The 110824-nt window shown below is 71.9% G+C and carries 116 protein-coding genes and 1 riboswitch (2 of these 117 cut by a window edge); of the genes, 64 read left to right on the top strand and 52 right to left on the bottom strand.

Translation table 11 applies throughout. The annotated features are described in order from the left end of the window. Nucleotides 1-1054, top strand: partial view of a glycerol-3-phosphate dehydrogenase/oxidase gene (locus ACQEUX_RS25225; RefSeq protein WP_433057121.1) — the 3' portion only. Its footprint begins 764 nt before the window's first position; the window shows 1054 of its 1818 coding nt (coding positions 765-1818); its start codon lies beyond the left edge, outside the window; its stop codon occupies nucleotides 1052-1054. An 88-nt stretch (nucleotides 1055-1142) separates the two neighbouring features. Then, a complete protein-coding gene (locus ACQEUX_RS25220; protein ID WP_433053081.1) occupies nucleotides 1143-1679 on the top strand; it encodes a hypothetical protein in 537 nt (178 codons plus the stop codon). Between the two features lie 39 nt (nucleotides 1680-1718). Here the strand turns inward: ACQEUX_RS25220 and ACQEUX_RS25215 are convergent, their stop codons facing one another. Next, nucleotides 1719-3119 (bottom strand): FAD-binding oxidoreductase, encoded by a 1401-nt coding sequence (locus ACQEUX_RS25215; RefSeq protein ID WP_433053078.1) that lies wholly within the window; start codon nucleotides 3117-3119, stop codon nucleotides 1719-1721. A 68-nt stretch (nucleotides 3120-3187) separates the two neighbouring features. Here ACQEUX_RS25215 and ACQEUX_RS25210 point away from each other — a divergent pair, with 68 nt between their 5' ends. Next, the gene (locus tag ACQEUX_RS25210) at nucleotides 3188-3472 is read left to right on the top strand and encodes a DUF4031 domain-containing protein (RefSeq protein ID WP_433053075.1); all 285 of its coding nucleotides are present in this window, start codon (nucleotides 3188-3190) and stop codon (nucleotides 3470-3472) included. Here ACQEUX_RS25210 and ACQEUX_RS25205 read toward each other — a convergent pair. Beyond that, nucleotides 3444-4100 carry an HD domain-containing protein gene (locus tag ACQEUX_RS25205; protein WP_433053072.1) on the bottom strand — a complete coding sequence of 219 codons (657 nt, stop codon included), beginning with the start codon at nucleotides 4098-4100 and terminating at the stop codon, nucleotides 3444-3446. The two genes, ACQEUX_RS25210 and ACQEUX_RS25205, sit on opposite strands and share 29 nt — an antisense overlap. A 106-nt stretch (nucleotides 4101-4206) precedes the next feature. Between ACQEUX_RS25205 and ACQEUX_RS25200 the strand changes: the two genes are divergently transcribed. Then, nucleotides 4207-5442: an FUSC family protein gene (locus tag ACQEUX_RS25200; protein ID WP_433053069.1), complete on the top strand. Its 1236-nt coding sequence runs from the start codon at nucleotides 4207-4209 to the stop codon at nucleotides 5440-5442. Nucleotides 5443-5455: 13 nt separating this feature from the next. On the opposite strand, the gene ACQEUX_RS25195 is transcribed toward ACQEUX_RS25200, so the two are convergent. Further along, a complete protein-coding gene (locus ACQEUX_RS25195; protein ID WP_433057119.1) occupies nucleotides 5456-6706 on the bottom strand; it encodes an aminotransferase class V-fold PLP-dependent enzyme in 1251 nt (416 codons plus the stop codon). Nucleotides 6707-6776: 70 nt separating this feature from the next. Continuing rightward, nucleotides 6777-6897, bottom strand: a riboswitch (SAM riboswitch). A 23-nt stretch (nucleotides 6898-6920) separates the two neighbouring features. Between ACQEUX_RS25195 and ACQEUX_RS25190 the strand changes: the two genes are divergently transcribed. Continuing rightward, on the top strand, nucleotides 6921-8393 hold the full coding sequence (locus ACQEUX_RS25190) for a PrsW family intramembrane metalloprotease (protein WP_433053066.1): 1473 nt from the start codon (nucleotides 6921-6923) through the stop codon (nucleotides 8391-8393). Nucleotides 8394-8411: 18 nt separating this feature from the next. Here the strand turns inward: ACQEUX_RS25190 and ACQEUX_RS25185 are convergent, their stop codons facing one another. After that, a complete protein-coding gene (locus tag ACQEUX_RS25185; RefSeq protein WP_433053063.1) occupies nucleotides 8412-8579 on the bottom strand; it encodes a hypothetical protein in 168 nt (55 codons plus the stop codon). A 93-nt stretch (nucleotides 8580-8672) separates the two neighbouring features. Beyond that, nucleotides 8673-9011 carry a GroES family chaperonin gene (locus tag ACQEUX_RS25180; protein ID WP_433053060.1) on the bottom strand — a complete coding sequence of 113 codons (339 nt, stop codon included), beginning with the start codon at nucleotides 9009-9011 and terminating at the stop codon, nucleotides 8673-8675. A 158-nt stretch (nucleotides 9012-9169) separates the two neighbouring features. On the opposite strand from ACQEUX_RS25180, the gene ACQEUX_RS25175 reads away from it, so the two are divergent. Beyond that, on the top strand, nucleotides 9170-10468 hold the full coding sequence (locus tag ACQEUX_RS25175; RefSeq protein ID WP_433053057.1) for an AI-2E family transporter: 1299 nt from the start codon (nucleotides 9170-9172) through the stop codon (nucleotides 10466-10468). Nucleotides 10469-10487: 19 nt separating this feature from the next. Here ACQEUX_RS25175 and ACQEUX_RS25170 read toward each other — a convergent pair whose 3' ends face one another. Then, nucleotides 10488-12686 carry an ATP-dependent DNA helicase gene (locus ACQEUX_RS25170; protein WP_433053054.1) on the bottom strand — a complete coding sequence of 733 codons (2199 nt, stop codon included), beginning with the start codon at nucleotides 12684-12686 and terminating at the stop codon, nucleotides 10488-10490. Between the two features lie 101 nt (nucleotides 12687-12787). Here ACQEUX_RS25170 and ACQEUX_RS25165 point away from each other — a divergent pair, with 101 nt between their 5' ends. Continuing rightward, entirely contained in the window at nucleotides 12788-13294 is a 507-nt protein-coding gene (locus ACQEUX_RS25165) for a DUF402 domain-containing protein (RefSeq protein WP_433053051.1), read from the top strand. A 24-nt stretch (nucleotides 13295-13318) separates the two neighbouring features. Here the strand turns inward: ACQEUX_RS25165 and sigJ are convergent, their stop codons facing one another. Continuing rightward, complete coding sequence (gene sigJ / locus ACQEUX_RS25160; protein WP_433053048.1) at nucleotides 13319-14284, bottom strand: RNA polymerase sigma factor SigJ; 966 nt, start codon at nucleotides 14282-14284, stop codon at nucleotides 13319-13321. A gap of 146 nt (nucleotides 14285-14430) precedes the next feature. Here sigJ and ACQEUX_RS25155 point away from each other — a divergent pair, with 146 nt between their 5' ends. The 3 genes from ACQEUX_RS25155 to ACQEUX_RS25145 all read left to right on the top strand — a co-directional run bounded on the left by ACQEUX_RS25155 (nucleotide 14431) and on the right by ACQEUX_RS25145 (nucleotide 17145). Continuing rightward, entirely contained in the window at nucleotides 14431-15372 is a 942-nt protein-coding gene (locus tag ACQEUX_RS25155) for a PPK2 family polyphosphate kinase (RefSeq protein WP_433053045.1), read from the top strand. Nucleotides 15373-15500: 128 nt separating this feature from the next. Continuing rightward, the gene (locus ACQEUX_RS25150) at nucleotides 15501-16127 is read left to right on the top strand and encodes a DUF47 domain-containing protein (protein ID WP_030327784.1); all 627 of its coding nucleotides are present in this window, start codon (nucleotides 15501-15503) and stop codon (nucleotides 16125-16127) included. Between the two features lie 10 nt (nucleotides 16128-16137). Next, a complete protein-coding gene (locus ACQEUX_RS25145; RefSeq protein ID WP_433057117.1) occupies nucleotides 16138-17145 on the top strand; it encodes an anion permease in 1008 nt (335 codons plus the stop codon). A 62-nt stretch (nucleotides 17146-17207) separates the two neighbouring features. On the opposite strand, the gene ACQEUX_RS25140 is transcribed toward ACQEUX_RS25145, so the two are convergent. Next, nucleotides 17208-18176 (bottom strand): Gfo/Idh/MocA family protein, encoded by a 969-nt coding sequence (locus ACQEUX_RS25140; RefSeq protein WP_433053040.1) that lies wholly within the window; start codon nucleotides 18174-18176, stop codon nucleotides 17208-17210. A gap of 175 nt (nucleotides 18177-18351) precedes the next feature. Between ACQEUX_RS25140 and ACQEUX_RS25135 the strand changes: the two genes are divergently transcribed. Next, complete coding sequence (locus ACQEUX_RS25135; protein ID WP_433053037.1) at nucleotides 18352-19185, top strand: NUDIX hydrolase; 834 nt, start codon at nucleotides 18352-18354, stop codon at nucleotides 19183-19185. A 76-nt stretch (nucleotides 19186-19261) separates the two neighbouring features. Here the strand turns inward: ACQEUX_RS25135 and pstB are convergent, their stop codons facing one another. The 7 genes from pstB to ACQEUX_RS25100 form a co-directional block, all read right to left on the bottom strand. Next, complete coding sequence (gene pstB / locus ACQEUX_RS25130) at nucleotides 19262-20038, bottom strand: phosphate ABC transporter ATP-binding protein PstB (RefSeq protein WP_433053034.1); 777 nt, start codon at nucleotides 20036-20038, stop codon at nucleotides 19262-19264. A gap of 17 nt (nucleotides 20039-20055) precedes the next feature. Continuing rightward, nucleotides 20056-21144, bottom strand: coding sequence for a phosphate ABC transporter permease PstA (pstA, locus tag ACQEUX_RS25125; RefSeq protein WP_433053031.1), 1089 nt, complete (start codon nucleotides 21142-21144; stop codon nucleotides 20056-20058). Beyond that, a complete protein-coding gene (gene pstC / locus ACQEUX_RS25120; protein ID WP_433053028.1) occupies nucleotides 21141-22232 on the bottom strand; it encodes a phosphate ABC transporter permease subunit PstC in 1092 nt (363 codons plus the stop codon). The genes pstA and pstC overlap by 4 nt, the downstream gene beginning before the upstream one ends. Before the next feature lie 34 nt (nucleotides 22233-22266). Further along, a complete protein-coding gene (pstS, locus tag ACQEUX_RS25115; protein WP_433053025.1) occupies nucleotides 22267-23373 on the bottom strand; it encodes a phosphate ABC transporter substrate-binding protein PstS in 1107 nt (368 codons plus the stop codon). A gap of 291 nt (nucleotides 23374-23664) precedes the next feature. Continuing rightward, nucleotides 23665-24591, bottom strand: a complete 927-nt coding sequence (gene mshD / locus ACQEUX_RS25110) for a mycothiol synthase (RefSeq protein WP_433053022.1) — start codon at nucleotides 24589-24591, stop codon at nucleotides 23665-23667. Nucleotides 24592-24736: 145 nt separating this feature from the next. Further along, nucleotides 24737-25567 (bottom strand): polysaccharide deacetylase family protein, encoded by an 831-nt coding sequence (locus tag ACQEUX_RS25105; RefSeq protein ID WP_433053019.1) that lies wholly within the window; start codon nucleotides 25565-25567, stop codon nucleotides 24737-24739. A 193-nt stretch (nucleotides 25568-25760) separates the two neighbouring features. Then, on the bottom strand, nucleotides 25761-26480 hold the full coding sequence (locus tag ACQEUX_RS25100) for a winged helix-turn-helix transcriptional regulator (protein ID WP_433057115.1): 720 nt from the start codon (nucleotides 26478-26480) through the stop codon (nucleotides 25761-25763). 242 nt (nucleotides 26481-26722) lie between these two features. Here ACQEUX_RS25100 and ACQEUX_RS25095 point away from each other — a divergent pair, with 242 nt between their 5' ends. From ACQEUX_RS25095 to ACQEUX_RS25065, 7 genes are all read left to right on the top strand, one after another. Continuing rightward, nucleotides 26723-27781 carry a hypothetical protein gene (locus ACQEUX_RS25095; RefSeq protein ID WP_433053016.1) on the top strand — a complete coding sequence of 353 codons (1059 nt, stop codon included), beginning with the start codon at nucleotides 26723-26725 and terminating at the stop codon, nucleotides 27779-27781. Nucleotides 27782-27885: 104 nt separating this feature from the next. After that, nucleotides 27886-28674, top strand: coding sequence for an LmeA family phospholipid-binding protein (locus ACQEUX_RS25090; RefSeq protein WP_433053013.1), 789 nt, complete (start codon nucleotides 27886-27888; stop codon nucleotides 28672-28674). Between the two features lie 20 nt (nucleotides 28675-28694). Beyond that, nucleotides 28695-28859 (top strand): Ms5788A family Cys-rich leader peptide, encoded by a 165-nt coding sequence (locus ACQEUX_RS25085; RefSeq protein WP_433053010.1) that lies wholly within the window; start codon nucleotides 28695-28697, stop codon nucleotides 28857-28859. Between the two features lie 205 nt (nucleotides 28860-29064). Beyond that, entirely contained in the window at nucleotides 29065-29913 is an 849-nt protein-coding gene (locus ACQEUX_RS25080) for a sulfurtransferase (protein ID WP_433053007.1), read from the top strand. Between the two features lie 2 nt (nucleotides 29914-29915). After that, complete coding sequence (locus ACQEUX_RS25075) at nucleotides 29916-30236, top strand: DUF1416 domain-containing protein (protein ID WP_433053004.1); 321 nt, start codon at nucleotides 29916-29918, stop codon at nucleotides 30234-30236. 144 nt (nucleotides 30237-30380) lie between these two features. Continuing rightward, complete coding sequence (locus ACQEUX_RS25070) at nucleotides 30381-30935, top strand: winged helix-turn-helix domain-containing protein (protein WP_433053001.1); 555 nt, start codon at nucleotides 30381-30383, stop codon at nucleotides 30933-30935. A 105-nt stretch (nucleotides 30936-31040) separates the two neighbouring features. Then, nucleotides 31041-31904 (top strand): hypothetical protein, encoded by an 864-nt coding sequence (locus ACQEUX_RS25065; protein WP_433052998.1) that lies wholly within the window; start codon nucleotides 31041-31043, stop codon nucleotides 31902-31904. Between the two features lie 19 nt (nucleotides 31905-31923). Here the strand turns inward: ACQEUX_RS25065 and ACQEUX_RS25060 are convergent, their stop codons facing one another. The 3 genes from ACQEUX_RS25060 to ACQEUX_RS25050 all read right to left on the bottom strand — a co-directional run bounded on the left by ACQEUX_RS25060 (nucleotide 31924) and on the right by ACQEUX_RS25050 (nucleotide 34806). Next, nucleotides 31924-33978 carry an amylo-alpha-1,6-glucosidase gene (locus tag ACQEUX_RS25060; protein WP_433052995.1) on the bottom strand — a complete coding sequence of 685 codons (2055 nt, stop codon included), beginning with the start codon at nucleotides 33976-33978 and terminating at the stop codon, nucleotides 31924-31926. After that, nucleotides 33975-34355 (bottom strand): hypothetical protein, encoded by a 381-nt coding sequence (locus ACQEUX_RS25055; protein ID WP_433052992.1) that lies wholly within the window; start codon nucleotides 34353-34355, stop codon nucleotides 33975-33977. Before ACQEUX_RS25055 ends, ACQEUX_RS25060 begins: the two co-directional genes overlap by 4 nt. Nucleotides 34356-34431: 76 nt before the next feature. Further along, nucleotides 34432-34806: a DsrE family protein gene (locus ACQEUX_RS25050; protein WP_433052989.1), complete on the bottom strand. Its 375-nt coding sequence runs from the start codon at nucleotides 34804-34806 to the stop codon at nucleotides 34432-34434. Between the two features lie 12 nt (nucleotides 34807-34818). Between ACQEUX_RS25050 and mtfM the strand changes: the two genes are divergently transcribed. Both mtfM and ACQEUX_RS25040 read left to right on the top strand, forming a co-directional pair. After that, on the top strand, nucleotides 34819-34923 hold the full coding sequence (gene mtfM, locus ACQEUX_RS25045; protein ID WP_030327764.1) for a small membrane protein MtfM: 105 nt from the start codon (nucleotides 34819-34821) through the stop codon (nucleotides 34921-34923). A 55-nt stretch (nucleotides 34924-34978) separates the two neighbouring features. Continuing rightward, nucleotides 34979-35566 (top strand): FABP family protein, encoded by a 588-nt coding sequence (locus tag ACQEUX_RS25040; protein WP_433052985.1) that lies wholly within the window; start codon nucleotides 34979-34981, stop codon nucleotides 35564-35566. On the opposite strand, the gene ACQEUX_RS25035 is transcribed toward ACQEUX_RS25040, so the two are convergent. Then, nucleotides 35567-36445: an aminotransferase class IV gene (locus ACQEUX_RS25035; RefSeq protein WP_433052982.1), complete on the bottom strand. Its 879-nt coding sequence runs from the start codon at nucleotides 36443-36445 to the stop codon at nucleotides 35567-35569. 69 nt (nucleotides 36446-36514) lie between these two features. Between ACQEUX_RS25035 and ACQEUX_RS25030 the strand changes: the two genes are divergently transcribed. From ACQEUX_RS25030 to ACQEUX_RS25015, 4 genes are all read left to right on the top strand, one after another. Next, a complete protein-coding gene (locus tag ACQEUX_RS25030; protein ID WP_433052979.1) occupies nucleotides 36515-36943 on the top strand; it encodes a Fur family transcriptional regulator in 429 nt (142 codons plus the stop codon). Continuing rightward, the gene (locus ACQEUX_RS25025) at nucleotides 36940-38052 is read left to right on the top strand and encodes a YgfZ/GcvT domain-containing protein (protein WP_433052976.1); all 1113 of its coding nucleotides are present in this window, start codon (nucleotides 36940-36942) and stop codon (nucleotides 38050-38052) included. The genes ACQEUX_RS25030 and ACQEUX_RS25025 overlap by 4 nt, the downstream gene beginning before the upstream one ends. Nucleotides 38053-38075: 23 nt before the next feature. Beyond that, nucleotides 38076-38903, top strand: a complete 828-nt coding sequence (locus ACQEUX_RS25020) for a 3-keto-5-aminohexanoate cleavage protein (RefSeq protein WP_433052973.1) — start codon at nucleotides 38076-38078, stop codon at nucleotides 38901-38903. A gap of 94 nt (nucleotides 38904-38997) precedes the next feature. Then, nucleotides 38998-39957 (top strand): asparaginase, encoded by a 960-nt coding sequence (locus ACQEUX_RS25015; protein WP_433052970.1) that lies wholly within the window; start codon nucleotides 38998-39000, stop codon nucleotides 39955-39957. A gap of 174 nt (nucleotides 39958-40131) precedes the next feature. On the opposite strand, the gene ACQEUX_RS25010 is transcribed toward ACQEUX_RS25015, so the two are convergent. Next, a complete protein-coding gene (locus ACQEUX_RS25010; protein WP_433052967.1) occupies nucleotides 40132-40929 on the bottom strand; it encodes an alpha/beta fold hydrolase in 798 nt (265 codons plus the stop codon). Between the two features lie 112 nt (nucleotides 40930-41041). On the opposite strand from ACQEUX_RS25010, the gene ACQEUX_RS25005 reads away from it, so the two are divergent. The 6 genes from ACQEUX_RS25005 (at nucleotide 41042) to ACQEUX_RS24980 (ending at nucleotide 45293) form a co-directional block, all read left to right on the top strand. Beyond that, nucleotides 41042-41608, top strand: a complete 567-nt coding sequence (locus tag ACQEUX_RS25005; protein ID WP_433052964.1) for a helix-turn-helix domain-containing protein — start codon at nucleotides 41042-41044, stop codon at nucleotides 41606-41608. Continuing rightward, on the top strand, nucleotides 41605-42291 hold the full coding sequence (locus ACQEUX_RS25000; protein WP_433052961.1) for a hypothetical protein: 687 nt from the start codon (nucleotides 41605-41607) through the stop codon (nucleotides 42289-42291). The genes ACQEUX_RS25005 and ACQEUX_RS25000 overlap by 4 nt, the downstream gene beginning before the upstream one ends. A 71-nt stretch (nucleotides 42292-42362) precedes the next feature. Beyond that, nucleotides 42363-42677 (top strand): DUF2516 family protein, encoded by a 315-nt coding sequence (locus tag ACQEUX_RS24995; protein ID WP_433052958.1) that lies wholly within the window; start codon nucleotides 42363-42365, stop codon nucleotides 42675-42677. Then, the gene (locus ACQEUX_RS24990) at nucleotides 42674-43561 is read left to right on the top strand and encodes an alpha/beta fold hydrolase (RefSeq protein WP_433052955.1); all 888 of its coding nucleotides are present in this window, start codon (nucleotides 42674-42676) and stop codon (nucleotides 43559-43561) included. Before ACQEUX_RS24995 ends, ACQEUX_RS24990 begins: the two co-directional genes overlap by 4 nt. A gap of 11 nt (nucleotides 43562-43572) precedes the next feature. Further along, nucleotides 43573-44310, top strand: a complete 738-nt coding sequence (locus ACQEUX_RS24985; protein ID WP_433052952.1) for an alanyl-tRNA editing protein — start codon at nucleotides 43573-43575, stop codon at nucleotides 44308-44310. Nucleotides 44311-44378: 68 nt separating this feature from the next. Next, complete coding sequence (locus tag ACQEUX_RS24980; protein WP_433052949.1) at nucleotides 44379-45293, top strand: SDR family oxidoreductase; 915 nt, start codon at nucleotides 44379-44381, stop codon at nucleotides 45291-45293. Here ACQEUX_RS24980 and ACQEUX_RS24975 read toward each other — a convergent pair. The 5 genes from ACQEUX_RS24975 to ACQEUX_RS24955 are packed head-to-tail and all read right to left on the bottom strand — an operon-like array spanning nucleotide 45284 to nucleotide 49849. Next, nucleotides 45284-46252: a helix-turn-helix transcriptional regulator gene (locus tag ACQEUX_RS24975; protein ID WP_433052946.1), complete on the bottom strand. Its 969-nt coding sequence runs from the start codon at nucleotides 46250-46252 to the stop codon at nucleotides 45284-45286. The two genes, ACQEUX_RS24980 and ACQEUX_RS24975, sit on opposite strands and share 10 nt — an antisense overlap. A 22-nt stretch (nucleotides 46253-46274) precedes the next feature. Further along, nucleotides 46275-46916 carry a response regulator gene (locus ACQEUX_RS24970; RefSeq protein ID WP_433052943.1) on the bottom strand — a complete coding sequence of 214 codons (642 nt, stop codon included), beginning with the start codon at nucleotides 46914-46916 and terminating at the stop codon, nucleotides 46275-46277. Next, entirely contained in the window at nucleotides 46913-48184 is a 1272-nt protein-coding gene (locus ACQEUX_RS24965) for a sensor histidine kinase (protein ID WP_433052940.1), read from the bottom strand. The genes ACQEUX_RS24970 and ACQEUX_RS24965 overlap by 4 nt, the downstream gene beginning before the upstream one ends. 10 nt (nucleotides 48185-48194) lie before the next feature. Continuing rightward, nucleotides 48195-48929, bottom strand: coding sequence for an ABC transporter permease (locus tag ACQEUX_RS24960; protein WP_433052937.1), 735 nt, complete (start codon nucleotides 48927-48929; stop codon nucleotides 48195-48197). Between the two features lie 11 nt (nucleotides 48930-48940). Further along, complete coding sequence (locus ACQEUX_RS24955; RefSeq protein ID WP_433052934.1) at nucleotides 48941-49849, bottom strand: ABC transporter ATP-binding protein; 909 nt, start codon at nucleotides 49847-49849, stop codon at nucleotides 48941-48943. 210 nt (nucleotides 49850-50059) lie between these two features. Between ACQEUX_RS24955 and ACQEUX_RS24950 the strand changes: the two genes are divergently transcribed. Next, nucleotides 50060-50851: an EI24 domain-containing protein gene (locus ACQEUX_RS24950; protein WP_433052931.1), complete on the top strand. Its 792-nt coding sequence runs from the start codon at nucleotides 50060-50062 to the stop codon at nucleotides 50849-50851. A 1-nt stretch (nucleotide 50852) separates the two neighbouring features. Continuing rightward, nucleotides 50853-51374, top strand: a complete 522-nt coding sequence (locus tag ACQEUX_RS24945) for an O-acetyl-ADP-ribose deacetylase (protein ID WP_433052928.1) — start codon at nucleotides 50853-50855, stop codon at nucleotides 51372-51374. Between the two features lie 230 nt (nucleotides 51375-51604). Here ACQEUX_RS24945 and ACQEUX_RS24940 read toward each other — a convergent pair whose 3' ends face one another. Together ACQEUX_RS24940 and ACQEUX_RS24935 are read right to left on the bottom strand one after the other, a co-directional pair. Continuing rightward, nucleotides 51605-51796, bottom strand: coding sequence for a DUF397 domain-containing protein (locus tag ACQEUX_RS24940; RefSeq protein WP_433052925.1), 192 nt, complete (start codon nucleotides 51794-51796; stop codon nucleotides 51605-51607). Then, nucleotides 51787-52599, bottom strand: coding sequence for a helix-turn-helix domain-containing protein (locus ACQEUX_RS24935; RefSeq protein ID WP_433052922.1), 813 nt, complete (start codon nucleotides 52597-52599; stop codon nucleotides 51787-51789). Before ACQEUX_RS24935 ends, ACQEUX_RS24940 begins: the two co-directional genes overlap by 10 nt. A gap of 190 nt (nucleotides 52600-52789) precedes the next feature. Here ACQEUX_RS24935 and ACQEUX_RS24930 point away from each other — a divergent pair, with 190 nt between their 5' ends. Next, nucleotides 52790-53095: a hypothetical protein gene (locus ACQEUX_RS24930; protein ID WP_433052919.1), complete on the top strand. Its 306-nt coding sequence runs from the start codon at nucleotides 52790-52792 to the stop codon at nucleotides 53093-53095. Between the two features lie 311 nt (nucleotides 53096-53406). Here ACQEUX_RS24930 and ACQEUX_RS24925 read toward each other — a convergent pair whose 3' ends face one another. Continuing rightward, entirely contained in the window at nucleotides 53407-54303 is an 897-nt protein-coding gene (locus ACQEUX_RS24925; RefSeq protein WP_433052916.1) for a GNAT family N-acetyltransferase, read from the bottom strand. Nucleotide 54304: 1 nt separating this feature from the next. Beyond that, a complete protein-coding gene (locus tag ACQEUX_RS24920; RefSeq protein WP_433052913.1) occupies nucleotides 54305-54718 on the bottom strand; it encodes a RidA family protein in 414 nt (137 codons plus the stop codon). A 249-nt stretch (nucleotides 54719-54967) separates the two neighbouring features. Here ACQEUX_RS24920 and ACQEUX_RS24915 point away from each other — a divergent pair, with 249 nt between their 5' ends. Further along, nucleotides 54968-55645, top strand: a complete 678-nt coding sequence (locus tag ACQEUX_RS24915) for an LPXTG cell wall anchor domain-containing protein (RefSeq protein ID WP_433052910.1) — start codon at nucleotides 54968-54970, stop codon at nucleotides 55643-55645. A gap of 73 nt (nucleotides 55646-55718) precedes the next feature. On the opposite strand, the gene ACQEUX_RS24910 is transcribed toward ACQEUX_RS24915, so the two are convergent. From ACQEUX_RS24910 to ACQEUX_RS24885, 6 genes are all read right to left on the bottom strand, one after another. Continuing rightward, entirely contained in the window at nucleotides 55719-56726 is a 1008-nt protein-coding gene (locus ACQEUX_RS24910; protein ID WP_433052907.1) for a LacI family DNA-binding transcriptional regulator, read from the bottom strand. Nucleotides 56727-56747: 21 nt separating this feature from the next. Next, on the bottom strand, nucleotides 56748-58127 hold the full coding sequence (locus ACQEUX_RS24905; RefSeq protein ID WP_433052904.1) for a GH1 family beta-glucosidase: 1380 nt from the start codon (nucleotides 58125-58127) through the stop codon (nucleotides 56748-56750). Next, a complete protein-coding gene (locus ACQEUX_RS24900) occupies nucleotides 58124-58957 on the bottom strand; it encodes a carbohydrate ABC transporter permease (protein ID WP_433052901.1) in 834 nt (277 codons plus the stop codon). Before ACQEUX_RS24900 ends, ACQEUX_RS24905 begins: the two co-directional genes overlap by 4 nt. Next, nucleotides 58954-59943, bottom strand: a complete 990-nt coding sequence (locus tag ACQEUX_RS24895) for a carbohydrate ABC transporter permease (RefSeq protein ID WP_433052898.1) — start codon at nucleotides 59941-59943, stop codon at nucleotides 58954-58956. The genes ACQEUX_RS24900 and ACQEUX_RS24895 overlap by 4 nt, the downstream gene beginning before the upstream one ends. 69 nt (nucleotides 59944-60012) lie before the next feature. Then, nucleotides 60013-61320: an ABC transporter substrate-binding protein gene (locus ACQEUX_RS24890; protein WP_433052895.1), complete on the bottom strand. Its 1308-nt coding sequence runs from the start codon at nucleotides 61318-61320 to the stop codon at nucleotides 60013-60015. Between the two features lie 182 nt (nucleotides 61321-61502). After that, nucleotides 61503-62255, bottom strand: a complete 753-nt coding sequence (locus ACQEUX_RS24885; RefSeq protein ID WP_433052892.1) for a maleylpyruvate isomerase family mycothiol-dependent enzyme — start codon at nucleotides 62253-62255, stop codon at nucleotides 61503-61505. Nucleotides 62256-62324: 69 nt separating this feature from the next. On the opposite strand from ACQEUX_RS24885, the gene ACQEUX_RS24880 reads away from it, so the two are divergent. Both ACQEUX_RS24880 and ACQEUX_RS24875 read left to right on the top strand, forming a co-directional pair. Beyond that, nucleotides 62325-63407: a UDP-N-acetylmuramate dehydrogenase gene (locus tag ACQEUX_RS24880; protein ID WP_433052889.1), complete on the top strand. Its 1083-nt coding sequence runs from the start codon at nucleotides 62325-62327 to the stop codon at nucleotides 63405-63407. Between the two features lie 149 nt (nucleotides 63408-63556). Next, on the top strand, nucleotides 63557-64843 hold the full coding sequence (locus ACQEUX_RS24875) for an IS256 family transposase (protein WP_433040727.1): 1287 nt from the start codon (nucleotides 63557-63559) through the stop codon (nucleotides 64841-64843). A 139-nt stretch (nucleotides 64844-64982) separates the two neighbouring features. Here ACQEUX_RS24875 and ACQEUX_RS24870 read toward each other — a convergent pair whose 3' ends face one another. Both ACQEUX_RS24870 and ACQEUX_RS24865 read right to left on the bottom strand, forming a co-directional pair. Beyond that, nucleotides 64983-65771, bottom strand: coding sequence for a class I SAM-dependent methyltransferase (locus ACQEUX_RS24870; RefSeq protein ID WP_433052886.1), 789 nt, complete (start codon nucleotides 65769-65771; stop codon nucleotides 64983-64985). 187 nt (nucleotides 65772-65958) lie between these two features. After that, nucleotides 65959-66726: an SDR family oxidoreductase gene (locus tag ACQEUX_RS24865; RefSeq protein ID WP_433052883.1), complete on the bottom strand. Its 768-nt coding sequence runs from the start codon at nucleotides 66724-66726 to the stop codon at nucleotides 65959-65961. Between the two features lie 205 nt (nucleotides 66727-66931). Between ACQEUX_RS24865 and mshA the strand changes: the two genes are divergently transcribed. The 3 genes from mshA (at nucleotide 66932) to ACQEUX_RS24850 (ending at nucleotide 70060) form a co-directional block, all read left to right on the top strand. Continuing rightward, the gene (mshA, locus tag ACQEUX_RS24860; protein ID WP_433052880.1) at nucleotides 66932-68296 is read left to right on the top strand and encodes a D-inositol-3-phosphate glycosyltransferase; all 1365 of its coding nucleotides are present in this window, start codon (nucleotides 66932-66934) and stop codon (nucleotides 68294-68296) included. Nucleotides 68297-68353: 57 nt separating this feature from the next. Further along, nucleotides 68354-68869 carry a YbjN domain-containing protein gene (locus tag ACQEUX_RS24855; protein WP_433052877.1) on the top strand — a complete coding sequence of 172 codons (516 nt, stop codon included), beginning with the start codon at nucleotides 68354-68356 and terminating at the stop codon, nucleotides 68867-68869. A 336-nt stretch (nucleotides 68870-69205) separates the two neighbouring features. Then, a complete protein-coding gene (locus ACQEUX_RS24850) occupies nucleotides 69206-70060 on the top strand; it encodes a hypothetical protein (RefSeq protein ID WP_433057113.1) in 855 nt (284 codons plus the stop codon). Nucleotides 70061-70434: 374 nt separating this feature from the next. Here the strand turns inward: ACQEUX_RS24850 and ACQEUX_RS24845 are convergent, their stop codons facing one another. Further along, on the bottom strand, nucleotides 70435-71730 hold the full coding sequence (locus ACQEUX_RS24845; RefSeq protein ID WP_433052874.1) for an MFS transporter: 1296 nt from the start codon (nucleotides 71728-71730) through the stop codon (nucleotides 70435-70437). 114 nt (nucleotides 71731-71844) lie between these two features. After that, nucleotides 71845-73137, bottom strand: a complete 1293-nt coding sequence (locus ACQEUX_RS24840; RefSeq protein ID WP_433052871.1) for an MDR family MFS transporter — start codon at nucleotides 73135-73137, stop codon at nucleotides 71845-71847. 153 nt (nucleotides 73138-73290) lie between these two features. Between ACQEUX_RS24840 and ACQEUX_RS24835 the strand changes: the two genes are divergently transcribed. Continuing rightward, complete coding sequence (locus ACQEUX_RS24835; protein ID WP_433052868.1) at nucleotides 73291-74058, top strand: phosphoglyceromutase; 768 nt, start codon at nucleotides 73291-73293, stop codon at nucleotides 74056-74058. A 59-nt stretch (nucleotides 74059-74117) separates the two neighbouring features. Here the strand turns inward: ACQEUX_RS24835 and phoU are convergent, their stop codons facing one another. Next, nucleotides 74118-74771 carry a phosphate signaling complex protein PhoU gene (gene phoU, locus ACQEUX_RS24830; RefSeq protein WP_433052865.1) on the bottom strand — a complete coding sequence of 218 codons (654 nt, stop codon included), beginning with the start codon at nucleotides 74769-74771 and terminating at the stop codon, nucleotides 74118-74120. A 205-nt stretch (nucleotides 74772-74976) separates the two neighbouring features. Between phoU and ACQEUX_RS24825 the strand changes: the two genes are divergently transcribed. Together ACQEUX_RS24825 and ACQEUX_RS24820 are read left to right on the top strand one after the other, a co-directional pair. Beyond that, on the top strand, nucleotides 74977-76260 hold the full coding sequence (locus ACQEUX_RS24825) for a sensor histidine kinase (protein ID WP_433052862.1): 1284 nt from the start codon (nucleotides 74977-74979) through the stop codon (nucleotides 76258-76260). Between the two features lie 24 nt (nucleotides 76261-76284). Continuing rightward, nucleotides 76285-76968, top strand: a complete 684-nt coding sequence (locus tag ACQEUX_RS24820; protein WP_110563227.1) for a response regulator transcription factor — start codon at nucleotides 76285-76287, stop codon at nucleotides 76966-76968. A gap of 243 nt (nucleotides 76969-77211) precedes the next feature. Here ACQEUX_RS24820 and ACQEUX_RS24815 read toward each other — a convergent pair whose 3' ends face one another. Beyond that, nucleotides 77212-78009: a hypothetical protein gene (locus ACQEUX_RS24815; RefSeq protein WP_433057111.1), complete on the bottom strand. Its 798-nt coding sequence runs from the start codon at nucleotides 78007-78009 to the stop codon at nucleotides 77212-77214. An 80-nt stretch (nucleotides 78010-78089) separates the two neighbouring features. Between ACQEUX_RS24815 and ACQEUX_RS24810 the strand changes: the two genes are divergently transcribed. Then, nucleotides 78090-79034, top strand: a complete 945-nt coding sequence (locus ACQEUX_RS24810; RefSeq protein WP_433052858.1) for a Ppx/GppA phosphatase family protein — start codon at nucleotides 78090-78092, stop codon at nucleotides 79032-79034. A gap of 75 nt (nucleotides 79035-79109) precedes the next feature. Beyond that, complete coding sequence (locus ACQEUX_RS24805) at nucleotides 79110-79916, top strand: sugar phosphate isomerase/epimerase family protein (RefSeq protein ID WP_433052855.1); 807 nt, start codon at nucleotides 79110-79112, stop codon at nucleotides 79914-79916. A 33-nt stretch (nucleotides 79917-79949) separates the two neighbouring features. On the opposite strand, the gene ACQEUX_RS24800 is transcribed toward ACQEUX_RS24805, so the two are convergent. The 3 genes from ACQEUX_RS24800 to ACQEUX_RS24790 are packed head-to-tail and all read right to left on the bottom strand — an operon-like array spanning nucleotide 79950 to nucleotide 82105. Next, complete coding sequence (locus ACQEUX_RS24800) at nucleotides 79950-80537, bottom strand: CGNR zinc finger domain-containing protein (RefSeq protein ID WP_433052852.1); 588 nt, start codon at nucleotides 80535-80537, stop codon at nucleotides 79950-79952. A gap of 19 nt (nucleotides 80538-80556) precedes the next feature. Continuing rightward, nucleotides 80557-81723 (bottom strand): glutathionylspermidine synthase family protein, encoded by a 1167-nt coding sequence (locus ACQEUX_RS24795; RefSeq protein WP_433052849.1) that lies wholly within the window; start codon nucleotides 81721-81723, stop codon nucleotides 80557-80559. 1 nt (nucleotide 81724) lies between these two features. Next, nucleotides 81725-82105, bottom strand: coding sequence for a hypothetical protein (locus ACQEUX_RS24790; RefSeq protein WP_433052847.1), 381 nt, complete (start codon nucleotides 82103-82105; stop codon nucleotides 81725-81727). Here ACQEUX_RS24790 and ACQEUX_RS24785 point away from each other — a divergent pair. The 11 genes from ACQEUX_RS24785 (at nucleotide 82104) to ACQEUX_RS24735 (ending at nucleotide 92431) form a co-directional block, all read left to right on the top strand. Further along, a complete protein-coding gene (locus ACQEUX_RS24785) occupies nucleotides 82104-83024 on the top strand; it encodes a proline dehydrogenase family protein (RefSeq protein ID WP_433052844.1) in 921 nt (306 codons plus the stop codon). The genes ACQEUX_RS24790 and ACQEUX_RS24785 overlap by 2 nt on opposite strands. 101 nt (nucleotides 83025-83125) lie before the next feature. Next, complete coding sequence (locus ACQEUX_RS24780; RefSeq protein WP_433052841.1) at nucleotides 83126-83926, top strand: alpha/beta fold hydrolase; 801 nt, start codon at nucleotides 83126-83128, stop codon at nucleotides 83924-83926. Then, the gene (locus tag ACQEUX_RS24775; protein WP_433052838.1) at nucleotides 83919-84494 is read left to right on the top strand and encodes a TetR/AcrR family transcriptional regulator; all 576 of its coding nucleotides are present in this window, start codon (nucleotides 83919-83921) and stop codon (nucleotides 84492-84494) included. Before ACQEUX_RS24780 ends, ACQEUX_RS24775 begins: the two co-directional genes overlap by 8 nt. A gap of 70 nt (nucleotides 84495-84564) precedes the next feature. Next, the gene (locus ACQEUX_RS24770; RefSeq protein ID WP_433052835.1) at nucleotides 84565-85854 is read left to right on the top strand and encodes a hypothetical protein; all 1290 of its coding nucleotides are present in this window, start codon (nucleotides 84565-84567) and stop codon (nucleotides 85852-85854) included. A gap of 42 nt (nucleotides 85855-85896) precedes the next feature. Further along, the gene (locus ACQEUX_RS24765; RefSeq protein ID WP_433052832.1) at nucleotides 85897-87288 is read left to right on the top strand and encodes an efflux RND transporter periplasmic adaptor subunit; all 1392 of its coding nucleotides are present in this window, start codon (nucleotides 85897-85899) and stop codon (nucleotides 87286-87288) included. Beyond that, nucleotides 87285-88190 (top strand): ABC transporter ATP-binding protein, encoded by a 906-nt coding sequence (locus tag ACQEUX_RS24760; protein WP_433052829.1) that lies wholly within the window; start codon nucleotides 87285-87287, stop codon nucleotides 88188-88190. The genes ACQEUX_RS24765 and ACQEUX_RS24760 overlap by 4 nt, the downstream gene beginning before the upstream one ends. After that, nucleotides 88187-89371 carry an ABC transporter permease gene (locus tag ACQEUX_RS24755; protein ID WP_433052826.1) on the top strand — a complete coding sequence of 395 codons (1185 nt, stop codon included), beginning with the start codon at nucleotides 88187-88189 and terminating at the stop codon, nucleotides 89369-89371. Before ACQEUX_RS24760 ends, ACQEUX_RS24755 begins: the two co-directional genes overlap by 4 nt. Nucleotides 89372-89584: 213 nt before the next feature. Further along, nucleotides 89585-89794: a helix-turn-helix domain-containing protein gene (locus tag ACQEUX_RS24750; RefSeq protein ID WP_007465625.1), complete on the top strand. Its 210-nt coding sequence runs from the start codon at nucleotides 89585-89587 to the stop codon at nucleotides 89792-89794. 214 nt (nucleotides 89795-90008) lie between these two features. Beyond that, nucleotides 90009-90110: a 30S ribosomal protein bS22 gene (locus tag ACQEUX_RS24745; RefSeq protein WP_007465623.1), complete on the top strand. Its 102-nt coding sequence runs from the start codon at nucleotides 90009-90011 to the stop codon at nucleotides 90108-90110. Nucleotides 90111-90232: 122 nt separating this feature from the next. Further along, nucleotides 90233-91309, top strand: coding sequence for an NAD-dependent epimerase/dehydratase family protein (locus tag ACQEUX_RS24740; RefSeq protein ID WP_433052822.1), 1077 nt, complete (start codon nucleotides 90233-90235; stop codon nucleotides 91307-91309). Between the two features lie 264 nt (nucleotides 91310-91573). Beyond that, nucleotides 91574-92431 (top strand): lysophospholipid acyltransferase family protein, encoded by an 858-nt coding sequence (locus tag ACQEUX_RS24735; protein WP_433057109.1) that lies wholly within the window; start codon nucleotides 91574-91576, stop codon nucleotides 92429-92431. Between the two features lies 1 nt (nucleotide 92432). Here ACQEUX_RS24735 and ACQEUX_RS24730 read toward each other — a convergent pair whose 3' ends face one another. The 3 genes from ACQEUX_RS24730 to ACQEUX_RS24720 all read right to left on the bottom strand — a co-directional run bounded on the left by ACQEUX_RS24730 (nucleotide 92433) and on the right by ACQEUX_RS24720 (nucleotide 95557). Beyond that, the gene (locus tag ACQEUX_RS24730; protein WP_433057107.1) at nucleotides 92433-93347 is read right to left on the bottom strand and encodes an HAD family hydrolase; all 915 of its coding nucleotides are present in this window, start codon (nucleotides 93345-93347) and stop codon (nucleotides 92433-92435) included. Nucleotides 93348-93435: 88 nt separating this feature from the next. Beyond that, nucleotides 93436-94314, bottom strand: a complete 879-nt coding sequence (locus tag ACQEUX_RS24725; protein WP_433052819.1) for a DUF5667 domain-containing protein — start codon at nucleotides 94312-94314, stop codon at nucleotides 93436-93438. Between the two features lie 289 nt (nucleotides 94315-94603). Then, the gene (locus ACQEUX_RS24720) at nucleotides 94604-95557 is read right to left on the bottom strand and encodes an ECF subfamily RNA polymerase sigma factor, BldN family (protein ID WP_433052816.1); all 954 of its coding nucleotides are present in this window, start codon (nucleotides 95555-95557) and stop codon (nucleotides 94604-94606) included. A 588-nt stretch (nucleotides 95558-96145) separates the two neighbouring features. Here ACQEUX_RS24720 and ACQEUX_RS24715 point away from each other — a divergent pair. The 3 genes from ACQEUX_RS24715 to ACQEUX_RS24705 are packed head-to-tail and all read left to right on the top strand — an operon-like array spanning nucleotide 96146 to nucleotide 98705. Beyond that, the gene (locus ACQEUX_RS24715) at nucleotides 96146-97795 is read left to right on the top strand and encodes an AMP-binding protein (RefSeq protein ID WP_433052813.1); all 1650 of its coding nucleotides are present in this window, start codon (nucleotides 96146-96148) and stop codon (nucleotides 97793-97795) included. After that, entirely contained in the window at nucleotides 97768-98022 is a 255-nt protein-coding gene (locus tag ACQEUX_RS24710; RefSeq protein WP_433052810.1) for a glutaredoxin family protein, read from the top strand. The genes ACQEUX_RS24715 and ACQEUX_RS24710 overlap by 28 nt, the downstream gene beginning before the upstream one ends. A 20-nt stretch (nucleotides 98023-98042) precedes the next feature. Beyond that, nucleotides 98043-98705 carry an HAD family hydrolase gene (locus ACQEUX_RS24705; protein ID WP_433052807.1) on the top strand — a complete coding sequence of 221 codons (663 nt, stop codon included), beginning with the start codon at nucleotides 98043-98045 and terminating at the stop codon, nucleotides 98703-98705. Here ACQEUX_RS24705 and ACQEUX_RS24700 read toward each other — a convergent pair. Both ACQEUX_RS24700 and ACQEUX_RS24695 read right to left on the bottom strand, forming a co-directional pair. Continuing rightward, on the bottom strand, nucleotides 98686-99339 hold the full coding sequence (locus ACQEUX_RS24700; protein WP_405429366.1) for a response regulator transcription factor: 654 nt from the start codon (nucleotides 99337-99339) through the stop codon (nucleotides 98686-98688). The genes ACQEUX_RS24705 and ACQEUX_RS24700 overlap by 20 nt on opposite strands. Nucleotides 99340-99456: 117 nt before the next feature. After that, the gene (locus tag ACQEUX_RS24695) at nucleotides 99457-100761 is read right to left on the bottom strand and encodes a sensor histidine kinase (protein ID WP_433052804.1); all 1305 of its coding nucleotides are present in this window, start codon (nucleotides 100759-100761) and stop codon (nucleotides 99457-99459) included. A gap of 370 nt (nucleotides 100762-101131) precedes the next feature. On the opposite strand from ACQEUX_RS24695, the gene ACQEUX_RS24690 reads away from it, so the two are divergent. Genes ACQEUX_RS24690 through hemB form a run of 5 tightly spaced genes read left to right on the top strand, consistent with a single transcriptional unit; the run spans nucleotide 101132 to nucleotide 106841 of the window. After that, entirely contained in the window at nucleotides 101132-101902 is a 771-nt protein-coding gene (locus ACQEUX_RS24690; protein WP_433052801.1) for a redox-sensing transcriptional repressor Rex, read from the top strand. Then, nucleotides 101899-103296: a glutamyl-tRNA reductase gene (locus ACQEUX_RS24685; protein WP_433052798.1), complete on the top strand. Its 1398-nt coding sequence runs from the start codon at nucleotides 101899-101901 to the stop codon at nucleotides 103294-103296. The genes ACQEUX_RS24690 and ACQEUX_RS24685 overlap by 4 nt, the downstream gene beginning before the upstream one ends. Continuing rightward, nucleotides 103293-104261, top strand: a complete 969-nt coding sequence (hemC, locus tag ACQEUX_RS24680; protein ID WP_433052795.1) for a hydroxymethylbilane synthase — start codon at nucleotides 103293-103295, stop codon at nucleotides 104259-104261. Before ACQEUX_RS24685 ends, hemC begins: the two co-directional genes overlap by 4 nt. Beyond that, nucleotides 104258-105838: a uroporphyrinogen-III synthase gene (locus tag ACQEUX_RS24675; RefSeq protein ID WP_124819086.1), complete on the top strand. Its 1581-nt coding sequence runs from the start codon at nucleotides 104258-104260 to the stop codon at nucleotides 105836-105838. The genes hemC and ACQEUX_RS24675 overlap by 4 nt, the downstream gene beginning before the upstream one ends. A 19-nt stretch (nucleotides 105839-105857) precedes the next feature. Then, complete coding sequence (gene hemB / locus ACQEUX_RS24670; RefSeq protein WP_433052791.1) at nucleotides 105858-106841, top strand: porphobilinogen synthase; 984 nt, start codon at nucleotides 105858-105860, stop codon at nucleotides 106839-106841. Here hemB and ACQEUX_RS24665 read toward each other — a convergent pair. Continuing rightward, the gene (locus ACQEUX_RS24665; protein WP_433052788.1) at nucleotides 106792-108273 is read right to left on the bottom strand and encodes a DHA2 family efflux MFS transporter permease subunit; all 1482 of its coding nucleotides are present in this window, start codon (nucleotides 108271-108273) and stop codon (nucleotides 106792-106794) included. The genes hemB and ACQEUX_RS24665 overlap by 50 nt on opposite strands. After that, nucleotides 108270-108767 (bottom strand): NADPH-dependent FMN reductase, encoded by a 498-nt coding sequence (locus tag ACQEUX_RS24660; protein WP_433052785.1) that lies wholly within the window; start codon nucleotides 108765-108767, stop codon nucleotides 108270-108272. Before ACQEUX_RS24660 ends, ACQEUX_RS24665 begins: the two co-directional genes overlap by 4 nt. 57 nt (nucleotides 108768-108824) lie before the next feature. Here ACQEUX_RS24660 and ACQEUX_RS24655 point away from each other — a divergent pair, with 57 nt between their 5' ends. Further along, nucleotides 108825-109007 carry a hypothetical protein gene (locus tag ACQEUX_RS24655; RefSeq protein ID WP_433052782.1) on the top strand — a complete coding sequence of 61 codons (183 nt, stop codon included), beginning with the start codon at nucleotides 108825-108827 and terminating at the stop codon, nucleotides 109005-109007. Between the two features lie 101 nt (nucleotides 109008-109108). Here ACQEUX_RS24655 and ACQEUX_RS24650 read toward each other — a convergent pair whose 3' ends face one another. Next, nucleotides 109109-110824 carry the 3' portion of a lamin tail domain-containing protein gene (locus ACQEUX_RS24650; protein WP_433052779.1) on the bottom strand. Its footprint extends 1563 nt past the window's final position, so the window shows 1716 of its 3279 coding nt (coding positions 1564-3279); its start codon lies beyond the right edge, outside the window; it ends in the stop codon at nucleotides 109109-109111.

The following is a 110824-nucleotide window of genomic DNA, read 5'->3' as shown; positions in this document are numbered from 1 at the left end:
GTGGAGCGACGACATGTCCCGGATGCTCAACGACGTGGGCCTGCGGCCCGGCGTCCGGGTGCGCGCCTCCAAGGGGGTGCACCTGGTGGTGCCGCGCTCGGCGATCACCGGCGAGGCGGGGCTCATTCTGCGTACGGCGAGTTCGGTGCTCTTCGTCATCCCGTGGGGCGGGCACTGGATCATCGGCACGACGGACACCGACTGGCGGCTCGACCGGTCCCACCCGGCCGCCTCGGCCCGCGACATCGACTACCTCCTGCAGCAGGTCAACACCGTGCTGGACCGGCCGTTGACCACCGCCGACATCGAGGGGGTGTACGCCGGGCTGCGGCCACTGCTGTCCGGTGAGGCTGACTCCACCTCGAAGCTGTCGCGCGAGCACGCGGTCTTCGAGCCGATGCTCGGGCTCCTGCTGGTCGCCGGGGGCAAGTACACGACGTACCGCGTGATGGCCTCCGACGTGGTCGACCGGGCCGTGCGTCGGCTGGGTGGCGCGCGCCCGTCGCGTACCGCCGACCTGCCGCTGCTCGGCGCCGACGGGTACCCGGCCATGTGGCGGGACCGCGCGGACCTGGCCCGTCGGCACGGCGTACCGGTGGGCGTGGTGGAACACCTGCTGGAGCGGTACGGCACCCTCACCCTGGACCTGTTGGCGTTGATCAATGCCGATCCGTTGCTCGCCTCCCCGCTGGCCGGTGCTCCGGAGTATCTGGCGGCGGAGGTCGCCTACGCGGCTCGGGCCGAGGGTGCGTTGCACCTGGAGGACGTGCTGACCCGGCGGACCAGGATCTCCTTCGAGACCAGCCACCGAGGGCTGGAGTCGGCGGAGCACGCCGCCGAGCTGATGGGCGTCGTGCTCGGTTGGGATGCGGCCACCCGGGCCCGGGAGGTCCAGCACTACCGCGCCCGGGTGGAGGCGGAGCGACAGTCGCAGCTGATGCCGGACGACGCCACGGCGGACGCTGCCCGACTCGGTGCCCCCGATGTCCGGGGTTACGCGGCCGATCGTGGTGGCGACGACGATTCCGCGACGTTGCGGCCGTCCGCTAGGTGACGAAATGAGACGTTACTGATGGGTAACCATCGATACCAGCCTGGATGGTGGTTTCGAACGCTACCTACGGTGGGGTAGGTTTCCGCGCGTGCTGTTCCGCGCCCGCCCTCGTCTGCTCCTACCCCTTCTCGCCGTCGCGCTGGTCGGTGCCCTGACCGGGTGTTCACTGTTCGACCGGGATGCGCAGGGCACGCCGCTGGCGCAGCCGTCCGCCGGCGCGGCGGGTGGCGGCTCGCAGCTGGAGATCCCCACCACGGTTGCCGCAGGCCAGGTCAGTTTGCTGCAACGGCTCGGCGCCGACGGTCCGCTGCGCACTCTGAGCGTCGAGCGGGACGGCGCGTGGCAGTGCCTCGACTGTGCTGGCGACGGGGTCACCTCGCGGGGCACCCTGGCCCCCGAACTGACCGAACGACTCCAGGTGCTGCTCGCCGACCCGGCGCTGGCCGCCGAGACCGATCAGGCCCGGAAATACCGGACGACCTGCATCGACGCGCTGACGTCCAGCCTGCTCACCGCGTCCGGGCTGATCACCTCGCAGGACTGCCCGGGTGAGGAGCGCACGCCGGTCGCCGGGGAGATCCTGCTGCTGCTCACCCAGGCGACCCCGGCCGAAGTCGACGGCTGACCCGCCGCCACGCGGGTCAGAGCGCCGCTGATGCGCAGGTCAGAGCACCTTGCCGGGGTTGAGCAGGCCGGCCGGGTCCAGCGCCGACTTGATCGCCTGGTGCACCCGGACACCGACCGGCCCGATCTCCCGGGCCAGCCAGTCCCGCTTGAGTAGGCCCACCCCGTGCTCGCCCGTGCACGTGCCGCCCAGGTCCAGGCCGAGCCGCATGATCTCGTCGAACGCCCGTCGACCCCGCTCCACGCTCGCCGGGTCAGCGCGGTCGACCACGATGTTCGGGTGCATGTTGCCATCCCCGGCGTGCCCCACCACGCCGATCGGCACCTCGCACTCCGCCGCGATCCGGGCCACCCCGTCCAGCAGCGCGGCGAGCGAGCCGCGCGGCACCGCCACATCGTCGATCACCAGACCGCCGTTGCCGCCCGGGTAGGCGTCGGCCGCGAACTTCTCCATCGCCGGATGGGCCAGCCGGCGCGCCTGCAACAGCGCCGCCGCCTCCACCGCGTCGGTGGCCGCGTAGACCTCGTCGGCGCCAGCGGCCTCGCACACCTCGGCCAGGGCGGCCAGGTCGTCGGCGGCCCGGGTGCCGGTGTCCGCGGCGGCCAGCAGCAGGGCCTGCGCGTCGGTCCGCAGCCCCATCGGCTGGTAGGCCTCGATCGCCCGCAGGTGGGTCTGGTCGAGCAACTCCAGCAGGCTGGGAGTGAGCCCGCGGGCCGCGATCTCGGCTACCGCCGTGCCGGCCGCGGCGGTGGACGGGAAGACGGCCACCAGGGTCAGCGATTCCGCCGGTGCGGGCCGCAACGCCACGGTCACCTCGGTGATCACGCCAAGGGTGCCCTCCGAGCCGACGAAGAGCCGGGTCAGGTCGTAGCCGGCCACGCCCTTGGCCGTACGCCGCCCGGTGCGCAGCACCTCACCGGAGGCGAGCACCACCTCCAGGCCGAGCACGTACTCCGTGGTGACGCCGTACTTCACACAGCACATACCGCCGGCGTTGGTGGCCACGTTGCCGCCGATCGTGGACGACTCCCAGGAGCCGGGGTCCGGCGGGTACCAGAGCCCCTGCTTGGCCACCGCGCCGGCCAGCGCCGCGTTGACCACCCCCGGTTGGACCACCGCGATCCGGCTCACCGGGTCGATCTCCCGGATCTCGTCCATCGCGACGGTACTGAGCACCACCGCGCCGTCCACCGCGTTCGCCGCGCCGGCCAGGCCGGTCCGCGCGCCCTGCGGCACCACCGGTACGCCGTGCCGTGCGGCCGCCCGGACCACCGCCACCACCTGCTCGGTGCTCCGGGGGCGGGTCACCACCAACGGCGTTCCGGCGTCGCAGAGGTCGGCCTCGTCCCGCTGGTGCATCCGCAGTAGGTCGGGATCGGTGAGCACGGCGTTGTCACCGAGCGCGGCGCGCAGGTCGTCGAGGAGAGTGGTGGGGGCCATGCAGCCGAGGCTAGGTCGCCGACCGCCGATCATCAACATGATCGACTGTGCGGGATAGCTTGGGCGGCATGCTCTATCTGGACCGGCCTGCCTGGCCGTGGCGCGGTCGGCTCTGGTCGCACCTGATCAGCGATGTCTCGTACGCCGAGCTGCACGCCTTCGCCGAGGCCCTCGGCGCGCCTCGGCGCGGCTTCGACCGGGACCACTACGACATCCCGGCCGACCGGTTCGCGGCGGCGGTGTGGCTCGGTGCCCAGGTGGTGCCGAGCCGGGAGCTCGTACGGTTGCTCCGTGCCGCCGGCCTGCGCCGCCCCAAGCACCTGGTCAGCCCGCGTACTCCGGCCCCCCGCTGAGCGTGGTCAGCTCGCGACGCACGTTGTCCCGGGCGGGCTCCTCCCACCGGCTCGCCAGCGGCGGCAGCCGGAACAGCGCGGGCAGCGCCAGCAGCCCGGTCAACACCGCCGCCCGCCCGGCCCGGAAGGCCGGCTCCGGCACGTGGGCGTACTCCCGTCGGACGGCCGCCGCGTAACGGTCGTACGTGGCCGGCGGCGTGGCCAGCACGGAGAGGTCCGCGTCGCAGAGCAGGGCGCCGTCGCGGTCGTCCGGAGCCACCCTGTGTCCGGCGGTGAGCAGCACCAGTCGGCGTACCTCGGCCACCGCGGGCGCCGGTACCCCGAGCCCGGTGAGCACGCTGTCGGCCAGCGCGGCGCTGTCCCGTTCGTTGGCGTCGCCGGTGGCCCGAGGGTCGTAGACCGCGTCGTGGCACCAGACCGCCAGCCGGACCAGATCGGCCCGGTCGGTCAGCCCGGCGTGCTGGTCCACCACGTCGAGCACGGCGGTCAGGTGGGCCACCGTGTGGTAGTGCCGGTGCGGCTCCCGCCACCGGGCGAGCAGCTCCTCCCCGGCCCGGGTCACCTCCGGTCCGGGCTTCGCGCCGGCATCCCGGGCCGCAGCCCGCCACCGGTCCAGCAGATCAACCACGGCCCGAGTCTGCCGCATCCGGCCGCAACGCGCGGCGCGGGAGGATTCAGCGGGGCCGCCACGGGTAGTCGCGCCCATGGCCGCGGCTCGGGACAAACGACCTCCGATGGTGCGGCGTGCCCCACTGCGCGAGGGCCTGGTCGACATCGACGGCGCACGGATCGCCGAAGCCACCGAACAGCTGCGCCATCGCGGCCGCGCCACCCTGCACGACCGGCTGCACCGGGTACGGATGGCCGGCGGACTCGCCGTGCAGGCCGGGCTGGCTGCCGGGCTCGCATACCTGATCTCGCACAAGCTGCTCGGCAACCCGCAACCGGTGTTCGCGCCGATCTCCGCGGTCGGCACCCTGGCCGCGTCGGTCGGCCAGCGGTTCCGCCGGACCGTGGAGTTGATCGTCGGGGTGGGCATCGGGGTGTTCATCGGCGACCTCCTGATCTACCTGCTCGGCACCGGCGCGTGGCAGCTCGGCCTGGTGGTCACCGTGGCGATCCTGCTCACGATCTTCGCCGGGGCGAGCGTGGCGATCGTCATCCAGGCGGCGGCCACGGCCGTGCTGATCGTGACGCTGAGCCCCTCCACCCAGAATCTGGAGATCCCACGCTTCGTCGACGCGTTTCTCGGCGGTGGGATCGCGCTGCTGGTCACGGCGGTGCTACTGCCGCTGAACCCGCTCCGGGTGATCAACCGGGCCGCCCGGCCGGCGCTGGACCTGCTCGCCACCCAACTCGACGTCACCGCCGACGGCCTGCGCAAACGGGACCGCGCCAGCATCCAAGGGGCACTGGATCGGCTGCGCGACAACAAGGAGGAACTGGCCACGTTGGGCGAGGCGATCGAGGGGGCGAAGGAGACCGCCACCCTCTCACCGGCCCGCTGGCACCGCCGCGACGAGCTGACCCACTACGCGGAGGCGGCCGACCCGATCGACCGGGCGATGCGCAACACCGGCACGCTGATCCGCCGGTCCGTCACCCTGATCGAGGACGAGGAACCGGTGCCCGACCCGATGCCGGACGCGATCGCTCACCTCGCCGAGTCGGTCCGGCTGCTCAAGCACGAGTTCGCCGTCGGCGAGGAGCCGGAGAAGGCTCGGGAGCGGTCCCTGCGGGCGGTCAGCGAAGCCGGCCGGGCGTACGGCGCCGGGGTCGGCTTCTCGGGCAGCGTGGTGGTCGCCCAGATCCGGACCACCGCGAGCGACCTGCTGGTGGCCTCCGGGATCGAGCAGGAGGAGGCGAACCGGTGGATCCGCACCGCCTTCGGGGAGCAGGAGCGGCCGGTCGGTGAGCCGGCCGAGCCCGGCGAGCCGCCGAAGCCGCCCACCGCCCCGCCGGTCGGCTGAACGAGGGCGCGTCTCAGCCCAGCTCGGCGAGCGCGGCGAGCAGCCGGTCCACCTGAGCGTCCGTGCTGCCCAGGCCGATGCTGGCGCGCAGCGCGGTGGGCGGCAGGTCCCGTCGGCCGGTACGCCCCGCCGCCTCGGTGAGCAGCCGCCGGGCCAGCGGGTGGGCGCAGAACAACCCGTCGCGCACGCCGATCCGGTGCTCGCCGGCCAGCCGGGCGGCCACGTCAGCGGAGTCCCATCCGGCGACCACGAACGAGACGATGCCGACGCGGGGCGCGTCCGGGCCGAAGGTGCGCAACTCGACGACGTGCGGCAGGGCGGCGATGCCGGTCCGCAGCCGGGCCAGCAGCGCCTGTTCGCGGGCGGCCAGCGCGGACCGGTCCGCCTCGTCGAGCGCCGTACACACCGCGGCCAGTGCCACCGCGCCGAGCAGGTTCGGGGTGCCGCCCTCGTGCCGTGCCGCTCCGCTCGCCCAGGTCACATCGTGGGTGGCTGGCCCGACGTGGCTGGTGGCGCCACCACCGGCCAGGTACGGCGGGGCGGCGTCCAGCCAGTCCGCGCGACCGATCAGCACCCCCGCGCCGAACGGCGCGTACAGCTTGTGGCCGGACACGGCCAGGTAGTCGACGTCGAGCGTGAGCAGGTCGACCGGGGCGTGCGGGGCGAGCTGCGCGGCGTCGAGCACGATCCGGGCCCCGTGCCGGTGGGCCACCCGGGCCAACTCGGCGACCGGCCACCGCTCACCGGTCACGTTGCTCGCACCGGTCACCGCGACCAGCACCGGCAGCGCCGGGCTGCTGCCCCGGCGCAGCTCGGTGAGGGCGGCGGCGAGGTCGCGTACCGCCCCGTCCGGATCGGTGGGCACCGGGAGCCGGACGGAGCCGCGCGGCCAGGGCAGCAGGTTGGCGTGGTGCTCGGAGGCGAAGGTGACGACGGTCGTGCCGGCGGGCAGCGCTCGGGCCAGCAGGTTGAGCGCGTCGGTGGTGTTGCGGGTGAAGATCACGTGGTCGTCGGCGCGGGCGCCGAAGAAGTCGCCGACCGTCTGCCGCGCCTGCTCGTACGCGAGGGTGCAGCGCCGCGACAGCGCTCCCGCGCCACGGTGCACGCTGGCGTACCAGGGCAGCAGCTCGGCCACCGCGTCGGCGGCGGCCCGCGCGCACGGCGCGCTCGCCGCGTAGTCCAGGTTGATCTCGCCCGGTACGCCGAGAACGTCGAGCGGCCGCGACGGGGCCGCCGCGGGCGCGGCGTCGAAGCGGGTGGGCAGTGCGGGAACGAGAGTGACGGACACGCCGGAACCTCCGGGGTCAGGGACCCCGGGTGCACAGTCGGGACGGGGTCCGCGCTTGCCCAGCACGCCGATCGGGCTGGGCCCGGTCATCACCCGGGGCACCCCACCGCGAACTCGACGAGGGTTGCCGGCCAGCAAGCCGGGGCTTGATGCTGGCGCTCGTGACCTGCCGGCAGCATAGCGGCTACCGATGCGACCGAACCAGCCGGCAGCGGATGGCTACGCTGACCGCATGGCCGACACCCCGCCCGGTTCACCTCCGCCGTCGTCGCCCGCACCCACAGCCCCGTCCGTCGGCGAGGCGCCCCGGATGCCGCTGCGCCGACTGGGCTGGCGGCGGTTCCTGGTGCTGGCCGGGGTGGTGCTGTTCATCGCCGCCTGCGCGGTGTTCATGGTCTTCACGCTCGGCCAGTCGCTCGGTGTGCAGGCCCTGCTGATCGGGGTGGTCGCCGCCATCCTGCCGGTGCCGGTGCTGGTCGCCTGCTTCCTCTGGCTGGACCGGTACGAACCGGAGCCGCTGAAGTATCTGATCTTCTGCTTCGCCTGGGGGGCGTTCGTCTCCACGGCGGCCTCGCTCACGGTCAACGACTTCGCCGCCAACCGCTTCGCCGACTGGGGCCTGCCGTCCGCGCTCACCGGGGTGCTGGTGGCGCCGTTCATCGAGGAGCTGACCAAGGCCCTCGGCCCGATCCTGCTGCTGGTGTTCCGCCGCCGCGAGTGGTCCGGGATCACCGACGGCCTGGTCTACTGCGGGCTCTCCGCGATCGGCTTCGCCATGGTGGAGAACATCCTCTACCTGGGCGGCTACGGCTATGCGACCGGCGCCGACCGGTACGGCCCCGCGACCGGCACGCAGCAGGTCATCGCGATCTTCATCGTCCGGATCCTGCTGTTCGGGTTCGCCCATCCGCTTTTCACCTCGATGACCGGTGTGGGGCTGGGCATCGCCGCCCGGACGGCCGACCGGCGGGTCCGGGTGCTCGCCCCGATCGCCGGCCTGCTGCTGGCGATGATGCTGCACGGCACGTGGAACCTGCTGCCCACGCTGACCCAGGCCACCGGGGAAGCGTTGATCATGCTGTACGGCTTCCTGGGCCTGATGGTGCCGGTCTTCTTCGGCATGGTGGGGCTGGCGATATGGCTGCGCGCCTGGGAGGGGCGGCTCACCGAGCGGACCTTGCCCGACTACGTACGCGCCGGCTGGCTGAGCCCGCCGGAAGTGGCCGCGCTGAGCAGCCTCGGCAGGCGGCACGCGGCCCGCAGTTGGGCCCGGCGGGTGGCCGGGGACGGCGGCGTGCGGGCGATGCGCGGCTACCAGTTCGCCGCCACCCGGCTCGCCCTGCTGCGCGACGGGACGCTGCGCGGCCTGGACCGCAAGCCCGCCGAACAGGAGCGGACCGCCCGCGAGGAGCGGGAGCTGCTGGACGCGATCAGCGCGTACCGGTCGTTCTTCGTGGGCCGGGATCCGCAGGCCCCGGCGGGAGTCTGGGACGGCAGCCGCTACCACCTGCGCTTCCCCGACGGTACGCAACGCCCGGTTGCCGCGCCGGACGAGCCGGTGGTGCCGATCCCGGTGGTGCTGGCCCCTGCTCCGCCTCCGGTGGGGTATCCGCCGCCCGGCTGGCCCGGCCCGCGGCCGGCGGCGCCCTGGCCGCCCGCCTGAGGGCTGGCGGCCTGCCGCTCAGGCCAGCAGGGAGGTGAGGAAGTCACCCAGGCCCTGGAACATCGCGATCAGCCCGGCCCCGATCGCCCTGAACATCTGCGCGGCGCCGTCCGGCCGGAAGGCCATGAAGTAGATCAGGAACGCGACACTGCCCCAGGTCAACAGCTTCTTCACGAATACCGGCATCGTCCCTCCCCAGGGCCACGGTCGCCGGATGGCTTCCCGTCGTGCGGCTGGGCAAACGGTGCGCGGTGGGGCCTGCTGGCCGGGGAGGGTGCGTCAGAGGTAGAGGCCGGTGGGATCGTTCTCGATCCGCTCGGCGGCCACGGCGTGCACGTCCCGCTCCCGCAGCAGCACGTACCCGCGGCCGTGCAGCTCGACCTCGGAGCGGTCGTCCGGGTCGAAGAGCACCCGGTCGCCGGAGACGATGGCGCGGACGTTCGGCCCCACCCCGACGGCGGTGGCCCACGCGAGGCGCTTGCCCACCGCGGCGGTCGCCGGGATGACGATGCCGGCGGTGGAGCGACGCTCGCCCTCGCCGCCCTCCATCCGTACCAGCACGCGGTCGTGCAGGAGGCGGATCGGCAGGCCGGCGTCGAGATCCTGGTCGGCGGTCACGACGCAGACGCTACCGTGTCGCCGACGGCCGATCGCCGGTGGTTACGCCTGTGGCCGTGGGGGCAATGTGTGGCGGAACTGCCCTACGGTGTCGGGAACGGACGTATGCTGTCCGACCTGTCGCCGTGGGCGGGCCGTTTCTCTGCCAGGAGGTGCGCTTGAGCCGCTTCGAGTGGGTACGCGGGCGGCTCCGCCGCGCCTACCAGTCGGGACGGGAGTCGGTTCGCGCCAGTCAGGACACGCCGAGCGACGCTCCGGAGCCGGCCCGGGTGGCCTCACCCGCCGTGCCGGGGCCAGCCGCGTCACCGAGCGCCACGGTCGTCGGCGCGGAACCTCCGGTGCGCCTGCACAGCTCCACCACCAGTCGGGACGACGCCGACGTGCCGCACGGGCTGCGGATCGCCGCCGCCTGGTGCTGGCGACTGATCGTGATCGGCGTGGTGGCCTGGGCCCTGCTCATGGTCGTCAGCACGGTCAAGATCGTGATCATTCCGCTGGCCGTCGCGCTGCTGCTCTCCGCGCTGCTCGCGCCGGCGGTCGGCTGGCTGCTGCGGGCCCGGCTGCCTCGGTCGCTGGCCACCGCGGTGGTGTTGGTCGGCGGCCTGGCCGCGGTGATCGGCACGCTCACCCTGGTGGTCAACGAGTTCATCCGGGGCGTGCCAGAGCTGAGCCAGAAGTCGTCCGAGGGCGTCCGGCAGATCCAGAACTGGCTGAAGACCGGCCCGTTGCACGTCTCCGACAATCAGCTCGACAACTACATCACCGAGGCGCAGGGCTGGATCAACAGCAACACCAGCGATCTCACGACCGGCGCGCTGAGCACCGCCGCGACGTTGGCCGAGGTGCTGACCGGCACCATCCTGGTGCTCTTCGCGACGTTCTTCTTCCTGCGCGACGGCAACCGGATCTGGCGCTTCCTGGTGCGGCTGCTGCCGGTGGCCGCCCGCTGGAAGGTCGACGACGCCGGCCGGGCCTCCTGGCAGACGCTGGGCGCCTACGTCCGGGCGACCGTGCTGGTCGCCTTCATCGACGCCGTCGGCATCGGCATCTTCCTGGTCGTCTTCGACGTCCCGTTCGCCTTCCCGCTCGCCGCGCTGGTATTCCTCGGCGCGTTCATCCCGATCGTCGGTGCGGCGCTCTCCGGTGGCGTGGCGGTGCTGGTGGCGCTGGTGGACAGCGGCCCGGTCACCGCGTTGATCATCCTGGGTGCGGTGATCGGCGTGCAGCAGTTGGAGGGGCACGTGCTCCAGCCGCTGATCATGGGACGGGCGGTCGCCCTCCACCCGCTGGCGGTGATCATCGGTATCGCCGCCGGGGTGGTGCTCGCCGGCATCACCGGCGCGCTGGTCTCCGTGCCGCTCATCGCGGTGCTGAACACCGCGGTCCGTCGGCTCGCCGCCCGAACCGTCCCGGACACCCCGCCCGACGCCGTCGTCGTCGCCGCGCAGGCGCCCTGACCGACCCGCTACGGGACGGTCAGGAGCCGGCGAGGCGTTGTAGGGCGCCTCGGGCCACTTCGGGCCGGGTGGTGTACCAGAACGGCGGCAGCGAGCGACGCAGGAACGGCCCGTAACCACGGGCGGTCTCCAGTCGCGAGTCGAGCACCGCGACCACGCCCCGGTCACCGGTCGCCCGGATCAACCGGCCCACGCCCTGAGCCAGCCGCACGGCCGCGATGGGCACGCTGACCGCGGCGAAGCCGGAGCCGCCGCCCGCGTCCACGGCGGCCGCTCGGGCCGCCGCGAGGGGCTCGTCCGGTCGAGGGAAGGGCAGCCGGTCGATGACCACGAGCTGACAGGCATCACCCGGCACGTCCACCCCCTGCCAGAGCGACATCACCCCGAACAGGCAGCTGGCGCGCTCCTCGCGGAACCGGCGGACCAGCAGTGGCAACGCCTCCTCGCCCTGCAACAGCACCGGCAGGTCGGTCCGCGCGCGCAGCAGCTCCGCGGCCTGCTGCGCCGCCCGGCGGGACGAGAAGAGCCCGAGAGTGCGACCACCAAGTGCCTCGACCAGCGCGAGCAGCTCCTCCCCGGCAGCCTCGGGCAACCCGGAGACGCTGGGGCGGGGCAGGTGCGCGGCGACGTACAGGATGCCCTGCCGGGCATAGTCGAACGGCGATCCGACGTCGAGTGACCGCCAACCCGGGCCTTCGGTCGCCGGTACGACGGCCCCGGTGTCACCGGCCAGCCGGCGGCCTGGCGTCTCGCCGGCCGGACGACCCGGGCCGGTACGGGCGGCCAGTGCGGCCGCGGCGGGGCTCGGCGGGGCGGGTGGCGGCGCGTCCAGCCCGAGGGCGCGGGCCACCGTGTCGAACCGGCCGCCCAGCGCCAGGGTCGCCGAGGTCGCGACGACGGTGCGTTCGTCGTACAGGTGGGTGGCGAGGGTGCCGGCCACCGACAGGGGCGCGACCACCAGTGCGCGCCGGCTGCCGCTGTCGTTCTTCTCCACCCACGCCACGTCGTGGTCGGCCTCCTCCAGCAGCCGCTGCGCGGTGGTGGACAGCTCGTCCAGCGCAGCCTTGGCCTGCTGCTTGCGGACCGGGTCGGGGTCGTCGGACTTGATCTCGCCGATCGCGTCCAATGCGGACCGGGTCGCCGCGTCGAGCAGCGTGCACGCCTCCCGCAGTGGCGTCGGCAGCCCGGCGGTGAGTCGCCCCGCCGGCGCCTCGGCCAGCCCGACCGCGAGGGCGTCGCCGGCGGCGGTGAGCGCCTCGGCGGTCTCCGGCCGCAGCAGCGGGCGGGCCCGTCGGGTGGACCGGTCGATCAGCTCCGGCACCAGCTCCGCCTGGGCCGCGGAGGACACCCGGTCGGCCAGCTCGTGCGCCTCGTCGACGATGAGCAGCTTGTGCGGCGGCACGATGTGCCGGTCGGCGAGCATGTCGACCGCGAGCAGGCTGTGGTTGGTCACCACGATGTCGGCTTCACGGGCGCGCGCCCGCGACGCCTCGGCGAAGCACTCCTGCCCGAACGGGCAGCGGGTCGCACCGACGCACTCCCGGGCCGGCATAGACACCAGCCGCCAGGCCTGGTCATCGACGCCCGGGTCCAGCTCGTCCCGGTCGCCGGTGGCCGTCTTCTCGGCCCAGTCGCGCAGCCGCTCGACCTGCTTGCCCAACCGGCCCGCCTCACCGAGCCACTTCGTTCCGCCGCCGGGGCGAGCCGCCGGCGCGTCGAAGAGGGTGTCCTCCGGCTCCTCCTCGGTGGAGTTGTCCAGTCGGGCGAGGCACAGGTAGTGGTGGCGACCCTTGAGCACCGCGAAGGTGGGCCGGCGCCCGAGCACCGGCTCGACCGCGTCGGCCAGCCGGGGCAGGTCGTGGTCGACCAACTGGGACTGCAACGCCAGGGTGGCGGTGGAGACCACCACCGGGCCGTCCACGGTGAGCGCCGGCGCGAGGTAGGCCAGCGACTTGCCGGTGCCGGTGCCCGCCTGCACGAGCAGGTGCTCGCCGCCGGCCACGCACTCCTCGATCGCCGTGGTCATCTGCAGTTGGCCGGGGCGTTCCGCACCGCCGGGCACCGCACCGACCGCCGCCGCCAGCAGCTCGGTGCCACTGGGCCGGGCACCCCGCCGCCGGCCCTTGGCACGAGCCGACGGGGTGGCGGAACCGGTGGCGGTGCGGGGCGGAGTCACCGTGCGACGGTACCCGGCGCCGCCGACACCGGCCGCGCCCATCCGCGCGTGGCGTGATGCCGGCCCCGCTGGCCGCTGCCGTCGGCGCCGCCCGGTTACGGCCGCGCTACGAGGCGTGGGCGGTATCGGTTAGGGTGCGAATCATGCCGAGCGACATGGTCCGAGTGATCTACCGCAAGTACGACGGCAGCGCCCACCGCGACTACCCGGCCCGCCGGCTCACGGAGGACGACCTCGGCGTCTGGCTCGGCGTGCCCGAGGGCACCGAGTCGGTCTACCACGGCCGGCCGTCGGTGGAGAAGATCCCGTTCGTGCTGCTGGTGCCGCATCGTGCCTGGTGGACGGCCATGTTCAACCCCCCGCCCCGCACCAGCGAGGTCTACTGCGACATCACCACCCCGGCCCGCTGGGAATCCGACGACATCGTCCACCTCATCGACCTGGACCTGGACGTGGTCCGGCGTCGGGCCACCGGCCTGGTGGAGTTGCTCGACGAGGACGAGTTCGCCGTGCACCGGGCCCGGTTCGGTTATCCGGACGACGTGGTGACCGAGGCCGAGGCCGCGGCCCAGCGGCTGTTCGGGGCCCTCGGCGACGGCACCGAGCCGTTCGCCACCGCGTACCGCAAGTGGCTGGCCCTGGTGGTCTGACGCCGCACGCTCGGCCGGGCCGGCTCACCAGCGCGGTGGCCAGCCGTCGTCCCCACCCAGTCGCGGCAGGTCGGCCAGTTTCTCCGGGTTGAGTTGGTTGTAGATGGCGGTGATCCGGCCCTGGTCCACCGCGAACGCGCTGACCAGGCGGATCGGCCGCCCATCGCTGTGCAGCGTCTCCATCTGTAGGCCGAGCACGCCGTCGACCAGCACCGGCCGGGCCCGCACCCGGTGGGCGTACCGGCCGGCCCGGCCGAACAGGCCGAGCGCGAAGCGACCCACCGCGTCCGCGCCGACCACCGGGCGGCGTGCCGCGGGGAAGTGCCCGCCCGAGTCGCCGACGAAGACCACGTCCGGCGCGAGCACCTGGAGCAGTTGACCCAGCTCGCCGGACTCGGTGGCGGCGACGAACGCTTCGAGCACCCGGCGCTGCTCGACCGGGTCCGCCGTGTGCCGAGGCACGTCCGGCGCGGTGACCGCTCGACGCGCCCGGGAAGCGAGCTGCCGGGCGGCCGCCTCGGTGGTGCTGAGCACGTCGGCGACGCGGGCGAACGGCATCGCGAACACGTCGTGCAGCACGAGGGCGACCCGCTGCTCCGGTGCGAGCCGCTCCAGCACCACCAGCAGCGCCGTGCCGACCTGGTCGGTGCGGACGGCCCGCTCCGCCGGGTCGGGTGCGTACCCGTCGACCGGCGGAGGCGTGCCCAACGGGCTGACCACCGGCTCCGGCAGCCACTGCCCGGGGTACGCCTCCCGACGGACCCGGGCCGAGCGGAGCACGTCCAGGCAGATCCGGGCGCAGGTGGTGGTCAGCCACGCGGACAGCTCACGGATCTCGGCGCGGGCCACCGGGTCGGCCAGCGCCCCGGCGTAGCGCAGCCAGGTCTCCTGCACCGCGTCCTCGGCCTCGCTGCGGCTGCCCAGCATCCGGTGGGCCACCGCGAGCAGCCGGGCCCGCTCGGCCTCGAACTCCGTCGCCAGGTCCCGCACGACACACCACCCTTCCCAGTCGGCGCCGTCCTGACGTACATCCTCCTGCCGACGGGACACGCTGGCTGCCCCGGAGGTGCCGGCCGGCCGAGGCCCGGCGGCGTCCTCGGCGGGCGGATGGCCGACGGGTGGGCGATGATCCGTGGATGAGCGCACCCCAGGAAGGGCAGATCGTGACGCCGGACGGCGGCTCCGTGCGGGAGTTGCTGCGAGTCACCGCACCGGTGGATCTCGGCGCGATCGACCCACGGTCCACACCCGGCCTGCCGACGACGGCGCGGAGTGGAGAGCACCGTAAGGCGTGGGCCCGCGAGCAGGTGGAGTTGATCGGCGGCGAGCTCGGCCGGCAGCAGGAGATGCTCTTCGCGATGGCCAAGACCGGGTCGTCCGGGCCGGCGCACCGGGTGTTGCTGGTGCTCCAGGCCATGGACTGCGGCGGCAAGGACGGCACGATCAAGCGGGTGGCCGGCGCCATGAACCCGCTGGGCCTGCACATCCGCTCGTTCGGGCCGCCGACCCCGCAGGAGTTGCGGCACGACTTCCTCTGGCGGATCCGCCGGGCGCTGCCGCCACCCGGGTACGTGGGGATGTTCAACCGTTCGCACTACGAGGACGTGTTGATCGCCCGGGTCGGCTCGCTGGTGCCGGAGGCGACCTGGCGGGCCCGCTACGACGAGATCAACGCGTTCGAGCGGGAGTTGACCGGGGACGGCGTGACCCTGATCAAGGTGATGCTGCACATCTCCTACGCCGAGCAGGGCGAGCGCCTACTGGAGCGGCTCACCGACCCGCGCAAGCACTGGAAGTACAACCCGTCGGACGTCGACTCCCGGGCCCACTGGGGCGACTACCAGGCCGCGTACGCCGAGGCCCTGAGCCGGTGCGGCACGGACGCCGCGCCCTGGTTCGTGGTGCCGGCGGACCGCAAGTGGTACAGGGACTGGGCCGTGGCCCATCTGCTGCGTGAGACGTTCGACACGCTCGGCCTGGGGTATCCGGCTGCCGATTTCGACGTGGCGCGGGAGCGGGAGCGGTTGCTTGCTGGGGGAGCGGGTGCGGGTGGGGCGGTCGAGATGAACGGCAGGTGAACGAACGGTGAATGAGGCCTGGCCAGGGGTGGGCCGGCGAATTCGCGGTTCGGTCGTTTCCTAGCATTCACCGGGCGGGCGCTCATCGGGCGCCGCCACCCTTCCACCGACGCGACGAGGTCTGTGCTGTGAAGTTTTCCTTCCGCCCCACCGAGGGCGCCTTCTACGAGCTCTTCACCAGGGCCGCGCAGAACCTGGTCCGGGGCACCGCGCTGCTCAACGAGCTGGCCCTGCCCGGCGTGGACGTGCAGTCGGTCAGCGAGCGGCTGACCGAGGTCGAGCACGACAGCGACCAGATCACCCACGAGCTGTACAAGAAGATCAACTCTACCTTCATCACCCCGTTCGACCGGGAGGACATCTACCGGCTCGGCTCGCTGCTGGACGACGTGATGGACCACCTGGAAGCGGTCGGTGACCTGCTCTACCTGTACGGGCTGACCGAGCTCCCCGCGCTGCCCCGCGAGCTGCACGAGATGGTGAACGTGCTCGACCAGCAGGCCAAGCTGACCGCCGACGCGATGCCCCGGCTGAAGTCGATGAAGGATCTCGAGGACTACTGGATCGAGTGCAACCGCCTGGAGAACGAGGGTGACCGGATCAACCGGCAGCTGCTCGTCCGCCTCTTCTCCGGCGAGTACGACGCGTTGACGGTGCTGAAGATGAAGGAGGTCGCCGACGAGCTGGAGGCCGCCTGCGACGCCTTCGAGCACGTGGCCAACACAGTCGAGACCATCGCCGTCAAGGAGTCCTGAACCGGTGACTCTGACCCCCGAACTCATCGCCGTGCTGGCGGTGATCGCGGTGGCGTTGGCGTTCGACTACACCAACGGCTTCCACGACGCCGCCAACGCGATCGCGACAAGCGTCTCCACCCGGGCGCTGACACCCCGGATCGCACTGCTCCTCGCCGCGGTCGGCAACTTCATCGGCGCCCACTTCGGCGCCGGCGTCGCCAAGACCGTCGGCGACGGTCTGGTCACTCTCCCCACCGGTGTGACCAGCCTCGGCGTGGTCTTCGCCGGGGTGCTCGGTGCGATCGCCTGGAACCTGATCACCTGGTACTTCGGTCTGCCTTCGTCCTCCTCGCACGCGCTCTTCGGCGGCCTGGTCGGCGCGACCCTGCTGTCCACCGGTGGCATCGTGCAGTGGGTCAACATCGGCGAGAAGGTGCTGCTGCCGATGGTGCTGTCGCCGATCGTCGGTCTCACCCTGGGTTACCTGCTGATGCTGGCCATCCTCTGGCTGTTCCGGAAGGGGCAGCCGGGCAAGCTCAACCGGGGCTTCCGCTGGGCGCAGACCGCCTCGGCCGCGGCCATGTCGGTCGGTCACGGCATGCAGGACGCCGCCAAGACCATGGGCATCGTCGTGCTGGCGCTCTACACCGGCGGCTTCCAGGACGACAAGACGCACATCCCCGGCTGGGTGTTCTGGACCTCGGCGACGATGCTGGCGCTCGGCACCTATGCCGGTGGCTGGCGGATCATCCGCACCCTCGGCCGCAAGATCATCGACCTCGGGCCGCCGGAGGGCTTCGCCGCCGAGACGGTGGCCAGCGCGGTGCTCTACTTCAACGCCCTGGTGCTCAAGGCACCGATCTCCACCACCCACACGATCACCTCGGCGATCATGGGCGTGGGCGCGACCAAGCGGCTCTCCGCGGTCCGCTGGAACGTCGCCGGCAACATCGTGCTCGCCTGGATCATCACGTTCCCGGCCGCCGCACTGATCGCCTGCGTCACCTACCTGCTGGTCCGGCCGCTCTTCGGCTGACCGGCGCACCCCGTAGGGGCCCCTTGTCCACGCCGTCCGGCGTCGACAAGGGGCCCGCTCCTTCACTCGTACCGCACGCCGATCTGCTCGCGTACCGTGTCCAGCAACGCCATCACCTCAAGGGTGGCAGTGTGCGGCACCAGCGGACTCTCGGTCAGCCCCGCCGCCAGGCAGCGCTGCACCTCGATCGCCTCGTACTGGTAGCCGTTGCCGGCGCTGTCGGCGACGATCGTCTCCGGCTCGGCGCCGGCCCGGTGCAGGGTCAGCGAACCCGGCCGGAAGAACGGCTCCGGCAGGTCGATCCGGCCGGTGGTGCCGGTGATCGAGGCCGACAGCTCGCTCGCCCCGACCATGCCGCAGCTCAGCGTGGCCAGCGCTCCGGTGTCGTAGCCGAACAGGATGCCGGTGTTCTCGTCCGTCCCCTCGGGGCCGAGCTGCGCCCAGGACCGCACGTGCTGCGGCACGCCGAGCAGCAGGTGAGCCAGGCTGATCGGGTAGATCCCCAGGTCGAGCAGGGCACCCCCGCCCAGCGCCGCGTTGCGCATCCGGTGCTCCGGCGCGAACGGGCCGGCCACCCCGAAGTCGGCCCGGACGCCGGTGACCGCGCCGATCGCCCCGTCCGCGAGCAGCTGCGCCACCCGCAGGATCATCGGGTTCGTCCGCATCCACATGGCCTCCATCAGGAAGACCCCGACGGCGCGGGCGGTGTCGACCAGCTCGGCGCTGCTGGCCAGGTCCAGGGTGAACGGCTTCTCCAGCAGCACCGGGCGGCCGGCGGTGAGGCAGGTCATCGCCGCCTCGTAGTGCGCGGAGTGCGGGGTCGCCACGTAGATCGCGTCCACCTCCGGGTCGGCGGCCAGCTCCACCCAGGAGCCGTACGCGCGCTTCGCGCCGTGGATGTCGGCGAAGCGCTGCGCGCTCGCCGCGGCGCGGGAGCCGACCGCGACGAGTTCGGCGCCCGGCACCAGCCGGAGGTCTTCGGCGAAACGGCTGGCGATGTGGCCGGTGGCCAGGATGCCCCAACGAGTCATGCCGGCACGCTAGCCGAGTCAGGTGAACCTCCCGATGCCCGGCCGCCGCCCAGCTCATCCGTCGGGACCTCGGTGTGTTCCGGGTCGCCGCGGGGGCGCCGCACGTCGGCGGTCGAGCGGAGCCCACCGGCGCACGCCAGCCGGTGGCGGCGGGTCGGGGAACTAGGCTCGCGGCATGACGATCGACAGCGACGGCTTCGCCGCCCCGGCCGCCCTGGTCGAGCACGCCCGCCGGTTCCAGGCCGAGGGGGGCACCCCGGCGACCCCACGGGTCGCGGCCACCGTGTTGCTGCTGCGTCCGACCGGCGACGACTTCGAGGTGTACGTCATCCGCCGGGTTGCCGCCATGACCTTCGGCGGGATGTACGCCTTTCCCGGCGGCGGGGTGGATCGCTCCGACTCCGAGGCGCACCTGGACTGGGCCGGCCCGATGCCGGACGAGTGGGCGGGCCGCCTCGGGGTGGCCCCGGACGCCGCCCAGGCCGTGGTCTGCGCCGCCGCCCGGGAGGTCTTCGAGGAGGCGGGCGTGCTGCTCGCCGGCCCGGACCCGGCGACCGTGGTGGGCGACGTCAGCGGCGACGACTGGGAGACCGCCCGGCAGGACCTGGAGGGGCGCCGACTGGGCTTCGCCGCTCTGCTCGCGGACCGGCGCCTGACGCTGCGGTCGGATCTGCTGCTGCCGTGGAGCCGGTGGATCACCCCGGAGTTCGAGCCGCGCCGCTTCGACACGTACTTCTTCGTGGCCCTGCTGCCGTCGGGGCAGCGGACCCGCGACGTCTCCGGCGAGGCCGACCACACCCTGTGGATCCGACCGGCGGACGCGCTGGCCCGGGCACAGGCGGGCGAGCTGACCATGCTGCCGCCGACCCTGGTCACGCTGGCCCAGGTGGCGGCGGCCGGCGACCTGGCCGGTGTGGCCCGCGCGGCGGCCGACCGGGACGCCGCCACCCCGGTCACCCCGCGCCTGGACCTCCCACCCGACGGCGAGCCCCGCTTCTTGCTCGCCTGAGTGCATCACCCCTGGGGTACGCAGAGGGGCGCCGGCCAGGTTGACCGACGCCCCTCGCGGACCGGGAACCAGCGGCTCAGCCGAAGCGGCCGGTGATGTAGTCCTCGGTCTTCTTCACGCTCGGGTTGCTGAAGATCTTCTGGGTGTTGTCGTACTCGATCAGACGGCCCGGGTCGCCGGTCTTCTCGATCGAGAAGAAGGCGGTCCGGTCCGACACACGGGCGGCCTGCTGCATGTTGTGCGTCACGATGATGATCGTGAACTTGTCCTTGAGCTGGAACATCAGGTCCTCGATCGCCAGGGTGGAGATCGGGTCCAGGGCCGAGCAGGGCTCGTCCATCAGCACGACCTGCGGCTCGACCGCGATGGTCCGGGCGATGCAGAGACGCTGCTGCTGACCGCCGGAGAGGCCCGCGCCGGGCTTGCTCAGCCGGTCCTTGACCTCGTCCCACAGGTTCGCCGAGCGCAGGGCCTTCTCGGCCGCCTCTTCCAGGATCGACTTCTTCCGGACGCCGTTGAGCTTCAGCCCGGCCACCACGTTCTCGAAGATGCTCATGGTGGGGAACGGGTTCGGCCGCTGGAAGACCATGCCGATCATGCGCCGGACCGCGGTGACGTCCACGTCCCGGTCGTAGATGTCCTGGTCGTCGATGGTCAGGCTGCCCTCGACCCGGGCACCCGGCAGCACCTCGTGCATCCGGTTGATCGACCGCAGGAAGGTGGACTTGCCGCAACCGGACGGGCCGATCAGGGCGGTGACCGTCTTCGGCTCGACGGTCAGGTTGATGTTCTCGATCGCCTTGAAGCCGCCGTAGTAGGCGGTGACGTTCGAGGCTTCGACGCGCTTGGCCATGGTTGGACCTCCGGGGTTCATCGGCTGAGCCGGTTGCGGCGGGCCAGCAGCTTCGCCGCGATCGTCAGGATGAGCACGAGGGCGACCAGGGTGAGTGCCGCGGTCCACGCCCGTGCCGGCGCGTACCTCGACGCGTCACCGGCCTGCTGGTAGACGAAGAGGGACAGCGATGACTGGTTGTTCTCGAAGGGGTTGGTGTTGATCGCGGCGCCGCCGCCGGCGACCAGCAGCACCGGCGCGGTCTCGCCGGCCGCACGGGCGATGGCGAGCATGAGGCCCGTGACGATGCCGGGCAGCGCCGTCGGCAGCACCACCCGCAGGATGGTCTTCCACTTGGGTACGCCGAGCGCGTAGGCGCCCTCGCGCAGCGGCGCCGGGACGAGGCGGAGCATCTCCTCGGTGGACCGGACGATGGTGGGCAGCATCAGCACGCTCAGCGCGAGCGCGGCGGCGAAGCCGGAGAAGCTGGGCCGGCCGTCGTTGAACCACGGCGACACGATCAGCACCCAGAACGCCAGCACGAAGAGGCCGGAGACGATCGACGGGATGCCGGTCATCACGTCCACGAAGAACCGGATCGCGAACGCGAACTTGCCCCGGCCGTACTCGACGATGTAGATCGCGCAGAGGATGCCGAGCGGCACGGTGATCAGGGTGGCGATGCCGACCTGCTCCAGCGTGCCGAGGATCGCGTGGTACGCGCCGCCGTTGGTGTCGCGGGCCCCGATGTTGTTCATCGAGGTCTGGAAGAAGTTGGCGTCCAGCCGTTCGGCGCCCTTGCTCACCAGGGTCCAGACCACGGACACGAGCGGCAGCACCGCCAGCACGAACGCGGAGTGGATCAGGGCGCTCCAGGTGCGGTTGCGCGCCGACCGGCGCCCCTCGACCGCGTTGGCCGCGGCGAAGAGCCCGACCAGGTAGAGGATCGCGCCGAGGACGACCACGAGGACCGGGCCGCCGATGTCGGTGCCGTAGACGATCACGGCGGAGAGCGCCAGGGCCGCCACGGCGATGGCCGGTGCGGCGTACCAGGGCAGCCGGCGGGCCCGCAGCGAGGCGGGCTGGGCCGGCGGACGGGTGCGGTGGGAGGTGACGGTTGTGGTCATGCGGCCGACTCCGTGAACTCCCGGCGGCGGTAGATGATCGCCCGCGCCGTGATGTTGACGATCAGCGTGATGGTGAACAGCACCAGACCGGAGGCGATCAGCGCGCCCCGGCCGGTCTCGTTCGCCTCGCCGAACGCGTTGGCGATGTTGGCGGCGATGGTGTTGCCGCCGTTCTGGATCAGGTTGAACGAGATGCCGAAGGTGATGCCGAGGGTCAGCGCCAGGGCGATGGTCTCGCCGAGCGCCCGGCCAAGGCCGAGCATCACCGCGGCGATGATGCCGGGGCGGCCGTAGGGGAGCACCGCGGTGCGGAGCATCTCCCAGCGGGTGGCGCCCAGGGCGAGGGCGGCCTCCTCGTTCGCGGTCGGTGTCTGGAGGAACACCTCGCGGGAGAGCGAGGTGATGATCGGCAGCACCATGATCGCGAGCACCAGGGCGCCCAGCATGATCGACTTACCGAAGGGCCCGTCACCGCCGAAGATCGGGATCCAGCCGAAGTACTCGTTCAGCCAGACCGAGAAGTTCCGGACCGGGTTGATGAAGATGTCCCGTCCCCAGAGCCCGAAGACCACGCTCGGCACGGCGGCCAGCAGATCGATCAGGAAGCCGAGCGCGGTGCCCAGCCGGCGGGGAGCGTAGTGCGAGAGGTAGAGCGCGATGCCCAGCGCCACCGGCACTGCCATGAGCAGGGCCAGCGCCGAGCTGAGCACCGTGCCGAAGGCCAGCGTGCCGATGCCGAACTTGGGCTGCGTCTCGTTGGGGGACCAGCCCTCGTAGGACCAGAAGTTCTCGGTGTTGGCGCGTAGGGCAGGCACCGCCTTGGCGATCAGGAAGATCGCGATGGCGGCGATGATGACCAGAACGGCGGTGCCGGCGGCCAGCGTGAGACCGCGGAAGGCCCGCTCGGCGCCGAACTTCCGGCTGCGCGGCAGCGCGCCGCCGCCGCCCAGCCCGGCGCCGCCCGGGGAACGGGTGCTGACTGGTGCCTCGGCCACACGCGCCGAGGCACCGGCGGGCCACTCGTGACTCTGGGTCACGCGCGTCCCGCCGGTGCCGGCGTCGGCCGAGCGGTGGGGGGTTTCACCCATCTGCTCGCTCGATTCGATTGCGGAGTGGTGTCGGTCAGGAGATGTTCTTGACTGCGGCCTCGACCTTGGTGCGGACGCTCTCCGGCAGCGGGGCGTAGCCCAGCTCGGTCATGGCAGCCTGGCCCTCGGTGCTGGCCGCGTAGCCCAGCAGACCCTTGACCAGCGGCAGCTTGTCGGCGGCGAGGCCCTTGCTGCAGACGATCTCGTACGTCGCCAGGACGATCGGGTAGGCCCCGGCCTCCTTGGTGTTGTAGTCGATCGACAGCTTGAGGTCGTCGCCCTGGCCGTCAATCTTGGCGCCGGCGATGGTCTTGCCGGCCGCCTCGGCGGTCAGCGCGGCGAACTCGCCCGCACCGTTGCCGATCTTGGACATCTTCAGACCGGCGTTCTCGGCGAACGACCACTCCATGTAACCGATGGAGCCGTCGGCACCCTTGACCGAGCTGGCCACGCCATCCGAGCCCTTGGCGCCGGTGCCGCCCGGGGCCTTCCACGCCTTGGCCTTACCGAAGGTCCAGTCGGCCTCGGCGGTCTTGGAGAGGAAGTTGGTGAAGTTGTCGGTGGTGCCCGACTCGTCCGACCGGTGGACGGTCTGGATGGTGGTCGCGGGGAGCGTGGCACCCGGGTTGTCGGCCTTGATCGCCGCGTCGTCCCACTTGGTGACCTTGCCAGCGAAGATCTTCGCCAGGGTGGCCGGCTTGAGCTGGAGGTTGTCCACGCCGCTGACGTTGTAGGCAACGGCCACCGGGCCGATCACCATCGGCAGGTGGATGGCCTTGCCACCGACGCACTTGGCGTCGGCCTGCGGCTGCTCCTCCGGCTTGAGCGCGGAGTCGGAGCCGGCGAAGTCGGCGGTCCCGGCGATGAACGCCTGGATGCCGGCGCCGGAGCCGGTCGGCTCGTAGTTGATCGTCGTGCCCTGGCACTTCTGCTGGTACGCCTTGATCCACTCGGCCATGGCGTTCTTCTGCGCCGACGAGCCCTGGGCGTTCAGCGTTCCGGTAGCGCAGTCGACCGCGGCGGCCGAGCCCGAAGCGCTGGCGCCGGGAGTGGGCTCGTTGTTGTCCGAGCCGCATGCACTGAGGCCGAGCGTCGCGGCAAGAGCGAGGCCGGCAATAGCGCCGTACCGCTGGAGCTTCACCTGAGGGGTTTCCCTTCGCGTCTGACTTGGCGCCCCGATCCCGGGGCCCGAGGACCGGCAGTGACCGGCTGACACGAAAGTTAGAAGTGCCAGGTAGCCGGTTCGCCGGTCACAAGTGAACGCAAGGTGAACACGTGCGGCTGCCGAGGTGACCGCTTGCTGAGGGTGAGTTGTCCGTTAAGTGAACTCGGGTACACCTGTCGGAAGTATGGGTATATTTCCGGTTCGCCGTTATGTCGCCGACGCCCGGCCGTTACCCACCGGTGACCCGGCCCCGGGAGCGATCGACGGTCAGCCCAGGTGGTAGTTGATGTGCGCGGACCAGCGAGCGAAGCCCAGCCGCTCGTAGAGCGCGACCGCCCCGGTGTTCGACTCGTCCACGTAGAGCATCACCCGGTCCAGGCCGCGCCTGTCCCGCAGGTACGCCAGCCCGGCGGTGGTCAGCGCCCGGCCCAGCCCGCCGCCGTGCGCGGTCGGCTCCACGCCCAGTACGTACACCTCGCCGATCCGGGCCGACCCCGGGCGCTCGTGCACCTTGGTCCAGTGGAAGCCGAGCAGCCGACCGGTCGCGGTCTCCTCGGCGAGCAGGAAGCCGGCCGGGTCGAACCACGGCTCGGCGAGCCGGACCCGCAGGTCGTCCAACGTCCACCGGCCCTGCTCGGGGTGCTCGGCGAAGGCGCGCGCGTTGAGGGTCAGCCAGGCCTTGTCGTCCGCCCCGGGCCGGAACGCCCGCAGCGCCACCCCGTCGGGCAGGCGCGGCTCGCCCAACGGGGCCGCCAGTGGCCGGCGCAACTGCCAGAGCACCCGCGCCCGGGTGAACCCGAGGTCGACGCCGAGCGCCGCGGCCGAGGGGTGGTCGCCGTGCGCCCAGGCCCGCAGCGGCCCAGTGGCCGAGGCGAGCACGCCCCGGGCCAGCGCCCGCCCGGTGCCCCGCCGCCGGTACGCGGGGTGCACCACCAGCTCGACTCCGATCCCGCCGACCGGGTCGGTGGTGTCCAGGTGCGCGTACCCGGTGAGGGTGCCGTCGTCGGCGCGGGCGATCAGGTGCAGTGCCGGGGCGTCCGGGTCGCGCAGCCGGAGCAGGACGTGTTCGTCGAGCGGGTTCGCGCCGTCGGTGTCGCCCGCGGAGCTGGCCAGGGCCAGCACGTCGGCGATGTCCGCCGGCGTCAGTAGGTCGGTCCGGGTCACCTGGTCGCTGGTCGGCTCCGCGCTGCTCATCCCGTCACCGTATCCGCTGGGTCCTGTGACACCCGGAGGTCGCCAGCCCCGGTGGGCCTGAATCGTTTGCGACATCAGCTCCAAAGGCAGCGCGCCAGGTGTCGCCGCCCCCACAGGCCCGCAGGCTCGGGGCCCGTGGGAAGCCTCAGGTCGGCTCGGCGGGCAGTGCCTCCAGCTCGAACCGCGCGGTCAGGTCTGGCAGGATCCGGCGCAGCGCGTCCACCGTGCCCTGCCGGTCCCCACCGGCGTCGTGCAGCAGCACCACCGAGCCCGGTTCGGCCTGGGTGGCCACCGTCGCGGCGATCGTCCCGGCGCCGGGAAGCTCCCAGTCCGACGGGTCGACCGACCAGTGCAGGGGGGTCATGCCGAGCTGCCGCGCCACCGACACCACCGGATACGTCCAGGCGCCGCCCGGCTGGCGGTACCAGACGATGGGGGCGTCCGGCACCGCTGCCCGGATCGCCTCGTTGGTGCGCAGCAGGTCGGAGCGGATCGCGTCGGCCGATCGAGTGCCCAGGCCGACGTCGTGGTTCCACGAGTGGTTGCACAGGGTGTGCCCACCGTCCACGATCGCCTGGATCAGGTCGGGGTGGTTCTGGGCGTTCTCACCCACCACGCAGAAGGTGGCCCGCACGTCGAACTCGCGCAGCATGGCGAGGACCTGCGGGGTGTAGCGCGGGTCCGGTCCGTCGTCGAAGGTCAGGGCGAGCCGTGGAGAGCCGGTGGTCTCGTGCGCGCCGAACAGCTTGTCACCGCCGGCGTCCCGTCCCGACCCGTCCTGGCCGGCCTCGGTGGGGCCGGTGCCGCCGCTGGCGCTCGGGGCTCCGCTCGGCTCGCCACCGCTGGATTGGTCGGCGTAGTACGGCCCGTCGGCGTTCGTGGTGACACCGGTCGCGTGGGGTTGGGTCTGGTCGGGGATGAGGCTGCGGCCCAGCACGTACGCCGAGCCGAGCAGCGCCGCCAACACGAGCGTCACGATCCCGGCCGCCCTCGCGGTCGAGTTGCCCCGCGTCACGGCTTCCGCCCGGCTGGCCGGTCAGGTCGGCCCGTCGCCCCTGTGGTCACTGCGCGCACCGTCGCCCCTTTCTCCGACAAACCCGGCAGTCAGAATAGAACTGCCAAGCTGCGCAAAAAGGGCATATGGGAAATCGCCCAGGACGACTCCTGGATCAGACGGTCAGTGGAGCGTGCTCCGCCTCGGGCAGCGACCGCGACGGCGGCACGACGAACTTGTAGCCCACCTGGCGAACGGTGCCGATCATCGACTCGTACTCCGAGCCGAGTTTGGCGCGCAGCCGCCGGACGTGCACGTCGACCGTGCGGGTGCCGCCGAAGTAGTCGTAGCCCCAGACCTCGCGCAGGAGCTGGTCCCGGGTGAACACCCGACCCGGGTGCTGGGCCAGGAACTTCAGCAGCTCGAACTCCTTGTAGGTGAGGTCGAGTGGGCGACCCTTGAGCTTGGCGGCGTACGTGTCCGGGTCGATGGTCAGCTCGCCGGCCCGGATCGAACCGCCCGCACCGGCGGTCGCGTTGCTCAGCCGGCCCACCGCCAGCCGCAGCCGCGCCTCAACCTCGGCGGGGCCGGCCGAGGCGAGGATGACGTCGTCGACGCCCCAGTCGGCGTTCAGTGCGATCAGGCCAGCCTCGGTCACCACCGCGACCAGCGGAACACCGAGCCCGGTGGCGTGCAGCATCCGACAGGTCGCCCGGGCCTCACTCAACTCTGATCGGGCGTCCACCAGCACCGCGTCCGGGCTGGGGCCCGCGACCAGCGTGCGGACGTCGCGCGGCGCGGTGCGGACCGAGTGCGGCAGCAGGTCGAGTGCCGGCAGCACAGCCGACGGTTCCCCTGCGCGCGCGGTCACCAGCAGCAGGATCTCCACGATCACCTCCGTCCCGGCGGCGCACGCGCCGCACGCGACCAGACACACTCACGATGGAATGCGCTGAGAAATTGCGTGGTCCCGGCGTCGCTGACGGGCGGGTAACGGGTTGAGCGTAACCGATCGCCTCGGCTGCGCTGCCAGGCCATTTCCCGTTTGTCTATCTTGCCCCTGATCGTGGCACGGATTTTAACGTCGCTGAAACCCGCGACCGCCGCGTCGGGCAGTCGGTCTGGCACGATCAGGTCGTGTTTCCCTCCACCTCGCCCGAGGCCGGCCGCGAATCGTGGCCCGCTGGGCCCCACCCGGGCTCGGCCCCCGCACCGACCCGTGGCCACCCGCCCGCGCCGCGTACCGGTCCGGCCACCACTGACGGCGACCGCCGCGAACGGGGTGGGCCTCGTCGTGCCCGGCGAGCCGGCGAGCCGGCCCGCCGATCCGAGGACGAGATCGACGAGCCGGAGGAGGAGGTCATACCTCCGGTCGAGGTGCGCCGCCAGTTGGCGCTGACCATCGCCGGCTTCGCCGCGCTGCTCGGTGTCGGCCTGGTGCTCGGTGCGCAGACGTCGGGCCCCGGTCACCGGCTGCCGTTCGCCTTCATCATCTTCGGTGTCCAGTTGCTGTTCGTGCTCGCCTGGACGATGGCCATGCGCCCGCCCGCGCTGCTGGTGGTCGCCGGGATCAGCGCCGCGGTCGCGGCTCTCGCGGACATCGCCGCGGTGCAGACCGACATCGCCGGCCTGGCGCCGCTGGGCTACCTGGCCGCCGGCGGGTTCCTCGCCGCCGTTCTCGGCCAACTGGTCCGCCGGGTCGACCGGGTCCGGGTCACCGACTCGCTCGGGGCCACGCTGCTGATCGTGGTCGGGGTGGTGGCCTTCGGCACCCTGATCGTGCTCAGCCGGATTCCGGCCGGCACCCAGGCGATCACGGTCTGCCTGACCGCGAGCGGCGTCGCGCTGACCGTCGCCCGGCTGACTGACGCGGTGCTGCCCTGGCCCCGGCTGGCCCCGCAGGTTCCCCGGGGCGCCGCCGGCGTGGTGGCTGGCGCGATGGTCGGCACACTGACCAGCGCGCTCCTCGGCAGCTACCTGGTGGCTCCCTTCACGCCGACCCGGGCCGCCGTGATCGGCCTGGTCGCGGCGGTCACCGCCGTCCTCTCCGACCTCGCCGTGGGGTACGCGGAGGCGGGTCGGCTGATGGCCGGCGAACCGCCGACGATGTGGGTGGCCCGGCACATGCAGGGCCCGCTCGGCGGTTTCGCCCTGGCGGCGCCGGCCGCGTACGCCATGTGCATGCTCTTCCTCTGAGTCACGGTTGAGCCCGGAGCCGGTCGGGTACCTACGGGTGCGCCGCCCTGCGGCACCGGTATGGACGACCCGTCGCGGCGCGGCGGGCGGAGACAGGAGGCGGCGTGGCGCAGGACTATCCGGCGGACGGGGCACGTCCCCGACGGCGCGGCCGCAAGCTGCTCATCGGCCTTGTCGTTCTGCTCCTGCTGGTGGCCGGGTTGCTGGTGGTCGCCGACCGGGTGGCGGTCGGGGTGGCCGAGCGGACCATCGCGGACCGGGTCCGTCAGGAGGTCACCAAGCAGGGGGCGCAGTCCGCCGAGCCCGACGTGGAGGTTGGCGGTACGCCGTTCCTCACCCAGGTGCTCGATGGCCACTACCAGCGGATCTCCATCAAGCTGCGGGACGTGCGGGCCTCAGTCGAGGGCGACCCCGTGCAGCTGCCGGTGCTCGACGTGGACGCCCGCAACGTGCGGGCCTCGCTGGACACCCTGCGCACCGGGCAGGGTGACGTCGTGGCGGACACGGTCCATGGCACCGGCACGATCAGCTACGACAGTCTCGCCGCACTGTTGGATCGGCCCGGGCTCACTCTCGGCGAGCAGAACGGCAAGCTCGCCGTCACCGCTCCCGTCGACATCCTCGGTCAGAAGCTCACCGTCAACGGCACGGCCGACGTCACCGTGGCCGACAACGGCGCCGTCGCCTTGCGTTTCAACGACCTGAACGCCGAAGGGCTGCCGAACCTGCCGTTGGCGCGCACCCTGCTGAACAACTACGCCAAGGGCATCTCGGTCGACGTGCCCCTGCCCGAGTTGCCGTTCCAGCTCGCCGTCCGGGAGGTCCGACCGCTGCCGGAAGGGTTGGCGGTCACCGCCGACGCGAAGAACGTACCGATCAACTCCGCCGGCTGACGGGAAGCCCGCGCGGCGGGATGCCGCATGGGCCTACGGCCCCGTCGATTCCCGGATGGTGGTCGGCTCAGTGGCAGCACGGTCACTGGCTGGTAGGCTCCCTGGCCATGGGGACTCACCTCACCAAACGGCGCGCGGTCGACCTGTGCCGCGTGGCCACCTGCCTGTGTCGCCCCGTCATCTGACGGCGGGGCTGTCTCCGGCCGCCTGACGGCGGCCACCGGCACAGGGTTCTCGCACCCTCCGGTGACCCCACCAACGCCCGGCAGCGGCGCCGTCGCACGAACCCGTGATCCCGTCCTTCCGCTGGGTCCCGCGCGTGGTGCGACAGTAAAATCCATCGATACTCGCGCGTTGGCTCACCATCCATCCTCACCAGGGAGTGATTCGATGAGTCGCGACACCGCACTCGTTTCGGCCGAGTGGGCCGAGAAGAACCTCGACGCCCCGGGTGTCGTCTTCGTCGAGGTCGACGAGGACACCTCGGCGTACGACACCGGTCACATCGCCGGCGCCATCAAGATTGACTGGAAGACTGACCTGCAGGACCAGGTCCGCCGGGACTTCGTCAACAAGACGCAGTTCGAGGCGCTGCTCTCCGAGCGGGGCATCAGCAACGACGACACCGTCATCCTCTATGGCGGCAACAACAACTGGTTCGCCGCGTACGCCTACTGGTACTTCAAGCTCTACGGCCACCGCGACGTGAAGTTGCTCGACGGTGGTCGCAAGAAGTGGGAGCTGGATGCCCGCCCGTTGGTCACCGACACGGTGACCCGCCCGGCGACGCAGTACGTCGCGCAGGAGCCGGACACCTCCATCCGGGCCTTCCGCGACGAGGTCGTCGCCGCGATCGGCACCAAGAACCTGGTCGACGTGCGCAGCCCCGACGAGTTCGCCGGCCGGCTGCTCGCCCCCGCCCACCTGCCGCAGGAGCAGGCGCAGCGGGCCGGGCACATCCCCACCGCCCTCAGCGTCCCGTGGTCCAAGGCGGCCAACGAGGACGGCACCTTCCGCTCCGACGACGAGCTCCGCAAGATCTACGGCGATGCCGGTCTCGACGACAGCAAGGAGACCATCGCCTACTGCCGCATCGGTGAGCGCTCCTCGCACACCTGGTTCGTCCTCCAGGAGCTGCTGGGCCACCGCAACGTCAAGAACTACGACGGTTCCTGGACCGAGTACGGCTCGCTGGTCGGCGTGCCGGTCGCGCTCGGTGACGAGCCGGGGGAGGTCTGACCATGACTGCTCCCACCGCCGCGGGTTGCGCCGCACCGGACCAGGCCGCGCCGCTGCCGGCCAGCCTGGATCTGGAGAAGGAAACCGTGATCACCGGCATCGTCCGTTCCGCTGAGGACGAGCCGGTGCCGGGCGCGTACGTCCGGCTGCTCGACTCGACCGGTGAGTTCACCGCCGAGGTGGTCACCTCGGCGGCCGGCCAGTTCCGGTTCTTCGCCGCGCCGGGTTCCTGGACGCTGCGGGCGCTGTCCCGGCACGGCAACGGCGACACCGCCGTCACCGCCGGCCGGGGCATCAACGAGGTTGCTGTCACCGTCGCCTGACCCACTGCTCTGATCGACCGGGGCCGGTCACCCTCCTGGGTGGCCGGCCCCGGTCGTCCCTGCGTCAGGCCGACGGTGGGTGGGTGATCAGTGTTCTACCGTGCGGCACGCCATGGGCGTGGAGTGGCCCCGAAATCCATCGTCATGCGTCACTATCTACGGGTGGAAGTCACGGTGGGTGAGGGCGGCGTGCACGGTGAAGAGGTCCCGATCGTCGTCTGCGTCAGCGCGGATGTCTCGGTGCGTGAGCGGGTGCTGCGCCAGCTCGATGGGGTCGGCTCGGTGGTGAGCTGCGCCGATCTGGCCCAACTGCGGGCGATGCTGCTCCCGTCGGCGGGTAGCTCGACGCCGGCCGTCGAGCCGGTCACCCCACCGGCGGCGCCGCAGGGTCCGGTCAGCTGGGGCGAGTTGGTCGTCGACCGGGCCGGAGACCTGGTCACCTGGCGCGGCGACCCGCTCCCGTTCACCCGCACCGAACGGGAGTTGCTCACCCGGCTCATCGGCCCGCCGCTGGTGGTGTGGAGCTACGAACAGCTCGTCGCCGCCGTCTGGAGCGGCCCGTACCCGGGCAGCACCGCGATCCTGCACTCCGCGATCAAGCAGCTTCGGGGCAAGCTGCGTGACCTGCCGGGAGGACCGCAGGTGCGGACCGTGGCGGGGGTCGGCTACCGGCTCGACGTACCGCCCCGGTCCGCCTGACTGCCGGTCACCGTCACCGCTGACCGACCACTGCCCCGCCGTTTTCCCGACTTCCCGGTGGCCTCCGCCGCCGGGCGGGCGGGCGGCCCGTGACACCATGGCCGGGTGAGCGGTGCTGTCCGTACGGGCTTGGCCTCGTCGACCGGTCCCGCCGCGCCGGCACCCGCCCGGTCGTGGCGGCGTTGGTTGCTGGCCGCGACCGCGGTCTGGGCCGTGTTGCTGGGCGTACTCACCTGGACGTCGGTCCGCGACGACCCGCCGACCGTGCGCGAGCAGCGCTCCCTCGACCAGGCAGGCCCGGTGGTCGACCGGGCGGTCGGCGAGCTGGCCGGGGCGGCCGGTGGGACCGGGCTGCTGGAGCTGGGGCCCGCGCGGGTCGCGATGGGCTGCCGGGTCACCCCGCTCGCCGACGGTGCGAGGCTCCGGCGCGAGGTTGGCGTGCTCGCGCCCGCCGGCACCGAGCGTGCCGTGCTGACCGGCATCGCCGAGCGGCTGCCGGCCAGCTGGCGGGCCGAGGTCGGGCCCGGTTTGGACGGCCCGGTGCTGCGCGCCGACGCGGGAGAGTTCGTCGCCGTCGAGGGACGGCCAACCGTGGACGGTCGGGTGCGGTTGATCGTCGACACGGGATGTCGCCCCGTCGGCTCCGGCTACACCCCGGCGTCGGCCACCGCGCCCGGCCCGGAGGCCGACGCTCTGACCGCCGCGCTGCGATCGCTCGGTCGCCCGAGCGACGCCGCGCCGGAGCTGGTCAGCGTGCCCTGCCCGGGCGGCGGGCTGGCCCGCACCGCGCGGTCGGCGGTTGGTCCCGGCCCGGCGCCCTCGGTGGCCGCGCTCGCCCCGCTGGCCGGCGGCGCCCCACTGCTGGACAACCCCCCGGTGTACGCGTACCGCACCGGCCCGGTCGTCGTGCTGGCCGAGTTCGGCGAGGACACCACCCGACTGGCCGCCACCGTCGGTTGCCCGGGTTGAGTCGGGCGTACCGTCCGGCTCAGCCGCCGCCCGGCTGATCCTGTGGGCCACGGCTGCGGCCCAACGCGTCGACCATGCCCCACCGGCCCGGGATGTCCAACAGCTCGACCCGGCCCATGCCCGGTGGCACGGCCGGGTCGATGATCAGGTGCTCGCCCTGTGGCTCCAACCCGAGCATCACCCGCAGCAGCAGCAGCGGGGTGCCGGTCGACCAGGCCTGTGGGCTGCACGCGGTCGGATACTCCACCGGGTAGTCGGTGAGGTCGCGGGCGTAGCCGGCGAACGCCTCCGGCAGCCGCCCGTCGAAGTATCGGGACGCGGCCAGCATCGCGTCGCAGATCACCCCGGCTTCGTCCCGGAAGCCGTACCGCCACAACCCCCAGGCGATGATCGAGTTGTCGAACGGCCACACGGTGCCCACGTGGTACCCGATGGGGTTGTACCGGCCCTCGTCCTCGGCGAGCGTCCGCACCCCCCACCCGGAGAACAGCCGTGGCCCGAGCAGGTGCTCGACCACCTTGCCGGCGCGGGAATCGTCCACGATGCCGCTCCACAGCAGGTGCCCGATGTTCGAGGTCAGGGCATCCACCTGCCGGCCGTCGGCGTCCAACGCGAGCGCGTAGTACCCCCGGTCGGCGATCCAGAAGTCGCGGTTGAACCGCCGTTTGAGATCGGCGGCATCCCGTTCCAGCTTGTCGGCGTACTCCGGGTCGTTCCAGAAGGTCCGGGCGAGCCGGGCGGCCCGAATCTTCGCGTCGTACGCGTAGCCCTGCAGCTCGCAGGTAGCCCGGGGGAAGCTGGGCATCTGGCCGTCGGCGTACGAGATGGCGTCCCAGGAGTCCTTCCAGCACTGGTTCTGCAGACCGGTGTCCGGGTTGCGGGTCTGGTACCAGAGGTAGCCGGTGCCGAGCAGGTCACCGTAGGTGTCGATCCACTCCAGCGCCGCGCGGACCTGCGGCTCCAGCTTGCGGACCAGCGCGTCGTCACCGGTCCACTGTTCGTACTCGTCGATCAGGATGATGAAGAGGGGGGTCGAGTCGGCGGACCCGTAGTACGGCGAGTGCGGCTGCTCCTCGAAGCCGGCGGTCTCCCCGTACCGCAGCTCGTGCAGGATCTTGCCGGGCTCCTCGTCGCGGAAGTCGTCCACCCGGTGCCCCTGCAGTCCGGCCAGCATCAGGATGGTCGGCGGGATCAGCTCCGGCAGGAACGGCAGCACCTGCAACGAGGTGATGATGCTGTCCCGGCCGAACAGCGTCATGAACCAGGGCAGTCCGGCGGCGATCAGCCGCACCCCGAGGGCGATCGACTCGTAGCGCAGAGCGGCCAGGTCGTTCAGGCTGCGCCGGTACGCCCCGGCGAGCGGTTGGCAGTCGCAGCCGAGTTTCGGCGCCCGGTCGATCAGCTCCTGCTGCTCCGCGCGGATGGCGTTCGCGCTGCGGCTGCCGCCGAACGGGAGGGTGTCGCGGATGTCCTCGCCCCGTGCCCCGTAGACGACGCTGGACACGCGCAGCCGGGTGGTCCACGTGCTGTTGCGGGCTATCCGGATCCGGAAGGTCATCCCGTCGGCGTCGACCTGCGCCGGCGCGCTGGTGCTGATCCGTGTTTCCCGGTGGAACGCCTCCCGCCGGTAGGTCAGCCGCAGCTGGTTCTCGGAGACCGAGACCGTCGTCCGACCCCGCTTCTGCTGGGGATGCTTGATCTCGAAGAGGTCGGCGAAGTCGGCTCCGATGTCGATCCGGACGGTGAATTCGACCTCCGTACCGGTGTGGTTCAGCACGGTCAGCTCCTCCTCGAAGCTGCCGACGATTGCCCGGCTGCGGATCACCGATGCCTTCGCGTCCAGGTAGTGCGTGGGTTCACCGGGGGCGAGGAAGAACTTGGTCCGGTACGACTCGGCGTCGTCGACGGAGAGGGCGTGCAGCCGCTCGCCGTTCAGGGTGACCACCCATTTGGACAGGAAGCGGGTGTCGAAGGAGAACAACCCGGTGGGGAAGTCGTAGGACGGCTCGATGTCTCCCCGCTTGTCGCTGACCAGGAAGGTGTTGCCGTCCAGAATGCTGACGAGATCCCTCACGTCGGCCGCCCGGCTGCCTTGCGGGCCACGTAGCGGGGGTCGCGGGTGCCGGGCGGGTTCGGGAAGAACCGGCGGAAGGCGAGGAAGAGCACGACGTTGCCGCTGAACGTGCTCTCGTTGCGCAGCACCGCCGCGACACCTTGGGCCTCGCCGCTGATCAGTCGGTCGAAGAGGGCCGCGCTGCTGTACCAGATGGCGTCCGCCGCTCCGCGCTCGCGGCTGACCCGCACCGAACCGGGCCGCATGTGGACCAGCCAGTGCTCGGTCCGGTGGTCGCTGCCGAGGTCGATCTGGAGGGTCCCGTCAGCCAGGCCGCCCAGGACGTTATGGGCGCGCGTCGGCAGGGATTCGAAGAACCTCTCCGCCGCCTCGGTCACATCCGAATCGTAGGCAGCGGTCCGAGATGTCGGGTCGGTATCGGCACTCCGCCCGGACCGACCGCCACGTCGGTGGTCAGTAGACCAGTGCCTGCGCGCCCTCGGCCAACGCCTCCTCGACGAAGACCGCGGCACCCGCGATCCGGACCCCGGGCAGTACGTCGTCCGGGCCGATCTCCCGTCGGGCCGCGCACTGGGTGCAGGCGGTCACCCGGCCACTGGTCAGGATGATGTGCAGCAACTCGGCCAGCGGTGCGGAGTGCGGCAGCTCGAACTGCTGGGCGCGACCGGGCAGCGCGAACCAGGTCGACTCGCCGGTGAGCCAGAGCGACACGTCCGCCCCGGCCGCGACCGCCGTCGCGGCGACCGTGAATGCCTGCGCGCACCGCTCCGGGGCGTCCGCCCCCGCGGTGACCTTGACGACGAGATTGCGGGCCATGTGGGCCAGCATAGGATGGTCGGGATGGTTACCGAGATCGGGTTTGTCAGCCTGCTGGTCGCCGGCCTGGGCGGGCTCGCCGGTGGCCTCGTCTACCTTGCCGTACGCATTTCGAGAGGACGCTGGTGAGCGCGAGGAGTGAGCCGGGTTTGCGAGCCCCGCAGTCGCGAACGAAGGTGTCAGGGTGAGCGAGAACCCGCTGCAGCCACCGTGGCTGAACGCGCCGCCGGTCGAGGAGTACCCGTTCGAGGAGAGTCACGACCTGCGGGTCGGGCCGAAGCTGCACCCCGCGCTGGACGGCCTGCTGCCCTACATCGGCCTGTGGCGGGGCCGGGGCAAGGGTGGCTTCCCCACCATCGAGGACTTCGACTACGCCCAGGAGATCCGGATCAGCCACGACGGCCGGCCGTTCCTGCACTACGAGTCCCGTGCCTGGATCCTGGACGAGCAGAGCACTCCGGTCCGCCCGGCCGGTCGCGAGGTCGGCTGGTGGCGGCCGGTGCTGGTGGACGGGCGGGCGACCGATGAGCTGGAGGCGCTGCTGACCACCCCGACGGGGGTGATGGAGCTGCACATCGGCAAGCGCACCGGCACCCAGGTCGAGTTCGCCACCGACGCGGTGGTCCGGACCCCGACCGCCAAGGAGGTCACCGGCGGGCGGCGGCTCTTCGGCATCGTCGAGGGTGCGCTGCTCTACGCGCAGGAGATGGCCGCCATGGGGCACGGGCTCAGCCCGCACCTCTCCGCCCGGCTCATCCGGGTCGGCGGCTGACTAGACGGGAAAGCCCAGCAGGGCGTGGACGGCGGGGGTGCGCGGGCAGCGGGTCCGACGCACCCCGTCCAGCGTGTGGACCTCGGCGGCCCCGCGTACCGACGAGGTGAGCCACACGCCGTCCGCCGCGTGCAGCTGGGCCGTGGTGACCATCCGCTCGGCGGCGCTCAGGCCCAGCTCGGTGGCGTGGGCGAGCAGCCAGGCCACGGTCGTGCCCGCGAGGATGCCGGTGGTGGCGGCCGGCACCGTGCACAGCGTGTCACCGGTGAGCCACACCACGTTGGCCGTAGGCCCCTCCAGTACGTAACCGTCGGAGGAGATCCAGAGCACGTCGTCCACCCCGGCCCGGTCGGCCCAGCGGCGGGCGGCGCTGTTGACCGCGTACGAGGTGGACTTGATTCCGGCCGGCAGCCAGCTCAGCCCGTTGCGCGCGTCGGCGGGTATCCCCAGCGGGAGGGTGGCAACACTGATCCCGTCCCGCCGGGCCACCCGGGACGACGTGGGCACCCCGTTCAGCGTGGCGTAGATCGTCGGCGGGCCGCCGGCCTGCGGGCCTCTGGTGCAGACCAGCCGAAGCGCCCCTTCCACCTGCGCCGGCCAGCCCTCGCGCACCTCGTCGAGCAGATCGACCAGCGCGGCGGTGGGGGGCAGGACCAGCTCGACGGCGAAGGCCGCCGCGGCCAGCCGGGCCAGGTGCTCGTCGCGCAGCCACGGCCGGCCCTGACGCAGGTGCATGGTCTCGAAGAGGCCGTCGCCGTGCAGGACGCCCAGGTCGTCGCCGCGGAGTACGGGCTCGCCGGCCGGCACCGGGCCGCGCCCGAGCACGGCGATCCGCCCGGTCGGATCGGCCGCGACGTTCCCGGGGGACGACATCACCATGACCGTCGAGCGTAGTGGCGGTCGGTCGCGGTGCGGGGACCGGCGCGGCGGCCGAACTATGATCGGACGGTGTCCGAATCCTCCCTCGCGGAAATGCTGCGGGCCCGTGGGCTGCGGCTGACGGCCCAGCGGCAGCTCGTCCTTCAGGCGGTGCTCGATCTGGGGCACGCCAGCCCGGAGCAGGTGCACACCGCCGTTCGGGAGGTCGCCGCCGGCGTCAACATCACCACCATCTACCGCACGCTTGAGCTGCTGGAACGGCTCGGTCTGGTCACCCACACGCACCTGTCGCACGGCTCACCGACCTATCACGCGGCCGGCGAGCACCAACACGTCCACCTGGTCTGCCGGGAGTGCGGCGCGATCGACGAGATCGATCCGGAGCTGCTCCGCCCGCTCGCCGACCAGTTGGCCACGCAGCGGGGGTTTCTGGTGGATATCGGGCACGTGTCACTCTTCGGCGTCTGCGCACGCTGCGAGAACGGGGACGACAAATGATCGACATCGCGGGTGCGGTGGCCGTCGAGAGCATCGACGAGGCCAGCCGCGACCAGCCGGATCCGGCGCACGCCGCAGCCGGGGTGCGGGGGGTGGCCGCGCACTACGGCGACCCGCTGCGCGAGCAGCGCACCCTCGACACCGAGGTCGGCCTGGTCGACCGGTCGCACCGGGGGGTCATCGCGGTGCCCGGGGAAGAGCGCGCCGGTTGGCTGCACACGATCACCTCGCAGCACCTGACGAAGCTGGCCGCCGGTGAGGGCACCGAGTTGCTGGTGCTGTCCCCCCACGGGCACGTCGAGCAGCACGCCCTGGTCGCCGACGACGGCGAGACCGCCTGGCTGGACACCGAGCCGGGGGCGACCGAGGGCCTGCTCTCGTACCTGGAGAAGATGCGGTTCTTCAGCAAGGTCGACCCGCGCGACGCGACCGCCGAGCGGGCGCTGCTGTCGTTGGTCGGGCCGGCGGCGACGGAGGCGCTGGGCACCCTCGGCGTGACCGGGCTCGCCGCACCGGACCTGGTCGCGGTGCCGGGTCCGAAGTTCGCCCACGGCGCCGTGCCACCCCGGGCGAGCGTTCGGTACGACGTACGACCGCTGCCGATCGGCGGCTGGGCCCGACGCGGCCCGCTCGGGGTGGACCTGCTGGTGCCCCGGTCGGCGATGGACCAGGTCGTGGCGGAGTTGCGCGGGGCCGGCGTGCCGCTCGCGGGGCTCTGGGCGTACGAGGCGATCCGGGTGGCCGCGCGGCAGCCCCGGGTCGGCGTGGACACCGACCACCGGACGATTCCGGCCGAGGTCGACCTGATCGCTCCGGCGGTGCATCTGGACAAGGGTTGCTACCGGGGGCAGGAGACGGTGGCCCGGGTGCACAACATGGGCCGGCCCCCGCGTCGCCTGGTGCTGCTGCACCTGGACGGCGTGACCACCGATCAGCCGCCGGTCGCCGGTACGCCGGTGACCCGCGACGGTCGGCCGGTGGGCTTCGTGGGCACCGCCGTGCTGCACCACGAGCTGGGCCAGATCGCCCTCGCGGTGCTGAAGCGGAACGTCCCCGATGACGCGGCGTTGATGATCGGCGAGACCGCAGCGGCGATCGACCCGTCCTGAGCGGGCCGTCTAGGATCGCCGGCATGACGACAGGGACGTTGATCACGGTGGCCCCGACCGGCGCTGAGTCGGCCAAGGCGGAGGTGCCGGCACTGCCGGTGACGCTCGACGAGCTGCTGCGCACCGCCAAGGAGTGCGAGGCGCTCGGTGCTGCCGTGATCCACGTCCACATCCGCGACGACGCGGCGCGGCCGACCCTCGACCCGGTGCGCCTGGCCGACACGGTGGCGGCGCTGCGGGAGAGCACCGACCTGATCGTGCAGCTCTCGTCCGGCGGCGCGGTGACCGACCCGGAGGCCTCCCGGCTCGCCGTGCTCGACGCCAGGCCGGACATGGCCTCGTGCACCATGGGCACGGTCAATTTCGGCGACGACGTCTTCCTCAACCGTTGGGAGTTCATCGTCGACCTGCACACCCGGATGCAGGAACGCGGGATCGTGCCGGAGTACGAGATCTTCGACCTCGGTCACCTGTCCGCGTTGCAGCGGTTGCTCGGCAAGTACGGGCTCCCGGCCGGCGGGCACGTGCACGTCGACTTCGTGATGGGTGTGCCGGGCGGTATGCCGGGCACCACCGAGACGTTGGTTGCCGCGCACCGGATGCTGCGGGACCTGCCCGAGGGCGCCACCTTCTCGGCCACCGGCGTCGGCCGGAGCACGATTCCGGTGCTGCTGGCCGCGCTGTCGACGGGCGGGCACCTGCGGGTCGGCATGGAGGACACCGTGACGTACGCGAAGGGCCGTCCGGTGGAGTCCAACATGCAGCTGGTCGCCCGCGCGGTCGGCTTCGCACAGCTCGCCCAGCGTCCGCCGCTGACCACGACCGAGGCCCGCGAGCTGCTCGGGCTGTAAGGCCGGGCCTGTCCCACGCCCCTGTCACCCGGGCGGTGGACCTCCTGGTCACCCCGCCGCCGGGCACCCCGGGACCGTCGGTACCGTCCAGCGCGTGACAAAGACGTACGAGGGCGGCGCGCCGCTCGCCGAGGTGGTTCGGTCCGGGTTCGTGGAGGGTGCGCACCGTGGCTCGGTGGTGGTGCTGGACGCCGCCGGTCTGCCGGTGGCGTCCGCCGGGGACGTGACCTCGCCGGTCTTTCCCCGCTCGGCCAGCAAGCCGATGCAGGCGATCGGGATGCTCCGTGCCGGCCTGGCGTTGACCGATCCGGCCGACGTGGCGCTGGTGTCGGCGAGTCACGCGGGTGAGGACTTCCACCTGGCCCGGGTCGGTGCGCTGCTGGAGCGCGCCGGGCTGGACGCGTCCGCGCTGCACTGCCCGCCTGACCTGCCGGTGGGCGCCGCGGCCCGGGAGGCGGTGCTGCGCTCCGGTGGTGGCCCCACCAGGGTGCAGATGAACTGCTCCGGCAAGCACAGCGGGATGCTGCTGACCTGCGAGGCCGCCGGTTGGCCGCTGGAGGGCTACTGGCGGCCGGAGCACCCGTTGCAGCAGCGGTTGCGGGCGGCCATCGAGGAGTTCACCGGCGAGCGGGCGGCGGCGGTGGGTGTGGACGGCTGCGGCGCCCCGGTGCTCGCGGTGTCGCTGACCGGCCTGGCCGGGGCGTACCTCCGGCTGGTCGACGCCGAGCCCGGCTCGGTGCCGCGCACGGTGGCCGACGCCATGCGCGCCCACCCGGAGATCGTCGGTGGCACCCAGGCCGACGACACCCGGCTGATGCGCGGTGTTCCGGGCCTCCTGGCCAAGGTCGGTGCCGAGGGCGTGATCGCGGTGGCGCTGCCGGGCGTCGGCGCTGTCGCTCTGAAGATCGATGACGGCGCCGACCGCGCTCGGATGCCGGTGCTGGTCTCCGCGCTGCGCCGGCTCGGCGTGGACGCCCCGGTGCTGACCGAGTACGCCGAGGTGCCGCTCTTCGGCGGTGGCGTCCCGGTCGGCGCGGTCCGCCCGCTCTGGTGAGCGCCGGTAGCACCGGCATGGCCAGCCCGCCGCGCGACAGCCACGGCTGGTCCCGACCGTCGGGGGCGGCCACTCACGGATGAGCGCGATACCTCAGAGGCATAGTTATACCTCTGAGGTATCAGACTCGTTCGCCCGACACCCTCGGCCCGGGCCGTGGTGGAGCCGGGTCGTTCAGCTCAGGAAGTCGAGCAGGGCGGCGTTGACCGGCTCCGGCCGCTCCAGCGGCAGCAGGTGCGCGGCGTCCGGCACGTCGGGCAGTCGTACCGCGCTGGGGACCTCGGCGGCGATCCGGTCGGCGAGCCGGCTGATGTCCGGCACATCCGCGGCCCCGGCGGTGACCAGGACGGGCACCTTCAGCTCGCCGAGGCGACCGATCGCGGGCGGCATCAGCTCTCCCACCTCGACCGCGCCGAGCGCCAGCTCGGCGGCGAGCGCACGCTGGTCCATCTCCTGCGCGAACGCCACCAACTCGGGGTCGACGTCGCCCGGCTGGCGGCCCGGGCCGACCACCCAGAACCGCACCTCGCCGGCCGCGCCAGCGACGAAGTCGTCGGGGTCGACCTCTCCGACCAGGTCGTCCCAGAGGTCGTTCGCCTCCTCGGACCACTCGTTGCCGGAGACCGCCGTGTCGAACAGCGCGAGCGCGCTCACCCGGTCGGGATGAGCCAGCGCGGTGTCGATGGCGACCGAGCCACCGAACGAGCAGCCCACCAGGGCTGCCTGGGGCAGGCCGAGCGCGTCCAACAGCCCGGCCACGTCGTCGTGGTGCGCGAACGGGGTCGGGGGCAGCTCCGAGTCTCCGTAGCCGCGCAGGTCCGGGACGATCACCCGGTGCCGGGCGGCGAGCGCGGGCAACTGCCCCCGCCACATCCGCCGGTCGGCGATGCCGGCGTGCAGCAGCACGACCGGCGACCCGGTGCCGGCCTCGTCGTACGCGATGCTTGCTCCATTGACTGTGATCTTGTGCACGGACGGAACCTACGGACCGGGTGGGCATCGCGCAAATGGGACGCTGAGACCTTGCTAACTATGGCAAGCGTTTTGCTTGCAGGAGCTAGCGCGGCCGGTTAGCGTCGATGTCATGGCCACACCCAAGGACCTTCCCGACGTCGGCGGGTTCATCCGCGATCTGCGGCGCAACGCCAAGATCTCGCTGAGGCAGCTCGCCGAGCAGGCGGGGGTCAGCAACCCGTACCTCAGTCAGATCGAGCGCGGCCTGCGCAAGCCCAGCGCCGAGGTGCTCCAGCAACTGGCGAGTGCGCTGCGGGTCTCCACCCCGGCGATGTACCTGCGCGCCGGGCTGCTCGACGACAAGGAGGGCCACGGTGTGCTCGCCGCCATCGCCGTGGACGCCGACCTGACGATGGCCCAGAAGCAGTCACTCAGCCAGATCTACGAGACGTTCCGCCGGGAGAACACCCGGCTGGCCGAGGCCCAGGCCGGGACCACCACGCCGACCGACGTCGCCGACCAGCCCGCCGACGTGGCCAACCTGGCCGCCACCGGCCCCACCACCGCGGGCGGCACCCCGACCGAGGCCGTACTCGAGTCGGTCGCCGTCACCGAGGCGGGCACCGCCCCCGCCCCGAGCAGGACCAGCACCCCCGAGAAGAAGGCCGCCGACGCGGCCGAGGAGGAGACGTCATGAGCGAGCCGAAGACCAACCGCATCCCCGCCCCGATCTACGCCGCCGCTGGCGCCGGAGAGTTGGCTCTCGAGCAGTTGCGCAAGCTGCCGGCCGTGGTCGGCGTCCTCGGCACCCGGGTCGTCGCCGACCTGGGTGGTCGGGCCGTGCTGACCGGTTTCGAGCTGCGTCAGAGGGCCACCGAGACGCTGCGTACCGCCAATGAGACCGCCGGCACCCTGCGTGGCCGGGCGCAGGCCGAGCTGGATCTGGCCAAGCTCCGCGAGTCGGCCGACCTGGCCAAGCTGCGCGAGGTCGCCGACCTCGACAAGCTGCGTGCCGCCGCGACCCGCAACGCCGCCGTGGTGGTCGCGGGCGCCCAGGCCGCCCAGGAGCGGGCGTTCGCCGCGTACGGCGCGCTGGTCGCCCGCGGTGAGCGGGTCGTCGGCGCTGGCGTGCTGGAGGCCGCCGAGACGGTCGACGCCGACATCGAGGCCACCCAGGGCGTGACGCCAGCCACCACCCCGACCACCCCCGCTGCGGCCCCGGTCGAGACGCCGACCCCGGCCGACGTGGCCGAGATCGCCGAGGCCAAGCCGGCCGCCGTCAAGAAGGCCGCCCGTGCGCCGAAGGCCGCCAAGCCGGCCGCGACCCCGTCGGCGAAGCTTCCCCGGGCCACCAAGCGGACCCGCCCGGCTGCCGAGTAGTTCGTCATGTCGACGACCCCGGCGGCGTCCTTGTCGGACGTAGCCGGGGTCGTCGACATAAGCTTGCCGGCATGGCCAACGCCGCGCCGATCTTCGCGTTCGAAGTCCGCTACGTGATCGAGCTGATTTTGCTCGTCTTCGCGCTGATCATCCAGGGTGTCGCGCTGGTGCACGCCGTCACGCAGCGCTCCGACGCCTTCCCCGCCATCGGGACGCTGCCCAAGGGTGGCTGGATCGCCATCCTGGCGGTCTGCCTCGTGCTCACTCTGCTCGGCTTCGGGCCGATCAGCCTCTTCGGACTGATCGGCATCGCCGCCGCGCTCATCTATCTCCTCGACGTCCGAGTCGGCCTGCGTGAGCTCGGCGACGGCAAAGGGTTCTGGTGAGAGGTTTCCGCTGGCCGCCCCCACCGGACAGCGGGCCCCGCACCTGGGGGCCTGGCCCGGGTGGGCCGCGCACCGGCCGTCCGGCCCTGCCGGAGCCGGAAACCGAGCTGGTCACCACTCCGCACGAGGTACGGCTGGAGCGGCTCGTCACCGGCACCGGTGATCCGGTCACCGTCTTCGCGCACGGGCTGGGCAACGGCATCGCCACCACCCGCCCGTTCGGCAGTGGAGTGCTCGGCCGCAAGGTGTTCTTCCAGTTCCGCGGGCATGGCCGCTCCGACTCGCCGGACGGGCCGTGGAGCTACCTGGACCTGGCCCGGGACCTGCGCGCGATCGCTGATCTCGGCGGGGCCAGCCGCGCGTTCGGGGCGAGCCTCGGCGCGGGCGCCCTGTGCCGGCTCCTGGCCGAGAGCCCGGAACGCTTCGAGAAGCTGGTCTTCTTCCTGCCCGCGGTGCTCGACGAGCCGCGCGGGCCGGTCGCCCAGGAACGCATCACGGACCTGTTGGAGGCGGTGGAGAGCGGAGACGCGTCGGCCGTCGCCGACGTCGTCTCGCTGGAGTTGCCCGCGGCGATCCGTAACACCCCGGCCGGCTGGGCGTACCTGCGGCAGCGGCTCGACCAGCTCCTTCGCGACGGTCTGGACGACGGCCTGGCCACACTGGCGGAGCAGACGCCGCTGCGCGCGGTCAGTGACCTGGCGGGGGTCACCGCGCCGGCGCTGGTGATCGCCAGCGCGGGCGACGACCTGCACCCGGTCGAGGTCGCCGAGCGGCTCGCCGCCGCGCTGCCCCAGGCCACCCTGCACGTGTACGACCGGCCCGGCGTGCTCTGGTCGGAACGCGCCGACCTACGGGACCGCATCTCCGGCTTCCTGAACGAGTAACCTGCCCTGTCATGGGCGTCACACAGCACGGCCGGACTCACCGCCTCGATCTCGCCGACCCGACCCTGCGCGAGTGGACCTGCACGGTCCTGCACGCCGACCCGGAGCAGGGCATCGTGCTGGACCGGTCGGCGTTCTATCCGGGCGGCGGGGGTCAGCCGCCGGACCACGGCGTACTGCTCTGGCAGGGCGTGCAGACCCGGATCGTCGGCACCCGCAAGGGCGACGACCCGTATCTCATTCCCGCCGAGGGTGACCCGCTGCCGCCGGTCGGCACCGAGGTCGTCGGCGCGGTGGAGGACGAGCGCCGGACCCGGCTGATGCGTACGCACTCCGGGCTGCACGTGCTCTGCGGTGTGGTGTTCCGCGACTTCGGCGCGCTCGTGACCGGCAACTCCATGGAGCCGGGCGAGGCCCGGATGGACTTCAACCTCCCCGAGGTGCCCCCGGATTTCAAGAGCCGGATCGAGGAGCTGGTCAACGCCGAGGTGGCCGCCGACCGTTCGGTCGCCACGCGGGTGTTGCCGCGCGGTGAGGCGCTGGCCCTGCCGGACATCATCCGTACCCAGTCCAACCTCATCCCGCCGGACGAGCAGGAGGTCCGGATCGTCGACATCGTCGGGCTGGACGTGCAGGCCGACGGCGGCACCCACGTCGCCTCCACCGCCCAGATCGGCAAGGTGCAGGTGGTCAAGGTGGAGAGCAAGGGCCGGGCCAACCGCCGGGTCCGCGTCCGGCTGGTGGACTGACCGTCGCCGCCCGACCCGTCCGGTAATTCGGACGGCGGTTGTCAGGTATTCCTGACAACGTCGCAGACATGACGCAACCGCTGACAGGAAAGATCGCGCTCGTCGCCGGTGCCACCCGGGGTGCCGGGCGGCAGATCGCCGTCCAGCTCGGCGCGGCCGGGGCCACCGTGTACGCCACCGGCCGCAGCACCCGGGCCGGCCGCTCCGAGATGGACCGGCCGGAGACCATCGAGGAGACCGCCGAGCTGGTGACCGCCGCCGGTGGCACCGGCATCGCCGTCCAGGTCGATCACCTGGTGCCCGAGCAGGTCCGCGACCTGGTCGCCCGGATCGACGCCGAGCAGGGCCAGCTCGACGTGCTGGTCAACGACATCTGGGGCGGCGACCCGCTGGTCACCTGGGAGAAGCCGGTGTGGGAGCAGCCGTTGGACGCCGGCTTCCGCACCCTGCGCCTGGCCGTCGACACGCACATCGTCACCAGTCACTTCGCCCTGCCGCTGCTGATCCGCAAGCCCGGCGGCCTGGTGGTGGAGATGGGCGACGGGACCAAGGCGTACAACGACGACAACTACCGGCTGTCGCTCTTCTACGACCTGGCCAAGGTCTCGGTCAACCGGCTCGCGTTCAGTCAGGCGCACGAGCTGAAGCCGCACGGTTGCACGGCGGTGGCGCTCACCCCGGGCTGGATCCGCTCGGAGGCGATGCTGGAGCACTTCGGCGTGACCGAGGAGAACTGGCGCGACGGCGCGGCCGTCGACCCGAACTTCCTCATCTCGGAGACCCCGGCCTTCGTCGGCCGCGCGGTGGCCGCGCTCGCCGCCGACGAGGAGAAGGCCCGCTGGAACGGCATGTCCGTCGACGCCGGCGCGCTGTCCAAGGTGTACGGGTTCACCGACCTCGACGGTAGCCAGCCGGAGGCGTTCCGGTACATCACCGAGGTGGTCGACGCCGGTAAGCCGGCCGACGTCACCGGCTACCGGTAGAGGGCGCGGAACCTCTCAGCGGCCTCGGCGAACAGCTCCCGCAGCTCAGGCGGATCGAGGACCTCCACCTCGGGGCCGAGCCCGAGAAGCTGGTGGTACGCCACCCCGACGGACTCGACCGGCAGGCGCGTCACGACCCAGCCCTGCCGGTCGGGCCCGTCGGCGCTGGCGACCACCTCGTCGTACACGAACGGGGCGTCCACCAGATGCCGGAGCTGGTGCAGGCCGGCCGGGCTGAGGCGGACGGTGACCTCCGCCCGCAGCATGGTCCGCAGGAACGACCCGGCCTGCTCGCGCCAGTGCCCGGCCAGGTCGAAGTCCTCGTCGCGCTCGAAGTGCTCCTCGCTCACCTCGACACCGGTGACCCGGTCCACCCGGTAGGTGCGCGTGTCCGCGCCGACCCGACCCACCAGGTACCAGACCCCGTTCTTGAGCACCAGCCCGTACGGCTGCACCTGGCGGGGCACCTCCCGGTCGCCGCGCCGGTAGCGCAACTCCACCACCCGGTCCGCCCAGACCGCCCGGGCCAGCTCGGGAAGCCAGAGCGGCGGCGACGTCTCCCGGAACCAGCCCGGCACGTCCAGGTGAAACCGCTGCCCCGTGCGAGCCGGGGCGTCCCGCAGAGTCGGTGGCAGCGCGGCGAGCACCTTCAGCTCGGCGGACGCGACCGCGTCGGCGAGCCCCATGTCGCCGGCCGGCCCGGGCAGCCCGGCGAGGAAGAGCGCCTCCGCCTCGTCCCGGGTCAGCCCGGTCAGTCTGGTGCGGTAGCCGCCGAGCAGGCGGTAGCCGCCGGCCCGACCCCGGTCGGCGTAGACCGGCACGCCGGCGGCGGAGAGCGCCAGCACGTCCCGGTAGACGGTCCGCTCGGAGACCTCCAGCTCCCGCGCCAGCTCGCTCGCGGTCATCGACCCGCGCGCCTGCAACAGCAACAGCAGCGAGATCAGTCGGGAGGCGCGCACCCGCCCATCCTGCCCGTCCCGTTCACCGCCCGCCGGGAGTGAGCAGCCCCCGGTCGTACGCGGTGGCCACCGCCGCAGCCCGGTCGTTGACCCCGAGCTTGGCGTACACGTGCAGCAGGTGCGTCTTCACGGTGGCCTCGCTGATGAACAGCTGGGCCGCCGCCTCCCGGTTCGAGGCACCCCGGGCCACCAGGGTGAGCACCTCCAGTTCGCGGTGGCTGAGCGGTTCCTCGGCCGGCGCGCGCAGCCGTCCCATCAGCCGGCCGGCGACGCTCGGCGCGAGCACCGACTCGCCCCGGGCTGCGGACCGTACCGCTCGGACCAGCTCCTCGCGGGGTGCGTCCTTCAGCAGGTAGCCGGTCGCGCCCGCCTCGATGGCCGGCAGCACGTCCGCGTCCGTGTCATACGTGGTGAGCACCAGTACCCGGGCGACGCTGCCGGAGCGGGCCAAGCGTCCGATTGCGGTCACCCCGTCCATCCCGGGCATCCGCAGGTCCATCAGCACCACGTCCGGGCGCAGCGTCGCGACCAGGGCCAACGCCTCGGCTCCGTCCGCAGCCTCGCCCACCACGTCGAAACCCGGGTCGCCGGTGAACATGCCGCGCAGCCCGTCCCGCACCACCGGATGGTCGTCGACGATCAGCAGCCGTACCGGCCCGGTCATCCGGCACTCCCGGCGAGGGCGGGCACGGAGGCCGAGACGGCGGTGCCGACGCCCGGCTCGGACTCGATGGCCAGCTCGCCGCCGACCCGGCTCACCCGTTGCCGCATGGCGGTCAGCCCATACCCGCCGCCCGGCTCCTGCGGCGCCGGCTGGTTGGTGACGTCGAATCCCGTCCCGTCGTCACGGACGTCCAGGGTGACCACGTCCTCCATGTACGACAGGGTCAGCCCGACCCGCGACGCGGCGGCGTGCCGGGCCACGTTGGCCAGCGCCTCCTGAGCGGCCCGCAGCAGGGTCACCTCGACCTCCGGGTGCAGCGGGCGGGGCGTGCCGGTGGTGGCCACCTCGGCGCGTACCCCGCTGAGGGCCGACCAGCGCCCACCCAGCTCGGCGAGGGCGTCCGGCAGCCGAGCCGTCTCCAGCGGCTCCGGGCGGACCGCCCGCACCGAGCGGCGGGCCTCGGTGAGGCTCTCCCGGGCGAGGGCGATGGCGTTGTCCACGTGCCGGCGCCAGTCGGCGGAATGGTCGCGGGTCTGCTCGGCCGCCTCCAGCTGGGTGATGATGCCGGTCAACCCCTGGGCCAGGGTGTCGTGGATCTCCCGGGCCATCCGCTGGCGCTCGTCCAGGATGCCGGCCTCCCGGGCCTGGGTGAGCAGTTGGGCGTGCAGCCCCACGTTCTCCCGGGCCGTGTCGGCGAGCTTCCGGTTGGCCTCGGCCAGTTCCTCCACCAGCAGTTTGCGATTGGCGTTCTGCCGCTCGGTGACCGTGCCGAACCAGCTCACCGCGCCAGCCGCTCCGGCGTTGAACAGCACCAGCACCGACCAGAGCAGCCAGTGCGCCGCCGAGGACGGTGGGCCCGCGCTCTGCGCGGTGGCGACCAGCACGCCGGTCACGGCCACCCCGGCGAACCGCCATCGGCCGGGAAGCACGAGGAACGCGTGCACGAAGCCGACCCAGGCGAAGAAGCCGTACCACGGGCTGGCGACCACCAGCACGGCGCTGGAGGCGAGCAGCCCGAGGTAGTACGCCGCCATCAGCGCCCGCCGGGTGATCCACTGCGGGTGCAGGGTGATGAACCAGGCGACCCAGCAGCCGGCCGCCACGGCGACTGCCAGGGTCGGAGGGAACGGCAGGCTGCCCGGGGCCGGCGCGAAGCGTGCCAGCACGGTCCCGACGAGCAGCCCGACGAAGGGCACAACCCGGTAGACGCTCGCCTCGCGCGCCTCCCACACGGCGAGCCGGTCGACCTGTTCCGCGATGCTGGTCATCAGTCGTTGCCTACTCCCAGCGGAAGAGTTTCGCGGCGGTCGTACCGGCGGCCACCGCGACCACCGCCATTATCGCCAGGTGCGGCAGCTGCGGTGAGGTGCTGGTCCAGGCGTCGAGCAGCGCCTGCACCCCCGGTGGCGTGTAGTCGCCGATCCGAACCAGGAAGTCCGGCAGGAGGAACCGGGGCACGTAGACGCCGCCGAAGAACATGACCGTCATGAACAGCGGCACGGTCAGGGCCTGCGCAGACTTGGCGGTTCGCGCCACCGCTGCCACCAGCAGGCCCAGCGCCAGCAGGGCCGCCGTACCGAGGACGAGGGCCAGCGTGAAGCCCAGCGGACGCCGGGGCAGCGGTACGTCGAATGCCAACCGGCCGACCACGATGAGCAGCACGGCGCTGACCAGGATGGTGGCGAGTGAGATGACCAGTTGGGCGGCCAGCAGCGCGGCCGGGCTGGCCGGGGTGGTGGCAAGTCGGCGCAGCACCCCACGTTCCCGGTAGGTGGCCAGCACCGTGGGCAGGATGTTCACCGCCGACATGGCGAGCGTGATCACCAGCAGCGAGGGGGCGAAGTACTGGATGAAGGACAGGTCGCCGAACTGCGCCTCCGGCTTGCGCCCTGCCGGGATCAGCCCGAACACCAGCAGCAGCGCGAGCGGCAACGCGACGGTCGTCAGCGGCGAGCCGAAGTCCCGTAGGAAGAGTCGTATCTCGATCTTGAGGATCTTCCCGAAGGCGTGCATGTCGCTCTCTCTCACTCGGCGGGCCGGTGCCCGGTCAGCTCGACGAACGCGTCGTCGAGGGTGGACTGCTCCAGGCGCAGGTCGGCGGCGACGATCTGGTTGCGGGCGAGCACCGAGGTGACCGCGTGCAGCACGTCACCGGTGCCGGTCACCACCACCTGGCTGCCGGCGCGGTGCACGGCGGTCACCTCGGGCAGGTCGGTGAAGAGAGCGTCGTCCACCGGGGCGGACGGCCGGAATCGGATCCGCTGCTCCGGCACCACCGTCGACACCAGCCCGGCCGGGCTGTCGAGTGCGACGACCCGTCCGCGGTCGATCACGGCGACCCGGTCGCAGAGCCGCTCGGCCTCCTCCATGAAGTGGGTGACCAGCACGATCGTCACGCCGCTGTCCCGGATCTGCTCGATGAGCGTCCAGGTGTCCCGCCGCGCCTGCGGGTCCAGGCCGGTGGTCAGCTCGTCCAGGATCGCGATCATCGGGTTACCGACCAGCGCCAGCGCGATCGACAGCCGTTGCTTCTGACCGCCGGAGAGCTTCTTGTACGCGGTGTCCCGCTTGTCGCCCAGACCCAGCCTGTCGATCAGGCCCGCCGGGTCGGCCGGGTCGCGGTAGAACGAGGCGTACAGCTCCAGCGCCTCGGAGACCCGCAGTTGGTCCGGCAGTTGGCTCTCCTGGAGCTGCACGCCAACCCGCTGGCGGAGCTGGGCCGCGTCCCGGCGGGGGTCGAGCCCGAGGACCGACACCCCGCCCCCGTCCGGGACACGGAGCCCGGCGACACACTCGACGGTGGTGGTCTTACCGGCGCCGTTGGGGCCAAGGACGCCGAAGATCTCCCCGGCCTCGACCGTGAACGACACGTCGTCCACGGCCACCAGGTCGCCGTACCGCTTGTGCAGACTGGTCACCTCAATGACCGGCATCGTGCCGCCCTCCGCCGTCGTGGCTGTGCCTCCTCAGCCTGGGGGTTTCGGCTCGACAGCGGATCGACCAGCCGTTGATGATCCTTCGGGGCAGTGGCTGACCTCGGCGATCCACCAACGGGTTGATGTGCAAGGACGGAATCCCTGTCGACGCGCTGCGTCAACGCGCCGTCCGGCAACCGTTCGCACCGATCGCTAGGCTGCTCGATCGTGGATGCCAGCAGAATCGCCAGCCCGGTGACCGGGGCCGTCGGACGCTTCCTCGCCGGGGCGGGGCTGCTCCTGCGGGGGCTGGGTCTCTACGTCCGCAGTCCGAGGTTGATGCTGCTCGGCATCGTGCCGGCGTTGATCTCCGGTGTGCTCTTCCTGGCCGCGTTCGCGACCCTGGTGTACGTCGTGGACGACCTCGCCGCGCTGGTCACCCCGTTCGCCGACGACTGGTCGAGCACCGGCCGCAGCCTGGTCCGGGTGATCGCCGGGCTGGCCTTCCTGGGCCTCGGCGGCCTGCTCGCCGTGGTCAGCTTCACCGCCGTCACCCTGGTCATCGGCGACCCGTTCTACGAGAAGATCTCCGAGCAGGTCGAGCAGCGGTACGGCGGCACGCCGGGCGCGGTGGACGTGCCCTTCTGGTCGTCGCTGCGCCGCAGCCTCGCCGACTCGGTACGGCTGGTGGCGCTCACGGCGCTGGTCGGCATCCCACTCTTCCTCGCCGGCTTCATTCCGGTGGTCGGCCAGACGGTGGTCCCGGTGATCGGGGCGGCGGTGGGCGGTTGGTTCCTCGCCGTGGAGTTGGTCGGCGCGCCGTTCTACCGGCGCGGAATGCGGCTGCCACAGCGTCGGACGATCCTGAAGGCGGATCGGCCCGCCGCGCTCGGGTTCGGCGTGGCGGTGTTCCTCTGCTTCCTCATCCCGCTCGGCGCGGTGCTGATCATGCCGGCGGCGGTGGCCGGTGCCACCCTGCTGGCCCGTCGCTCGCTCGGTCAGTCGATCGAGGGGAGATGATATGAAGATCGCCCTGGTCGAGGGAGACATCACCGCCCAGCGGGTGGACGCCATCGTGAACGCCGCGAACTCGTCCCTGCTCGGTGGTGGCGGAGTCGACGGCGCCATCCACCGGCGCGGTGGGCCAGCCATCCTGGCCGACTGCCGGGCGCTGCGGGCGTCGCGCTACGGCAAGGGCCTGCCCACCGGGCAGGCGGTAGCGACCACCGCGGGGGAGCTGCCTGCCCGCTGGGTAATTCATACGGTCGGGCCGGTCTGGTCGGCCACAGAGAACCGTACGACGCTGCTGCGCGACTGCTACGCCAACAGCCTCCGCGTCGCCGACGAGTTGGGCGCGACCACCGTGGCCTTCCCGCTGATCTCCGCCGGCATCTACGGCTGGCCGATCGACGACGCGGTCCGACAGGCGCTGGCGGTGCTGCGCTCGGCCACGCCGGCCACCGTCACCGAGGCCCGCCTGGTGCTCTTCGGCACCGACACCCACGCCACCGCCCGCCAGGTCTTCAACAACCCCGTCGGCTAGGGGCGGGGTCGGCGAGGCCGCCGATCCTCCCGCTTGATCATTCGATGGCGGTAGCGGCCTCGGTGCCCTTGGTGCCCTCTCGGGTGGGAGTGTCGCTGGTGAGCCGTATACCTGAGAGTCATATTTATGCCTCAGAGGTATATCGCTTACCGGAGCGACACCCCGCCGACGGGCGTTACCCGCGCGCAGGGCGAAGTCGGGACGGATGCTGATCGCGCGGCTTAAGGCGGTTACGGCCGCTCGGGACACTCCGCGACGAAGGCGCGCCAGGCTGCCGGCCCGAAGGTCAGAGTTATGCCGTCATGGTCCTTGGTGTCCCGGACCAGTACGACGCCCGGCAGGTTGTCGGCGACCTCGACACAGTTGCCACCGTTCGTCCCGGACTTCGTCGACTTGCGCCAACGGGCGTCAGTCATGTCCATGTCTTCGCCGCTTCCTTGATCAGATCTAGAGAGGGCCGGCGGGGGAGCGCGTCCCGAAGTACGGCCTCCCACGTCTTTTGGAGCGTAGCAATCTCGCCAGCGGCGCTAACGGTCTGCGATCGCACCTGGTAGTCCGCATGCCCGATGACCGTGTCGTCGGGCATCGTGGCGAGGATGAACCCGCCTTGAAGGCCAGGGTAGAGCCCCGCATCATCCGGCACGACATGAATTTGCACGTGCGGCAGTTCGGCGACAGCCGCGAGGTGTTCGAGCTGTTCACGTATCAGCGTGCGGTTATCGCTTACGGTCCGCCGAAGCACTGCCGAATCAAGCACGATCACCACGTGAGGCGGGTCCTCGCGATGAAGTACCGCCTGCCGGTCCATACGCGACCGGACCCGTCGCCTGGTTTGGTCAACAGTGAGAAGCCCACCGGCTTGAAGTGTCGCCTGCGCATATGTCTCGGTCTGCAGAAGCCCTGGGACGAAGGCCGGCTCATACCACCTCAGGGCCTTCGCCTGCTCCTCGAAGGTGATCCACTCCCGCAGCCACACGGGCGCCAAGTCGAGTGCGGAGAGCCGTTCGAGCAGCCGTACGAAGATTCCGCCCGTCTTCAGGGCCTTATCGATGGCTGCTACGTAGTCGCTGGTAGGCGGGCGGGTACCGGTCTCTACGGCGCTGACATGAGTGCCGGAGTAGCTGATAAACCTGCCGAATTCGTCTTGATTCATTCCCCGCGCGGTCCGCGCGTGGCGCAGCTCGTCGAGCAGGATTTCCGCCGCCGTAATGCTCACGTTCCCCAACCCTCCCCCAACATGTCAACCCGGCCCCTCGTCGTTCCTCAGCAGCGACAACGCATCCCGCCGACGCCGCTCCACCAGGGTCGATTCGCTATCGAGGTTAGGCGGATATCGAGAAGAGTTCCATGAACAGGACCGCTCCTGGAGAACTAGCCGGAACGGTCCCTCTGGATCTGCGGATAAGGGGAAGCCCGTGCCCAACAACGAGCTCGCGTCTGCGCGAAGGGTGAAGTCGGGCGATGTCTTGCACCTGACCCGCGCCGCGAGTGTCCAGTTCCTCCGGCCGATCTTCGTCCGCGTGATCCGGCTTCCCGACTGGGTGACTTATGACGGCTGGCTCTGGATTGAGGGCTACGAGTTGGGCCCGAAGGGCGAGGCGGTCGTTCGGCGGTCGCTCTTCGTCCAGGTGGCGGGGCTGATCTGGCAGGACGCTCCGGCACCGGCCGCCCGGCCGACGGCCCACCGGCCGGTACGCCGTGGACCGGTGAGGGTCGGATGACCGCCCGCCCTCGAACGCACCTGCCGATGCGCCCCGCGTGGCTGTGTCGCAACTGCGCCGCGCCTTGGCCCTGCGGTCCGGCTCAACTCGACCTTGTTGCCGAGTTCTACGGTCACTCGATCGCTCTGGCGTTCTACCTGGCCTCGTCGATGCAAGAGGCTGTCGACGACATGTACGGCCTGGGCGGTCGCCCGGATCTCGCCGTGATGCACGCCCGCTTTCTCGGATGGCTGTCCCTGGCCCGCCGATCGCGCCGAGCCAATCGCTGTGCAGGAAAGGGTTCCCTGTGGAGGCCGACGGGTGACTGCTGATCAGGTCAGGTCGGCCAGGCAGGTCCAGTGGGATGCCACCGGTCGGTAGCCCAGTCGGGCGTTGATCGCGAGCATCGGCCCGTTCGCCTCGTCGTTCGAGGTGTACGCGACGCGCACGCCGTTCGCGGCGGCCCGGTGCAGCGCCGCCTCCTTGGCCAGTCGGGCCAGCCCTCGGCCCCGGTACGCCGGGACGCTGCCGGTGTAGTCCGACCACATCCGGTCACCGTCCCGCTTTACCAGGCTGAAGGCGACCACCGCACCATCGACCTCGGCCGCCGTGCTGGCCGCCTTGTCCAGCCCGAGGTTGTTCCACACGTCGTACTGCCAGCTCTGGTAGCTCTTCGCGTCGACCGGCACATCGCCCGGTTCGTCGACGGCCGAGGCCACGTCCGCCGCGTACAGAAGGTGCGGGTCCAGGTCGGCGATCGGGCGCAGCCGCACACCCGGAGGCGGTTCCGGTAGCGCAGGTGCCGGATTCAGGTCGAGCGCCGAGTAGCGCACCTCCCGACTGGGCTCGTAGCCGTGCTGCCTGGCGTACGGCAGTGCATCGGGCTGTGCCATGGCACGCACCCGGCGGATTCCCAACGGGCGGAGGTAGTCGGTCGCGGCGGTCAGCAGGGCGGTGCCGATGCCCCGCCGCCGGTGCTCCGGGTGCACATGCAGCAGGTTGATGCCACCGAAGTTCGCCGCCGATGTGGTGCCGATGCGTTCGGCGGACACCCAACCGACCACCTGGTCGTCGACGTCAGCCACGAAGGCGGTCCAATCCTCCTCGGGTGGCGGCTCGGCGATCATCTTCCGGGTCGACTCGACGCCGCGCACCAGATACGGGTAGACCATTGCCCGCAGCGCCACCACGGCTGGGGCGTCGTCGGGCTGCGCCACACGAATCCGCATGTCAGGCCCCCATCCGTACGGCGGCGACGGCCTCGACCTCGACGAGCTGGTCCGTGTAGCCGAGCACGGCCACCCCGAGCAGGGTGCTGGGCGGATCGTGGTCGCCGAAGGAGTCCCGGACCACCTCCCAGGCCTTGACGAGATCGGCCTGCTCGGACGACGCGACGTACACCGTGGTCTTGACCACGTCGGTCAGTCGGGCACCGGCGGCCCCGAGGGCGGTCTCCAGGTTCGCCATCACCTGCCGGGCCTGCGCGGCGTGGTCGCCCGGCGCGACGGTCCGACCCTCCGCGTCGAGCGGGCAGGCGCCGGCGGTGAAGACCAGCCGGGCGGGCGGCTCGACGGTGGCTGCGTACGCGTACTCGGCGACGTCGGAGAGTGCGGGGACAGGCAGCAGCGCGACAGGATCCGGCATGCCGGCGAGGCTAACGAGGATCGGGTGCCGGGGCGACGCATTAAGTTGCGACGGATCTTGCGAGCGCGGCGCCGCGCCAGCTGGCGCGGCCGGTCAGCAGGCTGAAGGCGGGCCACCTTCCCGTCGACCTCGGCGGCGCGATCCGCCCACCTGCGCAAAACACCCAAATCCCTCATTTGCGACCTGAGACCGACTAACTTTCATAGTCGGTACGAAACCTCTTCATCAACCACAAATCATGGGGGAAACATGAGAGCAGCACTCGTCAAACTCGTCGCCACCGGTGTGGCAGCCGGTGCGTTCCTGGCCGGGGCGGCGAGCGCCGCCCAGGCCCAGCCGACCCAGCCGCCCCCGCCGAGCACGATCGACATCAACCCCGGCAACGTCCCCACGACAGCGGCCGCCTTCACGCAGAACTGCGATCCGAACCTCGGGGGCGGGCCGTTCCCGAACCAGGACGTGTGGGTCTTCAACCTGCCGGGCAACCCGCAGACCTCCGGTCAGTTCCTCACGGTCACGGGCACCTGGAGCATCCCGAACAACGGCACCGTGAGCCGGACCATCCCGGTCGACGGCGGTGCGATCGTCAACGACATGGGCACCAGTAAGGCGTGGATCCGGCTGCCCGCCGGATGGACGTTGATCGACGCCACTGCGGTGATCACCGGTACGGCGGAGTTCTTCGTGCTGACCCAGACCTGTGCCGCCAGCGGTCAGCCGACCACGCCGCCGCCCACCACCCAGCCGCCGACGAGCGCGCCGCCCACGACCACCGCGCCGCCCACGGCCAAGCCGACGAAGAGCGAGTTGCCGATCACCGGCGCGTCGGCGGGCAGCCTGCTGCCCATGGCCATCCTCGGCCTGGGTGCGGTGGCGCTCGGTGCCACGTTCATTGCCGTACGCCGTCGGCGGGACGCGGAGGGCTGATCGTCAGCACCGCAGCGGACACGGACCCTCCGGCCGTGTCCCCGGGGCCCTCCTCGTCGAGGAGGGCCCCGGGCTACGCCGAGTCGCGCAGGATCAGCTCGGTGGGGAGCATGACCACCGGTTCGATGGTCTCCCCGGCGGCCAGGCGGAGCAGCTGCCGGGTCATCTGGCGGCCGAGCTCGACGATCGGCTGTCGGACGGTGGTCAGCGGTGGCTCCGTGTACGCGGCGGTCTCGATGTCGTCGAAGCCGACCACCGCGACGTCCTCCGGCACCCGCCGGCCGGCCTCGCGCAGCGTCCGCAGGGCGGCGTGCGCCATCAGGTCGGAGGCGGCGAAGACGCCGTCCAGGTCGGGGTGTTCAGTGAGCAGCCGGTGCATCGCCGCCGCCCCGGACTCCCGGGTGAAGTCGCCGACGGCGACCAGCTCGGGCAGCCCCGCTTCGGCGACCGTGGTGCGGTAACCGCTGAGCCGTTCGATCCCGGCGACCATGTCCTGAGGCCCGGCGATGGTGGCGATCCACCGACGGCCGCTGTCGATCATGTGTCGTACGGCCGCGGTCACCCCGCCCACATGGTCGACGTCGACGTACGGCACGGGCACGTCGCCGAGCGGCCGGCCGCTGCACACCACTGGAATGCCGAGCCGGGCCAGCGTGCCGGGCAGCGGGTCGGCGCCGTGCAGCGAGGCGAAGAGCACCCCGTCGACGTGCCGGCCGGTGGTGTACCGCTCGACCCGCTGATGCCCGGCCGGCGAACCGGCGAGCATCAGCACCAGTTGCTTGTCGGCCGCCTCCAACTCCTGGCTGACGCCACGGATGATGCCGGGGAAGACCTGGTCGTCGGAGAAGACCCGGGTGGCCGCCTCCGGCATGACCAGGGCGACCGAGTCGGTGCGCTGGGTGACCAGGCTGCGGGCGGCGAGGTTGGGCACGTACCCCAGTTCGGCGACCGCGCGGGTGACCGCCTCCCGGATCGGCTCGGCGACAGTGGTGGAGCCGTTGACCACACGGGACACGGTGGCCCGGGAAACCCCGGCCCGCGCCGCCACCGCCTCGAGCGTCGGCCGCTGCGCCGTCGTCATCGCGCCTTCCCCCCCCGCTCGTCACAGCCCGTTCCGGGAGATCACCTCCTGGTACCACCGGGCGCTGGCCTTCGGTGTGCGCCGCTGCGTCAGGTAGTCGACGTGCACGATCCCGAACCGCTTGCGGTAACCCTCCGCCCACTCGAAGTTGTCCAGGAATGACCATACGAGATAACCGCGCAGGTCCACGCCCCGGGAGATCGCCTCGTGTGCGGCACGGAGGTGCCCGTCGAGGTAGGCGATGCGATCGGAGTCGATCACCTGTGCCGGCCCGTCGGGCGAGTCGGCGTCGGGCTTGTCGGGGAACGCCGCACCGTTCTCGGTGATCAGCAGCGGTACCCCGGGGTAGTCGGTGGCGATCCGCTCCAGCAGCCGGGTCAGCCCGGCCGGCTCGATCATCCAGCCCATGTCGGTGAGTGGCCCGGTCGGCGGCAGGAAGTGCACCGCGCCCTCGGTGCCCGGGTATGCGCCGTTACCGGCACCGTCGGGCCGACCCGCCACGTAACTGGGTGCGTAGTAGTTGATCCCCAACAGGTCGATCGGGGCGGCGATCAGCTTCTCGTCGCCGTCCCGGATGAACGTCGGCTCGACGATGCGTGCCACATGCTCCCGGACGTCGTCCGGGTAACCGCCGGCCAGCAGCGGGTCGAGGAAGATCCGGTTGTGCAGGCCGTCGACCAGACGCACCGCGGCGGCGTCGGCCGCGCTCCGGGGATCGGCCGGACGCACGTCGGCCGGATTGACGGTGACCCCCACGCTGCGCGCGCCGGCCGCACGCAACGCCCGCGCCGCGAGGCCGTGCCCGAGCAGCAGATGGTGTACGGCCGTGAAGGCGGCCGCCGGATCCTGCTCGCCCGGGGCGTGCACCCCGTTGCCGTAACCGAGGTAGGCCGAGCACCACGGCTCGTTGAGCGTGGTCCACACGTCCACCCGGTCGCCGAGGCGGGCGTACACCGCGGTGGCGTACGTGGCGAAGTGCTCGGCGGTGTCCCGGTTGGTCCAGCCACCCCGGTCGCCCAGGGCCTGCGGCAGGTCCCAGTGGTAGAGAGTGACGATCGGGTCGATCCCCCGGTCGAGCAGTGCGTCGGTGAGCCGGTCGTAGAAGTCCAGCCCGCGCGGGTTGGCCGGCCCGGTGCCGTCCGGCTGGATCCGCGGCCAGGAGACCGAGAACCGGTACGCCCGCAGCCCCAGCTCGGCCATCAGCGCCACGTCGTCGGCGTACCGGTGATAGTGGTCGCAGGCGACGTCGCCGGTGTGGCCCTGGTACACCTTGCCCGGCGTACGGCTGAAGGTGTCCCAGATGGACGGACCGCGACCGTCGTCGCGGGCCGCGCCCTCGATCTGGTACGCGGCGGTGGCCGCCCCCCAGAGGAAGTGTTCGGGAAAACGGAGTTCGTTCACGCCTTGACCGCACCTTCCATGATCCCGCCGATGATCTGCCGGCCGAACACCACGAAGACCAGCAGCAGGGGCAGTGTCGCGATGGCTGTCCCGGTGAACACCTGCGACATGTCCTGGTAGTACCCGTCCGACAGTGCCCGCAGGGAGAGTTGCACGGTCGGATTCGCCGGGTCGTTCAGCACAGCGTACGGCCACAGGAAGTCGTTCCAGGTGGTCATGAACGTGAGCAGGCCGAGCACGGCGGCGGCGGGGCGTAGCGCGGGCAGCACCACGTGCCACCAGATCCTGGCGGTGCCGCAGCCGTCCATCCGGGCGGCCTCGATCAGTTCGTCGCTGACCGCCTGGCCGGCGTACTGCCGCATCATGAAGACCCCGAACCCGGTGACCAGGGCCGGCACGATCACCGCGGGCAGCCGGTCGTTCCACTGCAGCCGGGTCATCAGGAGATACAGCGGGATCACGCCGAGCTGGGTCGGCACCATCATGGTCGCGATGATGACCAGCAGCAGCGCGTTGCGGCCGCGGAACCGCAGCTTGGCGAAGGCGAAGCCGGCCAGGCTGGAGAAGAACACCACGGACACGGTGACGGTGGTGGCCACGATCGTCGAGTTGATCAGCCCGGTCAGGAAGTACGCGTCGGTGTTGTCGAACAGCCGGGCGATGTTGGCTCCCAGGTTGCCGCCGGGCGTCATCGGGGGCGGCAGTTGCCCCATCGCGTCGCTCGATCGGCTGGCCACCACGAACATCCACCAGATCGGGAAGACCGACAGGCCGGCGGCGACGACCAGGGCCAGGTAGGTGAGCGGGCTGGCCCGCCAGAGCCGGCTCATCGCGCCGCTCCCTTCCGGGTGCCGGTGCCCGATCCGCCGCCGAGCCGGCGTAGGACCAGGACGTTGACCGCCGCGACGATCGCGATGAGCGCGAAGAGCAACCAGGCCACGGCCGAGCCGTACCCGAAGTTGTAGTGCGGCGCGAAGGCGTTCTCGAACATGTACATGGTCAGCGTCTGCGACTCGCGCATCGGTCCGCCCCGGATCGGGTTGGTTCCGGAGTGGAACAGTCGAGGCTCGGTGAAGAGCTGCAACCCGCCGATGGTGGCGATGATGGCGCAGAAGATGATCGTCGGCTTGAGCAGCGGGACGGTGATCGACCAGAACTGCCGGGCCCGGTTCGCGCCGTCGATGGACGCCGACTCGTACAGGTCTCGGGGGATGGCCTGCATCGCGGCCAGCAGGATCAGTGCGTTGTAGCCGGTCCACCGCCAGTCGACCATGGCGGAGATGGCGACCCAGGAGGCGAAGCGGTTGGACTTCCAACCGATCGGGTCCACCCCGACCATGTCGAGCAGCCAGTTGACCATGCCGAACTCACGGCCGAAGATCACCCCGAAGACGATCGCCACCGCGGCGGTCGACGTGACGTTGGGGACGAGCACCGCCATCCGCCAGCCGGTGCGGGCCCGCAGGCCCCGGTTGAGCAGGTTGGCCAGCCAGAGCGCGGCGAGCAGTTGCGGGACGGTCGAGATGACGAAGATCCCCAGCGTGTTGACCAGCGCGTGCCAGAAGTCGACGTCGGCCAGCAGTCGGGTGTAGTTCTCCGCCCCGACGAACGGGTGGTCGGTGCCGAGCAGGTCCCAGTCGTGCAGCGAAACCCAGAAGGTGTACGCCAGCGGGTAGACCCCGAAGACCGCGAAGAGCAGGAAGAACGGGGCGATGTAGAGGTACGGCGAGAGCCGGGTGTCGAGCCGGCTGAACCGACCCGGCGAACGCTGGGGTGCCGGTACGACCGGTGGTCGGGCGTCGAGCTGGACGGTCATGCCCGGGGACTCCTTTCCGCCGTGCGGGCGGGACTCCGGTCGCCGGAGCCCGCCCGCACGCTGGTTGGGCTACTTGGCGGCGGCCTTCTTCGCGTTGGTCACCGCGTCGGTCCAGCCCTGCGTGGCGCTGCGCTGGCCCAGCTCCACGGTCCGTACGGCGTTCTCCACCTCGGTGCGGACGGCCTGGTTCTTCGGGCCCATGTAGACCGGCTTCAGGCTCTTCGCCCCGGTACCGAAGATGGCCCCGACCGGTGCCCCCGAGAAGTACGCGTTGGTCGCGCCGGTGATCGCCGGGTCGTCGAGGGCCTGCGGTGAGGAGGGCAGCGGGCCCTTGGCCTTGAACGCCCCGATCTGGCCCTTGGCGCTGGTCAGGAACTTGACCAGCTCGATCGCCTCGGCCTGGTGCTTGCTCTGCTTGGGCACGGCGAGGTGTGACCCACCCCAGTTGCCGCCGCTGCCGGGCACCCGGGCGATGTCCCACTTGCCCTGCGCGGCTGGGCCGGCGTTGCCCTCGATGACGCCGGTCATCCAGGCGGGGCAGGCGATGGTGGCGAACTTCGACTGTTTGAAGGCGGAGACCCACTCCTCCGACCAGGAGCCGTACTTTCCGGAGAGGCCCGAGTCGATGATGTCCATCGTCGTGTCCCAGGCCTGCCGTACCGCCGGGTTGTTGTCGACGACCAGGTTGCCGCTGGTGTCGTAGTAGCTGTAGCCGGTCGTGTTTCCGGCGGTCTGTAGCAGGATGGTGTTGAAGGTGTTGGTCGCCGCGTCGAGGAAGGACGCCCCGGTCTTCGCCGCGACGAACCGCTCCCCGGTGGCGATGTAGTCCTGCCATGTCGGCCAGAGTTGGGAGACCGCGTCCCGCTCGGTGGGCAGGCCGGCCTTGGCGAAAAGGTCCTTGCGATAGCAGATGGCGATGCCGCCGACGTCGGTGCCGAGGCCGATCAGCTGCTTGCCGTCGGCGGTCAGCCCGGCGTTCCACTTCCACTCCAGGAAGTTGCCCTTGAGGTCGGCGGCGCCGTGGTCCAGCAGGTTGACGAAGTTGCCGGGGTTCGCCTTGTACTCGACCATCAGACCCTCCTCGATGGCCACCACGTCGCCGGCACCCCGGCCTGCGGCGAGCCACTGGGTCAGTTTCGGTGAGTACTCGTCGAGGTTGGTCCCGGTGCCGCGCTCGACGATCTTCACGTCGGGATTCGCGGCCATGTACTCCTGGTAGAGCTGCTCGTAGCCGAACTGGCCGAAGACGTCGACGGTCAGGGTGACGGGCCCGTCCCCGCCCTGCTCGTCGCCACCACCGCAACCGGCGGTGACGAGCAGGGCGGTGGTGGCGGCGAGGGCCACCGCGGCGAGGCGGCGGCGCGGGAAGACAGCCATGAGGTTCGACCTCTCTCAAGGTGGTCGGGTGGTGGCAGACGGCTAAGAGAGCGCTCTCACGACAGGGTGGTAGGTGCGCCCCGCCCTGTCAAGAGAGCGCTCTCTCTGATCTGCCGACTCGACCATGACGCGAACGAGGGCGTCACCCCGGTGGGATGACGCCCTCGTCGAGGCCGCTGCGGTCAGCCGACGCGCAGGCCGTCGAGCAAGCCACGGTCGCCGGCGACGTCCAGCGTCTCGAAGCTCACCCGACCCCAGAGCGCCAACAGCAGGTCGCTCGCGGTGCCGCTGACCTGCGCCCGGGCGTGGTGGTCGTCATGGTCGAAGATGGTCGCGGTGTCGAGCAGCGCCACCCCCTCGCCGCGCAGCCGCAGATACCACTCCTGGGCCGCGTCGGTCGCGGAGAGCTGCACCACCCCGTGCCACTCGCCCGGCACGCGCCGCCGGCCCGCGGGCAGCCAGGTGTCCAGCACCTCACTCACCCCGTCGGCCGCGAGCTTCGCCTCCACCGGGTCACCGGCCGCGATGGCGAGCTGGGCGTCCCAGCGGTGCACAGCCGTCTCGTGCGCCATCCGACGCGGCCAGAAGCCAGCCTTCTTCGGCTGCGGGGCCCAGTTCCACGCCGGCGCCTCCGGGTCGAGCCCGTCGAAGAGGGTCATCAGCCGGTCGTACCCCTGCTGCCAGAACTGGAGCGGGCTCACGCCCGGGTCTGCCTCGACGCGCTTCGGGGGCTGGGTGGTCAGGCCGGAGCCGGCGAACGACGAGACCCAGTGGTAGATGCCAGCGAGGTGCAGGGTGGCGTCGTTGACCGTCCAGCCCGGACGGGACAGCACCGGTGTCTCGGGCGGCGCCTCGGCCACCGCCGCAGCGAAAGCAGGACCCTCCGTCCGGAGCGCCCCGATCCAGAAATCCTTGCTGCCCTGCAGTCTGCTCATCGCCATCCTCCCGGGGGTGCCGGGCGACCAATGGGTGCCACGGCTATCACTCAGCCTAAGGTGAAAGGCGTGCCAGACGCCTACGCCCAGCCGACAACCGAAGCCGATCGTGCCATCCCTGGTCCACTGGCCAGCTACACCACTCTACGGATGGGTGGGCCGGCCGACCGGATCGTGGCCGCCAGCACTGCCGACGAGATCGTCCAGGCGGTCCGGGCCGCGAACGAGCCGATCCTGATCCTGGCCGGCGGCAGCAACGTGGTGATCGGCGATGCCGGCTTCCCCGGCACCGTCGTCCTGGTGCGCTCCCGAGGGCTACGGGTCGTCGCCGAGGACGCCGGGTCGGTCACCGTACGGGTCGAAGCCGGCGAGCCGTGGGACGACCTGGTCGCCGCCACGGTGGCCAACGGCTGGGCCGGGCTGGAGTGCCTGTCCGGCATCCCCGGCTCGACCGGCGCCACCCCGATCCAGAACGTCGGCGCGTACGGCCAGGAGGTCGCCGAGACCATCACCGGGGTCGAGGTGTACGACCGGGTCGAGGCCACCCGCCAGGTCATCCCCGCCGCCGACTGCGGGTTCGCCTACCGGGGCAGCATCTTCAAGTACGGGGACCGCTGGGTGGTGCTCTCCGTCGACTTCCGGCTCACCCGGTCCCCGCTCTCCGGCCCGGTGCGCTACGCGGAGCTGGCCAGGGCGCTCGGTGTCGAGGCGGGCGACCAGGTGCCACTGGCCGACGCCCGAGCAGCGGTGCTGCGGCTGCGCGCGGGTAAGGGCATGGTGCTCGACCCCGCCGATCCCGACACCCGCTCGGTCGGCTCCTTCTTCACCAACCCCGTGCTCGACCGGGCGACGTACGACCTGCTCCTGGAGCGCGCGGCCGAGCTGGGCGACCCGCCCGCCTGGCCGGGAGCCGACGGCATGGTCAAGGTGAGCGCGGCCTGGCTGATCGACAAGGCTGGCTTCACCAAGGGGCACCCCGGCCCGGACGGAGCTGCCATCTCCAGCAAGCACACCCTCGCACTCACCAACCGCAGCGGCACCGCGAAGACGGCAGACCTGCTGACCCTGGCCGCCACCATCCGCGACACCGTGCACACCCGCTTCGGCGTGACCCTCCACCCCGAGCCCGTCCTCATCAACTGCACCCTCTAACCCGCCCCGCCCCCGCCTGACCACTCCGCCGATCTTGCACTTTCTGTCGTCGATTTGTCGCCTTGCAGCCCGTTATATCGGGTCTGTGGATCTAACGGTGTTTCCGGCCTGACCCGCCAGGCGTTGTGCCTGGTGAGGAGGGTGCCGTGATGACCGCGACACTGAACGACCAGACCGGACGTAAGAAGCGGCCTGAGCCATCGGCTGAGGCGAAGGCCGCGGCCGAGTTGGTCCGGGCGGCCAAGGAACAAGGGCTGTCCCTGACCGGCCCGGACGGGCTGCTCAAGCAGTTGACCAAGTCGGTCCTGGAGACCGCGCTGAACGAGGAGATGACCGAACACCTCGGCTACGAGAAACATGAGTCGGCTGGGGTGGAGTCGGGCAACATCCGCAACGGCACCCGCTCGAAGACGGTGCTGACCGAGGCCAACGGGCCGGTGCAGATCGACGTGCCGCGGGACCGGGCTGGCACGTTCGAGCCCCAGATCGTCCGCAAGCGGCAGCGCCGCCTGTCCGGGGTCGACGAGGTCGTGTTGTCGCTGTATGCCAAAGGGCTGACCACCGGAGAGATCAGCGCTCACTTCGCCGAGATCTACGGCGCCTCGGTCAGCAAGGAGACCATTTCGCGGATCACCGACAAGGTGATCGAGGAGATGACCGACTGGTCCCATCGCCCGCTGGATGCGATTTACGCGGCGGTGTTCATCGACGCGATCGTGGTCAAGGTCCGCGACGGGCAGGTCGCGAACCGGCCGTTCTATGCCGCGATCGGGGTCACCCTCGACGGGGAGAAGGACATCCTCGGGCTGTGGGCTGGCACGGGTGGTGAGGGCGCGAAGTTCTGGATGAGCGTGCTGACCGACCTGCGTAACCGGGGCGTGAAGGACGTGTTCTTCCTCGTCTGCGACGGCCTCAAAGGCCTGCCCGAGGTCGTGACGAACGTGTGGCCGCAGACGGTGGTGCAGACGTGCATCATCCATCTGATCCGCAACACCTTCCGGCTCACGTCGCGCAAGTACTGGGACGCGCTGAAGCACGACATCAAGCCGATCTACACCGCAGTGAACGCCCAGGCGGCCCGCGCCGCGTTCGACGACTTGGCGGAGAAGTGGGGCAGGCGGTATCCGGCGGTGATCCGGTTGTGGGACAACGCGTGGGCCGAATTCATCCCGTTCCTCGACTACGACGTGGAGATCCGCAAGGTGATCTGCTCGACCAACGCGATCGAGTCGTTGAACGCCCGCTACCGACGGGCCGTGAAGGCCCGTGGCCACTTCCCCAACGAGCTGGCCGCGTTGAAGTGCCTGTACCTGGTGACTCGGTCCCTGGACCCCACCGGAGCAGGCAGAACCCGATGGACGATGCGCTGGAAACCCGCGTTGAACGCCTTCGCCATCACCTTCAGCGACCGCTTCCCCGCCGCTGAAACCTACTAACCAAGATTGCCGAAAACACCGTTAGCGAGACAGCCCCGTTATATCCCGACGGAAACTGCAAGATCGCGGGGGCGGGCGGGCGGGCGGGCGGGCGGGCAGGGACGGGGGCGGGGGCGGGGTTGGGGTGACGGTGGGTGGGTTAGGGGAGGGGCCAGGGGAGGGTTAGTTCGCCCTGGCGCCAGCGGGTGGGGCCATTGAGGATGGGCCAGCCGGTCTCGCGAAGGCGAGTCACCGCTCTCAGCCAGCGTTGGCGGGGGCCGAAGGTGGCGTAGGGGGCGGCGGCCTGCCAGGCGTCGTCCAGGGCGCGGATCAGATCGTGCACCGGCTCACCGGGAACGTTGCGGTGGATCAGCGCCTTGGGAAGCCGCTCGGCCAGCTCAGCGGGGCTGCCCAACGTGGTGAGCTTCGCGGCCAAGGTCAGCGTCCGTGGACCGTCGGCGTCGATCAGCAGCCAACTGGCGAGCCGACCCAACTCGTCGCACGTGCCCTCCACGAGCACCCCACCCGGGGCGAGCGCGGCCGTCATCGTCCGCCAGGCGGCGGGCACGTCACTCTCGTCGTACTGACGTAGCACGTTGAACGCGCGGACCAGGACCGGCCGGAGCCCGGCCAGCTCGAACCCGCCCCGGGCGAACGTCAGCCCGGGTGGGTCGGCGGCCGGTGTCGCGGCGGCCACCCGGGCCGGGTCGATCTCCAGCCCGACCAGCCGTACGTCTGGACGAACCCCCGCCGCGAGCCGAGCGCGCAGTTCCACCGCGGTCACCGGGGTGGCGCCGTAGCCGAGATCGACCACCAGGGGATCGGCCGCTGCCAACAGCCGCTCCGCGCAGGAAGCGACGATCCAGTTGTCCACCCGACGCAGCCGGTTCGGGTTGGTCGTCCCCCGGGTGACCACACCGAGCGGTCGGTGTCGTGCCGCGCCGCTCACTCCTCGCGCTTCACTGGCGGTCTCTGTTCGCGACTGCGGGGCTCGCAAACCCGGCTCACTCCTCGCGCTTCACTGGTGGTCTCTGTTCGCGACTGCGGGGCTCGCAAACCCGGCTCACTCCTCGCGCTTCACTGGTGGTCTCTGTTCGCGACTGCGGGGCTCGCAAACCCGGCTCACTCCTCGCGCTTCACTGTCCGACCCGGTGCACCTTGTGCTGCGCCGCCTGCGCCCGCGGCCGGACCACCAGCCGGTCGACGTTGACGTGCTCCGGGCGGGTGGCGCACCAGGCGATGCAGTCGGCGACGTCCTCGGCGACCAGCGGCCCCGGCACCCCGGCGTAGACGGCTGCCGCCCGTTCCGCGTCGCCCTCGAAGCGGACCAGCCCGAACTCGTCGGTCTTCACCATGCCCGGGTCGATCTCGATCACCCGCAGCGGTCGGCCGCACAGTTCCAGACGGAGCGTGCCGGCGATGGCGGTCTGCGCGTGCTTCGCCGCCGTGTAGCCGCCCCCGCCCTCGTACACGGTCAGGCCGGCGGTGGAGGAGACCACCACGATGGTGCCGGAGCCGGACGCCTCCAGGGCCGGCAGCAGGGCCTGGGTGACCCGCAGCGTGCCGAGGACGTTGACGTCGTACATCCACTGCCAGTCGGCGACCGAGCCGGACTCCACCGGGTCCAGCCCGCGCGCCCCGCCGGCGTTGTTGACCAGCAGGGTGACCGGCCCGGGTGCCTGGGCGGCGGCCTCGGCCAGCCCTGCCACCGACTCGTCCGAGGTGATGTCGCAGATCACCGCGGTGGCCTGCCCGCCAGCGGCGGTGATCTCGGCGACCAGGTCGGCGAGCCGATCGGCGCGGCGCGCGGCGGCGAGCACGTGGAAGCCTTCGGCGGCGAGCCGGCGGGCGGTGGCCGCGCCGATCCCGCTGGAGGCTCCGGTGACGATGGCGACAGAGGTCATCCCGACATTGTCACCCCGGCCGTGGAGCCGGGCTGGACCGGGCGTGAGAGTCGCATCGGTGGGCGTCGGGTGATGAGGTCCGTCACCCCGGCGGGCCGCGCTGGGGAATTTCCGAAGCCCGATGGGGAAGATGGCATCCGGCGTACAGGTTGACCGAGAAGCGCCGGTCGTGCGGGACGGCATCAACCGTGACAAAGGAGCGGATGTGGCGGAAATGCACACCGGTGTCGGTCGTCAGCGAGGTGCCCGACCGTGGCCTCGGCCTCGCCGTATCGCCACCCTGTCGGTACACACCTCACCCCTGCACCAGCCCGGCACGGGCGACGCCGGCGGAATGAACGTCTATATCCTCGAGGTCGCGCGGCGACTCGCCGAGGCCAACGTCGAGGTGGAGATCTTCACCCGGGCCACCTCCGGCGACCTGCCCCCGGTGGTCGAGATGGCGCCCGGCGTGCAGGTCCGGCACATCACCTCCGGTCCCCTGGAGGGCCTCACCAAGGAGGAGTTGCCCGGCCAGCTCTGCGCCTTCACGGCCGGGGTGCTGCGCGCCGAGGCATCCCGCCCGCCCGGGCACTACGACCTGATCCACTCCCACTACTGGCTTTCCGGGCAGGTCGGCTGGCTGGCGAAGGAGCGTTGGGGGGTGCCGCTGGTGCACACCGCGCACACCCTGGCGAAGGTCAAGAACGCCCAGCTCGCTGCCGGTGACCGGCCAGAGCCCAAGGCCCGGGTGATCGGTGAGGAGCAGGTGGTCGCCGAGGCGGACCGGTTGGTCGCCAACACCCGGGTCGAGGCCGCCGACCTCCTTGATCGGTACGACGCCGATCCGGCCCGGGTCTCCGTCGTGCAGCCGGGCGTCGACCTGGATCGGTTCCGGCCCGCTCCGGGTGGTCGGGCCGCGGCTGCCCGCAAGGCTCGCCGCCGGCTGGGGCTGCCGGCCGACGGGTACGTCGTCGCCTTCGTCGGTCGGATCCAACCGCTCAAGGCCCCCGACGTGCTGATCCGCGCGGTCGCGGCCCTGCGGGAGCGCGACCCGGCGCTGGCCGACCAGGTGACCGTGGTGATCTGCGGGGGACCCAGCGGCAGTGGGCTGGACCGGCCGACCGCGTTGATCGAGCTGGCCGCCAGGCTCGGAGTCAGCGACGGAGTGCGGTTCCTGTCGCCGCTCACCGGGGACGACCTGCCGGCCCTGTACCGGGCGGCCGATCTGGTCGCGGTGCCGTCGCACAACGAATCCTTCGGGCTCGTCGCCCTGGAGGCGCAGGCCTGCGGTACGCCGGTTCTGGCGGCCGCCGTCGGCGGGCTGGTCACCGCCGTGCGGGATCAGGTGAGCGGGGTGCTGATCGACGGGCACGACCCGGTCGACTGGGCCGCTGCGCTGGGCCGCCTGCTGCCGGACCCGGCCCGCCGCGCGACGCTCGCCCGGGGCGCCGAGCAGCACGCCCGGCACTTCTCCTGGGATCGCACTGTCGCCGGCCTGCTCGGTGTCTACGGGGAGGCGATCGCCGCACACCGCAACCGCCTCGCCGCCGATCTGGCGGCCGATCCGGCGCTCTCCTGCTCCTGGTGACCTGGGGCGCCGGTCGACGCCCGGTGCGTCGGCCGGGTCGGTCGTAGAGTGGGTCCGGTGAGCCCGAAGAGCGATCTTGCGACCCTGATCGAGTCGGTCTGTGCCGAACGGGACCTGGCCTGGGAGTCGACCGGCCCCGGCTCGTACGCGGTGACCCTGCCGGGCACCCACAAGCTCAAGACGGTCTGCAACCTGATCGTCGGTGAGCACGCGTTGCGGATCGAGGCGTTCGTGATGCGCCAGCCGGACGAGCGCCGTGAGGAGCTGTGGGCCTGGTTGTTGCAGCGCAACGCCCGGATGTACGCGGTCTCCTTCTCCACGGACGCGGTCGGTGACGTGTATCTGACCGGGCGGGTCAACCCCGCTGGTGTGGACGCCGACGAGTTGGACCGTCTGCTCGGCGCCGTGCTCACGTACGCCGACGAGTCGTTCGACACGATGTTGGAGATCGGCTTCGGCAGTTCGATCCGGCGGGAGTACGAGTGGCGGGTCAAGCGTGGTGAGTCGACCGCCAACCTGGCCGCGTTCGCCCATCTCTTCGCGCCCTCCGGCTCCGGCCCCGACCCGACCTGATCGATCGGCCCCGACCCGGCCTGTCGCCCGGTGGTTCGGAGTGCTCCTGACGGGTATGCCGCACCGCGCGGTGCGGCAAGGGACCCCCGCGCGCCGAGGACGGAGTGTCAAGGAGCGGAGCGTCCCATGGCTCAGCGAAACAGCTCAGGTCGCGGCGCGACTGCGACCAGGACGAAGCGACAGGCCGGTAACCAGACGCCGGGTACTCCCGGAGTTTCCGAGTCGGAGATCTCCCGGATGCGGGTGGACGACATCCGCGGGCAGCTACGCAAACGCGGGGTCTCCGGGATCTCCGCACTGCGCAAGCCCGACCTGGTGAAACAGTTGGTGCGCTCGATGCGGGCCGGCGCGGGTCGGAGCAGCACCGGCCCGACGGGCCGTGCCGGCGGCACCAGGGCATCGGCGGGTCGCGCCGCCGGCACGAAGAAATCGGCCGCCAAGGCGGCGCCGAGCCGCGCGAAGGCCGCGCCCGCGAACAAGAGCGCACCCGCGAAGAAGACGGCCGCCGCGAAGAAGACCACCGCCGTGCGAAAGTCGGCGGCGGCGAAGAAGACGACGACGGCGGCGGCGAAGAAGACGACCGCCGCGAAGAAGACGACGGCGACGACCGCGCGTAAGACGGCGGCCGCGCGCAAGACGACAGCCGCGCGTAAGACAACGACGGCTCGTACGGCGCCCGCGCGGAAGGCGCCAGCGAAGAAGGCACCGGCGCGGCCGGCTGCGAAGCGGGCGGCACCCACAGGCCGCACCACGGCGAAGCGCGCGGCACCCGCCACGCGCACGGCGCCGCGGCCGTCCGGTAGCGGCACGGCGGCCGGCGGGATCCGGACCGGACGGGACACCGGACGGTCGGCCCGCAGCTCACAGGTGATCTCGTCGACGATGGACCGGCCGGAGCGGCCGGGACGGAGTCTGATCACCGCGAATCATGAGGTGATTCAGCGCTGGGCCCGGGAGCGCGGGGCGAAGCCGGCGACCATCGCCGGCACCGAGCGGGAGGGCCGGGCGGGTGTGTTGACCTTCAACATCCCCGGATACCGGGAAAGCAGCCGGATCCGTGAGATCACCTGGGATGAGTGGTTTTACACCTTTGACCTGCGCCGGCTGAACCTGATTTATCAGGAACAGATGCGCGACGGCCGGCAGAGCAACTTCTTCCGGACCGAGTCACCCGATCGGGAGGATGGTTGAGGTGTTTGCGGGAATGGCTGACGGGTACGCGGTTGTTGCCAAAGACCGAGGCCCGAGCAGCGAATACTCGCCAGTTGTGACCGGCGAGACAGCGTTCTGGGTTGAATCCAGAATCCGGGCGTTCTAACTTTATTGCACCGCGCCACGCTTGGAAACGTTCGGGGGAGCGGCGGATCGATCAGATCCGCGCACCAAGCGAGGCGCGAGGGGACGGGTGGATCAACCGTTGGGGGACGGTGCCCACCTGTTTGGACCGGCGGCGTGAGCGGGCGATGCTTACGGGGGTGAGTGTTGCCCGCCGCCGCCGGCCCCACCGGCGGGCGCCCACCACGACCTCAGGGACGTGGTGGGCGCTTTGCGATACAGGGCCCGGGTTACGCCGTCGGCACGCGGTCCACGACTGTGGTCGGCTCCCGGCCGGCGGCCCGGCGCAGCACCGCCACGTGCCGCTCACGGGGTGGCCCGGCGAGCAGATGCCCGAGCGCGGCCAAGAGGCCCAGCCCGCCCACGATCAGCCAGTGCCGGTCGCCGAGGTACTGCAGGCTCACCCCGCCGAGGGTGGGGGCGATGAAGGCCGCAGCCGGGAACGTCAGGTAGAAGACCGACTGGTACCGCGCGCGTAGCTGCGGCGGCGCCAGGTCGGCGTTGATCTGCGCGTTGGGTGGGGCGGCGAGCATCGAGCCGACCGTCCAGACGATCGCGGCACCCAGGTAGACGGCCAACTCGTCGGCGACGGTGAGCACCCCGAAGCCCAGCGCGAGCAGCGCGGTCGAGGCGGCCAGCACGACGTCCTTGCGGTGCCGGTCGATCAGCCGGGGCACGAACAGCTGCCCGACCACGATCAGCGCGCCGCCCAGCGCCACCACCAACCCGTACGCCGATGGGCTCAGGCCGTCCGCGCGCATGGCCAGCGGCATGATCGTCGACGTCTGCATGGTGAGCACGGCCAGCACGAAGGTGAGCCCGACGAAGACCAGGAAGGTGCGGTCGGTGAGTGCGGTGTGCAGTCCTGGCCGGCGGGGCCGGACGGCCTTCCGCGTCGGACGGATGGCCGCCGGGAGGTCGGCGGTCGGAGCGGCCGGACGCAGGGTCTCCGGCACCTTCCAACCGATCACGGCGGCGGCGGTCAGGGTTGCGCCGGCGTCGACCAGGAACAGCGCGGTGAAGCTGGCCTCGGCCAGCACCCCGGCGAGCAGCGAGGCGACCGCCATTCCCAGGTTGAACGCCCAGAACTGGAGGTTGAACGCGCGCGAGCGGCGCTCGGCGGGCACCACGTCGACGATCGCCGCGACGAACGCCGGGCTGGGCATCGAGTGGACCACACCGACCAGCGCGGAGAGCACCGCGATCAGGAGCAGGGGCCGGCTGAAGGCGAGCGCCACCATCAGACCGGCCGTGGCCAGGTGCGCGGCGAGGAGGGTCGCCCGGCGTCCCCACCGGTCGGCGAGCACCCCGCCGAGCAGTACGCCGGCTGCCCCGCCGGCACCGTACGCGCCGACCACCGTGCCGGCCATCCCTTCGCTGGCTCCGCGCACGTCGGTGAGGTACAGCGAGAGAAACAGCATGGCGAACGCGCCGGCCCGATTGATCAGCAGACCGGCCCAGAGGTACCAGAAGGTGGCGGGGAGCCCGCCCGCGGTGTCGTGCCACCAGCGCCGCAGGGCGTGCACCCGACCTCCCGAACAGTTCGGTTTCCTAACCGTTTCTCCTGCACGGTAGGAACTCGGGTCTGGTTCCGCCAGTCGATTTCCTGATCATGGGCGCTTCGTCACAACGCCCGCCGGTCAGACGGCCGCCGTCTCGGTCGGCCGCGACGCTGCCGGCGGGGTGGTACCGATCGGTGCCAGCGCCTCGCCGGTGCGGCGCAGGGCGGTGGCCCGCCGCTCCCGAGCGGGGCCGGACACCAGGTGGGCCACCGCGGTCAGGACGCCGATCACGGCGCAGCCGAACCAGAGCGCGTCGTTGCCGACGTGCTCGCGCACCAGCCCGCCGAGGATCGGCGCGCTGGCCCCGGCGACCTGCCACGAGAGGGAGAACACGCCCTGGTAGCGGCCTCGCAACTCGGCCGGGGAAAGCTCGGCGATCAGGGTGGAGTTGGACGGCGAGTTCAGCATCTCGCCGACCGTCCAGATCAGCACGGTCAACCCGTAGAACCAGGCGGTGCCGGCGAACGCGGTCAGCCCGAACCCGACGCCCATCACCACGGACGCCAGCGCCAGCACGTGCGAGCGGCTCCGACCCCGGATCAGTCGGGGCACGAAGAGTTGGCCGACCACGATGAGGACGCCGTTGAGCGCGATCACCGAGCCGTAGGTGGCGGGGCTCAGGCCGTCGTCGCCCATCGCGATCGGCAGCATCGAGATGTGCTGGAGGAAGACCAGCGCGGCGAACAGGTTGAGTGCCACGAAGCCGAGGTACACGCGGTCGGTGAGGATCGTGCGCAGGGCGCCGCGCGGGGCCTTCGCGGCGGTGGCGGTAGCGGAACCGGCCTGCCGGGTCTCCGGTACCCGGCTGAAGATGATCAGAGCGGTGATCAGCATGGTGGCGGCATCGACCACGAACAGCAGCAGGTAGTCGGCCTGGGCGGCAAGGCCGGCGAGGACGGCGGCGCAGGCGAAGCCGAGGTTGATGGCCCAGTAGTTGAGCGAGAAGGCGCGCAGTCGGTCCTTCGCCGGCACCACGTCGATCATCATCGCCCCGAACGCGGGCCGGGCCGCCTCGGCGAACATGCCGAGCAGCAGGGCGCCCAGCGCCACCGCCCAGAGATCCCGGGCCAGCCCGAGCGCGAGCATCATGGCGGCCGCGCCGACGTGCGCGGTGAGCAGTGTCGGTCGGCGGCCCCACCGGTCCGCAAGGGTGCCGCCGGCGATGGTGCCGAACGCACCGCCGACGCCCCACAGGCCGATCACCAGGCCGGCCTGGGAGGCCGAGAAGCCGCGTTCCTGGGTCAGGTAGATGGCGAGGAAGACGAGGACGAACGAGCCGAGCCGGTTGATCAGGGTGCCCGACCACAGGTACCAGAAGGTGGTCGGCAGGCCGCCGGTGGTGTCCCGGAACCAACTCCGCATCGTCCGCATATGGCGCCCCCGCTGGCAAGTAATGACCGATGTGACTGCTGTGCCTTACAACCCTAGTGGCGGGCGGATCCGCTGGTCACCCGCATTTTCACGTGGTGGTCGTCACGACGGGTGCCCGCGTGTCCCTGGGACGGTTGAGGCAGGATGATCCGCATGACTGCGAGCGAAGGGCCCACCATCGGGACGCTGGTCCTGCTGCGGCACGGTGAGAGCGACTGGAATGCCAAGAACCTCTTCACCGGTTGGGTGGACGTCGACCTGACCGAGAAGGGTGAGAACGAGGCGCGGCGCGGCGGCGAGTTGATGCGCGAGCACAGCCTGCTGCCGGACGTCGTGCACACCAGCGTGATGCGCCGTGCGATCCGCACCGCCGAGCTGGCGCTCAACGCCGCCGACCGGCACTGGATCGCGGTGCGCCGGTCGTGGCGGCTCAACGAGCGGCACTACGGCGCCCTGCAGGGCAAGAACAAGAAGCAGACCCTGGATGAGTACGGCGAGGAGCAGTTCATGCTCTGGCGCCGGTCGTACGACACCCCGCCGCCGCCGATCGACGACAACGACGAGTGGTCGCAGGTGGGCGACCCTCGCTACGCGCTGCTGCCGACCGAGCTGATGCCGCGTACCGAATGCCTCAAGGACGTCGTCGAACGGATGCTGCCCTACTGGTACGACTCGATCGTGCCGGACATCCTGGCCGGCCGGACGGTGCTGGTGGCCGCGCACGGCAACTCGCTGCGTGCCCTGGTCAAGCACCTCGACCAGATCTCCGACGAGGCGATCGCCAAGCTGAACATCCCGACGGGCATCCCGCTGCGCTACGACCTCGACCCGCAGCTGCGCCCGCTCAGCCTGGGCGGCACGTACCTCGACCCGACGGCAGCGAAGGAAGCCGCCGCCGCGGTCGCGAACCAAGGCCGCTGAGACGTGGGAAGGGCCCCTTGTTATCCGAACAGCGATAACAAGGGGCCCTTCCTTGCACGTCAGCTGGCGGTGGGGGTGTTCTCCCCGGTGATCAGGTAGACCACGTGCTCGCCGGCGTTGACCGCGTGGTCGGCGAAGCGCTCGTAGAAGCGGCCCAGCAGGGTGGCGTCGATCGCGGTCTCCACCCCGTACGGCCAGTCGTCGCCGAGCAGCATCGCGAACAGGTTCTTGTGCAGCTCGTCCATGGCGTCGTCGTCGTGGTCCAGCTCGGCGGCGAGGTTGGCGTCGGGCTTCGCCAGCACCGAACCGATCTTCGCGGCCATCCGGTCGGCGATGTCCGACATCTCGGTGAAGACCGTCCGCAGCTCGGCCGGGACGGCGGGGGAGGGGTGCCGGCGCAGCGCGGTCTTCGCCACGTGGTCGGCGAGGTCGCCCATCCGCTCCAGATCGGCGGCCACGTGCAGCGCGGTGATCATCGCCCGGAGGTCGGAGGCGACCGGCGCCTGTCGGGCGAGCAGGTCGCAGACCCGCTCCTCGACGTGCCGGTAGAGGTCGTCGATCTCGGCGTCCCGCTCGATGACCGTCTCGGCGGCCTGCCGGTCGGCGGTGAGCAGGGCCCGGGTGGCCTGGCGCATGGCGGCGCGGACGCCCTCCGCCATGTCCACCAGCAGCTGGCTGACGATCTGGAGGTCGGCCCGGAACTCGTCGCGCATCATCACGTCCTGTGGTCGGTCGCCGCCGACGGGTGCCGGCGCAGGGGGGTTGAGCAGGTGCGACGCCAACGGTAGGGGGCGCGGACGGACCTCGGATGAACCACGGTGAACGACGCCAGTCGCAGGGGTGAACAATTCCGGAAGTGAGGGGGTTTCGTCCCGGTCTGTGTGGTAGCCAGGTTAACAATGACCCTACGATCGCCGGGTGGAGTGGGCGGTGGCGGTCGTGGTGGCCGCAGCGTTGGTGGCCGGGTTGGCCGCCGTTTTTCTGCTGCCCCGGTTCCTGCCGGTGCGGGATGGTCGCTCCACGTCGACGGGGAGCGCGAGCTCCCGCTGGAGCAGGGGGAGGCCCGCGATCGCCGACGAGGAGCAGGCCGGGCTCGGCCGCCGGACGATCGACTCGCTCCGGGCCGGTGTCGTGGTACTGGACAACGACGACGTGCCCGTGCTGATCAACCCGGCCGCCCGTGCGATGGGTCTTCTGCGTGCCGGCAGTACCCCCGGCTCGATCGCCGCGCACCCGCTGATCCGTACCCTTGCCGGCCAGGTGCGACGCACCGGAGTGCGCCGCGAGATCGAGCTGGACCTGCCCCGGGGTCGCGACAGCGCGGGGGAGAACCCGCTCGGCGTGCACCTGCGGGCGATGGGCCTCGGTAACGGGTTCATCGCGGTCGAGGCGGTCGACGTGACCGAGTCGCACCGGCTGACCCGTGTGCGACGCGACTTCGTCGCCAACGTGAGCCACGAGCTGAAGACGCCGATCGGGGCGCTCCAACTGCTCGCCGAGGCGTTGCTGGACGCGACCGAGCCGGCCGATGCGGCGGCACCCGACCTCTCCGAGGACCTGGTGGCCGCGCGCCGGTTCGCCGAACGGATCCAGCACGAGTCGACCCGGCTGGGTCGGCTGGTGCAGGAGTTGCTTGAGCTGACCCGGTTGCAGGGCGCCGAACCGCAGCCGCCACCAGAGCCGGTCGCGCTGGACTGGGTGATCGCCGAGGTGGTCGACCGGACTCGCACCACGGCCTCCGCCCGGGGCGTCGAGGTGACCGTCGACGGGGAGCGTGGCCTCACCGTGTACGGCAGCGACTCCCAGCTCGCCACGGCGGTGGCGAACCTGGTGGAAAACGCCATCAACTACTCGGGCGAGGACACCACGGTGCGGGTCACCCTCCGTGGCACCGACGAGCACGTCGAGATCGCCGTCGCCGACCAGGGCATCGGCATCGCCCCCACCGACGTGGACCGGATCTTCGAGCGGTTCTACCGGGCCGACCAGGCGCGCTCGCGTGCCACCGGCGGCACCGGGCTCGGCCTGGCAATCGTGAAACACATTGCGAGCAACCATGGCGGACGGGTCGAGGTGTCGAGCACTCTTGGTGGTGGATCGACGTTCACCCTCCGGCTGCCCGCCAGTCCCCCGGACGACCTGCTGGCGACACTGCCGCCGGTTGGGATCGAGTCCGGTCCGGCTGGGCTACGGCAGGTCTGACAGCAAATGGAAAGGAAGTCCCCGTTGAGCCGCGTTCTGGTGGTCGAGGACGAGGAGTCGTTCTCCGACGCCTTGTCGTACATGCTCCGTAAGGAGGGCTTTGAGGTTTCGGTCGCCGCGACCGGCACCGACGCCCTCACCGAGTTCGACCGGACCGGCGCCGACATCGTGCTGCTCGACCTGATGTTGCCGGAGATGTCGGGGACCGAGGTCTGCCGGCAGCTACGGCAGCGGTCGGCCGTGCCGATCATCATGGTCACCGCCCGGGACAGCGAGATCGACAAGGTGGTCGGGCTGGAGATCGGCGCCGACGACTACGTCACCAAGCCGTACTCGCCGCGGGAACTGGTCGCCCGGATCCGGGCGGTGCTGCGCCGGCAGAGCCCGGAGGTGGCCGAAACGGGCGCCCCGACGCTGGCCGCCGGGCCCGTTCGGATGGACATCGAGCGGCACGTGGTGACCGTCGACGGCGGGGCCGTGCAGCTCCCGCTGAAGGAATTCGAGTTGCTGGAGCTGTTGCTGCGCAACGCGGGTCGGGTGCTCACCCGCGGCCAGCTCATCGACCGGGTCTGGGGTGCCGACTACGTCGGAGACACCAAGACGCTGGACGTGCACGTCAAGCGGCTGCGCTCCAAGATCGAACCGGAGCCGTCCGCGCCGCGCTTCATCGTCACCGTCCGGGGCCTCGGCTACAAGTTCGAGCCGTGATCGGCGCACCCGAAGGGGGCCTGCGCTCGGCGCGGGCCCCCTTCGGGCTGTCCACGATTGCTCGCCGGACGCTTTGCTGGTGACGACAGCGGTCGTCACGTCCGTTCGCCGGTCCGCACCGCGTGCGATGCCTGTGGAGCTGATGTCACAAACGAGTCATCCACTGATGTCGTCAGCGATTCAGCTCCACAGGTTCCATCCGATGCACCGCGTCACGGCCAGGTGGATTGCTACCAGGATTCGCTAGAGCTCGTCGGCGGGGTGTGGGGCGACCAGGCCCTGCTTCACCCGGGCGGCGCACAGCTCGGCCAGTCGCTCGTACGCGGCAGCGCCGATCAGCGCGGTCAACTCCGGCCCGTACGACAGGTACATCGGCTCGGCGCCGACGTGCGCGTCCGTCGAGGAGGTGCACCACCAGTCCAGGTCGTGCCCGCCGGCTCCCCAGCCCCGGCGGTCGAACTCGGACAGGGTGGAGACCAGCACCTTGCTGTTGTCCGGCCGTTTGACCCAGTCCTGGTCGCGCCGGATCGGCAGCTGCCAGCAGACGTCCGGCTTGTATTCCAGCGGGTGCACCCCGTCGCGCAGCGCCTGGGCGTGCAGAGCACATCCACCCCCGCCGGCGAAGTCGGCGTCGTTGAGGAACACGCACGGCCCCTCGGCGCCCTGGGTGGCGGTGCGCCGAGCCGGGTTCTTGCCGTCGATGGTGTCCTCGTCGGTCCAGTTCTTGAACCCGCGCCGGAAGTGCTGCCAGGTCGACGGGGTGAGCCGCTTGACGGCGTTGCGGACCCGCTTCTCGTCGTCCGAGTCGGTGAAGAACGCCCCGTGCGAGCAGCAGCCGTCGGCGGCCCGGCCGGCGATGATGCCGTGGCAGCCCTTGCCGAAGATGCAGGTCCAGCGGGAGAGCAGCCAGGTCAGGTCGGCCCGGATCAGGTGCGTGTCGTCGGCCGGGTCGGTGAACTCGATCCACTCCCGGGGGAAGTCCAGTGGCACCTCGCGGCTGCGCGGGTCGCCCGGATCGTCCACCAGCACTCGGAGCTCCATCGTCACCCGGCCCAGCGTACGCGCGGTGACGTCCACGGGCCGGTGAGCCGCGCAAACGTGTTGCACCTAGGGTCTTCACCATGCGACTGGGTGTCCTCGACGTCGGATCCAACACGGTGCACCTGCTGGTGGTGGACGCGCACCACGGCGCGCACCCGTGGCCGGCGCATTCCGAGAAGGTGGTGCTCCGGCTGGCCGAGCAGATCGGCCCCGACGGCGCGCTGACCGAGGCGGGCGCGGACAGCCTGGTCAAGGCCGTGGGCATGGCCAAGGCGGCGTCCGCCGGGCTGGAGGCCGACGACCTGATCGCCTTCGCCACGTCGGCGGTACGCGACGCCACCAACGCGGCCGAGGTGCTCGCCCGGGTCCGCGACGAGACCGGCGTACGCCTGGCGGTGCTCTCCGGGGCGGACGAGGCGCGGATGACGTTCCTGGCCGTTCGGCGCTGGTTCGGTTGGTCGGCGGGGCGGCTGCTGGTGCTGGACATCGGCGGCGGCTCGCTGGAGATCGCCGCCGGTATCGACGAGCACCCGGACGTCGCGGTCTCGCTGCCGCTCGGCGCCGGCCGGCTGACCCGGGAGCGGCTGCGGGTCGACCCGGCCAGCGTGGCGCCGCCCTCGGCCGAGACCGTGGAGAAGCTCCGGGAGTACGTGCACGGTCGGCTGGACAAGGTGGTCGACCAGATGACGGAGGTGGGCTGGGATCGGGCGGTGGGCACCTCGAAGACGTTCCGCACCCTCGCCCGCCTGGCCGGGGCGGCGCCGTCCGGTGCCGGGCTCTGGGCCCGGCGCAGCCTGACCCGGGCCGGCCTGCGGCAGGTCATCGGCTTCATCCGGCACATCCCACCGGCGCAGTTGATGGAGCTGGAGGGGGTCAGCGCGGCCCGGGCTCACCAGTTGCTGGCCGGCGCCGTGGTCGCCGAGGCGGTGATGCGCCGCCTGGATCTGGACTCGATGGACATCTGCCCGTGGGCGCTGCGGGAGGGCGTCATTCTCCGTCGGCTCGATCAACTGGAGCCGATCTGATCCGGCGGCCGGTTTCGGGCGGTTTGCTGGCGCTCGTCACGATGCCCCCGGCGCTGCCGGGCTACGCTGGCTGATGTGACTTCCCGCGTTCCCGTGCTCCTGTCCAGCTCGTCGGTCTTTCCCGAGCCGACCGCGGCGGCGTTCCAACTGGCCGCGGCACTCGGCTACGACGGCGTCGAGGTGATGGTCTGGACCGACGTGGTCAGCCAGGACGCGGGCGCGCTGCGCGGGCTCTCCACGCACTACGACGTGCCGGTGCTCTCGGTGCACGCGCCCTGTCTGCTGGTCACCCAGCGGGTGTGGAGCCCGGACCCGTGGGAGCGGCTGCGCAAGGCCGCCGAGCTGGCCGAGACGCTGGAGGCGCCGACCGTCGTGGTGCACCCACCGTTCACCTGGCAGCGCGACTACGCCCGCAACTTCACCGAGGGGCTGGCCACGGTCGCGGACCGGTTCCCCGGGCTGCGCTTCGCGGTGGAGAACATGTACCCGGTGCGAATGGCGGGCCGGAAGTTCGTCCCGTACGTGCCGGGTTGGGATCCCACCGACACCGGCTACCCGTCGTACACCCTGGATCTGTCGCACTGCGCGGCCTCGCACAGCGACCCGCTGGAGATGGCCGACCGGATGGGCGCCGGGCTGGCGCACGTGCACCTCGGCGACGGCACCGGCGAGGGCCGCGATGAGCACCTGGTGCCCGGGCGCGGCACCCAGCCCTGCGGCGAGCTGCTCTCCTCGCTGGCCGGGCGCGGCTTCACCGGGGCGGTGGCGGTGGAGGTCGCCACCCGGGGCGCGAAGAGTCGCGCGGTGCGCGAGGCGGACCTGCGCGCCGCGCTGGAGTTCGCCCGGCAGCACCTGACCGCCCCGTCCCCGGTCGACGCCTGATCCGTCCCGCCCCACGAGCGGACGGCAGTGGCGTCAGCTGACCGGCGTGAGCGAGTCGGCGACCGCGGTGGGCTGCGCGGCGACCGTCACCTGCTCGCCGACCGCCGCCCGCTTGCGGGCCCGGTGCGCCGCCACGTGCGAGCGGGTGGCGCAGCGCTCCGAGCAGAACCGCCGGCAGCAGTTGGACGACGTGTCCAGGTAGACGTTGCCGCACCGCTCGTCGGCGCAGACCCCGAACCGGGCGCTGCCGTACTCGCAGAGCCAGACCGACAGCCCCCAGACCGCACCGGCCAGGTATTCCGCGCTGACCGAGGCCCCCCGGCTGGTCACGTGCATGTGCCAGTCGCTGGAGTCGTGCCCGGAGATGCGCGGCTGCACCGGGAACGCCTCAAGCAGCGCGTTCAGCTCGGTGACCGCCTGGGCGTCGCGCCCCGAGGTGCCGTACTCGAAGACGTCGCGCAACCGCTTCTGCGCCCGCCGGAAGATGGCGATGTCCCGGTCCGCGACCTCGTCGCGCATCCAGGCGTTGTCGTCGGGGAAGAGGGCCCGCAGGTCGTCGAGGTCGTCCAGGCGGGCGTTGACCAGGTCAACGCCGGTCCGGGCGTACGCGTCGAAGTTCACGCCCCCAACGGTAGACGACTCACGGGGCGCGCGGTGCGTCGATGTAGTGCGGCAGGAACCGCGCGTAGCCGTCAGTGATCAGGCTGGCGCTCTCCCGGACTCCGACCCCGGCCGATTCGCCGTCGACGATCCAGCTGCCCAGCACCATTCGATTACCGGCGAACTCCGGCAACGCCCGGAATTCCTGGTAGCACCAGCCCTCGTCGCCGTAGATACCCGGGTTGGTGATCTCCCGCTCCGCCGTGACGACGCGTACCGAGCCGCCCTCCCGGCCGAGCAGCGGCTTGGCCACGTACTCCGACATTCCGCGCGGCGAGTCGAGGTATGCCGGCAGCAGGTACTCGTGGCCGGGGTACAGCTCCCAGAGGACCGCGAGCAGCGCCTTGTTGGACAGCAGCAGCTTCCAGGCCGGCTCGATCCAGGTGGTCGGGGTGCCGGGGGCCAGCGCCGCCGGCCCGTACGGCTCGGCCAGCATCCACTCCCACGGGTAGAGCTTGAAGCAGGTGGTCACCGGGTGGTCGGCGGCGTCGACGAAACGCCGGCCGTCCCAGCCGATCTCCTGGATGGGCTGGAGCTCGACGGTCAGGCCGGCCTGCCGGGCGGTCTCGGCGAGGTAGCCGGCGGTCATCTGGTCCTCGCCCGACTCCTCCTCGTCCGACCAGAGCACGTGCACCCGGGGGTCGTGCAGCCCGGCCCCGATCTTGGCCCAGGCGCCGACCAGCCGCTCGTGCAGGCTGTTCCACTGGTCCAGCTCCGGCCGGGTCTGCTCCAGCCAGTACCACTGGATGATGCTCGCCTCGACCAGCGCCGTAGGGGTGTCCGCGTTGTACTCCAACATCTTCGGCGGCCAACTGCCGTCGTACGCGAGGTCGAAGCGCCCGTAGAGGGTGGGTGGCGCCTCGCGCAGCGACCGGGCCACCGCGTCGGCAGCCCACGCCGGGATGCCGAACTCGGCGTACCGGCGGTGGGTCACCACGTGCTCGGCCGCGGCCACCGACATCCGGTGCAGTTCCTCGGTGGCCTCCTCCAGCCGCAGTACCTCGTCCAGCTCGAAGGCGTACGCGGCGGTCTCGTCCCAGTACGACATGACTCCGCCGTCGGGCAACTCGGTGTCGACGTAGACCAGCCCCTGCGCCCGGATGGTGGCGTCCCAGTCGGGTCGCGGCGCGACCGTCTCGCGGCGCATCTCAGCCCCCGCAGGAGGCGAGGTGGGTGCCGAACCCGCCGCGTTCCGGCAGGGCCGCCGTGGTCGGCTCCGGCTCCGCGCGACCGGCGGCCGGATCGGGGACCCGCATCGCCAGCGCGACCGTGTCGCCGCCGCCCACCGGCCCGAGGGCGCAGTCGTCGTCATCGTCGTCGTCCGAGGTCATGTTGCAGCCGGAGAGGGCGAGCGCGAGAGCGGTGAGCGCGCCGAGCTGCACGGAGGCCGACCGGAGCCGGCGGCGGGGGCGTTGGTCCACGGCATCGTTGTAGCCGATCGACGCCACCGCCGCCGCCCCGCCTCGGGTCGAGGGTGGCCCGGCCGCCCCTCGGCGGGGCTCCTGGCAGGGGCGATACGCTCGGTTCATGCTCCGTTCCGTCATCCTCGCCGCCTCCCGGTCATCCCAGGTCGAGCGGCTCGTCGCGACCGCCCCGTACACCCGGGACGTCGTCCGCCGGTTCGTTGCCGGCGCCTCCACCGACGACGCGTTGCGCGCGACCCGCGGGCTCGTCGACGACGGTCTCGCGGTCACCCTCGATCACCTCGGTGAGGACACCGTCACCCCCGAGCAGGCCACCGCCACCCGCGACGAATACCTGAGGCTGCTCAGGATGCTCGCCGGTGCGGGGCTCACCCCGGCCGCCGAGGTGAGCGTGAAGCTCTCCGCCCTCGGTCAGATGTTCGACGAGCAGCTGGCGTACGACAACGCGCGGGCGATCTGCGCGGCGGCCGACGCGGCGGGCACCACGGTGACCCTGGACATGGAGGACCACACCACCACCGACTCGACGCTGGAGGTGCTGGGCCGGCTGCGCAAGGATTTCCCGTCGACCGGCGCGGTGCTCCAGGCGTACCTGCGCCGGACCGAGTCGGACTGCCGGGAGCTCTCGTCGGCCGGGTCGCGGGTGCGGTTGTGCAAGGGCGCCTACAAGGAGCCGGAGTCGGTGGCGTACCAGTCGGCCCGTGAGGTGGACAAGTCCTACGTCCGCTGCATGAACATTCTGATGTCGGGCGACGGCTACCCGATGCTGGCCACCCACGACCCCCGGATGATCGCCATCGGTGAGGACCGGGCCCGCTGGTTCGACCGGGGGCCGGAGCGTTTCGAGTTCCAGATGCTCTACGGCATCCGCCCGGAGGAGCAGGCCCGCCTCGCCGGCGAGGGCTACACGGTGCGCACCTACGTCCCGTACGGCGACGAGTGGTACGGCTACCTGATGCGCCGGCTCGCCGAGCGCCCGGCCAACCTGGTCTTCTTCGGCCGCGCGTTGATCTCCAAGAAGTAGTCCGAACCCGGTCGACGGGCCGGCGGTGACCCCTGTGGTCCCGCTGGCCCGTTTTCGTATGCGGCTTGACGACGATGGCTAATGAGGTTAGCTTTATGGCTATGACAACTAGCCAGGTGCGGCGGGACGGCGGACACATCGCCTACGAGGTGCACGGCGAGGGATCGTTGGTCGTCCTCGCGCACGGCATGGGGGAGAACAGGGCGAGCTTCCGGCACCTCGTGCCACTGCTGGTGGCCGCCGGACACCGGGTCGCCTCGGTCGACGTCCGGGGCCACGGCGAGTCCAGCGTCGGCTGGCCCACGTACGCCGCGGCCGAGGTCGGCGCCGACCTGCTGGCCGTCGTCCGCGACCTCGACGCCGGGCCGGCCGTCCTCGTCGGCAGCTCGTCCAGCGCCGCGGCGGTGGTCTTCGCCGCCACCGACGCCCCCGAGCTGGTCGCCGGCCTCGTGCAGATCGGCGCGTTCGTCGGTCAGCCGAAACTCAACCCGCTCCTGCGGTTGGCCCAGGGGGCCGTGCTGCGCAACGCGCGACTGTTCGGGATGTTCCACAAGACGCTGTTCCCGGTGCACCGGCCCGTCGACGACGCCGAGTACCGCCGCTCCATGGTGGCCAAGCTGCGCGAGCCCGGCCGGATGGCCGCGACGCGCGGCGTGACCGCACCAGCCGAGCCGCACTGGACCGCCCGCGCCCCGCAGGTGCGGCAACCGGTGCTGGTGCTGATGGGTATGAAGGACCCGGACTTCCCCGACCCGGGGGCCGAGGCGCGGGCCGCCCGTCGGCTCTTCCGCACCGCCGAAGCCCGGATGATCGAGGAATCCGGCCACTACCCGCACGCCGACCGGCCGCAGCGCACCGCCGACGAGTTGCTGGGCTTCCTGGCGGTGTGCGCCGGTGCCTAGGGTCGGCCTCAACCAGCAGGCCGTCGTACGGGAGGCGGCCCGGCTGGCCGACGAGGTCGGCTATCAGCAGCTCACCCTGGCCGCGCTCGCCGGTCGGCTCGGCGTCGCGCTGCCCAGCCTCTACAAGCACGTGCGGGGGGCGGACGCGCTGGCCCAGAAGCTCTCCGCTCTGGCCACCGCCGAGCTGGCCACCGAGCTGACCACCGCCGCCGCAGGCCGGGCCGGCGGCGACGCGCTCCGGGCGATCGCCGACGCCTACCGTGACTACGCCCACCGGCACCCCGGCCGCTACCCGGCGACCCAGCGGGTGCCGGACCCGGCCGACCCGGAACACGTCGAGGCGGGCGAGCGCGCGGTCGGTGCCATCGTCGCGGTGCTGCGCGGGTACGGGCTCACCGGTGACGACGCGGTCGACGCGACCCGGGCGCTGCGCAGCGCCCTGCACGGTTTCGTCGCCCTGGAGGCCGCGGGCGGCTTCGGCCTGCCCCGCGAGGTCGATCGCTCGTACCACCAGCTGGTCGCCAGCATGGACATCGCGTTTCGCTCCTGGCCGGCCGCCGACGCGTGAGCCGGCGCCCCGGGCCCACCGGCCCGGGGCGGCCTCGCCCCATCGACCGATTGGTCGTACCCTTCGGCGGGTGACTGACGGGGTGCAGCAGCCGGCACCACGGCGGCTCTGGCCGCTGTGGACGGTGCTCGTGGTGGTCGTCCTGCTGCTGGGCTGTGGCCTGCCGGCGCTGCTCGTGGCGGCGGTGATCCGGGAGAGCGGTGCCCAGCCCACGGTCAGCCGGGTCGGCGCCTCAGCGGCCGACGACCCGGCCACCGCGGTCGCCCGAGGGCTGTCCGACCGGATCACCACCCAGCTCCACCGCCAGTCCGCGGCGCTGCTCGCCGGCGATCGTGCCGGTTTCCTCGCCATCGCCGATCCCACCGCGCACACCGACCTGCGCCGACGCTTCGGCGCACTGCGCGAGCTCAAGGTGACCGGCTGGCGGGCCGAGCCGAGCGGTTTGCCGGTGCCGGTCATCGGCAAACCCGGCGAGTGGCGGCTCCTGGTGCGCTTCCAGTACTGCTTCGTCGCACCGAACTGCCGGCCCAGCCCCGTGCTGATCGGCACCCGCTGGCGGGAGAACGGCGACCAGCCCCGGTTGGTCGCCATGGAGGAGTCCAAGTCGGTGGAGACCGGCACCCGACCGTGGGAGATCAGCGACCTGGCCGTGGCGATCGGCGCGCGGACCATCGTCGCCACCACCCCGGCACTGCGCGGCAAACTGCCCGGCCTGCTCGCCCAGGCCGAGGCGGCGGCCAAGGTCGCCGACGGATACGCGGTGGCCGGATCGCCGCCGGACCGCTACCGGATCTTCTACGCCGGTCGCAAGGAGTGGCAGCGCTGGTACGGCGGCGACCGACCAGAATGGACCGCCGGTTACGCGGTGACCGTGGGCGGCGGCCACCACGAGGTGGTACTCAACGCCGACGGGCTCTCCAGCGGCGGCACCGACGACCTGCTCCGGCACGAGTTGACCCACGCGGCCTCACTGCCGGAGCGCGGCTACCCGGGCAAGGCCACCTGGTGGCTGGTGGAAGGGCTGGCCGAGTTCGCCGGTGCCGGCGGCCAGGCGGTCGACCGGTACGAGGGGATCGCCGAGGTGCGGAAACTGGTCGGGGGCGGTTGGGATGGCCAGTTGGCGGGCATCAGCCCCGCCGACGACGCCTCCGCCGAGCGGGTCGGCGGCAGCTACGGCGTCGGCTACCTGGCTGTCCGGCATCTCGTCGACCGGTACGGGCCGCAGCGGCTGCTCACCTTCTTCAAGGCCGTGGTGCACGAGCGCAGGACCCTCGACGCGGCTGCCGAGGAGGCGTTCGGCGAGCAGTGGTCGACGCTGCACGACGAGTGCGTCGCGTACGTCCGCGCCGCCGCCGCCTGACAGCCGGTGGGCGGTGTGCTGGTGAGCCGTACCATCGATGGGGTGCGCCGCCCCCAGCCGCCGCGACCCGCCAGCCCCACGCGGCCCCGCCTGCTCGTCGCCCTGACCGCCGTCGCCGTCCTCACCGCCACCACCGCGGCCTCGTGCGGCGACGACCAGCCGCCCGTCGCGCTCGCCTCGGCGGCCCGCAACCCCGTCAGCGAGGTGATCGACGCGCCGGCCACGGTGACCGCCCGGGCTGCCGCAACCCTGACCGCTCCCGCCGACGGCACCCTGGCGAGCCTGCGGGTCCAACCCGGACAGCCGGTCAAGCGTGGCCAGGTTCTCGCCGTCGTCGACTCGCCCTCCGCCCAACAGCGGCTCCGCCAGGCGAGGGAGGCGTTGGACGCGGCGAAGCGCGCCGGGCGTGGTGTCTCCACCGGCGACCTGACCGGCAGCCGGCGCGGCACGGACAAGGCGGCGGACGAGGCGTTCGACGCCGCCCGAAAGGCCGCCGAGAAGATCGCCGACCCGCAGCTACGGGACGCGCTGCTGACCCAGGTGACGTCCGCCCAGCGGCAGTACGCCGCCGCGGCGCGCAGCGCCGACCAGGCCGTCCGGGCGGTGCAGCGGGGAATCAGCGGGCTGAGCTCCGCCGTCGGCGCGCTCTCCGCCGCGCAACGGCTGCAGGCCCAGCAGGCGTACGACCTGGCGAAGGCGACCGTCGAGGCGCTGACCCTGCGCGCCCCGATCGCCGGAGTGGTGCAGCCGGGCGGCACCCGGGCCGGCGGCGGTTCGACCGGTGGTCTCGCCGGGCTCCTGGAGCAGGCCGGTGGCGCCCAGGCGGCCGGCATCGACCCGTCCGTGCTGGCCCCCAGCCAAGGTGGGCCGCCCGCCGGGGTGGACGACGCGGTCGCGGTCGGCGGCCGGGTCACCGCGGGCACGCCGGTGCTGACCGTGGTGGACACCGGGCAGTTGGGGCTGCTCGCCGAGGTGGACGAGACCGACGTGCTGCTGGTCAAGGCCGGTGTGACCGCCACGGTCGAGCTGGACGCGGTAACCGGTGCCAGCTACGACGCCACGGTCCGCTCGGTGGACGTGCTGCCCACCAGTTCCGCCCAGGGCGGCGTCACCTACCGGGTACGTCTCGCGCTGGGCGCGGGGAAGCTGGCCGAGGACGTGCCGGCCCCGACCCCCCGGCCGGGCATGAACGCGATCGTGCACCTGCGGGTACGCGAGGCCGCCGACGCGGTGACCGTCCCCGCCTCGGCGGTGTTCTCCGCCGACGGCCGGGACGCGGTCTGGGTGGTCCGCGACGGCAAGGCCGGCCGGGCGACGGTGACGGTGGGCGTGCAGGGGTCGGATCTGGTGCAGATCCTCAACGGCGTGCAGCCCGGCGACCGGATCGTGGTGCGCGGCACCGACCAGGTGCGCGACGGCCAGGAGGTGCGGTGACCGGCACCCCGCCGGCGATCGAGGCGGTGGGTGTGTCCCGGACGTACCACCTGGACGGCGTGTCCGTCGAGGCGTTGCGCGGGGTGTCGCTGGTCGTCCGACCGGGGGACTACGTGGCCCTGGTCGGCCCGTCCGGCTCGGGCAAGTCCACCCTCATGCACCTCCTCGGTGGGCTCGACCGGCCAACCGGTGGCCGGCTGGTGATCGGCGGGCGGGACGTCAACGCCCTCGCCCCGCCGGAGATGGCCACCCTGCGCAACGAGACGATCGGCTTCGTCTTCCAGGCGTTCCACCTGCTGCCGCGTACGTCGGCGGTGGAGAACGTGGCCCTGCCGCTGGTCTATCGGGGCGTTCCGGCGCGTCAGCGTCGGGCGCGGGCAGCGGCGATGCTCGGCCGGGTCGGCCTCGGGCACCGCCTGGATCACCGGCCCAACCAGATGTCCGGTGGCGAGCAGCAGCGGGTGGCCATCGCCCGCGCGCTGGTCACCGAGCCGACGGTGTTGCTGGCCGACGAACCCACCGGCAACCTGGACAGCGTGACCGGCGCGGCGGTGCTGGAGCTGTTGGAGCAGTTGAACGCGGAGTCCGGGGTGGCGCTGGTGATGGTCACCCACGACCAGGAGGTGGCGGCCCGGGCCCAGCGCCGGATCACGATGCGCGACGGGGTGGTCGTGGCGGACAGCGACGACCCACCCTCCCCGCATGATCGACCGCCGTCCGTTGATCACGGTCGACCTGCGACACTGGTCCCCGCTCCCAGCGCGGAGCCCCGGTCCGCGTCCGGAAGCGGCCCGGGGCACCCGTCCGGTGGCTCCGGTGGCGCCGCCGGAGCCACCGGGCGCCTTCCGCGGGAGGTCGACCCGGGCGAGCCTGACGCCGAGCGGCCCGGAGGTGCGGCGTGAGGGTCGCCGAGGCGTGGCGGGTGGCGGTGGACGCCCTGCGGGCCAACCGGCTGCGCAGCGCCCTGACCATGCTCGGGGTGATCATCGGGGTGGCCTCGGTGGTCCTGCTGGTGGCCATCGGCACCGGCACGAAACAGAAGGTCGAGCAACAGGTCGAGGGCCTCGGCTCCAACCTGCTGCTGGTTGTCCCCGGCCGGATCGAGGTGGGCAACGCGCCGGTGGTCTCGCCGCTGACGCTCAAGGACGTGGACGCCGTCACCCGGGTGGTCGGCGACCCGGACCGGGTGGCGGTCACCGTCGCCTCCGGAGCGACCGCGCGGGCCGGTGCCCGCTCCGACTTCACCACCGTGCAGGGAGTGCTGGAGACCACCCCGGCGGTGTTCACCCGGTCGCTGGCCCGGGGTCGCTACCTCACCGGCACCGACGTGGACACCAGCCGGCGCGTGGCGGTGCTCGGCGACTCGGTGGCCCGCGCGCTCTTCCCCGACCGGGACCCGCTCGGCCAGCAGGTGGCGCTGGCCGGGGTGCGGTTCCGGGTGATCGGTGTCTTCGCGCCACTCGGCCAGAGCCTCGGCGTCGACCGGGACGACGAGGTGCACGTGCCGGTGACCGCCGCGCAGCGGCTCTGGGGCACCCAGCGGGTGGACGGCATCGCCGTGAAGGCACCGGACCGGGAGCGGATCGACGAGCTGGGCGAGCGGATCGTCGCCGAACTGAACCGCCGCCACCCGGACACCGAGTTCAGTGCGGTCACCCAGCAGCAGATCCTTGGCGTACTCGGCGACATCCTGGGCGTCCTCACCGGCGTACTGGCTGCCATCGCCGGTATCTCGCTGCTCGTCGGCGGGGTCGGTGTCTCCAACATCATGCTGGTCAGCGTCCGGGAGCGGACCCGGGAGATCGGTCTGCGCAAGGCCGTCGGCGCGCGCCCCCGCGACATCGGGGTGCAGTTCCTGCTGGAGGCGGTGCTGCTCACCACCATCGGTGGGCTGACCGGGATGGCGCTGGGCGTGGGGACCGCCCTCCTGGTGGACGCGCTGTCGCCGATCCCGGCCGCGATCACCTGGTGGTCGTTGGCACTCGCCTTCGGCGTGTCGGCGGTGGTGGGCATCGTCTTCGGGGTCGTCCCCGCACAGCGCGCCGGCCGGCTCGACCCGGTGGTCGCCCTGCGCGCCGAGTGAGCAGCTTCGGGGCAAGCGGGACACCGGACGCAGCCGGGCAGATAGCGGGAGTGTGGATCGGGTGAACCAGCGATCGAAACATGATCAGTTGTACGAAGGGATCGCGCCGGTCACAGCCGTCCCGCTACCGTACTGGTAACACGCGCGTCGCCGGCCCGGCCCGGAGCATCCGTCGGGTTGGCACGCGCCGGGCATGGGATGGGTCGGTGAGCCATGGCCGGGTCGCAGTCCGACGGACGGCTGTCGGAGGTCAAGTTCCTGACCGTCGCGGAGGTGGCGACGGTCATGCGGGTGTCGAAGATGACGGTCTATCGCCTGGTGCACAGCGGTGAGCTCACCGCCGTCCGGGTCGGCCGGTCATTCCGGGTGCCCGAGCATGCGGTGCACGAATATCTCCGGGGTGCTTTTCAGGAGACTGCCTGAGCCACCGCACCGCCCTCCGAGTGCCACCTAACCGGCATCGACGGGGGCGCGTTGGTCCGGCTGACCCTCTCCGGCTACCCTGGACCCCGACCGAGACCCCACCGGTGCGCCCCGCCGCCCAGACTGGTCCGGTCCGTTGTCCGCATGCGGTCGCCGTCGCCACCTGCGTGGTGTCATCCGGTCCGCCCCGCACGTTGTATCGAAAGGCTGTCGTATGGGCTCGGTGGTCAAGAAGCGCCGTAAGCGCATGGCTAAGAAGAAGCACCGCAAGCTGCTGCGCAAGACCCGCGTCCAGCGTCGCCGTCTCGGCAAGTGATCGCCGCCGGGCTCACGGCCCGGCGTTCGGCGTCACTTGCCAAACTGTCGACCTCCGGAGGCTCAGGTGATCAGGCCGTGGTCGTCCCGGCTCGGTCTTCCCTGCCGGGGTAGGTGCGTCAGATGACCCCCGGTGGCACCTCAGGTGCTCCGGGGGTCGTCGTCGTCACCGGGGTGGGCCGCTATCTCGGCGCCCACGTGGCGGCCCGACTCGCCGCCGACCCGCTGATCGAACGGGTCATCGGGGTGGACGCTCCGGACTCCGGCACCGAGTTCACCGACCTGCTGGATCGGGTCGAACGGATCCGCGTCGACACCGGTTCCCTCGGTGGCCTCCTCGCCGACCTGGACGTCGACGCGGTGGTGCACCTCGCACTGGTCAGCGCCCCCGACCAGCAGCACGGTGGCCGGTCGGCCATGAAGGACCAGAACGTCATCGGCACCATGCAGTTGCTCGCCGCCTGCCAACGGGCGCCCCGGCTGCGCAAGCTGGTGGTCCGTTCGTCGACCGCCGCCTACGGGGTGTCGTTCCGGGATCCGGCGGTCTTCACCGAGGAGACCGAGCCCCGTGAGGTGCCGCGCGGCGGTTTCGGCCGCGACATCCTCGACCTCGAGGGGTACGTCCGTGGGTTCCGGCGCCGTCGGTCCGACGTCACCGCGACGGTGCTGCGCTTCGCCCCGTTCATCGGCTCGACCGCCGACACCACGTTGACCCGTTACTTCGCGCAGCCGTTCGTGCCGACCGTCTTCGGCCGTGATCCGCGTCTGCAGTTCCTGCACTTCGACGACGCGTTGGAGGTGCTGCACCGGTCGATCGTGGAGGACCATCCCGGCACCTACAACGTCGCCGGCCCGGGGGTGCTGTCGCTGTCCCAGGCGATCCGGCGGGCCGGCCGGGTGGCCGTGCCGGTGCTGGAACCGGGTCTGTCCGGTGCCGCCGCGCTGGCCCGGAGCATGGGCTTCGGCCGTTACGGCCTGGACCAGGTCGACCTCTTCGTGCACGGCCGGGTGGTCGATACGACGCGGCTTGAGCAGGAGTTCGGCTTCACGCCCCGCTCCACCGCCGAAGCGTTCGAGGACTTCATCCGCGCTCACCACGGCGGGGTGGTCGTCACCCGGGGTCAGTTGGCCGCCGCCGAGCAACTCGTCCTGGACGGCATCCGGCAGGTCCGTGCCGCGATACGGGACCGGTCGTCGTGAGCGCGAGGAGTGAGCCGGTTTTGCGAGCCCCGCAGTCGCGAACTGAGGTGGCGTCGTGAGCGCGAGGAGTGAGCCGGTTTTGCGAGCCCCGCAGTCGCGAACTGAGGGGACGTCGTGAGTGGGCCGGGGGAGGGGCGCGACCCGCAGGGGGTCGGGCGTTTCGACGTACCGCAGCAGTCGCCGGTGCCGGACGCGGAGCCGGCGCGGCGCAACGGACACCGACCCGCGGCTCAGGTCGCGCCGACCCAGACGCCCGGGCCGGCGGTGCCGGACCGGCCGGGGGACCACTGGGACCGCAAGGTCGCGAACGGCCTGGCGTTCCTGCGCCGGCGGCTCTCCGGCGACTACGAGGTCGACGAGTTCGGTTTCGACTCGGAGTTGACCGACGCCGTCTTCCACCCCCTCCTGCGGCTGCTCTACCGGGACTGGTTCCGCACCGAGGTCAGTGGGGTGGAGCACGTGCCCCTCGACGGGCCGGCCCTGGTGGTGGGCAACCACTCGGGGACGGTGGCCCTGGACGCGTTGATCCTCTCGGCTGCTCTGCACGACAAGCACCCCGGCCACCGCTACCTGCGGCTTCTCGGCGCTGACCTGGTCTTCCGGATGCCGGTGGTCTCCGAGATCGCCCGCAAGACCGGCGGAACAGTGGCCTGCAACCCGGACGCCGAGCGGCTGCTCGGCGGCGGCGATCTGGTCGGCGTGTTTCCCGAGGGCTTCAAGGGCATCGGCAAGCTCTACGCCGACCGGTACAAGCTGCAACGGTTCGGGCGGGGCGGGTTCGTCTCGGCGGCGCTGCGTACCGGCACCCCGATCGTGCCGGTCGCCATCGTCGGCGGCGAGGAGATCTACCCGATGCTCGCCGACATCAAGCCCCTGGCGCGGCTGCTCAAGCTGCCATACTTCCCGGTCACGCCGACCTTCCCGTGGCTCGGGCCACTGGGCATGGTGCCGCTGCCCAGCAAGTGGCTGATCGAGTTCTGCCCGCCGATCCCCACCGCCCATCTGACCGACTCGGCGGACGACCCGTTGGTGGTCTTCAACCTCGCCGACCAGGTGCGGGAAACCATCCAGCAGACCCTGCACACGCTGCTGGAGCGGCGGCCGGACCCGTTCGGCCCCTGAGTCAGCCGGCGCGTCGGCGGCGCTGCAGTGCCAGGCCGGCGGTGACCGCGCCGGCGACCAGCCCGGCTGCCGCGGTCGACGGTACGGCGATCCTGACCGCGCGACGTCCGGTGCGGAAGTCCCGCACCTCCCAGCCGTGCCGGCGGGCCTGCCGCAGCAGTGTGGCGTCCGGGTTCACGGCCACCGCCCTGCCTACGGCGCAGAGCAGCGGCAGGTCGTTGGCCGAGTCGCTGTACGCCGCGCAGCGGGTCAGGTCGAGCCCTTCCACCGCGGCGAGCTGGGTGACCGCCTCAGCCTTCGCCGGACCGTGCATCAGGTCACCCACCAACCGCCCGGTGTACGCCCCGTCCACCACCTCGGCCACCGTGCCGATGGCACCGGTCAGGCCGAGCCGGGCGGCGATCACCCGGCCGATCTCCACCGGAGCGGCACTGACCAGCCAGACCCGCTGGCCGGCGTCCAGGTGACGCTGAGCGAGCTGATGGGTGCCGGCCCAGATCCGGGGAGCCATCATCTCGTCGAAGATCTCCTCCGCGAGGCGCTCCACGTCGTCGACCCGCCAGCCCTCGACGAAGGCCAGCGCGGCCTCCTTGGCCAGGGACATGTCACCGGCGTGCTCCCGGGCCAGCACCCGGAACCGGAGCTGCTGCCAGGCGAACCGGGCCAGGTCGGCGGTGGTGAAGTAGTTCCGGGAGGCAAGCCCACGGGCGAACCAGTAGATCGACGCGCCCTGCATCATCGTGTTGTCCACGTCGAAGAACGCCGCGGCGGCCGGGTCGGGTACGGGCGTGACAACCGGGGCCAGGTCGGTCTCCGCCCAGCCTGCGGTGTGCCCCTCGGCGTCGGTGCTGACCGTCACCTTACGGCTGCGCGTCACGCGACTTCCTTCCTCACCGGTACGGACGAATGCCTCCAGCGAGGGTAGCCGCCGCGTACGGTCGACCGGCCGGGCACAGAACGAACTGTGGCGCGGCCGGTCGGACGTGCGGTATAGGAGGGCGGGGTCAGCGCGCCCCGGGGCAGGCGCTCGGGTCGGGGCCGAGGGCGTCGCTGGCGGTCGGCGCCGGTAGGCCGCAGCCGATCGCCGCGCGCAGCGCGTCCGAACGGTCCCGGATGCTGTCCAGGAGCAGCAGCGACCGCTGGGTCCGTTCCCGGTCGACGCGGGTGCTCCCGTCGAGCAGACCGCTCACCGCCCGGCGTTGGCTTGCCACGAAGGTGTTGAGCGTGTCCAGGCTGGCCGCCTCGGCCCGCTGCACCGCGGCGGCGGTCAGCAGGCGAACGCCCTGCCGGGTGTCGGCGTCCATGTCGTCGAGGACCGCGCTGTAGCCGATCCGGTCACCGCGTAGCTCGGCGGCCTCGCCGAGTCTGGTCCGGGCGAAGTCCAGGAAGAGTTGGCCGCGGCTGATGTCCGAGCTGGCCAGGGCGAGTTGAGCCCGTTCGGTCGAGCGCTTCATCCCGTACAGCGCGTCACCGGGCACCGCGTTCTCGCTGGCGGCGGAGATGCCGGAGACGGCGATGGCGCCGGCGGCGATGCCGACCAGGATCGCCCCCCGCGCTCGGGCCCGCCGTGCGGTGACCGCCGGTAGCAGCCGCCCGCGGGCGGTCGTGGCGGGACGCGTGGCGGCCGGTTCGCTGACTGCCGGCGTGGTGCCCAGCCCCTCCCGTTCGGCGGTCGCGAGCAGCATCGCTCGCAGGCCGGTACGGAAGTCCGGGTCCACCTCGACCGCCGGGGGGTCGACGCTGAGCCGTTGGCCCACTGCGACGAGCGGCGCGAGCTGCCCGTCGACCCGGGATCGCACGTGGTGTCGCCGAGCGCCGTTGGCCTCGTCGAGAAGCTGCGCGAAGCGCTCGGCGCGCCGGCGGGAGAAGAGGATGTTGTCCACCGCAGGCACCTCCTCTCGCTGGTCACGGCCGGTCGGCCGCCGTCCTTGCCAGCGACCGGGCGGCAGTGTGACACCACGGAGGTGAGGCGCCGCCGGCATACCGGTCGGACCTCGGAGACCCGGTTCTGCCGGGACAACCACCGGTCGCACCCGGAGAAACGCGGCGGACCGGGCACGGGTTACGGGCCTGGCGGAGCGGAAATCACAGAAAGTGATCGTTGTCACCCGGCGGGACCGACTCTGAGCTGCGCGGACGTTGATCGACGTCCATCGGTCCCGCCGAAAGAAACTACGGCTGGAAGCCGTCGGGCAGCAGTCGGGCCAGCGCACGGACGGCCCGGTACTGGAGGGCCTTGATGGCGCCCTCGTTCTTGCCCATCGCACGGGCCGTCTCGGCGACCGAGAAACCCTGGAGGAAGCGGAGCACGATGCACTCCTGCTGCTCCGGGTTGAGCTGCTTCACGGCGGTGAGCAGCGCGACGTTGGTGATGTGCTCCACCACCGCCGCCTCCGGGCTGCCCTCCGGGCCCCGGTCCTCCCGGTCGGCGTCGAGCACGTCGCCGGTGGTGACCTCCAGGCGGTACCGGCCCGACTTGAAGTGGTCCGCGACCAGGTTGCGGGCGATCGTCACCAGCCAGGCGCCGAGGTCGCGGCCCTGCCAGGTGAAGCTGCTGATCCGCTTGAGCGCGCGTAGGAAGGTGTCTGAGGTGAGGTCCTCGGCGAGCTGACGGTTGCCGACCCGGAAGTAGACGAACCGGAACACGGTGTCCACGTATCGGTCGTAGATCAGGCCGAACGCCTCGGACTCACCGGCCTGGGCCCGTTCGATCAGCGTCCAGACCTCGGTTGCCGGGTCGGACGGGTCCGGACGGCTCGGGAAGCCGGTCGGGGTGGTGGCGGTGGTCGCCGGCACCGCCGGAATCACCGCTGTCTCACCCGCCGGGTCGGTGGTCGCCGTCGGCGTGTCGCCGGTCCGCCGGCCCTGGGTCGGCATGGTCGGTCGGGCCGGTACGGCGACCCGGCCGCCGGCCGGCTTCGTGTTCCCGCCGGGCACCGCGGGCCGCGGTGGCGGCTCGTTGTGGTGTGGCCGACTGCGGATCCGTTGCGTCGCGCCGTCGCTCCGCACGACGGTGCCGTGTGGTTCGTCCAGCGGGGCGCGGGCCGCCGGGCGCTCGTTGACGTGGGAGCGAGGTGTCTGGCCGGTCAGGCCGACCGGGCGTTCCGCGTAACCGAAGGTGGTCACCGAGTTGCCCCCGTCCCGTCGGTCGCCGGGCGGGCCGTTCTGTGCGTCGTCGGGCCGGGCCGACCGGGCTTCCGGTCGGGCAGGACGGTTGCGGGGGTTGCCGACGGGCGGCAATTCCCCTTGAGGTGCTGGTCCAATGCGCTCACAGGCACGGGGGCCTCCTCGGGCTGAGGGGTGTCGACTCACGGCAAATGGGGTGACCCGACCCGAGTGATGATAGGGCCAACGTCACCCGCGCGTGGCAAGTCCGTTACACAAGGCGGAAGTATTTCCCGCTCCGTCGCACCAGTGGCGGACCGGTTGTCCGTCGTGTGCGATTGACTTTCCGTCGGGCCGGTGTTCCAGGGTGGATCGCCTGGTGGGGGGTGTGTTGCCCGTTCGGCTGACCCGCCGCACCGGGTGGTCGTGCGGGCGCGACTGATCCGACTGTGGACGGCGTCACCCGTCCCATCGGCAGGACATGATCGGATCGCCGGTGGCACACCGGGCAGTCCCGTCAGCGGGACTTGCGCCGGGCCGTCGTGCGGGGGCGTCGTCCCGACCGTCGGGCGTGGCCTGTCGTCGCCCGCTGTGCCAGACTCGATCACCGTGCAGCACTTCTCGGCAAACCCCGCGCCGAACCTCGCCGACCGGGTCCACCGGGCGGCTCTCGATCACGGTGACCGGGCCGCGCTGCACTGGCGCGACCAGACGCTCGGCTGGTCCGAACTGGACACCGCGGTGGACGCTGCCGCGCGCGGCCTGTCCGCCGCCGCGCCGCCCACCGACCCGGGTGGTACGCCACCACGCGTCGCGATCGCACTGCCCAACACCCCCGACTTCGTGATCACCTGGCTCGGTGCCCTGCGCGCCGGGCTGGTCGCCGTGCCGGTCAACCCCGGCTTCACCGCCCCGGAGCTGCGGCACGTGCTGGCCGACTCCGGCGCGTCGGTGCTGATCGGCACCGATCGGGTCCGGGGCCTGGTCGCCGAGGTGGCCGCCGAGTTGCCCGCGCTCGCGGCCGTGCACGGCACGCCGCCGACCGCCGAGGCACCCGGACCGCCACCCCGCCCGCAGCGAGGCGGAGCCGACCTGGCTGTACTGCTCTACACCTCCGGCACCGAGGGGCGACCCAAGGGGGCGATGCTCTCGCACCGGGCGCTGCTCGCCAACCACGAGCAGGTCGAGCAGATCGAGCCGCCGGTGGTCGGGCCGGCGGACACTGTGCTGCTCGCGTTGCCGCTCTTCCACGCGTACGGGCTCAACTCGGGCCTCGGCGCGGTCGTCCACCATGGCGCGACCGGCGTGCTGCTCGACGAGCTGGGGCCGACGGCGGGGCTGGACGAGATCGCCCGGCACCGGGTCAGCGTGCTGGTCGGCGTACCGTCGATGTTCCTGGCCTGGGCCAGTGCGCCCACCGCCCGCGCGGCGACCACGTCGGTGCGGGTGGCGGTCTGCGGCGCGGCGCCGCTGGAGCCCGCGGTCGCGGCGCGCTTCACGGAGGTCACCGGCCACCAGGTGCACATCGGGTACGGCCTCACCGAGACCGCGCCGGTGCTCACCTCCACCCTGGTCGGCGGCGTGGCAAAGGCCGGTTCAATCGGCCGGCCACTGCCCGGTGTGCGGCTACGTCTGGTCGGCGCCGACGGGGTCGACCTGTGGCGCGACGGGCTGGTCGTTCCCGACGACGACCCGGAAGAGCTGGACATCTCCGACGTGGCGCCGGGCACCGACCCGGGGCAGATCGTGGTGGCCGGCCCCAACCTCTTCGCCGGTTACTGGCCCGACGCTCGGGGCGGCCCCGACGCCGAGGGCTGGTGGCGCACCGGCGACATCGCGTACGCCGACGAGGACGGCGACCTCTTCCTGGTCGACCGGCTCGGCGAGCTGATCCTGGTCAACGGGTTCAACGTCTATCCGCACGAGGTCGAGCTGGTGCTCACCGGGCACCCCGGGGTGGCCGAGTCGGCGGTACTGGGTGTGCCGCACCCGCGGACCGGCGAGACTGTGCGGGCGTACGTGGTGCCGGCGCAGGGGCGACCGGTGACCAGCGAGGAACTGCTCGCCCACTGCGCACGGAACCTGGCCCGGTTCAAGTGCCCGACCGCCGTCGAGTTCGTCGACGCTCTGCCGTACTCGGCGATCGGCAAGGTACGGAAGACCGAGCTCCGGTCGGCGCCGCCAGCCGGCCCGCCCGCACACGCCGACACCCCCCCCCACGGAGGTAACCGATGGCCACTGATGCCAGGCTCGCCCTGATCACCCGCCCCGGCTGCCACCTGTGCGACGACGCCAAGGCGGCGCTCGACCGGGTGGTGGCGGTCACCGGCGACAAGTGGGTCGAGTGGGACGTCACCGGCGACGAGGCGCTGGAGCGGGAGTACGGGGACCGGCTGCCGGTGGTGATGCTCGACGGCAAGGAGCACGGCTACTGGCGGGTCGAGGAGGACCGGCTGCTGCGGGACCTGACCACACCGCAGCTCTGAGCGGTGCCTATGGTGCTCTGATGACCCCTGCGCACCCCCACCTCGTATGGGACTGGAACGGCACCCTCCTCAACGACCTCAGCCTGGTGGTGTCCGCCACCAACGTCGTTTTCGCGAGCCTGGGCGGGCCGACGGTCACCCTCGACGAGCACCGGGTGCGGTTCCGCCGGCCGATCGCCGAGTACTACGCCGAGGTGCTCGGGAAGGCCGTGGACGACGACGAGTTCGACCGACTGGACCGGATCTTCCACGACGCGTACCGCACCGGGTTGACCACGTGTGAGCTGGCCGCCGACGCGCGCACCGCCATGGCCGCGTGGCCGGGCAGCCAGAGTCTGCTCTCCATGTGGTTCCACGAGGAGCTGGTGCCGACCGTGCACACGTACGGGTTGACCGGTCACTTCACCCGGGTCGACGGGCTGCGGGCGACGGTCGGCGGTGGCCGCAAGGCCGAGTCGCTCCAGCTGCACCTGGCCGAGCTGGGCGTGGACGGCGCCGCGGTGGTGCTGATCGGCGACTCCATCGACGACGCGGACGCGGCGCTCGCGGTGGGCGCCCGCGCGGTGCTCTACACCGGCGGGTTCACCGACCCGACCCGGCTGCGCGCCTCCGGTCACCCGGTGGCCGACACCCTCACCGACGCGGTGGCCCTGGCCCGGGAGGTCAGTTCCGCAGATAGGTGAGGACGGCCAGCACCCGGCGGTGCTGCTCGGTGTCCGGCGGCAGGGTGAGCTTGGTGAAGATGTTGCGCACGTGCTTCTCCACCGCGCCGTCGCTGACCACGAGGGCGCGGGCGATGGCGGTGTTCGAGCGCCCCTCGGCCATCAGGGCGAGCACCTCGCGCTCGCGCGGGGTCAGCTCGCTGAGCGGGTCGTCCCTGCGGCGTCGGGCGAAGAGCTGGCCGACCACCTCCGGGTCGAGCACCGTGCCACCGGCCGCCACCCGGCGCAGCGCGTCGAGGAACTCGTCGATCGCGGCCACCCGGTCCTTGAGCAGGTAGCCGATTCCGCCGCCGGCGCCGCCGGTGGTGGCGAGCAGATCATCGGCGTACGAGACCTCGACGTACTGGGAGAGCACCAGGATCGGCGTACGCGGCACCAGCCGCCGCGCCTCCACCGCCGCCCGTAGCCCCTCGTCGGTGTGCGACGGCGGCATCCGGACGTCGACGATCGACACGTCCGGCCGGTGCTCCACCACCGCCTCGACCAGTGCGTCACCGTCCCCGACGGCGGCCACCACCTGGTGCCCGCTCTCGGTCAGGAGCCGCACCAGTCCCTCACGGAGCAGGACGGCGTCGTCGGCGATCACGATGCGCATGGCTGTGTTGTCTACCACGTCCGACCCGTCGGGAGGGCTCGGCGCGGTGTCCGACGGCTCACAGCATCTCCTTTGTTCGCGACTGCGGGGCTCGCAAACCCGGCTCACTCCTCGCGCTCACAGGGGAAGCTCCGCGCGGACCTCGGTGGGGCCGCCGACCGGGCTGACCACCGCCAGTTCACCGCCAGCGGCCCGCACCCGGTCGGCGATGCCGGCGAGCCCGTGCCCCTTGGCCAGGTGTGCGCCGCCCTGTCCGTCGTCGCCCACCCGCACCTGGAGCTGGGCGCCGTGCCGGACAACGGTCACCACGGCCTCGGTGGCCCGGCTGTGCTTGGCGACGTTGGTCAGCGCCTCGGACACCACGAAGTACGCGGTGTTCTCCACCGCCGGGTCGAGCCGCCCACCCGGGGTGCCGAGCTGCGGGTCCACCTGGAGTTCGATCGGGATCAGCCCGCGTCCGGCGATCGCGGCCAGGGCGCTGGGCAGGCCCCGGTCGACCAGGATCGGCGGGGCGATGCCTCGGGACAGTGCCCGCAGCTCGGCCAGCGTGTCCCGGGTCTGGGTGACCGCCTCGTCGATGGTTCGGGCGGCGGCCGCCGGGTCGGAGGCGAGCTGCATCCGGGCCCGGCTGAGGTCCATGGCCAGGCGGACCAGGCGCTGCTGGGGGCCGTCGTGGATGTCGCGTTCCAACCGGCGTAGCGCGGACGCCTCGGCGGACACCGCGGCCCGCTTCTGCTCTTCCAGCACGGTGATGCGGTCGCGCATCTCGGCCACCCCGGTCAGCATGGCCTTGGCGAAACTGGCCTGGAGCAGCGCGCAGCCCCGAACCACGATCGGTAGCGTGATCAGGAAGAACACCCCGATCGCGGTGTTCAGACCGATCCGGGCGGTGGTCGAGTCACCCAGGCCGAGCAGCTGTGCCAGGTCGCTGTCACCCTCGCCGTCGGCCCGGGGCAGTGCCCAGTCGTAGGCCCAGTAGAGCGAGCCGGTGATCGCGGCGGCCCACCAGGCCACGGCCACCACGAAGGTGCCCGCCGCCGCGATCAGCCGCAGGATGCCGTGCGCCAGATCGAGCCAGGACTGGGCGTCCCGCATCGGCACGAAGATCCGCCGCCAGGCGTTCGCGCCCGCCTCGGGCAGCCGGTAGTGCGGCCGGATCCGGGGTTGCCGGAGGACCGCGGGCAGCCGCAGCCGTTCGATGTCGGCCAGTCCACGGGCGGCGTACAGGGTGCCGCTGAGGATCGGCAGACCGATCACCGTGACCACCAGGCCGATGCCGACCGCGGTGCCGACGACGAGGACGACGAAGCTGGCCACCGCCAGGGGCAGGCCGAGCAGCACGTACCCGGAGTCGACGAAGAGCTGGCGGGGGATGCTCGGTGCCAGCGTCGGTTGGTCGCTGGTGGCGGCAACGGCGGTCATGCCCAAAGGCTAGGCATCCGGGCGTCCCGTCCCCATCCCGAAGCCCCGCCTCTCCCTCGTAGTGCTGTCCCTACCACTTCCGGACGGCTTGCGTGAGAGCCCGGCGCGGGATTGGTCAGAGAAGTCGGGATTGAGCAATAATCGCCCGGGCGGCGCAGGCGCAGACCCGGTGGATCGATCTTGCGGAATGGAGGTGCTGGTGAGGTCGCGTCACGCAGCGGCAAGATCGCGATTTGTGCACGTCTTCACAAGCGCCTACTCTGTGACTCCGACGCGCCCTGCTAGCACAGCCGGCAACCTCGGTCGCCAGCGGGAGTCCATAAGCGGCCGACCAGCGGAGTTGGCCGAGGATCGCACCGCACGGAGTCTCATGAGTCAGCACCGTCACCCAGGCGCGCCCGGCCGCGCCGGTGCCGTACCGGCGCTCCCGGATCTGCCCGAGGCGACCGTCGCTCGGCTCCCGGAGTACCTGCGCGCGCTGCACAATCTCGCCGACACCGGGCACGAAACGGTCTCCAGCGAGGGTCTCTCCGCCGCCGCCGGGGTCAACTCCGCCAAGCTCCGCAAGGACCTCTCCCACCTCGGCTCGTACGGCACCCGGGGCGTCGGCTACGACGTCGCGTTGCTGATCGAGCAGATCGAGTATGTGCTCGGGCTCACCCAACGGCGGGCGGTCGCCCTGGTCGGCGTGGGTAATCTCGGTCACGCTCTGGCCGGCTACGACGGCTTCGCCAGCCGGGGCTTCCGGATCGCCGCACTGCTCGACGCCGATCCCTCCCGGGTCGGCGAAGAGATCAACGGCCTGGTAGTCCGGCATGTCGACGAGCTTCCGACGGTCGCCGCGGAAGAATCCCTCGCGATCGGCGTGATCGCCACCCCGGCCGCCGCTGCCCAGCAGGTCGCCGACCAACTGGTCGCCGTCGGCGTGACGAGCATCCTCAACTTCGCGCCGTGCGTACTCTCGGTTCCGGAGGGGGTCGACGTGCGCAAGGTCGACCTCGCCATCGAGCTGCAGATTCTGTCCTTCCACGAGCACCGCAAGGCGTCGCTGACCGCGCTGCCCGCCGCCGGCGGGTCCGCTCTCACGGCCCTGCCCGGCGGGTTCGCGGCCACCGATACCCAGGAGGCGATCGGCACGTGAAACTGCTCGTCGTCGGCGCGTCCTACCGGACCGCCCCGGTCGCCACGCTGGAGCAACTGGCCGTGCCTCCCGCCGACCTGACCCGCACCCTGGACCGCCTGGTCGCCCAGCCGTACGTGGCCGAGGCGGTGCTCGTCTCCACCTGCAACCGGGTGGAGGTCTACGCCGCCGTGTCCGGTTTCCACGGCGGGCTCGGCGACGTCTGCGCCGTCCTGGCGGAGCAGGCCGGCAGCCCGCCGGCGGCTCTCGCCAGCCACCTGTACGTGCACTACGACATCGCCGCCGTGGACCACGTCTTCCGGGTCGCCAGCGGTCTGGACTCGATGGTGGTCGGCGAGGCGCAGATCCTCGGCCAGCTGCGTGACGCCTACCACTGGGCCACCGGCGCCGACTCGGCCGGCCGGCTGCTGCACGAGCTGATGCAGCAGGCGTTGCGGGTCGGCAAGCGGGCCCACGCCGAGACCGGCATCGACCGGGCCGGCCAGAGCGTCGTCACCGCCGCGCTGGACCTGGCCGCCGGGCACCTCGACGGCGACCTCGCCGGCCACCCGGCCCTGGTGGTCGGTGCCGGCGCGATGGGCTCGCTCGGGGTGGCCACGCTGTCCCGGCTGGGCGCCGGGCCGCTCATCGTCAGCAACCGGGGCGCCGACCGGGCCGTCCGGCTCGCCGAGTCGTACGGGGCGAGTGCCGCGCCGATGACCGAGCTGGTCGACACCCTCTCCACAGTGGACATCGTAGTGGCCGCCACCGCGTCCACCGAACCGGTCCTCACCCGTGCGGTGGTCAGCGCGGCGCTGGCCCAGCGGGCCCCGGCCCGGGGGCCGCTGGTCCTGCTCGACCTGGCCGTCCCGCGTGACGTCGAGGAGGGTGTCGCCGAGCTGCCCGGCGTCGAGGTGATCGACATCGATCGGATGGCAGCGCTGCTCGCCGACGGTCCGGCGGCTGCGGATGCCGCCGCCGTCGAACGGATCGTGCTGGGCGAGGTGGAGAGTTTCCTCACCTGGTTGCGCGGCGCCGACGTGGCACCCACCGTGGCCGCGCTGCGCGGCCGGGCCGACGACGTGGTCACCGCCGAGCTGCGCCGGCTGGCCCAGCGTCGCCCCGACCTCGGGGACGACCTGCGGGCCGAGGTGGCCCGCACCGTGCACAGGGTCGTGCAGCGGCTGCTGCACCAGCCCACCGTCAAGGTCCGCCAGTTGGCCGCGGAGCCCGGCGGCGACCAGTACGCCGCCCTGCTGCGCGAGCTGTTCGACCTCCAGGTGCCGCAGACCTCGCCGGTGGACACCGTCCCGGACGTTCTGACCCCCGACCTCGGCATGGCGTTCCCTGGCACCGACCCGGTGTCCGGAGCCGACGCCGCCGATCCGACCCCGCCCACCGGAGGTGCGCGATGACCGCCCCCCTGCGCCTCGGTACCCGGAGCAGCGCCCTGGCGATGGCCCAGTCCAACCAGGTCGCCGAGGCGTTGACCGGCGCCACCGGCCGTCCCGTCGAGCTGGTCGAGGTGATCACCGCCGGCGACCGCTCCAGGGCGCCGGTGCACCGGCTCGGCGTCGGGGTGTTCGTCTCCGCGCTGCGTGACGCGCTGACCGCCCGGACGATCGACTTCGCGGTGCACTCCTACAAGGATCTGCCCACGGCTGCCGCCGGCGGGCTGCACATCGCGGCGGTGCCGCCCCGGCAGGACCCGCGCGACGCGCTGATCGCCCGCGGTGGTCGGACGCTCACCGAGCTGCCGCCCGGGGCCACCGTGGGCACCGGCGCGCTGCGCCGTATCGCCCAGCTCCACGCGCTCGGTCTCCAACTGGAGGTCACCCCGGTCCGCGGCAACGTGGACACTCGCCTGGCGCGGGTGCTCGGCCCCGAGGCCGACCTCGACGCCGTCGTCCTGGCCCGAGCCGGGCTGGCCCGGCTCGGTCGGGTCGACGTGATCACCGAGACGCTGGACCCGATGCTGATGCTGCCCGCGCCCGCTCAGGGCGCGCTGGCCGTGGAGTGCCGGGTCGACGATCAGGACCTGGTCGAGCTGCTCGCGGTGCTCGACCATGCACCGTCGCACGCCGCGGTCACCGCGGAACGCGCGTTGCTGGCAACTCTGGAGGCCGGGTGCACCGCACCCGTCGCCGCCTATGCGGAACTCGCCGAAGGTGACGCCGGCGATGAGATCTACCTGCGCGGGGCGGTGATCAGCCCGGACGGCACTCGTGACCTCCGGCTGTCCCGCACCGGAACGCCCGCCGACGCGGCGGAGATCGGTAAGGCACTCGCCGCCGAACTCCTCGACCTCGGCGCCGACTCGATCCTCGGCCACGAAGGACACACCGGCCCGGGGACCCAGCAATTTGGGAGCACAGAATGACCCGCACCCGTAAGCCCGTCGGCCGTATCGCGTTCGTCGGGGCTGGCCCCGGTGACCCCGGCCTGCTGACCCGTCGGGCGCACGACGCCCTGGTCGACGCCGACCAGGTGATCTACGACCGGGGAGTCCCGGAGTCGTTGCTCGCCGTCGTTCGCGCCGAAGCCAGAGACGATGCCGAGTTCACCCCCGCCGAAGGCGCGCCGGGGGACGTCGCGAAGGTGCTGATCTCCGCGGCCCGGTCCGGGTTGAACGCGGTGCACCTGGTCGCCGGCGACCCGTTCGGCCACGACTCGGTGGTCAAGGAGGTGCAGGCGGTGGCCCGCACCGCCGCCCACTTCGAGGTGGTGCCCGGCGTCGGCCAGGCCGAGGGTGTGGCCACCTACGCGGGGGTCCCGCTGCCGGGTGTGCGTACGGCCGCAGATGTCGAGGACGTCAGCGCACTGGACTTCGAGGCGCTGGCCACGGCCGTCGGCCGGGGTTCGCTCGCGCTCGCCGTGGACGCCGGTGACCTCGCCGCCGTCCGGGACGGGCTGCTCGCGGCCGGGGTCGACGGCACCACCGGCGTCGGTGTGACCGGCGACGGCACCGGCGAGACCCAGTACACGACCACGTCGACCGTGGACAGCTTCGTGGCCGCCGCGCTCGGCTTCACCGGCCGGGTGGTGCTCACCGTCGGTGTCGGGGTGGGTCAGCGCGACAAGCTGAGCTGGTGGGAGAACCGCCCGCTGTACGGCTGGAAGGTGCTCGTACCCCGCACGAAGGAGCAGGCCGGCGCGATGAGCGCCCGGCTGCGCGCGTACGGGGCGATCCCGTGCGAGGTGCCGACCATCGCGGTCGAGCCGCCGCGCACCCCTGCGCAGATGGAGCGGGCGGTCAAGGGCCTGGTCGACGGCCGGTACGCCTGGGTGATCTTCACCTCGGTGAACGCGGTTCGCGCGGTCTGGGAGAAGTTCGCCGAGCACGGGCTGGACGCCCGCCACTTCGGCGGCGTCAAGATCGCCTGCATCGGTGAGGCGACGGCGGACGCGGTCCGTGCGTTCGGCATCCAGCCGGAGCTGATCCCCGCCGGGGAGCAGTCCTCCGAGGGGCTGCTGGCCGAGTTCTCCCCGCACGACGAGATCCTCGACCCGGTGGGCCGGGTGCTGCTGCCGCGCGCCGACATCGCCACCGAGACGCTCGCCGCCGGGCTCACCGAGCGCGGCTGGGAGGTCGACGACGTGACCGCGTACCGGACGGTGCGCGCCGCGCCGCCGCCCGCCGAGATCCGGGACGCGATCAAGTCCGGCGGTTTCGACGCGGTGCTCTTCACCTCGTCCTCCACCGTGCGGAACCTGGTCGGCATCGCGGGGAAGCCGCACGCGCGTACCGTTGTTGCCGTCATCGGGCCCAAGACGGCGGAGACCGCGACGGAGTTCGGCCTGCGGGTCGACGTCCAGCCGCCGCACGCCTCGGTGCCCGACCTGGTGGAGGCGCTCGCCGCCTACGCCGTCGAGCTGCGCGAGAAGCTGGCCGCGATGCCGGCCAAGCAGCGCCGTGGCTCGAAGGTGCAGGGGCCGACCGCCCTGCGCTTCCGGTAGTCGTTCGAGGAGGCCTGCCATGTCGTACCCCGAGATCCGGCCCCGCCGGCTGCGCCGCACCCCGGCGATCCGCCGGCTGGTGTCCGAGACCCGGGTCGACCCAGCCGAGCTGGTCGTGCCGATGTTCGTCAAGGAGGGGCTGACCGAGCCCCGGGCCATCGCGTCGCTCCCGGGGGTGCTCCAGCACTCCCGGGACTCGCTGCGCAAGGCGGCGGCCGAGGCGGTTCAGGCCGGTGTCGGTGGGATCATGCTCTTCGGCGTGCCGGAGCGGCGGGACCCGACCGGCTCCGGCGGCATCGACCCGACCGGCATCCTGAACGTCGCCATCCGCGACGTGGTGGCCGAGGTGGGCGACGCCACCGTGGTGATGAGCGACCTGTGCCTGGACGAGTTCACCTCACACGGGCACTGCGGGCTGCTCACCCCCGACGGCGAGGTCGACAACGACTCCACCCTGGCCGCGTACGCCGAGATGGCGGTGGCCCAGGCCAACGCCGGGGTCGGCGTGGTCGGGCCGTCCGGGATGATGGACGGCCAGGTCGGCGTGGTACGCCGGGCGCTCGACGCCGCCGGCCACCAGGACGTGGCCGTGCTGGCGTACGCCGTGAAGTACGCCTCGGCGTTCTACGGCCCGTTCCGCGAAGCGGTGGAGTCGGCCCTGGAGGGGGACCGGCGCACCTACCAGCAGGACCCGGCCAACCTACGCGAGTCGCTGCGCGAGGTGGAGCTGGACGTCGCCGAGGGCGCCGACATGGTGATGGTCAAGCCGGCGCTGCCGTACCTCGACGTGGTGGCGGCGGTTCGGGCCGCGGTGGACGTCCCGGTCGCCGCCTACCAGGTCTCCGGCGAGTACGCGATGGTCGAGGCGGCCGCCGCGAACGGCTGGATCGACCGGGAACGGGTGATGCTGGAGACGCTCACCTCGATCAAGCGGGCCGGCGCGCAGATCATCCTCACCTACTGGGCGGTCGAGGCCGCCGGCCTGCTGCGTCAGCGCTACTGACCGGTCCGTTCGCCACCACCTCGGGTTCCACCGGGGTGGTCGCTGCCTCAGCGGCGGTCGGGGCGGCCGGAAGTCGCCGGCTGGTCAGCCAGGCGAGCGCCAGCAGCACGGCGGACACCGCCAGCGCGAGCCGGGTGGCCTGCGCCAGCTCTGGAGCGAAGCCCGCACGGGTGACCCGGTCGAGGCGGGTGGCGGCCGTGATGCCCCCGCCGCCCAGACCCGCCGCAAACCGGTCGGCCAGCCAGGACAGCGCTGCGGCGATCAACGCCGTACCGACGGCGACCGACGTGTGCGACACCGTGGTGAGCAGCGTGGAGCCGGACGGCAGGTCGTCCGCGGACAGGGACCGGCTGGCGGCGGTCATCGTCGGCATCAACGTCGCACCCATGCCCAGGCCGATGACCGCGCCGAGCGCGGCGAGCAGCGGGTACGACGTGTCCGCGTCGAGCACCAGCACCCGGGCGACCGTGCCGACCACCGCGGTCGCGATGCCGAGCCCGACCACCCGACGCGCGGAGACCCGGTCGACCAGCCGAGTCGCCACCTGCAGCATCAGCCCGGTGGTTAGCGCCTGCGGAATGCCGATCACGCCGGCCAGGGTGGCGGAGTCACCGCGTACCACCTGCACGTACGCCGGGATGATCAGGAACGAGCCGAAGTACCCGGCGGCGAAGAGCGCCACCGTCGCCGCGCCTGGGGCCATCCCGGGCGCGCGCAGCACGGCCAGGCGCAGCAGCGGCTGTCGTACCCGGTTGGCCCGCCAGGCGAAGGTGGCCACCAGCGCGGCGCCGAGCACGAGTGGCAGCAGCACGGACGCGGTGACGACTCCGCCGCGTTCACCGGTGACGCTGAGTCCGAACACGGCCAACGCGAGGCCGGGGCAGAGCAGCAGCAGCCCGGCGACGTCCAGCCGGACCGGTGGTCGGTGCGGGTCGGCGACGGGCAGCACCGACCGGCCGAGCAGCACCGCCAGCAACCCGACCGGCAGGTTGATCCAGAAGATCCACCGCCACGACGCGTGATCGAGCAGCAGCCCACCGAGCACCGGCCCGATCAGCGGTCCGACCAGGACCGGCAGACCGAGCAGGCTCATCATCCGGCCGCGCCGCTGCGGCGGCACCGCAGCCAGCGCGACGGCCATCCCGACCGGGTTGAGCAGTCCGCCGCCCAGCCCTTGGAGCACCCGGAACGCGATCAGTGAACCGACGTCCCAGGCGGCCCCGGCCAGCACGGAGCCCGCCGTGAACAGCAGCAGCGCGGTCAGATAGGTGCGGCGGGCACCGTAGCGGCCGATCGCCCAGGCCGCGGTGGGCATCACCGCGACCAGGGCGAGCGCGTAGCCGCTGGTGACCCACCCGATCGTGGTGAGGTTCGTGCTGAGGTCATCGACCAGCTTCGGCAGGGCCACCACGGTCACCGTCGTGTCGATCACAGCGGCTCGTCGTCGACCAGGTGGCCGGCGCGGTCGAGCCGTTCCCAGGGTGCCCGGAGCACCACGCCGGAGCGGGTGGTGGCGGCCTGTACCTCGGCGAAGACCACCCGCAGTTGTTCGACCGCGCGGATGCCGCCCGAACTGGCCCCGTACGACACGAAGGCCACCGGCTTGCGGGCCCACTCCCGGTGGTGCCAGTCGATGGCGTTCTTCAGGGCTGCCGGGAAGCTGTGGTTGTACTCGGGTGTGACCACCACGAACGCGTCGGCGGCCGCCAGCCGGTCACTGATCGGGCTGGCCGGGTTGCCACCCGGTGGGGTGTCGGCGAACGGCAGCGGCACCTCGGCGAGGTCGACGAGATCGAGGCCGAGGTCGCCGCGTCGGGCCGCGTGGGCGACGAACCAGTCGGCGATCGCGCGGCCCATCCGAGGCTGACGGACACTCCCGACGAGCACGGCGACGGTCGGTGGGGCCGGGGTCTCTTGCGTTGTCATGCCCCGGACGCTAGGACTTGAACCAATGGTGAAGTCAATGGTGGCGGGGGAGTAGCGATGGGCACGCTGGTGACGGGCACCGAGATCCTGGGCACGTTGACGGTCGGCGAGGTGGCTCGGGAGCCGACCGACTGGCAGGAGGTGCACGACCGGCTGACCGCCGAGGCCGAGCGGCGCATCCGCGAGCTGCACGCCGCACTCGACGACATCGGCTCGGGCCGCCGTCTCTGCGACCTCTGAACCACCCTGCCGCCACCGCCGGCCCTTCAACGGGCGAGCGGCCCGTCGTACAGGCACTGCCTGCACGACGGGCCGCTCAGGACCCGCGAACGAGAGGAACCTCAGTCGTCGTTGGCGATGGTGCCGGTACCCAGAGGGTCAGCCAGCCGCAGGCCGGGCACGCCGGCCACCAGCAGCGTGAGCTTCTCGTCCGACTCCCGCTTGCGATCACCACGCACAGTCACCGGGAAGGCCACCGACGTCTGCCCGGCGGCCAACACCTTGCAGCCGACGTACGGCTCGTAGTCCGAGCCCGCGTCAGCCGTGGTGCCGTACGTGGCGGCGCAGAGCAGCACCGACTGGGACAACGGCCGGGACACGGTGGCGATGAAGGTGAGCTGCCGGGTGCCCTTGTCGCCCTCGACCACCGTCGTGTCGGCGACGGTCAGCGATGCCCGGGACCGGAACCGGGCCACCTGCGGGTCGTGGTCGCTGGAACCGCGCGACCCGTCGCCGGTGAACTCCGCCGGCCAGTCGGCGTTGATGTGCGCCGCCCGCACCTGCACCAGGTCGTCGTAGAGCGCGTCGTTGACGAACAGGTGGTCGAGTGTCTGTGCCTGCCCCTCGAAGCTGTACGAGTAGGCCGACGCCGGCACGTCCGCGACCAGGTTGTCCCACAGGTTGTGCAGGCCCGCCTCGTAGAGCGGGGCCAACTGGTCCGACGGGGTGGGCTGGCTACCTGTCGCGATGGGGTCGTCCGGGCGGGGGAAGACGTTCAGGTCCCCGCCGTAGACCACCCGGGCGGTCTGGTCGGCCGCCTCGATGGCGGTGACGATCGCCGCGCCGTACCGCGCCTGCTCCCGCCGCTGCCCGACCCGGCTGTCCGGGCCGGAGGAGTAGTGGTTGCTGAGCGCGTACAGGGTGAACCGCTCGGACGAGCCGGGTGCCGCGGCCACATTGAACTTGCCCAACTGGGGAGCCCGGGTGAAGACGTTGTTGCCGTCCCGGCCGGTCGAGGTGTCCACGTCCGACGGAAGCACCGCGTTGAGTGCCTTCGGGTTCTGCACGTCGGCGTTGGCGGGCAGCCCCGGAGCCCGGTACTGGACGGTCGGTGCCGAGCCGAGCAACGGGTCGCTCGCCGTCGCGGCCGCCAGCGACAACCGGTCGGTGCGGTACAGGAACGCGGCGGTGATGCCGCGCGCGTCCGCGCCGGTCCGGTCGTAGGCAGCGGCGTACGCCGGCCCGCCGGCCGCCGCCACCGCGAGCGCCAACTCCTGGATGCTGTCCGGAGCGCCGTCGGCGTTGTTGGTGTCGCCGCAGGCCAGCGCAGCCCCGGAGACCGTGCAGATGTCCTGGTCCTCGGCCTCCTGCACCAGGATCAGGTCCGGTGCGTGCAGATCCTTGACGATCTGGTCGGCGAGCGCTGCCAGTTGCTCGCGGTAGTCCGCCGCACTGCTCGGCACGTAGTCGAAGGGCGGGTCCACACCCGGGCAGCCCGCGTTACCGGTGAAGTCACAGCCGTCGAACGGGTCGTCCCGGTAGTCGTACAGGTTCTCCACGTTGTAGGTGGCGACCGCCACCTCCTGCGACCGGTCGGCCGGCTTCGGCGGGTTGTTCTTCGACGGGTCGGCCCCCGCGTCGAACTCCGCCCGCTCGACCTGGACGCCGTACTTCTCGAACGAGTAGTAGACCGCGCCCACCGCGTCCGCGCGCAGCGTGTCGAAGGTGTGCACCGGTGGGAGCAGCGCGGTGCTGTCCCCGGCGGTGGCCTTCACGCCCATGCTGCCGAGCAGCACCCGCTGGCCGTTGCCGTCGTCGAAGCGGCGGGTCGGGTCGTT

The organism is Micromonospora sp. CA-259024 (assembly GCF_050936255.1).
Lineage (GTDB): Bacteria > Actinomycetota > Actinomycetes > Mycobacteriales > Micromonosporaceae > Micromonospora.
Note: the sequence above shows the minus strand (reverse complement) of the source record. Positions and strands in the feature narration are given on the sequence as shown.

Bases quoted from the DNA above. Each gene is read 5' to 3' on its own strand.
- ACQEUX_RS25215 (WP_433053078.1), bottom strand. From the start codon at position 3,119: ATGGCCCCCACCACTCTCCTCGACGACCTGCGCGCCGCGCTCGGTGAC.
- ACQEUX_RS25210 (WP_433053075.1), top strand. From the start codon at position 3,188: ATGCTCTATCTGGACCGGCCTGCCTGGCCGTGGCGCGGTCGGCTCTGG.
- ACQEUX_RS25200 (WP_433053069.1), top strand. From the start codon at position 4,207: ATGGTGCGGCGTGCCCCACTGCGCGAGGGCCTGGTCGACATCGACGGC.
- ACQEUX_RS25190 (WP_433053066.1), top strand. From the start codon at position 6,921: ATGCGACCGAACCAGCCGGCAGCGGATGGCTACGCTGACCGCATGGCC.
- ACQEUX_RS25185 (WP_433053063.1), bottom strand. From the start codon at position 8,579: ATGCCGGTATTCGTGAAGAAGCTGTTGACCTGGGGCAGTGTCGCGTTC.
- ACQEUX_RS25170 (WP_433053054.1), bottom strand. From the start codon at position 12,686: ATGGGCGCGGCCGGTGTCGGCGGCGCCGGGTACCGTCGCACGGTGACT.
- ACQEUX_RS25165 (WP_433053051.1), top strand. From the start codon at position 12,788: ATGCCGAGCGACATGGTCCGAGTGATCTACCGCAAGTACGACGGCAGC.
- ACQEUX_RS25155 (WP_433053045.1), top strand. From the start codon at position 14,431: ATGAGCGCACCCCAGGAAGGGCAGATCGTGACGCCGGACGGCGGCTCC.
- ACQEUX_RS25140 (WP_433053040.1), bottom strand. From the start codon at position 18,176: ATGACTCGTTGGGGCATCCTGGCCACCGGCCACATCGCCAGCCGTTTC.
- ACQEUX_RS25135 (WP_433053037.1), top strand. From the start codon at position 18,352: ATGACGATCGACAGCGACGGCTTCGCCGCCCCGGCCGCCCTGGTCGAG.
- pstB (WP_433053034.1), bottom strand. From the start codon at position 20,038: ATGGCCAAGCGCGTCGAAGCCTCGAACGTCACCGCCTACTACGGCGGC.
- pstA (WP_433053031.1), bottom strand. From the start codon at position 21,144: ATGACCACAACCGTCACCTCCCACCGCACCCGTCCGCCGGCCCAGCCC.
- pstC (WP_433053028.1), bottom strand. From the start codon at position 22,232: ATGGGTGAAACCCCCCACCGCTCGGCCGACGCCGGCACCGGCGGGACG.
- mshD (WP_433053022.1), bottom strand. From the start codon at position 24,591: ATGAGCAGCGCGGAGCCGACCAGCGACCAGGTGACCCGGACCGACCTA.
- ACQEUX_RS25085 (WP_433053010.1), top strand. From the start codon at position 28,695: ATGCCGCATGGGCCTACGGCCCCGTCGATTCCCGGATGGTGGTCGGCT.
- ACQEUX_RS25080 (WP_433053007.1), top strand. From the start codon at position 29,065: ATGAGTCGCGACACCGCACTCGTTTCGGCCGAGTGGGCCGAGAAGAAC.
- ACQEUX_RS25075 (WP_433053004.1), top strand. From the start codon at position 29,916: ATGACTGCTCCCACCGCCGCGGGTTGCGCCGCACCGGACCAGGCCGCG.
- ACQEUX_RS25070 (WP_433053001.1), top strand. From the start codon at position 30,381: ATGCGTCACTATCTACGGGTGGAAGTCACGGTGGGTGAGGGCGGCGTG.
- ACQEUX_RS25050 (WP_433052989.1), bottom strand. From the start codon at position 34,806: ATGCTGGCCCACATGGCCCGCAATCTCGTCGTCAAGGTCACCGCGGGG.
- mtfM (WP_030327764.1), top strand. From the start codon at position 34,819: ATGGTTACCGAGATCGGGTTTGTCAGCCTGCTGGTCGCCGGCCTGGGC.
- ACQEUX_RS25035 (WP_433052982.1), bottom strand. From the start codon at position 36,445: ATGGTGATGTCGTCCCCCGGGAACGTCGCGGCCGATCCGACCGGGCGG.
- ACQEUX_RS25025 (WP_433052976.1), top strand. From the start codon at position 36,940: ATGATCGACATCGCGGGTGCGGTGGCCGTCGAGAGCATCGACGAGGCC.
- ACQEUX_RS25020 (WP_433052973.1), top strand. From the start codon at position 38,076: ATGACGACAGGGACGTTGATCACGGTGGCCCCGACCGGCGCTGAGTCG.
- ACQEUX_RS25005 (WP_433052964.1), top strand. From the start codon at position 41,042: ATGGCCACACCCAAGGACCTTCCCGACGTCGGCGGGTTCATCCGCGAT.
- ACQEUX_RS25000 (WP_433052961.1), top strand. From the start codon at position 41,605: ATGAGCGAGCCGAAGACCAACCGCATCCCCGCCCCGATCTACGCCGCC.
- ACQEUX_RS24995 (WP_433052958.1), top strand. From the start codon at position 42,363: ATGGCCAACGCCGCGCCGATCTTCGCGTTCGAAGTCCGCTACGTGATC.
- ACQEUX_RS24985 (WP_433052952.1), top strand. From the start codon at position 43,573: ATGGGCGTCACACAGCACGGCCGGACTCACCGCCTCGATCTCGCCGAC.
- ACQEUX_RS24980 (WP_433052949.1), top strand. From the start codon at position 44,379: ATGACGCAACCGCTGACAGGAAAGATCGCGCTCGTCGCCGGTGCCACC.
- ACQEUX_RS24970 (WP_433052943.1), bottom strand. From the start codon at position 46,916: ATGACCGGGCCGGTACGGCTGCTGATCGTCGACGACCATCCGGTGGTG.
- ACQEUX_RS24965 (WP_433052940.1), bottom strand. From the start codon at position 48,184: ATGACCAGCATCGCGGAACAGGTCGACCGGCTCGCCGTGTGGGAGGCG.
- ACQEUX_RS24960 (WP_433052937.1), bottom strand. From the start codon at position 48,929: ATGCACGCCTTCGGGAAGATCCTCAAGATCGAGATACGACTCTTCCTA.
- ACQEUX_RS24955 (WP_433052934.1), bottom strand. From the start codon at position 49,849: ATGCCGGTCATTGAGGTGACCAGTCTGCACAAGCGGTACGGCGACCTG.
- ACQEUX_RS24945 (WP_433052928.1), top strand. From the start codon at position 50,853: ATGAAGATCGCCCTGGTCGAGGGAGACATCACCGCCCAGCGGGTGGAC.
- ACQEUX_RS24940 (WP_433052925.1), bottom strand. From the start codon at position 51,796: ATGGACATGACTGACGCCCGTTGGCGCAAGTCGACGAAGTCCGGGACG.
- ACQEUX_RS24925 (WP_433052916.1), bottom strand. From the start codon at position 54,303: ATGCGGATTCGTGTGGCGCAGCCCGACGACGCCCCAGCCGTGGTGGCG.
- ACQEUX_RS24920 (WP_433052913.1), bottom strand. From the start codon at position 54,718: ATGCCGGATCCTGTCGCGCTGCTGCCTGTCCCCGCACTCTCCGACGTC.
- ACQEUX_RS24915 (WP_433052910.1), top strand. From the start codon at position 54,968: ATGAGAGCAGCACTCGTCAAACTCGTCGCCACCGGTGTGGCAGCCGGT.
- ACQEUX_RS24910 (WP_433052907.1), bottom strand. From the start codon at position 56,726: ATGACGACGGCGCAGCGGCCGACGCTCGAGGCGGTGGCGGCGCGGGCC.
- ACQEUX_RS24900 (WP_433052901.1), bottom strand. From the start codon at position 58,957: ATGAGCCGGCTCTGGCGGGCCAGCCCGCTCACCTACCTGGCCCTGGTC.
- ACQEUX_RS24895 (WP_433052898.1), bottom strand. From the start codon at position 59,943: ATGACCGTCCAGCTCGACGCCCGACCACCGGTCGTACCGGCACCCCAG.
- ACQEUX_RS24890 (WP_433052895.1), bottom strand. From the start codon at position 61,320: ATGGCTGTCTTCCCGCGCCGCCGCCTCGCCGCGGTGGCCCTCGCCGCC.
- ACQEUX_RS24885 (WP_433052892.1), bottom strand. From the start codon at position 62,255: ATGAGCAGACTGCAGGGCAGCAAGGATTTCTGGATCGGGGCGCTCCGG.
- ACQEUX_RS24875 (WP_433040727.1), top strand. From the start codon at position 63,557: ATGACCGCGACACTGAACGACCAGACCGGACGTAAGAAGCGGCCTGAG.
- ACQEUX_RS24865 (WP_433052883.1), bottom strand. From the start codon at position 66,726: ATGACCTCTGTCGCCATCGTCACCGGAGCCTCCAGCGGGATCGGCGCG.
- ACQEUX_RS24850 (WP_433057113.1), top strand. From the start codon at position 69,206: ATGCGGGCCGGCGCGGGTCGGAGCAGCACCGGCCCGACGGGCCGTGCC.
- ACQEUX_RS24840 (WP_433052871.1), bottom strand. From the start codon at position 73,137: ATGCGGACGATGCGGAGTTGGTTCCGGGACACCACCGGCGGCCTGCCG.
- ACQEUX_RS24835 (WP_433052868.1), top strand. From the start codon at position 73,291: ATGACTGCGAGCGAAGGGCCCACCATCGGGACGCTGGTCCTGCTGCGG.
- phoU (WP_433052865.1), bottom strand. From the start codon at position 74,771: ATGCGCGACGAGTTCCGGGCCGACCTCCAGATCGTCAGCCAGCTGCTG.
- ACQEUX_RS24815 (WP_433057111.1), bottom strand. From the start codon at position 78,009: ATGGAGCTCCGAGTGCTGGTGGACGATCCGGGCGACCCGCGCAGCCGC.
- ACQEUX_RS24810 (WP_433052858.1), top strand. From the start codon at position 78,090: ATGCGACTGGGTGTCCTCGACGTCGGATCCAACACGGTGCACCTGCTG.
- ACQEUX_RS24795 (WP_433052849.1), bottom strand. From the start codon at position 81,723: ATGCGCCGCGAGACGGTCGCGCCGCGACCCGACTGGGACGCCACCATC.
- ACQEUX_RS24785 (WP_433052844.1), top strand. From the start codon at position 82,104: ATGCTCCGTTCCGTCATCCTCGCCGCCTCCCGGTCATCCCAGGTCGAG.
- ACQEUX_RS24790 (WP_433052847.1), bottom strand. From the start codon at position 82,105: ATGAACCGAGCGTATCGCCCCTGCCAGGAGCCCCGCCGAGGGGCGGCC.
- ACQEUX_RS24780 (WP_433052841.1), top strand. From the start codon at position 83,126: ATGACAACTAGCCAGGTGCGGCGGGACGGCGGACACATCGCCTACGAG.
- ACQEUX_RS24750 (WP_007465625.1), top strand. From the start codon at position 89,585: ATGGCCGGGTCGCAGTCCGACGGACGGCTGTCGGAGGTCAAGTTCCTG.
- ACQEUX_RS24745 (WP_007465623.1), top strand. From the start codon at position 90,009: ATGGGCTCGGTGGTCAAGAAGCGCCGTAAGCGCATGGCTAAGAAGAAG.
- ACQEUX_RS24740 (WP_433052822.1), top strand. From the start codon at position 90,233: ATGACCCCCGGTGGCACCTCAGGTGCTCCGGGGGTCGTCGTCGTCACC.
- ACQEUX_RS24710 (WP_433052810.1), top strand. From the start codon at position 97,768: ATGGCCACTGATGCCAGGCTCGCCCTGATCACCCGCCCCGGCTGCCAC.
- ACQEUX_RS24705 (WP_433052807.1), top strand. From the start codon at position 98,043: ATGACCCCTGCGCACCCCCACCTCGTATGGGACTGGAACGGCACCCTC.
- ACQEUX_RS24700 (WP_405429366.1), bottom strand. From the start codon at position 99,339: ATGCGCATCGTGATCGCCGACGACGCCGTCCTGCTCCGTGAGGGACTG.
- ACQEUX_RS24695 (WP_433052804.1), bottom strand. From the start codon at position 100,761: ATGACCGCCGTTGCCGCCACCAGCGACCAACCGACGCTGGCACCGAGC.
- ACQEUX_RS24690 (WP_433052801.1), top strand. From the start codon at position 101,132: ATGAGTCAGCACCGTCACCCAGGCGCGCCCGGCCGCGCCGGTGCCGTA.
- hemC (WP_433052795.1), top strand. From the start codon at position 103,293: ATGACCGCCCCCCTGCGCCTCGGTACCCGGAGCAGCGCCCTGGCGATG.
- ACQEUX_RS24675 (WP_124819086.1), top strand. From the start codon at position 104,258: ATGACCCGCACCCGTAAGCCCGTCGGCCGTATCGCGTTCGTCGGGGCT.
- hemB (WP_433052791.1), top strand. From the start codon at position 105,858: ATGTCGTACCCCGAGATCCGGCCCCGCCGGCTGCGCCGCACCCCGGCG.
- ACQEUX_RS24660 (WP_433052785.1), bottom strand. From the start codon at position 108,767: ATGACAACGCAAGAGACCCCGGCCCCACCGACCGTCGCCGTGCTCGTC.
- ACQEUX_RS24655 (WP_433052782.1), top strand. From the start codon at position 108,825: ATGGGCACGCTGGTGACGGGCACCGAGATCCTGGGCACGTTGACGGTC.